This is a genomic window from Branchiibius hedensis, from assembly GCF_900108585.1.
GTDB lineage: Bacteria > Actinomycetota > Actinomycetes > Actinomycetales > Dermatophilaceae > Branchiibius > Branchiibius hedensis.
In genome coordinates this window covers 2807050-2921657 of the sequence record NZ_UESZ01000001.1, presented here as the reverse complement: position 1 = coordinate 2921657, position 114608 = coordinate 2807050, and the positions used below count along the sequence as shown (strand labels likewise).

The 114608-nt window shown below is 67.2% G+C and carries 107 protein-coding genes, 4 tRNA genes, 4 pseudogenes and 2 riboswitches (2 of these 117 only partly in view); of the genes and pseudogenes, 58 read left to right on the top strand and 57 right to left on the bottom strand.

What is annotated here, in order from left to right; genetic code table 11:
* The 5 genes from DR843_RS14125 to DR843_RS14105 all read left to right on the top strand — a co-directional run.
* On the top strand, positions 1-397 hold the 3' end of the coding sequence (locus DR843_RS14125) for a sigma-54-dependent transcriptional regulator family protein (RefSeq protein WP_211310251.1). 797 nt of this gene lie to the left of the window's left edge; 397 of the gene's 1194 nt are visible here — the last part of the coding sequence; its start codon lies beyond the left edge, outside the window; the stop codon is at positions 395-397.
* An 86-nt stretch (positions 398-483) separates the two neighbouring features.
* Positions 484-948 (top strand): (2Fe-2S)-binding protein, encoded by a 465-nt coding sequence (locus DR843_RS14120; RefSeq protein ID WP_109686802.1) that lies wholly within the window; start codon positions 484-486, stop codon positions 946-948.
* Positions 945-3440 carry a xanthine dehydrogenase family protein molybdopterin-binding subunit gene (locus DR843_RS14115; protein ID WP_109686800.1) on the top strand — a complete coding sequence of 832 codons (2496 nt, stop codon included), beginning with the start codon at positions 945-947 and terminating at the stop codon, positions 3438-3440. Before DR843_RS14120 ends, DR843_RS14115 begins: the two co-directional genes overlap by 4 nt.
* Complete coding sequence (locus tag DR843_RS14110) at positions 3437-4291, top strand: FAD binding domain-containing protein (RefSeq protein ID WP_109686798.1); 855 nt, start codon at positions 3437-3439, stop codon at positions 4289-4291. Before DR843_RS14115 ends, DR843_RS14110 begins: the two co-directional genes overlap by 4 nt.
* Positions 4291-5094: an SRPBCC family protein gene (locus DR843_RS14105; protein ID WP_109686796.1), complete on the top strand. Its 804-nt coding sequence runs from the start codon at positions 4291-4293 to the stop codon at positions 5092-5094. Before DR843_RS14110 ends, DR843_RS14105 begins: the two co-directional genes overlap by 1 nt.
* Positions 5095-5128: 34 nt before the next feature.
* Here the strand turns inward: DR843_RS14105 and DR843_RS14100 are convergent, their stop codons facing one another.
* Both DR843_RS14100 and DR843_RS14095 read right to left on the bottom strand, forming a co-directional pair.
* Complete coding sequence (locus DR843_RS14100) at positions 5129-6703, bottom strand: ABC transporter permease (protein WP_109686794.1); 1575 nt, start codon at positions 6701-6703, stop codon at positions 5129-5131.
* Entirely contained in the window at positions 6700-7602 is a 903-nt protein-coding gene (locus DR843_RS14095; protein WP_109686792.1) for an ABC transporter ATP-binding protein, read from the bottom strand. The genes DR843_RS14100 and DR843_RS14095 overlap by 4 nt, the downstream gene beginning before the upstream one ends.
* Before the next feature lie 155 nt (positions 7603-7757).
* On the opposite strand from DR843_RS14095, the gene DR843_RS14090 reads away from it, so the two are divergent.
* The 4 genes from DR843_RS14090 to DR843_RS14075 all read left to right on the top strand — a co-directional run bounded on the left by DR843_RS14090 (position 7758) and on the right by DR843_RS14075 (position 12266).
* Positions 7758-8150, top strand: coding sequence for a hypothetical protein (locus tag DR843_RS14090; protein ID WP_109686790.1), 393 nt, complete (start codon positions 7758-7760; stop codon positions 8148-8150).
* Between the two features lie 161 nt (positions 8151-8311).
* On the top strand, positions 8312-9619 hold the full coding sequence (locus DR843_RS14085; RefSeq protein ID WP_109686788.1) for an adenylosuccinate synthase: 1308 nt from the start codon (positions 8312-8314) through the stop codon (positions 9617-9619).
* On the top strand, positions 9619-11364 hold the full coding sequence (gene lysS / locus DR843_RS14080; protein WP_342767187.1) for a lysine--tRNA ligase: 1746 nt from the start codon (positions 9619-9621) through the stop codon (positions 11362-11364). Before DR843_RS14085 ends, lysS begins: the two co-directional genes overlap by 1 nt.
* A 185-nt stretch (positions 11365-11549) precedes the next feature.
* Positions 11550-12266, top strand: coding sequence for a hypothetical protein (locus DR843_RS14075; protein ID WP_146202588.1), 717 nt, complete (start codon positions 11550-11552; stop codon positions 12264-12266).
* 160 nt (positions 12267-12426) lie between these two features.
* On the opposite strand, the gene DR843_RS14070 is transcribed toward DR843_RS14075, so the two are convergent.
* Together DR843_RS14070 and DR843_RS14065 are read right to left on the bottom strand one after the other, a co-directional pair.
* Complete coding sequence (locus DR843_RS14070; protein ID WP_109686782.1) at positions 12427-12738, bottom strand: chorismate mutase; 312 nt, start codon at positions 12736-12738, stop codon at positions 12427-12429.
* Positions 12738-14987, bottom strand: a complete 2250-nt coding sequence (locus DR843_RS14065; protein ID WP_109686780.1) for a HelD family protein — start codon at positions 14985-14987, stop codon at positions 12738-12740. Before DR843_RS14065 ends, DR843_RS14070 begins: the two co-directional genes overlap by 1 nt.
* Before the next feature lie 337 nt (positions 14988-15324).
* Between DR843_RS14065 and purD the strand changes: the two genes are divergently transcribed.
* Positions 15325-16602: a phosphoribosylamine--glycine ligase gene (gene purD / locus DR843_RS14060; protein ID WP_109686778.1), complete on the top strand. Its 1278-nt coding sequence runs from the start codon at positions 15325-15327 to the stop codon at positions 16600-16602.
* On the opposite strand, the gene DR843_RS14055 is transcribed toward purD, so the two are convergent.
* The gene (locus DR843_RS14055; RefSeq protein WP_109686776.1) at positions 16595-16801 is read right to left on the bottom strand and encodes a CsbD family protein; all 207 of its coding nucleotides are present in this window, start codon (positions 16799-16801) and stop codon (positions 16595-16597) included. The genes purD and DR843_RS14055 overlap by 8 nt on opposite strands.
* Positions 16802-16908: 107 nt before the next feature.
* On the opposite strand from DR843_RS14055, the gene DR843_RS14050 reads away from it, so the two are divergent.
* Positions 16909-17805, top strand: a complete 897-nt coding sequence (locus DR843_RS14050; RefSeq protein WP_109686774.1) for a phosphoribosylaminoimidazolesuccinocarboxamide synthase — start codon at positions 16909-16911, stop codon at positions 17803-17805.
* A gap of 4 nt (positions 17806-17809) precedes the next feature.
* Here DR843_RS14050 and DR843_RS14045 read toward each other — a convergent pair whose 3' ends face one another.
* Genes DR843_RS14045 through DR843_RS14035 form a run of 3 tightly spaced genes read right to left on the bottom strand, consistent with a single transcriptional unit; the run spans position 17810 to position 19919 of the window.
* On the bottom strand, positions 17810-18235 hold the full coding sequence (locus DR843_RS14045) for a PPOX class F420-dependent oxidoreductase (RefSeq protein ID WP_109686772.1): 426 nt from the start codon (positions 18233-18235) through the stop codon (positions 17810-17812).
* An 11-nt stretch (positions 18236-18246) separates the two neighbouring features.
* Positions 18247-19119, bottom strand: coding sequence for an alpha/beta fold hydrolase (locus DR843_RS14040; protein ID WP_170119875.1), 873 nt, complete (start codon positions 19117-19119; stop codon positions 18247-18249).
* A 20-nt stretch (positions 19120-19139) separates the two neighbouring features.
* The gene (locus DR843_RS14035) at positions 19140-19919 is read right to left on the bottom strand and encodes a spermidine synthase (RefSeq protein ID WP_109686768.1); all 780 of its coding nucleotides are present in this window, start codon (positions 19917-19919) and stop codon (positions 19140-19142) included.
* 26 nt (positions 19920-19945) lie between these two features.
* On the opposite strand from DR843_RS14035, the gene DR843_RS14030 reads away from it, so the two are divergent.
* Together DR843_RS14030 and DR843_RS14025 are read left to right on the top strand one after the other, a co-directional pair.
* Entirely contained in the window at positions 19946-20320 is a 375-nt protein-coding gene (locus tag DR843_RS14030; protein ID WP_109686765.1) for a sterol carrier family protein, read from the top strand.
* Entirely contained in the window at positions 20317-21156 is an 840-nt protein-coding gene (locus tag DR843_RS14025) for an LLM class flavin-dependent oxidoreductase (protein ID WP_109686763.1), read from the top strand. The genes DR843_RS14030 and DR843_RS14025 overlap by 4 nt, the downstream gene beginning before the upstream one ends.
* A 9-nt stretch (positions 21157-21165) precedes the next feature.
* On the opposite strand, the gene ppc is transcribed toward DR843_RS14025, so the two are convergent.
* From ppc to DR843_RS14005, 4 genes are all read right to left on the bottom strand, one after another.
* Positions 21166-23985 carry a phosphoenolpyruvate carboxylase gene (gene ppc / locus DR843_RS14020; protein ID WP_109686761.1) on the bottom strand — a complete coding sequence of 940 codons (2820 nt, stop codon included), beginning with the start codon at positions 23983-23985 and terminating at the stop codon, positions 21166-21168.
* A 105-nt stretch (positions 23986-24090) separates the two neighbouring features.
* Complete coding sequence (locus DR843_RS14015) at positions 24091-25662, bottom strand: glycoside hydrolase family 10-like protein (RefSeq protein ID WP_109686759.1); 1572 nt, start codon at positions 25660-25662, stop codon at positions 24091-24093.
* Between the two features lie 116 nt (positions 25663-25778).
* Positions 25779-26990: a FeoB-associated Cys-rich membrane protein gene (locus DR843_RS14010; RefSeq protein ID WP_109686757.1), complete on the bottom strand. Its 1212-nt coding sequence runs from the start codon at positions 26988-26990 to the stop codon at positions 25779-25781.
* Between the two features lie 216 nt (positions 26991-27206).
* Complete coding sequence (locus DR843_RS14005; RefSeq protein ID WP_109686755.1) at positions 27207-27440, bottom strand: hypothetical protein; 234 nt, start codon at positions 27438-27440, stop codon at positions 27207-27209.
* 119 nt (positions 27441-27559) lie between these two features.
* Between DR843_RS14005 and purF the strand changes: the two genes are divergently transcribed.
* Both purF and purM read left to right on the top strand, forming a co-directional pair.
* Complete coding sequence (purF, locus tag DR843_RS14000) at positions 27560-29134, top strand: amidophosphoribosyltransferase (protein ID WP_109686753.1); 1575 nt, start codon at positions 27560-27562, stop codon at positions 29132-29134.
* A 10-nt stretch (positions 29135-29144) separates the two neighbouring features.
* Positions 29145-30254 carry a phosphoribosylformylglycinamidine cyclo-ligase gene (purM, locus tag DR843_RS13995; protein WP_109686751.1) on the top strand — a complete coding sequence of 370 codons (1110 nt, stop codon included), beginning with the start codon at positions 29145-29147 and terminating at the stop codon, positions 30252-30254.
* Positions 30255-30327: 73 nt separating this feature from the next.
* Here purM and DR843_RS13990 read toward each other — a convergent pair whose 3' ends face one another.
* From DR843_RS13990 to DR843_RS13970, 5 genes are all read right to left on the bottom strand, one after another.
* Positions 30328-30525, bottom strand: coding sequence for a DUF3073 domain-containing protein (locus tag DR843_RS13990; protein WP_109686750.1), 198 nt, complete (start codon positions 30523-30525; stop codon positions 30328-30330).
* Positions 30526-30705: 180 nt separating this feature from the next.
* Positions 30706-31305: a copper resistance CopC family protein gene (locus DR843_RS13985; RefSeq protein ID WP_109686748.1), complete on the bottom strand. Its 600-nt coding sequence runs from the start codon at positions 31303-31305 to the stop codon at positions 30706-30708.
* 43 nt (positions 31306-31348) lie between these two features.
* Entirely contained in the window at positions 31349-33064 is a 1716-nt protein-coding gene (locus tag DR843_RS13980; protein WP_109686746.1) for an ABC transporter ATP-binding protein, read from the bottom strand.
* Positions 33061-34743: an ABC transporter transmembrane domain-containing protein gene (locus DR843_RS13975; protein WP_109686744.1), complete on the bottom strand. Its 1683-nt coding sequence runs from the start codon at positions 34741-34743 to the stop codon at positions 33061-33063. The genes DR843_RS13980 and DR843_RS13975 overlap by 4 nt, the downstream gene beginning before the upstream one ends.
* A 32-nt stretch (positions 34744-34775) precedes the next feature.
* Positions 34776-35753, bottom strand: a complete 978-nt coding sequence (locus tag DR843_RS13970) for an SMP-30/gluconolactonase/LRE family protein (protein ID WP_109686742.1) — start codon at positions 35751-35753, stop codon at positions 34776-34778.
* 157 nt (positions 35754-35910) lie between these two features.
* Here DR843_RS13970 and DR843_RS13965 point away from each other — a divergent pair, with 157 nt between their 5' ends.
* Complete coding sequence (locus DR843_RS13965) at positions 35911-37779, top strand: subtype A tannase (protein ID WP_109686740.1); 1869 nt, start codon at positions 35911-35913, stop codon at positions 37777-37779.
* Between the two features lie 184 nt (positions 37780-37963).
* Positions 37964-39181 (top strand): sodium:proton exchanger, encoded by a 1218-nt coding sequence (locus tag DR843_RS13960; protein ID WP_109686738.1) that lies wholly within the window; start codon positions 37964-37966, stop codon positions 39179-39181.
* Here DR843_RS13960 and DR843_RS13955 read toward each other — a convergent pair.
* The 5 genes from DR843_RS13955 to DR843_RS13935 form a co-directional block, all read right to left on the bottom strand.
* On the bottom strand, positions 39149-39820 hold the full coding sequence (locus DR843_RS13955) for a phosphatase PAP2 family protein (RefSeq protein WP_109686736.1): 672 nt from the start codon (positions 39818-39820) through the stop codon (positions 39149-39151). The genes DR843_RS13960 and DR843_RS13955 overlap by 33 nt on opposite strands.
* Positions 39821-39823: 3 nt before the next feature.
* A tRNA-Phe gene (locus DR843_RS13950) sits at positions 39824-39896 on the bottom strand.
* A gap of 31 nt (positions 39897-39927) precedes the next feature.
* A tRNA-Asp gene (locus DR843_RS13945) sits at positions 39928-40001 on the bottom strand.
* A 30-nt stretch (positions 40002-40031) separates the two neighbouring features.
* Positions 40032-40104 (bottom strand) — tRNA-Glu (locus tag DR843_RS13940).
* An 80-nt stretch (positions 40105-40184) separates the two neighbouring features.
* Entirely contained in the window at positions 40185-41225 is a 1041-nt protein-coding gene (locus DR843_RS13935; RefSeq protein WP_281268856.1) for a PHP domain-containing protein, read from the bottom strand.
* A 48-nt stretch (positions 41226-41273) separates the two neighbouring features.
* Between DR843_RS13935 and DR843_RS13930 the strand changes: the two genes are divergently transcribed.
* On the top strand, positions 41274-41735 hold the full coding sequence (locus DR843_RS13930; RefSeq protein WP_109686734.1) for a hypothetical protein: 462 nt from the start codon (positions 41274-41276) through the stop codon (positions 41733-41735).
* Here DR843_RS13930 and DR843_RS13925 read toward each other — a convergent pair.
* The gene (locus DR843_RS13925) at positions 41710-42222 is read right to left on the bottom strand and encodes a hypothetical protein (RefSeq protein ID WP_109686732.1); all 513 of its coding nucleotides are present in this window, start codon (positions 42220-42222) and stop codon (positions 41710-41712) included. The two genes, DR843_RS13930 and DR843_RS13925, sit on opposite strands and share 26 nt — an antisense overlap.
* 159 nt (positions 42223-42381) lie before the next feature.
* On the opposite strand from DR843_RS13925, the gene DR843_RS13920 reads away from it, so the two are divergent.
* A complete protein-coding gene (locus DR843_RS13920; RefSeq protein ID WP_109686730.1) occupies positions 42382-43647 on the top strand; it encodes a polysaccharide deacetylase family protein in 1266 nt (421 codons plus the stop codon).
* Positions 43648-43653: 6 nt separating this feature from the next.
* On the opposite strand, the gene DR843_RS13915 is transcribed toward DR843_RS13920, so the two are convergent.
* Both DR843_RS13915 and DR843_RS20125 read right to left on the bottom strand, forming a co-directional pair.
* On the bottom strand, positions 43654-44259 hold the full coding sequence (locus DR843_RS13915; protein ID WP_109686728.1) for a hypothetical protein: 606 nt from the start codon (positions 44257-44259) through the stop codon (positions 43654-43656).
* 162 nt (positions 44260-44421) lie between these two features.
* Positions 44422-44979: a hypothetical protein gene (locus tag DR843_RS20125; RefSeq protein WP_170119874.1), complete on the bottom strand. Its 558-nt coding sequence runs from the start codon at positions 44977-44979 to the stop codon at positions 44422-44424.
* Between the two features lie 46 nt (positions 44980-45025).
* On the opposite strand from DR843_RS20125, the gene DR843_RS13910 reads away from it, so the two are divergent.
* The 3 genes from DR843_RS13910 to DR843_RS19840 all read left to right on the top strand — a co-directional run bounded on the left by DR843_RS13910 (position 45026) and on the right by DR843_RS19840 (position 48306).
* Positions 45026-45862: a hypothetical protein gene (locus DR843_RS13910; protein ID WP_170119873.1), complete on the top strand. Its 837-nt coding sequence runs from the start codon at positions 45026-45028 to the stop codon at positions 45860-45862.
* Between the two features lie 39 nt (positions 45863-45901).
* Positions 45902-47182 (top strand): IS256 family transposase, encoded by a 1281-nt coding sequence (locus tag DR843_RS13905; protein ID WP_172461486.1) that lies wholly within the window; start codon positions 45902-45904, stop codon positions 47180-47182.
* 551 nt (positions 47183-47733) lie between these two features.
* The gene (locus DR843_RS19840) at positions 47734-48306 is read left to right on the top strand and encodes a hypothetical protein (protein ID WP_146202587.1); all 573 of its coding nucleotides are present in this window, start codon (positions 47734-47736) and stop codon (positions 48304-48306) included.
* A 19-nt stretch (positions 48307-48325) separates the two neighbouring features.
* On the opposite strand, the pseudogene DR843_RS13895 reads toward DR843_RS19840, so the two are convergent.
* Both DR843_RS13895 and DR843_RS13890 read right to left on the bottom strand, forming a co-directional pair.
* A pseudogene (locus DR843_RS13895) lies at positions 48326-48781 on the bottom strand (ISL3 family transposase); the annotation flags it as partial.
* Between the two features lie 180 nt (positions 48782-48961).
* The gene (locus DR843_RS13890; RefSeq protein WP_174888836.1) at positions 48962-49222 is read right to left on the bottom strand and encodes a hypothetical protein; all 261 of its coding nucleotides are present in this window, start codon (positions 49220-49222) and stop codon (positions 48962-48964) included.
* A gap of 173 nt (positions 49223-49395) precedes the next feature.
* Here DR843_RS13890 and DR843_RS13885 point away from each other — a divergent pair, with 173 nt between their 5' ends.
* Complete coding sequence (locus tag DR843_RS13885) at positions 49396-50958, top strand: IS1634 family transposase (RefSeq protein WP_211310250.1); 1563 nt, start codon at positions 49396-49398, stop codon at positions 50956-50958.
* Between the two features lie 24 nt (positions 50959-50982).
* Here the strand turns inward: DR843_RS13885 and DR843_RS20590 are convergent.
* Together DR843_RS20590 and DR843_RS13875 are read right to left on the bottom strand one after the other, a co-directional pair.
* A pseudogene (locus DR843_RS20590) lies at positions 50983-51858 on the bottom strand (IS110 family RNA-guided transposase); the annotation flags it as partial.
* 1021 nt (positions 51859-52879) lie between these two features.
* The gene (locus DR843_RS13875) at positions 52880-53164 is read right to left on the bottom strand and encodes a DUF3459 domain-containing protein (RefSeq protein WP_170119872.1); all 285 of its coding nucleotides are present in this window, start codon (positions 53162-53164) and stop codon (positions 52880-52882) included.
* A gap of 132 nt (positions 53165-53296) precedes the next feature.
* On the opposite strand from DR843_RS13875, the pseudogene DR843_RS13870 reads away from it, so the two are divergent.
* A pseudogene (locus DR843_RS13870) lies at positions 53297-54858 on the top strand (IS1634 family transposase).
* On the opposite strand, the gene treZ reads toward DR843_RS13870, so the two are convergent.
* Complete coding sequence (gene treZ / locus DR843_RS13865) at positions 54855-56315, bottom strand: malto-oligosyltrehalose trehalohydrolase (RefSeq protein ID WP_109686721.1); 1461 nt, start codon at positions 56313-56315, stop codon at positions 54855-54857. The pseudogene DR843_RS13870 and the gene treZ sit on opposite strands and share 4 nt — an antisense overlap.
* Entirely contained in the window at positions 56312-58708 is a 2397-nt protein-coding gene (treY, locus tag DR843_RS13860; protein WP_109686719.1) for a malto-oligosyltrehalose synthase, read from the bottom strand. Before treY ends, treZ begins: the two co-directional genes overlap by 4 nt.
* 102 nt (positions 58709-58810) lie before the next feature.
* On the opposite strand from treY, the gene DR843_RS13855 reads away from it, so the two are divergent.
* Positions 58811-59557: a DUF4184 family protein gene (locus tag DR843_RS13855; RefSeq protein WP_109686717.1), complete on the top strand. Its 747-nt coding sequence runs from the start codon at positions 58811-58813 to the stop codon at positions 59555-59557.
* A gap of 75 nt (positions 59558-59632) precedes the next feature.
* Here DR843_RS13855 and DR843_RS13850 read toward each other — a convergent pair whose 3' ends face one another.
* The 3 genes from DR843_RS13850 to DR843_RS13840 form a co-directional block, all read right to left on the bottom strand.
* Positions 59633-60547, bottom strand: coding sequence for a transporter substrate-binding domain-containing protein (locus DR843_RS13850; RefSeq protein ID WP_109686715.1), 915 nt, complete (start codon positions 60545-60547; stop codon positions 59633-59635).
* Positions 60548-60703: 156 nt separating this feature from the next.
* Positions 60704-61504 (bottom strand): amino acid ABC transporter ATP-binding protein, encoded by an 801-nt coding sequence (locus DR843_RS13845; RefSeq protein WP_109686713.1) that lies wholly within the window; start codon positions 61502-61504, stop codon positions 60704-60706.
* Positions 61501-62490 carry an amino acid ABC transporter permease gene (locus tag DR843_RS13840; RefSeq protein ID WP_109686711.1) on the bottom strand — a complete coding sequence of 330 codons (990 nt, stop codon included), beginning with the start codon at positions 62488-62490 and terminating at the stop codon, positions 61501-61503. Before DR843_RS13840 ends, DR843_RS13845 begins: the two co-directional genes overlap by 4 nt.
* 50 nt (positions 62491-62540) lie before the next feature.
* Positions 62541-62650: riboswitch (SAM riboswitch) on the bottom strand.
* Positions 62651-62755: 105 nt separating this feature from the next.
* Between DR843_RS13840 and DR843_RS13835 the strand changes: the two genes are divergently transcribed.
* The 7 genes and pseudogenes from DR843_RS13835 (at position 62756) to DR843_RS13810 (ending at position 68208) form a co-directional block, all read left to right on the top strand.
* A complete protein-coding gene (locus DR843_RS13835; RefSeq protein WP_342767186.1) occupies positions 62756-63217 on the top strand; it encodes an RrF2 family transcriptional regulator in 462 nt (153 codons plus the stop codon).
* Positions 63218-63287: 70 nt separating this feature from the next.
* Positions 63288-63398, top strand: a riboswitch (SAM riboswitch).
* 45 nt (positions 63399-63443) lie between these two features.
* The gene (locus DR843_RS13830; protein WP_211310249.1) at positions 63444-64622 is read left to right on the top strand and encodes an LLM class flavin-dependent oxidoreductase; all 1179 of its coding nucleotides are present in this window, start codon (positions 63444-63446) and stop codon (positions 64620-64622) included.
* Positions 64623-64636: 14 nt separating this feature from the next.
* A pseudogene (locus DR843_RS13825) lies at positions 64637-65806 on the top strand (NtaA/DmoA family FMN-dependent monooxygenase); the annotation flags it as partial.
* Between the two features lie 65 nt (positions 65807-65871).
* Entirely contained in the window at positions 65872-66003 is a 132-nt protein-coding gene (locus DR843_RS20865; protein ID WP_342767185.1) for a hypothetical protein, read from the top strand.
* Positions 66000-67190 carry an LLM class flavin-dependent oxidoreductase gene (locus DR843_RS13820; RefSeq protein WP_245934135.1) on the top strand — a complete coding sequence of 397 codons (1191 nt, stop codon included), beginning with the start codon at positions 66000-66002 and terminating at the stop codon, positions 67188-67190. The genes DR843_RS20865 and DR843_RS13820 overlap by 4 nt, the downstream gene beginning before the upstream one ends.
* Positions 67187-67699 carry an NADPH-dependent FMN reductase gene (locus tag DR843_RS13815; protein WP_109686709.1) on the top strand — a complete coding sequence of 171 codons (513 nt, stop codon included), beginning with the start codon at positions 67187-67189 and terminating at the stop codon, positions 67697-67699. Before DR843_RS13820 ends, DR843_RS13815 begins: the two co-directional genes overlap by 4 nt.
* On the top strand, positions 67696-68208 hold the full coding sequence (locus tag DR843_RS13810; protein ID WP_109686707.1) for a flavin reductase family protein: 513 nt from the start codon (positions 67696-67698) through the stop codon (positions 68206-68208). Before DR843_RS13815 ends, DR843_RS13810 begins: the two co-directional genes overlap by 4 nt.
* A 5-nt stretch (positions 68209-68213) precedes the next feature.
* Here the strand turns inward: DR843_RS13810 and DR843_RS13805 are convergent.
* Positions 68214-68286, bottom strand: a tRNA-Lys gene (locus tag DR843_RS13805).
* Positions 68287-68472: 186 nt separating this feature from the next.
* Between DR843_RS13805 and DR843_RS13800 the strand changes: the two genes are divergently transcribed.
* On the top strand, positions 68473-69663 hold the full coding sequence (locus DR843_RS13800) for an alpha/beta hydrolase (RefSeq protein ID WP_109686705.1): 1191 nt from the start codon (positions 68473-68475) through the stop codon (positions 69661-69663).
* On the opposite strand, the gene DR843_RS13795 is transcribed toward DR843_RS13800, so the two are convergent.
* Entirely contained in the window at positions 69650-70888 is a 1239-nt protein-coding gene (locus DR843_RS13795) for an MFS transporter (RefSeq protein WP_109686704.1), read from the bottom strand. The two genes, DR843_RS13800 and DR843_RS13795, sit on opposite strands and share 14 nt — an antisense overlap.
* A 66-nt stretch (positions 70889-70954) precedes the next feature.
* On the opposite strand from DR843_RS13795, the gene DR843_RS13790 reads away from it, so the two are divergent.
* From DR843_RS13790 to DR843_RS13775, 4 genes are all read left to right on the top strand, one after another.
* Positions 70955-71866, top strand: coding sequence for a LysR family transcriptional regulator (locus tag DR843_RS13790; RefSeq protein WP_211310248.1), 912 nt, complete (start codon positions 70955-70957; stop codon positions 71864-71866).
* Positions 71867-71875: 9 nt separating this feature from the next.
* Positions 71876-74422 (top strand): DEAD/DEAH box helicase, encoded by a 2547-nt coding sequence (locus DR843_RS13785; RefSeq protein ID WP_109688984.1) that lies wholly within the window; start codon positions 71876-71878, stop codon positions 74420-74422.
* 4 nt (positions 74423-74426) lie between these two features.
* The gene (locus DR843_RS13780; RefSeq protein WP_245934134.1) at positions 74427-75062 is read left to right on the top strand and encodes a hypothetical protein; all 636 of its coding nucleotides are present in this window, start codon (positions 74427-74429) and stop codon (positions 75060-75062) included.
* 209 nt (positions 75063-75271) lie between these two features.
* Positions 75272-75553: a DUF6349 family protein gene (locus DR843_RS13775; protein ID WP_109686700.1), complete on the top strand. Its 282-nt coding sequence runs from the start codon at positions 75272-75274 to the stop codon at positions 75551-75553.
* 27 nt (positions 75554-75580) lie between these two features.
* Here the strand turns inward: DR843_RS13775 and pstB are convergent, their stop codons facing one another.
* The 7 genes from pstB to mshD all read right to left on the bottom strand — a co-directional run bounded on the left by pstB (position 75581) and on the right by mshD (position 83868).
* Entirely contained in the window at positions 75581-76357 is a 777-nt protein-coding gene (gene pstB, locus DR843_RS13770) for a phosphate ABC transporter ATP-binding protein PstB (RefSeq protein ID WP_109686698.1), read from the bottom strand.
* Between the two features lie 16 nt (positions 76358-76373).
* On the bottom strand, positions 76374-77294 hold the full coding sequence (pstA, locus tag DR843_RS13765; protein ID WP_109686696.1) for a phosphate ABC transporter permease PstA: 921 nt from the start codon (positions 77292-77294) through the stop codon (positions 76374-76376).
* Between the two features lie 54 nt (positions 77295-77348).
* Entirely contained in the window at positions 77349-78365 is a 1017-nt protein-coding gene (pstC, locus tag DR843_RS13760) for a phosphate ABC transporter permease subunit PstC (protein ID WP_109686694.1), read from the bottom strand.
* A 73-nt stretch (positions 78366-78438) separates the two neighbouring features.
* Positions 78439-79554 carry a phosphate ABC transporter substrate-binding protein PstS gene (gene pstS, locus DR843_RS13755; RefSeq protein WP_109686692.1) on the bottom strand — a complete coding sequence of 372 codons (1116 nt, stop codon included), beginning with the start codon at positions 79552-79554 and terminating at the stop codon, positions 78439-78441.
* A 204-nt stretch (positions 79555-79758) separates the two neighbouring features.
* A complete protein-coding gene (locus DR843_RS13750) occupies positions 79759-80733 on the bottom strand; it encodes an NUDIX hydrolase (protein WP_245934133.1) in 975 nt (324 codons plus the stop codon).
* Complete coding sequence (locus DR843_RS13745) at positions 80730-82961, bottom strand: RNA degradosome polyphosphate kinase (RefSeq protein ID WP_109686690.1); 2232 nt, start codon at positions 82959-82961, stop codon at positions 80730-80732. Before DR843_RS13745 ends, DR843_RS13750 begins: the two co-directional genes overlap by 4 nt.
* A 31-nt stretch (positions 82962-82992) precedes the next feature.
* Positions 82993-83868, bottom strand: coding sequence for a mycothiol synthase (gene mshD, locus DR843_RS13740; RefSeq protein WP_211310247.1), 876 nt, complete (start codon positions 83866-83868; stop codon positions 82993-82995).
* A 39-nt stretch (positions 83869-83907) separates the two neighbouring features.
* On the opposite strand from mshD, the gene DR843_RS13735 reads away from it, so the two are divergent.
* The gene (locus DR843_RS13735) at positions 83908-84276 is read left to right on the top strand and encodes a DUF805 domain-containing protein (RefSeq protein ID WP_109686687.1); all 369 of its coding nucleotides are present in this window, start codon (positions 83908-83910) and stop codon (positions 84274-84276) included.
* A gap of 15 nt (positions 84277-84291) precedes the next feature.
* Here DR843_RS13735 and DR843_RS13730 read toward each other — a convergent pair whose 3' ends face one another.
* Positions 84292-84996: a response regulator transcription factor gene (locus tag DR843_RS13730; protein ID WP_109686685.1), complete on the bottom strand. Its 705-nt coding sequence runs from the start codon at positions 84994-84996 to the stop codon at positions 84292-84294.
* A gap of 175 nt (positions 84997-85171) precedes the next feature.
* Here DR843_RS13730 and DR843_RS13725 point away from each other — a divergent pair, with 175 nt between their 5' ends.
* Together DR843_RS13725 and DR843_RS13720 are read left to right on the top strand one after the other, a co-directional pair.
* Complete coding sequence (locus tag DR843_RS13725) at positions 85172-85432, top strand: MoaD/ThiS family protein (protein WP_109686683.1); 261 nt, start codon at positions 85172-85174, stop codon at positions 85430-85432.
* Between the two features lie 149 nt (positions 85433-85581).
* Positions 85582-86346 (top strand): hypothetical protein, encoded by a 765-nt coding sequence (locus DR843_RS13720; RefSeq protein WP_109686681.1) that lies wholly within the window; start codon positions 85582-85584, stop codon positions 86344-86346.
* A gap of 3 nt (positions 86347-86349) precedes the next feature.
* Here DR843_RS13720 and DR843_RS13715 read toward each other — a convergent pair whose 3' ends face one another.
* Both DR843_RS13715 and DR843_RS13710 read right to left on the bottom strand, forming a co-directional pair.
* Positions 86350-86847 (bottom strand): heme-binding beta-barrel domain-containing protein, encoded by a 498-nt coding sequence (locus DR843_RS13715; protein WP_109686679.1) that lies wholly within the window; start codon positions 86845-86847, stop codon positions 86350-86352.
* On the bottom strand, positions 86847-87875 hold the full coding sequence (locus DR843_RS13710) for an LCP family protein (RefSeq protein ID WP_170119871.1): 1029 nt from the start codon (positions 87873-87875) through the stop codon (positions 86847-86849). The genes DR843_RS13715 and DR843_RS13710 overlap by 1 nt, the downstream gene beginning before the upstream one ends.
* A gap of 78 nt (positions 87876-87953) precedes the next feature.
* Between DR843_RS13710 and ygfZ the strand changes: the two genes are divergently transcribed.
* The 7 genes from ygfZ to DR843_RS13675 all read left to right on the top strand — a co-directional run bounded on the left by ygfZ (position 87954) and on the right by DR843_RS13675 (position 93363).
* Positions 87954-89003, top strand: coding sequence for a CAF17-like 4Fe-4S cluster assembly/insertion protein YgfZ (gene ygfZ, locus DR843_RS13705; RefSeq protein WP_109688980.1), 1050 nt, complete (start codon positions 87954-87956; stop codon positions 89001-89003).
* 1 nt (position 89004) lies between these two features.
* Positions 89005-89982: an asparaginase gene (locus tag DR843_RS13700; protein ID WP_109686675.1), complete on the top strand. Its 978-nt coding sequence runs from the start codon at positions 89005-89007 to the stop codon at positions 89980-89982.
* 21 nt (positions 89983-90003) lie between these two features.
* Positions 90004-90330: a DUF2516 family protein gene (locus DR843_RS13695; RefSeq protein ID WP_109686673.1), complete on the top strand. Its 327-nt coding sequence runs from the start codon at positions 90004-90006 to the stop codon at positions 90328-90330.
* Between the two features lie 160 nt (positions 90331-90490).
* On the top strand, positions 90491-91537 hold the full coding sequence (locus DR843_RS13690; protein ID WP_109686671.1) for a zinc-dependent alcohol dehydrogenase family protein: 1047 nt from the start codon (positions 90491-90493) through the stop codon (positions 91535-91537).
* Positions 91537-92655: a mannose-6-phosphate isomerase, class I gene (gene manA, locus DR843_RS13685; RefSeq protein WP_109686669.1), complete on the top strand. Its 1119-nt coding sequence runs from the start codon at positions 91537-91539 to the stop codon at positions 92653-92655. The genes DR843_RS13690 and manA overlap by 1 nt, the downstream gene beginning before the upstream one ends.
* 49 nt (positions 92656-92704) lie before the next feature.
* Positions 92705-92944: an AbrB/MazE/SpoVT family DNA-binding domain-containing protein gene (locus tag DR843_RS13680; RefSeq protein ID WP_109686667.1), complete on the top strand. Its 240-nt coding sequence runs from the start codon at positions 92705-92707 to the stop codon at positions 92942-92944.
* Positions 92941-93363 (top strand): PIN domain-containing protein, encoded by a 423-nt coding sequence (locus tag DR843_RS13675; protein ID WP_109686665.1) that lies wholly within the window; start codon positions 92941-92943, stop codon positions 93361-93363. Before DR843_RS13680 ends, DR843_RS13675 begins: the two co-directional genes overlap by 4 nt.
* A gap of 34 nt (positions 93364-93397) precedes the next feature.
* Here DR843_RS13675 and DR843_RS13670 read toward each other — a convergent pair whose 3' ends face one another.
* Entirely contained in the window at positions 93398-94180 is a 783-nt protein-coding gene (locus DR843_RS13670; protein WP_109686663.1) for a class I SAM-dependent methyltransferase, read from the bottom strand.
* Between the two features lie 44 nt (positions 94181-94224).
* Here DR843_RS13670 and mshA point away from each other — a divergent pair, with 44 nt between their 5' ends.
* The 3 genes from mshA to DR843_RS13655 are packed head-to-tail and all read left to right on the top strand — an operon-like array spanning position 94225 to position 96708.
* Entirely contained in the window at positions 94225-95451 is a 1227-nt protein-coding gene (gene mshA / locus DR843_RS13665; RefSeq protein ID WP_109688978.1) for a D-inositol-3-phosphate glycosyltransferase, read from the top strand.
* Positions 95448-95942: a type III secretion system chaperone family protein gene (locus DR843_RS13660; protein WP_109686661.1), complete on the top strand. Its 495-nt coding sequence runs from the start codon at positions 95448-95450 to the stop codon at positions 95940-95942. Before mshA ends, DR843_RS13660 begins: the two co-directional genes overlap by 4 nt.
* Before the next feature lie 22 nt (positions 95943-95964).
* Positions 95965-96708 carry a phosphoglyceromutase gene (locus DR843_RS13655; protein WP_109686659.1) on the top strand — a complete coding sequence of 248 codons (744 nt, stop codon included), beginning with the start codon at positions 95965-95967 and terminating at the stop codon, positions 96706-96708.
* Positions 96709-96762: 54 nt separating this feature from the next.
* Here DR843_RS13655 and phoU read toward each other — a convergent pair whose 3' ends face one another.
* Positions 96763-97422: a phosphate signaling complex protein PhoU gene (gene phoU / locus DR843_RS13650; RefSeq protein ID WP_109686657.1), complete on the bottom strand. Its 660-nt coding sequence runs from the start codon at positions 97420-97422 to the stop codon at positions 96763-96765.
* A gap of 204 nt (positions 97423-97626) precedes the next feature.
* Between phoU and DR843_RS13645 the strand changes: the two genes are divergently transcribed.
* On the top strand, positions 97627-98796 hold the full coding sequence (locus tag DR843_RS13645; protein WP_245934131.1) for a sensor histidine kinase: 1170 nt from the start codon (positions 97627-97629) through the stop codon (positions 98794-98796).
* A complete protein-coding gene (locus DR843_RS13640) occupies positions 98793-99476 on the top strand; it encodes a response regulator transcription factor (protein WP_109686653.1) in 684 nt (227 codons plus the stop codon). Before DR843_RS13645 ends, DR843_RS13640 begins: the two co-directional genes overlap by 4 nt.
* A 4-nt stretch (positions 99477-99480) precedes the next feature.
* On the opposite strand, the gene DR843_RS13635 is transcribed toward DR843_RS13640, so the two are convergent.
* On the bottom strand, positions 99481-100035 hold the full coding sequence (locus tag DR843_RS13635; RefSeq protein WP_109686651.1) for a hypothetical protein: 555 nt from the start codon (positions 100033-100035) through the stop codon (positions 99481-99483).
* A gap of 218 nt (positions 100036-100253) precedes the next feature.
* Here DR843_RS13635 and DR843_RS13630 point away from each other — a divergent pair, with 218 nt between their 5' ends.
* The 3 genes from DR843_RS13630 to ispF are packed head-to-tail and all read left to right on the top strand — an operon-like array spanning position 100254 to position 101931.
* Positions 100254-100736 (top strand): CarD family transcriptional regulator, encoded by a 483-nt coding sequence (locus DR843_RS13630; RefSeq protein WP_109686649.1) that lies wholly within the window; start codon positions 100254-100256, stop codon positions 100734-100736.
* 11 nt (positions 100737-100747) lie between these two features.
* A complete protein-coding gene (ispD, locus tag DR843_RS13625) occupies positions 100748-101452 on the top strand; it encodes a 2-C-methyl-D-erythritol 4-phosphate cytidylyltransferase (RefSeq protein WP_109686647.1) in 705 nt (234 codons plus the stop codon).
* Entirely contained in the window at positions 101449-101931 is a 483-nt protein-coding gene (gene ispF / locus DR843_RS13620) for a 2-C-methyl-D-erythritol 2,4-cyclodiphosphate synthase (protein ID WP_109686645.1), read from the top strand. Before ispD ends, ispF begins: the two co-directional genes overlap by 4 nt.
* A gap of 12 nt (positions 101932-101943) precedes the next feature.
* Here the strand turns inward: ispF and DR843_RS13615 are convergent, their stop codons facing one another.
* Genes DR843_RS13615 through DR843_RS13605 form a run of 3 tightly spaced genes read right to left on the bottom strand, consistent with a single transcriptional unit; the run spans position 101944 to position 106183 of the window.
* A complete protein-coding gene (locus DR843_RS13615) occupies positions 101944-104853 on the bottom strand; it encodes an FtsX-like permease family protein (RefSeq protein WP_109686642.1) in 2910 nt (969 codons plus the stop codon).
* Positions 104850-105581, bottom strand: a complete 732-nt coding sequence (locus DR843_RS13610; RefSeq protein WP_109686640.1) for an ABC transporter ATP-binding protein — start codon at positions 105579-105581, stop codon at positions 104850-104852. The genes DR843_RS13615 and DR843_RS13610 overlap by 4 nt, the downstream gene beginning before the upstream one ends.
* Complete coding sequence (locus DR843_RS13605) at positions 105578-106183, bottom strand: PadR family transcriptional regulator (protein WP_109686637.1); 606 nt, start codon at positions 106181-106183, stop codon at positions 105578-105580. Before DR843_RS13605 ends, DR843_RS13610 begins: the two co-directional genes overlap by 4 nt.
* A gap of 167 nt (positions 106184-106350) precedes the next feature.
* Here DR843_RS13605 and cysS point away from each other — a divergent pair, with 167 nt between their 5' ends.
* Both cysS and rlmB read left to right on the top strand, forming a co-directional pair.
* A complete protein-coding gene (gene cysS / locus DR843_RS13600) occupies positions 106351-107766 on the top strand; it encodes a cysteine--tRNA ligase (protein WP_109686635.1) in 1416 nt (471 codons plus the stop codon).
* 1 nt (position 107767) lies between these two features.
* A complete protein-coding gene (rlmB, locus tag DR843_RS13595) occupies positions 107768-108715 on the top strand; it encodes a 23S rRNA (guanosine(2251)-2'-O)-methyltransferase RlmB (RefSeq protein ID WP_109686633.1) in 948 nt (315 codons plus the stop codon).
* A gap of 87 nt (positions 108716-108802) precedes the next feature.
* Here rlmB and DR843_RS13590 read toward each other — a convergent pair whose 3' ends face one another.
* Positions 108803-109513 carry an RDD family protein gene (locus DR843_RS13590; protein WP_109686631.1) on the bottom strand — a complete coding sequence of 237 codons (711 nt, stop codon included), beginning with the start codon at positions 109511-109513 and terminating at the stop codon, positions 108803-108805.
* 166 nt (positions 109514-109679) lie between these two features.
* On the opposite strand from DR843_RS13590, the gene DR843_RS13585 reads away from it, so the two are divergent.
* A complete protein-coding gene (locus DR843_RS13585; protein ID WP_170119869.1) occupies positions 109680-110114 on the top strand; it encodes a DUF2752 domain-containing protein in 435 nt (144 codons plus the stop codon).
* Here the strand turns inward: DR843_RS13585 and DR843_RS13580 are convergent.
* The 4 genes from DR843_RS13580 to DR843_RS13565 form a co-directional block, all read right to left on the bottom strand.
* The gene (locus DR843_RS13580; protein ID WP_109686627.1) at positions 110103-111356 is read right to left on the bottom strand and encodes a DUF4032 domain-containing protein; all 1254 of its coding nucleotides are present in this window, start codon (positions 111354-111356) and stop codon (positions 110103-110105) included. The two genes, DR843_RS13585 and DR843_RS13580, sit on opposite strands and share 12 nt — an antisense overlap.
* Before the next feature lie 106 nt (positions 111357-111462).
* Positions 111463-112545: an ABC transporter ATP-binding protein gene (locus tag DR843_RS13575; protein ID WP_109686625.1), complete on the bottom strand. Its 1083-nt coding sequence runs from the start codon at positions 112543-112545 to the stop codon at positions 111463-111465.
* 109 nt (positions 112546-112654) lie between these two features.
* Entirely contained in the window at positions 112655-113422 is a 768-nt protein-coding gene (gene otsB / locus DR843_RS13570; RefSeq protein ID WP_109686623.1) for a trehalose-phosphatase, read from the bottom strand.
* A protein-coding gene (locus DR843_RS13565) for an alpha,alpha-trehalose-phosphate synthase (UDP-forming) (RefSeq protein WP_245934130.1) crosses the window boundary here: on the bottom strand, positions 113419-114608 show its 3' portion. Its footprint extends 232 nt past the window's final position; the window shows 1190 of its 1422 coding nt (coding positions 233-1422); its start codon lies off the right edge, out of view — the gene reads right to left on this strand; the stop codon is at positions 113419-113421. The genes otsB and DR843_RS13565 overlap by 4 nt, the downstream gene beginning before the upstream one ends.

Here is a 114608-nt window from a genome sequence, read left to right as displayed (position 1 = left end):
GACCACCTCGACCCTCAAGGCCGAGGTGTCTCACCTGAGAGCCTCGCTCGGTGGTCAATTGGCCTCTCGGCCGTATCGCTTGACGACCCCGGTGTCGACCGACGTGGAACTCGTGCTGGGTCTGGTGCGCCGTGGCCGGGTCGCCGCCGCAGTCGAGGCGTATGGCGGTGACCTGCTGCCGGGCACCAACTCCCCGGCCCTGACCGAACTGGCCGAGCAGTTGGCGGTGACCGTCCGCGAAGCGCTCCTGGCCGACCCCGATCCGGACGCGGTGCTGCGCTACGCCGAGCGATCGCCGTACGACACCCAGGTGTTCGAGGTGTGCCTGTCCCGGCTGTCTCCCACCCACCCGGCTGTGCCCCTGCTCAAGGGGCGGTTGGCCGCTGCGAGGCAGTGAGCGGACCAAGGTAACCCTCGCCAACCGGCTGCCAACCCGCCCGACCTAATGTGACGAGCACCACACTTGTGCGTCTGAGGAGAGCCATGACCCGGATCAGTCTGACCGTCGACGGGGCGAAGGTCTCCGACGACGTCGAACCCCGCACCCTGCTGGTGCACTACCTGCGCGAGAAGCTCGGCAAGACCGGCACGGTCATCGGGTGCGACACCAGCAACTGCGGCGCCTGCACCGTCCATCTGAACGGCACCAGCGTCAAGTCCTGCAACGTCCTGGCCGTGCAGGCCGACGGTGCTGAGGTCACGACCATCGAGGGCCTGGCGAAGGACGGCGAACTGCATCCGGTGCAGGCGGCGTTCCGCGAGTGCCACGGTCTGCAGTGCGGCTACTGCACGCCCGGCATGATCATGCAGAGTGTCGCTCTGCTGCAAGAGAATCCGGACCCCTCCGAGGAGGAAATCCGTCTCGGGCTGGAGGGCAACCTGTGCCGGTGCACGGGCTATCACAACATCGTGCGAGCAGTGAAGGAAGCAGCGGGGGCACAGTCATGACCGTCACGGATGAGCGACCCGCTGAGACCGTCGACCGCGAGATCGGCAAGGAGCGCCGCCGCAAGGAGGATCAGCGGCTGATCACCGGTCGCACCCGGTGGACCGACAACCTGGTGCTGCCCGGCATGTTGCACCTGGCCATGGTGCGCAGTCCGTACGCGCACGCCACGATCACCAGCGTCGACACCTCGGCCGCTGCTGAAGCACCCAACGTGGTCGCGGTGCTCAGCGGCAAGGACTTCGGCGAGGAACTCGGGGTCTGCATCAACGCCTGGCCGATCACCCCGGATCAGGTGACCCCGGTGCACTCTCCGATGCCGGCCGACAGGGTCGCCTTCGCCGGCGAGATCGTCGCCGTGGTCGTGGCGCGCAGTGCGGCCGAAGCCCGCGACGCCGCTGAGTTGGTCGACGTGGAATACGACGAGCTACCAGCCGCGCTCGACCTCAAGGAGGCTGCGGCCGACACGACACTTGCCCACCCGGACCTCGGCACCAACAAGTCGGCCCTGTGGGTCTTCGACTCTGCGGAAGCGGGGACCGGCAGCGACGTCGAGGAAGCCATTGCCGCGGCCCGCGCCGACGGCGTCGTCATCGAACGCGAGTTCCGCCAGCAGCGGTTGATCCCGGCCTTCATGGAGCCGCGGTCGGTGGTGGTGGACCCGACCGGGGAGCAGCTGACGATGTGGTCGGCAACCCAGATCCCGCACATCCTGCGGTTCGCGCTGGCGGCCACGACCGGCGTACCCGAATCCAAGATCCGGGTCATCGCCCCGGACGTCGGCGGCGGTTTCGGCGGCAAGTTGCAGGCCACTCCGGAGGAATGGATCACCTGGGCGGTCGCGCGGCGGCTCGGCAAGCCGATCAAGTACACCGAGACCCGGTCGGAGTCGCTGGTCAGCAGCCACCACGGGCGGGACCAGTGGCAGAAGCTGACCCTGTCGGCGACCAAAGACGGCACGGTCACCGGTCTGAAGGTCGAGTTGCTCGCCGACCTGGGGGCGTACGTCGCGCTGGTCGGGGGCGGCGTACCTGTTCTGGGTGCGTTCATGTTCAACGCGATCTACAAGTTCCCGGCGTACCACTTCGCCTGCCAGACCGTGCTGACCAACAAGACCTGGACCGACGCCTACCGCGGCGCCGGACGACCAGAAGCCACCTTCGGCATCGAACGGATGATGGACGAACTCGCCGCCGAGCTCGGGGTCGACCCGTTGGAGGTCCGGGAAAAGAACTGGATCAAGCACGAGGAGTTCCCGTTCACCACGGTGGCCGGGCTCGAATACGACTCGGGCAACTACGAAGCCGCCACCGCCAAGGCGACGCAGATGTTCGAGTACGACGCCCTGCGCGCCGAGCAGAAGGAACGTCGCGAGCGCGGCGACCGGGTGCAACTGGGCATCGGGGTCTCGACCTTCACGGAGATGTGCGGCCTGGCGCCGTCCCGGGTGCTCGGCAGCCTGGACTACGGCGCCGGCGGTTGGGAGTACGCCTCGGTGCGGATGCTGGCCACCGGCAAGGTCGAGGTCACCACGGGTGCATCGGCCCACGGGCAGGGTCACGAAACCGCGTTCAGCCAGATCGTCGCCGACCGGCTCGGCGTGGCGTTCGAGGACGTCGAGATCCTGCACGGGGACACCGCCGTCGCGCACAAAGGTCTGGACACCTACGGCTCCCGCTCGTTGGCGGTGGGCGGTGAGGCGTTGGTCCGTGCGGCCGACAAGGTCATCGAGAAGGCGAAACCCGTTGCGGCACATCTGTTGGAGGCCTCGGTCGACGACATCGAGTTCAACCAGGGCCGGTTCTCCGTGCGCGGCACCGACCAGGGTCTGGCGATCGGAGAGGTCGCCGGAGCGGTCTTCGCAGCGCACAATCTGCCCGACGGGATGGAGCCGAGTCTGGACTCCGACGCGACCTTCGACCCGACCAACTTCTCCTTCCCGCACGGCACGCATCTGTGCGCGATGGAGATCGACACCGAGACCGGTGCGCTGAAGATGCGCAAGTACGTCTGCGTCGACGACATCGGCAACATCATCAACCCGCTGATCGTGGCCGGTCAGATCCACGGGGGTCTGGTGCAGGGCATCGCCCAGGCGTTGTGGGAGGAGGCGGTCTACGACGATTCCGGCACGCTGGTGTCCGGTTCGTTCGTCGACTATCTGCTGCCGACCGCCGCCGACACGATCAGCTTCGACATCGACCACACGGTGTCGCCGGCGACGTCAGTCACGTTGGGCGTCAAGGGTGTTGGGGAGGCCGGCACGATCGCTTCGACGCCCGCCGTGGTGAATGCCGTGGTCGATGCCCTGCGCCCGTACGGTGTCTCGGACGTGCAGATGCCCTGCACCCCCGAGCGGGTCTGGAAGGCGATCCAGAACGGTGGCGGTGTTCATGCGACCCAGGGCGCGGCCATGCCGCACTTCGAGGGCGATGATGCGGCCGGTAATCAGGAAGTCCCCGGTCAGAGCAGCACCGAAGGAGCAGGCGCATGATCCCGGCACCGTTCGACTACGTGGCACCGACGTCCGTCGAGGACGCCCTCGCGGCACTGAGCGAGCACGGTGACGACGCCAAACTGATCGCGGGCGGGCAGAGCCTGCTGCCCGTGCTGCGGATGCGCCTGAACGCACCGGAGTGGATCATCGACCTGGGCCGGATCGAGTCGCTGCGCGGCATCCGAGAGGACGGTGACGCCATCGTGATCGGCGCGATGACCCCGCACTCGGTGGTCGGTAGCGATCCGTTGGTGGCGCAGCACGCGGCGCTGATCAGCAAAGCGGTCGAGCATCTGGCCGACGCCCAGGTCCGACACCGTGGCACCTTCGGTGGGGCGCTCGCGCACGCCGATCCGGCCGGCGACCTGGGAGCCCCGGTCACCGCGCTGGGTGGCCAGTTCGTCATCCAGGGGCCGGGCGGCAGCCGAACGGTCGAGGCCGACGACTTCTTCGTCGACCTCTTCGAGACCGCGATCGGTGAGGACGAGATCCTCACGGAGGTGCGGATACCCAAGCACACCGGTTGGGGCGCGCATTACGAGAAGTTCGTGCGCGTGGCCCACCAGTGGCCGATCGTCGCGGTGGCTGCTGCGGTGCGGGTCGACGGCGGCGCGATCGCCGAGGCGCGGGTCGGGTTGACCAACATGGGTTCCACCCCGATCCGGGCGCGTGGTGTCGAGGAGGCCCTGGTTGGAGTAGCGGCCACCGACGAGGGTGTGCAGGCGGCCGCGCAACGGGCTGTCGAGGGCACGAATCCGCCGAGTGATCTGAACGGCGATGCCGACTATCGGCGGCATTTGGCGACGGTCTTGACGCGACGGGCCGTCCTGGCCGCGGCGGGAGCCTGATGGACCTCACCCACCGGTTCACTGTCCCGACCGACATCGAGCAGACGTGGGCGCACTTCCAGGACATCGCCTCGGTTGCCGAGTGCTTCCCGGGCGCCACCGTGACCTCGGTGGACGGTGACTCGTTCGCCGGCTCGGTCAAGGTCAAACTCGGCCCGATCGCCTTGGTCTACAACGGATCCGGGACCTTTGTGGAGAAGGACGACGCCGCGCACCGGTTCGTCGTCGACGCAAAGGGCAAGGACAAGCGGGGCAACGGCACCGCCGGGGCGAAGGTCACGTTGACGATGGCCTCCGGTGACGGCGGCGCGACCGATGTAGAGGTGGTCACCGACCTGGCGATCACCGGCAAGCCGGCCCAGTTCGGCCGCGGGGTGATGCAGGACGTGTCGGACAAGCTGCTCGGGCAGTTCGTTGCCTGTCTGGAGCAGCGACTGTCCGCCGAGTCAGCGCCGGCGGAGGTCGTCGCCGAGCCAGCCGAGGTCGCAGCTGAGCCAGCCGAGTCCGCAGCGAGTGCGGCGGAATCATCTTCTGCTGCAGGTGAATCCGAGCTCACCTCTGCTGTGGCCGCCGAAACCCCAGCGCAGTCAGTTGCCTCGAGCAACGGTCGGGCCGGATTCCCAACGGGGTCTCCAGCCACGGCGCGTCCGGCTGCTCCTGTGCGGCCGGCGGTGGCCGAGTCCGATGACGCCATCGATGTGGGCACGGCGGTGCTTCCGGTGCTGCTGAAGACCTACGGGAAGCAGATCGCGGGCGTCGCTGTCGCGGTCGCGGCTGTCGTCTGGCTGATCAGACGCCGCTGACTCTGAGGACATTGCGCCGTGCTGAGGACGACGGCTACTGCGGGATGTCACGGCGGTCGAAGGCCACCACCGCAGCGGTAATCAGTGCTGCTGCGATAAGGGTCATCACGACCAAGGGCGTCCAGGTGATCGGCACCTGAGGGACCTTCGGGGTGTGGGTGAACGGGGACAGGTCCAACGCCCACCCCGGCAGACCGAACGCCACTCCGAGTTCGCCCACCAGGAAGGCCAGTGCGGCGACCACCCAACCGGCCGCCGTCCACGCGGGCCGAACTGCGAAGAGCAGCAAGGCAATCGAGAAGATCAGCCACGCTGCCGGTGCCTGTACCGCCATGGCGCGCAGGACGTCGGTGCCGGTCAAATGCGTCCGGCCCAGCCACGCCACCCCCACCGCCGCGACCAGCAGCAGCACGAGGGTCCCCAGCAGCCCCATGACCACCACCGTCAATAACCAGGTCCGGCGAGCCCGCCCGGTCGACAGGGCGAGCTCCAACTGACCGCGGGTCTCCCAACGCCGCAGGTCGGCGACCAGCGACACCAACCAGAAGGCGATCGCTGCGCTGAAGAACGCGGCCATCGCCGCGAGGAAAGCGCCGGTGAGCGCGCCGGCGCCGCCGAGTTTGCGCAGATACTCCTGGAACTGCGGCGGCATCCCGGAGGTGTCCGCGACCGACGACACCAGCGAGCCGACGATCAGCGCGAAGACCAGGATGCCGATCGACCAGCCGGTGAAGGTCCGCCACTGCGACTGCCACAGCACGGCTGGCACCGACCGCAGTCCGCGGGCGGACGCCGGGCCGGGTCGCGGTGCGATGACTCCGCTGCCGAGATCGCGACGCTCCCGCAGGACGACCGCCAGCCCCAACGACACCAACCCAGCCACGACGCACCAGAGCAGTCCCCACCAGGAGGGATCGCCGTACGGGTCGATGGTTTGCACCCAACCGATCGGGTTGGTCCAGCGCAACCAGGCGACCGAGTCGTTGGTGTCGGCGGCGCCGCGCAACAGGTAACCGCCCAGCACCAGCGTCGAGGTGATGGAGGACACCTGCCGCGCGGTCGTCGCCACTTGCGCCACGAGCAGGGTGACACCGGTGACGGCCACTCCGACACCGACGTACTGCGCCAGCTGCGCGAGCACCTGACGCCCGGTCGCGCCGTACCCCAAGAAGGGCACAGAGGTCACCACGGCGGTGAGGAGGGTCAACGCGGCGGCGACAGCAATCGCAGCCACCAACGGCGACAGTCGGCCGACCGCGGCCGACCCGGCCAGCTCCAACTGGCCCGACTCCTCCTCGCGGCGGGTGTGCCGGTTGACGGTGAAGGCGACCAGCACGCCGAACGCGGTGAGCATGAAGAGCCCGATCCGCCAGGACGTCGTACTGGCCACTGTCTCAATGTGATCCAACGGGCCGAGCATCAGTTTCAGCGCCGGATTGCCGGCCAGCGATTGCTGCATGTCCCGCCGGTCGGCCACGGTCCCGGCGAGATCGGACAGCTGCTTCAGCGTCGCCACGTAGGTCAGGGCGAAGACCACCACGGAGATCGGCAGCCAACGGATTTCCTGGTGGAAGGCGAGGCGGGTCAGCCGCCGGGAGTTCTCGATCACGACTCGTGCTGGTCGTATTGGCTGAGGAACAGTTGCTCCAACGTCGGGGGCTCGACGACCAGTTGCCGCGCGCCGTACTGCGCCAGCACGGCCACAGCGGCCGTCGCCGTCGCATCGTCGACCGTGAAGTGCACCTTGGTGTCATCGACGGTGACGTCCGACACCCCCTCGACTGCCGCCAACCCCTCCTGTACGCCGATCGCGTCCGCCACGAGCGCCGAGACCCCCGATCGGGTCACGTGCCGCAACTGTGACAGAGCACCGGTGAGCACCGTCTTGCCGCGTCGGATGATCGTGACGTCGTCGCACAGGTCCTGCACCTGGCCCAGGATGTGACTGGAGAGCAACACGGTCGTGCCCCGGTCGCGGGCCGCGCGGATCTGCTCCTGGAACCGCGCTTCCATCAACGGGTCGAGCCCGGAGGTGGGTTCGTCCAGGATCAGCAGTTCGACGTCCGCGGCCAATGCTGCGACCAGAGCTACTTTTTGCCGGTTGCCCTTGGAATAGGTGCCGGAGCGTTTGGTGGGATCGAGTTCGAAAACCTCCAGCAGTTCGTCGCGGCGAGTCGCGCCCTGCACGTCACGCAGGCCGAGCAGTAGGTCGATGCACTGACCGCCGGTCAGGTGGTTCCACAAGGTGACGTCTCCTGGCACGTAGGCCAGTCGCCGGTGCAACGACACTGCGTCGGTGTACGGGTCCGCGCCGAAGAGTCGCGCCGTGCCGCCGTCGCGGCGGTAGAGCCCGAGCAGCACGCGGATGGTCGTTGACTTGCCTGCACCGTTGGGGCCGAGGAAGCCCGCGATCGTGCCCGGTGGCACCTGCAGATCGAGCCCGTCGAGGGCGGCGAACGAGCCGAAGTGTTTGGTGAGTCCGGAGATCTCGATGACGGCGTCGGCCATGGCTCCATCCAACACCCCTGGCCCAGCAATGCACCGTCCCTGCGGTTGCTATCGAGTTGCTGTGCGACCTCGATTTGCGGTGGCGCCGCAGCTTCGCGAGTGGGTGGATGGAGGTAGGCGCCAGTTCGGCGCTGGTTCACACAGCGAGGTGTTTCATGACCGATCAATCGACGGGCGAAGAGCAGACCAACGAAGCGGCCGATCAGCCGCAGCGCCCCGAGGGCTTCCCTGGCGGCGAACGACCCGACGGTTTCCCGCCCGGACCCCCACCTGGTGGTTTCGGCGAGCACGGCCCGGGCCACGGACCAGGTCACGGCCACGGCGGACCGCCGCCCGGTTGGCATGACCAGCGGGGCGAAGGCGGGGGGCCGGGCGAGGAGCGAGGCGGCGAGCCGGGTCAGGCCGAGCGGCAGCGCTGGGGCGGCCCGCAGGAGGGCCGCCCGGGTGGTGGCGAGGATGCGGCGAGCCAGTCCGACGACGCCACCGCAGCTGCGGCAGCAGGCGTGGACGCGGTGACCGGCGCGCAGGATGAGGGCACGCTCACCTGAGCTGACCGCCCACCGCCGCGGGTTTGGTCATGGATGGTTGAGCGACCGCCGATTGACAATTCATGGCCAAACCCGGCGCCGGGCCCGCGATTCCGGGTCAGCCCGCCCCGACCGATAAACTCGCGGTTGGCCTGCTCTCTATCCGTACGTGAGGACTCACCATGCCTGCGATCGTTCTTGTCGGCGCCCAATGGGGGGATGAAGGCAAGGGCAAGGCGACCGACCTGCTCGGGGACCGCATCGACTACGTCGTGAAGTTCAACGGCGGCAACAACGCCGGTCACACGGTGGTCATCGAGCAGCCGGATGGCAGCCGCGAGAAGTACGCCCTCCACCTGCTGCCCAGCGGCATCCTGACCGAGGGCGTCGTCCCGGTCATCGCCAACGGCGTCGTCATCGACCTCGGCGTCCTTTTCGAAGAGATCGACGGCCTCGAAGCCCGCGGCATCGACACCAGCGCCCTGAAGGTCAGCGCCAACGCGCACATCATCGCCAGCTACAACAAGACCCTCGACAAGGTCACCGAGCGCTTCCTGGGTTCCCGCAAGATCGGCACGACTGGTCGCGGCATCGGGCCGACCTACGCCGACAAGATGAACCGGGTCGGCATCCGCGTGCAGGACCTCTTCGATGAGTCGATCCTGCGGCAGAAGGTCGAAGCCGCGCTCGACGTCAAGAACCACCTGCTGGTGAAGGTCTACAACCGTCGCGCCGTCGCGGTCGACGAGGTCGTCGAGGATCTTTTGCAGTACGTCGATCGGTTGCGTCCCATGGTGGTCGACACCTCCCTGCTGCTGGACACCGCGCTGTCCAACGGCGAGACCGTCCTATGCGAGGCCGGCCAAGCCACCCTGCTGGACGTCGACCACGGCACCTACCCGTTCGTCACGTCGTCCAACGCGATCAGCGCCGGCGCTTGTACCGGTGCCGGCATCCCACCGACCCGGGTGGACCGGGTCATCGCGATCTTCAAGGCGTACACAACCCGTGTCGGCGAGGGTCCGTTCCCGACGGAACTGCACGACGACAAGGGCGAGTTCCTGCGCAAACAGGGTGCTGAATTCGGCACCACCACCGGCCGCCCGCGGCGCTGCGGTTGGGTCGACACCGTGATCGGTCGGTACGCCACGCGCATCAACGGGGTCACCGACTTCGTCCTGACCAAACTGGACGTGCTCACCGGCCTGGAGACGGTGCCGGTCTGTGTTGCCTACCAGGTCGACGGCAAGCGCTTCGACGAGATCCCGGTCAGCCAGTCCGATTTCCACCACGCCACTCCGATCTACGAGGAGTTGCCGGGCTGGTTCGAGGACATCTCGACGTGCCGCACGTTCGAGGAGCTACCGGCGAATTGCCGCGCCTACGTGGAGTACGTCGAGGAGCGCATCGGCGCCCGCATCTCGGTCATCGGCGTCGGCCCGGGCCGAGAAGAGGTCATCGTGCGCCACGACCTGCTGGGTGGCGAATGATGCCGGCGCTCGACGACTGGGTCTCCCGCCTGGCCGACGAGGTCATCGCCGACGCGCAGCGCCGCGACGTCAAGATCGTCTGTGCCTCCGGCATCTCACCGTCCGGACCGATCCATCTGGGCAACCTGCGCGAGGTCATCACCCCGCACCTGGTTGCTGACGAGATCGCCCGTCGCGGCATCGAGGTCGAGCACATCATCAGCTGGGACGACTACGACCGGTTCCGCAAGGTGCCGAATTTCCCCGGCGTCGATCAGTCGTGGAGCAAGTACATCGGTCAGCCGCTGACCGCCGTACCCGCTCCGCCTGGCTCCCCGCACGAGTCCTGGGCCGCGCACTTCCGCACGCAGTGCGAGGAGGCGCTCGCGGCCATGGGTATTCGCTACCGCGGGATCAGCCAGACCCAGCAGTACACCGGTGGTGCCTACATCGACCAGGTGATCTTCGCCATGGGGCACCGCGACCAGATCGACAAGGTCCTGGACCAGTACCGCACCTTGCCCAAGGCCGACGGCCAGGATCACGACGAGGACGAGGACGCCGACGAGGCAGCCGCCCGCGAAGGCTCGGGAGCAGCGGCCGAGGACAGCGGTTACTACCCCTACAAGCCGTACTGCACGGTCTGCAACACCGACTTCACGACGGTCACCGCCTACGACGACGCCACGGCCGAGTTGAGTTACCACTGCGAGCACTGCGGGCACGACGAGACGGTCGACCTGCACACCTTCACGCACGGCAAGTTGGTGTGGAAGGTCGACTGGCCGATGCGCTGGGCTTACGAAGGGGTGGTCTTCGAGCCGTCCGGGGTTGACCACCAAAGCCCTGGATCGTCGTACGCCGTGGGGTTGGAGTTGGCGCCGATCTTCGGCTGGCAGCGCCCGATCGGCCCGATGTACGCGTTCGTGGGCATCAAGGGGATGGCCAAGATGTCGTCCTCGAAGGGCGGCGTGCCGACCCCGGCGGACGCCCTGGAGATCATGGAGCCGGCGGTTCTGCGCTGGCTGTACGCCCGTCGTAGGCCCAATCAGTCGTTCACCGTCTCGTTCGATGCGGACCTGCAGCGCACGTACGACGAGTGGGACGCCCTGGCGCGCAAGGTCCAGGCGGGCACGGGGCAGGCGGGCGACGTCGCGGCGTACACCCGGGCCAGTTCGACGGCGGCCGGGCCGCTGCCGATCACCGAGTGCCCCGTCGCGTATCGAACGCTTGCTTCGATCGTGGACATCACCACGGGGGACGAGCAGCAGGTGCTGCGGATCGTCGGGCAACTCGACCCGACGGCGCCGGTGCCGTCCGTGGCGGCGCTGCGACCGCGGCTGACCTGTGTGGAGCACTGGGTGGCCACCCAGATGTCAGAGCAGGACAAGACGGTGGTGCGCACGGCGCCCGCTGATCGCGTGTTGACCGATGACGAGCGGGCCGCCATCGAGCTGCTGCTGGACGGTGGCTCCGGGCTGGCGCCGATCGAAGCGGACTGGACGCTGGCCGGATTGACCCACCAGGTGTACGGCGTCCCGAAGGTCATGCGGGGGATAGACCCCGGTGCGATCGTCAAGGGGGACAAGGAGCTGGCGTCGGCGCAGCGCAACTTCTTCAAGCTGCTCTACGGCGTGCTGATCGACAAAGAGACCGGCCCGCGGTTGCCCACCCTGTTACTCGCGATCGGTCCGCAGCCGGTGCGTCGACTGCTGGAGGGCGCCGCTGGAGTACCCGCGAAACCGGGCAAGGATCCGGTCAGCTGAAACTCATGATGGGTAGCCGCTTGACGGATTACCGATCGGTAAGCCAAAGTGTGACTTGCGCGACACCTACGGCTCCGTAAGTTGAAGTAACTTTCTGCTTCGTAACCGTTGGATGCAGCCCCTAGGGCGGCTAAGGTGTGACGCAGTTCACATACCCGGAAGCTTGGATGGAGTACACCAACACCATGACCAACACGATTTCCCGCCGCACGCTGGCAAAGGGCGCCGCTTGGTCGGTGCCGGTTGTTGCCGTCGCTGCTGCCGCCCCCACCGCGTCCGCCAGCCCCGCCGACTGCATCACCTCCGGCACGCTGCAGAGCTCGGCGAGCGTGCCGCCGTCTACCTCTCCGAACTACACCTGTGTTCAGACCGACATTGATGGCAACCCGACCGGTACGCCGTTGGGTAACTGGCGGGTGCAGATCCTGGTTTCCACCTGCACCGCGGTGCACGCTGGTTCGACGCTGAAGCAGGCCCCGCAGATCACCGCGAACGTGATCACTGCGACCGCGGCGGCCAACGTGCTGCGCGGCTTCGGTGCGACGCAGGTCACCGGCGGTTCGTCGACGGCCAAGTACTCGGTCACTGGTCAGGTCGTCGGCTCCCCGGCCAGCCGCACCGGCAACCTGTCCATCGGTGCGTTCCCGGTGCCGGCCACCGGTGGCATCAGCACCACTGCCACTGGCTCCGGCGCGCTGGAAACCGCCACGACGGCAGGCTCGATCAACATCGCCGCGACGTCCTTCACCGTCGTCTTGAACTGGACCGGTGAAGACCCCGACACGGGCGACCCGAACAGCGGCACGAACTACGTCTCGTGCACGCCGGCTGTGTGCACGTCGGCTTCGGCCTGCACCCCGACGACCTCGGTCCCGCTGACCCCAGCGATCACCGTCCAGTGATCTGAGCACCTGAAAGAGCCCCGCCGGCGTACGCCGGCGGGGCTCTTTCATGCTTCCCCGACTTCTGAAGCGCTACTCACCTCGCATCGGCGACCGCGCGTGACTTGCGCTTCAAAAGTCCGGTCACCGGCTCCGCTGCGCTCCGCCGACAACTCCGTCCTCACGCTTCGTCGGACAGCACTCTGATCCGCTCGTGGTGGTGGATGACCTCATCGATCACGAAACGGAGGAACTTCTCGCTGAACTCCGGGTCGAGCCCCGCGTCCTGCGCCAACCCTCGCAACCGGGCGATCTGCCGCTCCTCCCGAGCGGGATCAGCCGGCGGCAACTTCTGCTCGGCCTTGTACGCGCCGACCGCCTGGGTGATCCGGAACCGCTCCGCCAGGATGTAAATCAGGGCCGCGTCGATGTTGTCGATCGACCGCCGGTAACCGGCCAATACCGCATCGGCCGCGGTGTCCTCCTGCGCCATCACCCAACCTCCAGAACGGTCATCCGATGCGCCGCCCGGGTGAGCGCGACGTAGGTGACCCTAGCGCCGCCGGCGGACTCCGCGGTGATCGCGTCCGGGTCGACGATGACCGTGGCGTCGTACTCCAGGCCCTTGGTCGACATCGGATCGATCAGCACCACCCGGTCGTCCAACCCGGCTACCCCGGCAAGTTCGGCACGGTGCGCGTCGGGCGCGATGACGGCGACCGAGCCGTCGACCTCGGCGAGCAGATCCCGGGTGGCGGTGTCCACGGCCGCTTTCAGCGCGTCGGAGGCGACTGTGCGCCGGACCGGGTAGACCCCCGTTTCCCGTACGGCGTTCGGGATGTCCGCGTCCGGCATCACCGTGCGGATCAACTCGGCTGCGGTGTCGAAGATCTCGCGGGCGTTGCGGTAGTTGGTGTCCATGTGGAACCGCTGGCGCGCCTTGGCGCCGAATGCTTCGTCGCGGGCCGCCGCGGCCTCCGCGGCGTCGTCCCAGGAGGCTTGCGCGGCATCCCCGACGACGGTCCAACTCGCGGTGCGCCCGCGTCGCCCGAGCATCCGCCACTGCATCGGCGACAGGTCCTGCGCTTCGTCCACCAGGACGTGGGCGTACTCGCCGCGCTCGCCGATCACGCCCTGCAGCAGCCGATCCCGCGCGTCCTGCGGCGTGACTTCGAAGGTGGGCGCGGTCTGCGCGGAGGTGCCACGCACCTCGACCTCGGACACGCCGTACTGCCCGACGTTGTCCAGTTCCTCGATCTCGTAGAAGCCGCGCTCCTCCTCCGGCTCCGGCGCCGCTATCCCCAGACGGGCAGACAGGTCGTCGATCAAGGCAACATCGGCGACCGACCAGGTCCCGGTGGTCAGGGCGGTCTGCAGGGACGCGCTCAGTACGGATTGCTGCTCCCCGTTGAGCACGCCGTGCGCGTAGGTAGCCAGCCGCGACTCGTCCGCGAGCCACAGCAGCACCTCCCGCGGGTCCAGCGACGGCCACCACGCCTTGACGAACGCCTCGATGTCCCGGTGCTCCCGGAACCGGTCCAGGAATTCGTCGCGCTCACCGTCATGCACCTGTCGCCAAGCCGCTTCGGCCAGCGCGGTCAGCGCCGCGTCCCTGCCCTGGTTGTGCTGGTGGTGGCGCAGGATCTCGGCTCGGATCCGCTGCAACTGCGGTGCGTCGATACGGATCGGGACGCCACCCACCATGGCCCGCAACGCCGGTGGTGCGGTCGGCGGCAGGTCCCGGGCAGCGCGCGAGAGCACCCGACGGATCCGCAGCGAACCTTTGATCGCCGCGGCGGCCACCGGGTCGAGACGGTTCGCGGTGATCCCGCCGACCACATCACCCAGCGACCGCAGGGTCACACTGTCCTCGCCGAGGGAGGGCAGCACCCGCTCGATGTAGGCGGTGTACGCCGCCGACGGTCCGACCACCAGGATGCCGCCGGCCTCGTAGCGCCGGCGGTCGGCGTACAAGAGATACGCCGCGCGGTGCAACGCAACGACGGTCTTGCCGGTGCCCGGACCTCCGGTGATCTCGGTGATGCCCCGGCTGGAGGCGCGGATCGCTTCGTCCTGGTGCCGTTGGATGGTGGCGACGATGTCGCGCATCTGGGCGCCGCGCGTCCGGGTGAGGGCGGCCATGAGGGCTCCGTCGCCCACGACGACCATGCCCTCGGGTGCCTCCGGCACCATCAGATCGTCCTCGATGCCCAGCACGGTGGCGTCCCGGCAGCGCAGCACCCGACGCCGTACGACACCTTCTGGTGACACCGGAGTGGCGCGGTAGAACGGTGCGGCGGCCGGTGCCCGCCAGTCGATGACGAGCGGTTCGTAGTCGTCGTCGCGGACCCCGAGACGACCGATGTAGCGCACGTCAGCGTCGGCCAGGTCCAGGCGCCCGAAGACCAGACCTTCGTATTGGTGCTCAAGGGACTGGCGGCGCCGACCGGCATTGAACACCAGCGCATCCCGTTCGAACAGGCCGGTGATCTCCTCCTCGCGGGCGACGCCGACGCGGTCGGTGCGACCGCGTGACATGCCCTCGACCTCGATCAGTGCCGCGCGTTCGCCGGCCTTGGTCAGTTCGGTGTAGACGCGGTCGACATGGGCCTGCTCGCGGGCCAACTCGGCGGTCAGCTCAGCCGCAGGGTCGGGTGCGGAGGCGGCAGACGCCGCGGGGGCCGCGGCGGGTCCGGTATGCGGCGCCGACGCGTTGGGTGCAGTCACGAAATGGTTCCCCATCAAGACACGAACGAGCGAACAGTCAAGTCTAGTCACCCCACGACGAGGGTCGTGCAGCCGTTCCTACTGGCAGACAAATCAAGAACCAACAATCGGTAATCAATCTCTCAATTAATTGGTCGTGGGGTGGCGCTCAGCGGCGGTTGTGCCATGATGTTTGCGGCGGACACGTCCGTTGCGAGCCCGGTCCGTGCGTCACCGCGACCCCCCTCCGGTTGATCCGCGGGCTCGCGGTGGGTTCCTCCTGGAGGACCTCCCCCCTGACTTCCGGGAGGAACCCACCACCCACATTCAGGTACGACGACCTGCCCGTGGCCGCCCACTACGCTTGCGCAGTGTGAAGGTTCTCGTCATCGGCAGCGGCGCGCGTGAGCACGCCATCGTGCACTCCCTGATCGGCGACCCCGGTGTGACCGCCGTGGTCTGCGCCCCCGGAAATCCGGGGATCGCCGCTGAGGCGCAGATCGCCGATCTGGACTCACTCACCGATCCGGCGGCGGTTGTCGCGGTGGCCCGAGAGGTCGGCCCCGACCTGGTGGTCGTCGGTCCCGAGGCCCCGCTGGTGGCGGGGGTCGCGGACGCCCTGCGCGCGGCAGGGTTCGTGGTGTTCGGGCCTTCGGCGCAGGCGGCCCAGTTGGAGGGGAGCAAGGCGTTCGCCAAGCAGATCATGGCCGCTGCGGACGTGCCCACCGCCCGGGCGTATGTCTGCACGACCGACGACCAACTGACCGAGGCGCTGGAAGCCACCGGCGCGCCGTACGTCGTGAAAGACGACGGACTCGCCGCGGGCAAGGGCGTGGTCGTCACCGACGATCTGACCGAGGCGGCCACGCACGGGCAGGCCTGCCTGGCTCAGGGCGGCACGGTTGTCGTCGAGGAGTACCTGGACGGCCCGGAGGTGTCGCTGTTCTGCATCAGTGACGGCACCGACGTGGTGCCGCTGGTTCCGGCGCAGGACTTCAAGCGGATCTTCGACGGCGACCAGGGGCCGAACACCGGTGGCATGGGGGCCTATTCGCCGCTCGACTGGGCGCCCGACGGCCTCGTCGATGACGTCATGGAGCGGGTCGCACGCCCCACCATCGCCGAGATGAACCGGCGCGGCACGCCGTTCGCGGGGGTGCTCTACATCGGCCTGGCCCTGACCTCGCGGGGACCGCGGGTGGTGGAGTTCAATGCCCGGTTCGGCGATCCGGAGACCCAGGTGGTCCTCGCCCGCCTGGTCACCCCTCTCTCGCAGGTGCTGCTGGCGTCAGCCACCGGCACGCTGGGCGAGCAACCGGAACTGGTCTGGAGCCAGGGCGCGGCGGTCACCGTGGTGGTCGCCGCAGCGAATTATCCGGCGACTCCGCGATCCGGTGACCCGCTGGCGGTGCCCGCGAGCACGGAGAACTCCTACGTTTTGCACGCTGGAACGAAAACGACCGCCGACGGACTGGTGTCCGCCGGCGGCCGGGTGCTTTCCGTGGTCGGGCTCGGCAGCGACCTGAACGAGGCTCGGAAAGCCGCTTACGCCCTCGTCGACCAGGTTGGCCTGCCCGGCTCCCAGCACCGCACCGACATCGCGTTACGGGCCGAGCAGGGGCAGGTCGCCGTACCCGATGTGATCAGCTGAGCGCGTCCTTGGCGTCCTGGGCAGCGCCCTTGAAGTCGCCGTCCTTGAGGTTCTCGCCAGCCTGCTTGGCGTTGGCCTCGGACTGGGTCGCCTGACCCTCGGCCTGCTGCTGCTCGTCGCCACGCGCCTTGCCGGTGGCCTCCTGGATCTTGCCCTTGGCCTCTTCGGCGAGGTTCTCCAGGTTGTCCTTAAGTCCCATGACTGTCTCCTTATGGTCGATGATCCGTACCCGTTCAACCTGCGTGATGTGAGGTCGCTGGGCTACACCCGAACGGGCGACCGTCGGTACCGGGCAGAATGAACCCCATGAGTTCAGCGCCCGAACTGCCCGGCTACCAGCACGTCTACTCCGGCAAGGTGCGTGATCTGTACGCACCGGTCGCCGACGACGGAACGCCGCGCGAGGACCAGGTGCTGTTGGTCGCCTCGGACCGGATCTCGGCGTACGACTTCGTCCTCGACACGCAGATCCCGGACAAGGGTGCCGTGCTGACCCAGCTGTCGCTGTGGTGGTTCGAGCAGCTGGCCGACCTGGTGCCCAACCACGTGATCTCCACCGACGTGCCGGCGCAGGTCGCTGGCCGCGCGGTGCTGGTGGAGCGGCTGGAAATGGTGCCGGTCGAATGTGTGGCGCGGGCCTACCTGACCGGTGGCGGCCTGTCGGAGTACCAGACGACCGGCGCCGTGTCCGGACTGCCGTTGCCGGCGGGTCTGGTGGACGCCTCACAACTACCGGAGCCGATCTTCACCGCCTCGACCAAGGCACCGTTGGGTGAGCACGACGAGCCGATCTCGTTCGAGGTCGTCGCGGACACGGTCGGGCTCAATCTCGCCGACCAGGTGCGTGACCTGACGGTGCGAATCCTGCAGCGCGGCAACGACATTGCCAAGGACCGCGGGATCATCATCGCCGACACCAAGGTGGAGTTCGGCCAGCGGGCCGACGGCACGTTGGTGCTCGCGGACGAGGTGCTGACCCCGGATTCTTCCCGCTTCTGGCCAGCGGACGCCTGGGCGCCGGGCCACCCGCAGGCGTCGTACGACAAGCAGTTCGTCCGCGACTGGTTGACCGGCCCGGACAGCGGATGGGAGCGCACGAGCGGGCACGAGCCGCCGGCGCTACCCGACGACGTGGTGGACAAGACCAGGGCCAAGTACGTCGAGGCGTACGAAACGCTGACCGGCAGGACTTTCTCGTCCTGACGGCTCAGCCGCGGGCGACACCGACCAACCGGCCGATCGGCAGGTGCAGCGGCACGCGGTGGTCTCGCACCATTGCCGAGCGGTAGTCGTCCCAGTCCTGGTGCTCACCGGCGATCGAGCGGTAGATGTCGACCAGTTCCTCGACGCTGGCGTCGTCGGGGGACTGCGCCACCGGCCACAGATCCGCGCGGGAATCGAAAGCGGCGTACGACCAGCCGTCGTTGCCGGTGACCAGGAAGTTGACGCGGGGATCGCGGGCGATGTTCTTGGCCTTGGCCCGGTCAGCGGTGATCGACACGCGCAGCAGGTCGCGGTCCCGGTCGTAGTGGTAGGACACGACGGATTGTTGCGGGCGGCCGTCCTTGCGGATCGTGGCCAGGATGCCGTTGCGGTGGTCCGCGATCAGGTCGCGCAGTGCGTCGTCGGTCATGGTGGTCTCCGCTACTTTCCTGAGAGGTCGAGTAGTTCGGCGAACATCGCCTCGGCTCGGCCGATCGCGACGGACAGGTGGCCCTCGCCAGGCAGCAGGTGGGCGACCACGCCGGGGACGTTGGCGGTCAACCACTCGCCGTGCGCGAAGGGCACCATCAGGTCGTCGGTGCCCTGCCAGAGGCTGACGGGGGTCTTGACGTCGGCGAGGTCGAAGCCCCAGGGGCGCACGAACGCGAGGTCGTCATCGATCCAGCCCTCGGCGCTGACGCGCAGGGCTTCGCGGAAGTTGGCGGCCATGTCCTGGCCGAACTCGTCGGTGAGGACCGCCAGATCGGTCGGCGGCAACAGACTGGCCAGACTCGACCCGATCGCTTCCGGGTCGGCGTCCTTGAGGTGGTCGCGCGCTGCGTCAAGGTAGGTCCGCAGGGGCCCCTCGCCGTCGATCGCGGCGCCGAACTCCTCGATGTTGTCCTCACCCATTCCGGCCAGGAAGTCCAGGTCCGGGGCGTCGTACGGCGCGACACCGGCGATCACCAACGCCGCCTTGGCGTGTGGCAGGTGGGCGGCGCACGCCAGGGCGTGCGGTCCGCCTCCGGACCAGCCAGCCACCACACAGTCCTGCACGCCGAGCTCATCCAGCACCGCTGCGGTGTCGGCGACCACGTCGCTCACCGAGCGGCCGGAGTGCCGATCCGAACCGCCGTAGCCGGCCCGGGACGTGGTGATCACGCGCAGACCGTTCTCGTGGGCGACGGACTCCAGAGCGCGGATCGCGGTGGCGGCACCGGGGGTGCCGTGGTGGAAGAAGAGCGGATAGCCGGTGTCAGGGCCGCTGGTGCGTACGTCGATCCGTCGGCCGTCGGGCAAGGAGATCTGATCCACGCTCGCATCTTTGCGCGACTTCAACGCACCCGCCACTGCCCCGGATCCGGTGGTTGCGGCGACCGCTGGACGTCGGTGTCCGTGAACGGGCGGGCGCTCGCGGCGAGTTTGGCGACCTGCGCCGGGCCCAAGACACCCGTGGGGACCGGTGCTGATGCCGAACGTCGTTGCAATTCATGGAGATTGGCGGCGCCGGCAATCAGTACTACGTTGCCGTAGCGCCGGCGCTTCAGCGTGTCCTTGGTGCTGAGGATCGACAGTTGCTCAAAGACGGTCGCCGCGCCGGCCAGGACCCGGCTGAGGTAGCGCCAGTCGGGTTCGTCCGCCAGGTTCATGGCCAGGATGGGCGCTTTGTCGGCTGCCGTGGCGAAGAAGGCAGTCGTGGTGAGACCGGCCGGCACCCGCCCGTCGGCGAAGGCGTCGACCACGATCAGATCCGCGCTGTCCGGCTTCAGGTCCGCTATCCCGGCCTCGCCGGATGTCGGGCGGACCCGGATCCGATGGCCCCGCGGCAGCGGGATGTGTGCCCGCACCTGCTCGGTGAGGGCGGCGTCGGGTTCCAGCACGATCTGCGGGGAGCCCGGCCGGGTGTGCTGCACGTAGCGCGGCAGGGTCAGCCCGGCCCCACCGACGTGCGTGACCCGCAGCGGGCCATCGGGCTGCGTGTCGACGACGATGCCCAACTGTTGCTGGTATTCGAAGGCGAGGAACCCCGGGTCGTCGGGGTCGACGTACGACTGGGGATGTCCGTCGAGCAGCACGGTCACCCCGCCCCGCTCATCAGTCACGAACTGCGCCACACAGGCCAGGTTAGGGGTCTGCGACCATGGGCCTTGTGAGCCGCCGCAAGATCGATCCGATGCAGGGGCGTACGGCGCTCGCCGCGTGGGTGGCCGGCGCGCGGGACCGCACCACGGTGGCCACGGCCGTGCGCTACTCCTTGGAGGAGTTGGGATTGGTCGCGCCGGGCCGCTCGGTCGAGGTCCGGGTGCCGCCGTACGGCGCGGTGCAGGTCATCGCCGGACAGGTGCACCGGCGCGGGACGCCGCCCAACGTCGTCGAGATGGCGGCCGATGTCTGGCTGGCCCTGGTCGTGGGTGACCTGGCTTGGGATGACGCGCTGTCGGACGGGTCGATCAGTGCGTCCGGTGGTCGCTCCGATCTGACCCCCTACCTACCGCTGATGAGGAGTTCCCGATGAGAGTCGGCATCACGATCCTGACCGACGAACCGTGGTCGGTGACCAGGTCGCGCTGGCAACGCGCCGAGGAGTTGGGGTTCGACCACGCGTGGACCTACGACCACCTGGTGTGGGAAGGGTTGCCCGAATCCGATTGGTACGGCGCGATGCCCGTGCTTTCCGCCGCAGCGGCGGTGACCTCGCGCATCGGCCTGGGGTTGCACGTCACCTCGCCGAACTTCCGGCATCCGGCTTCCTTCATCCGGGAGGTCCTGGCCGTTGACGACATCAGCGATGGTCGCTTTCTGATCGGTGCCGGTGTGGGAGGCAACCTGGACGCGCGCACCCTCGGTCTGGACCTGCCGCTGAAGGAACGCGTCGCCCGGTTCCAGGAGTTCTCCCGGCTGCTGCGCCGGGTGCTGGACGAGGATCACGTGTCGTTCGACGGGACGTACTTCACCGCGGTCGACGCACGCACCCGACCGGTGACCTCGCGAGTGCCGCTGCTGATCGCCGCCAATGCGCCACGAAACCTGCGGTTGGCCGCCGAGATCGGCGATGGCTGGGTGACCTACGGCAAGAAGTCCGAGCAGGACGAGGACTGGTGGCGCAGTGTCGCCGAATTGTCCTCGCAGCTGGACGATCTCGAGGTTGCGCCGGACTTCCAACGGCACCTGAGCGTCGACATCCAGCGGTACGCATTGGCCAGCGTCGACTTCTTCGAAGAGGTCGTCGGCCGCGCCACCGACCTCGGATTCACCGATGTCGTGACGCACTGGCCACGCCGCGAAGGCCCCTACGCCGGCTCCGAAGATGTCCTTGAAGCCGTTGCGGCGCAGGTGCTTTCGCGGCGCTGACGGTCGCTGTCAGCCGGTGTTGCGCAGCCCGGTCGCCACACCGTTGATCGACAACAGCAACGCCTGGGTCAGGTCCGGGGTCATCGAGTCCGGGTCCTTGCGAGCCCGGGCGAGCAGGTCGACCTGGGCGTAGGACAGCGGGTGCAGGTAGATGTCGCGGACCTCGAAGGTTCGTTTCAGACTCGGCTGCGCCTCCAGCAACTCCGACTCACCGGTGAGGTTGAGCACCTCGGCGACGGTCAGATCGAACTCGGTCTTCACCTTGTCGAAGACACCGCGAAGCTCCTCTGGCACAAGGGTTTCGACGTAGTGCGCGGCGATGCCCATGTCGGTCTTCGCCAGGGTCATCTCCACGTTGGAGATGAAGGTCTTGAAGAAGTGCCACTCCGCGAGCATGTCGCGCAGGACCTCCTCGTGCCCAGCGTCGCGCGCTGCCTTCAAACCCGACCCCACGCCGTACCAACCGGGCACGATCTGTCGTGACTGCGTCCAGCCGAACACCCACGGGATCGCCCGCAGCCCCGAGATGTCGCCACCGGAGTCGGGGCGCCGGGACGGCCGCGAACCGATGTTCAACTCACCGAGTTGCTCGACCGGAGTCGACGCCAGGAAGTAGGCGAACAGGTTCGGGTCCTCGACCAGGCCGCGGTAGGCGGCGTAGGCGGCGTCGCTGACCGACGTCATCAACTCGTCCCACTGGTCCAGTTGCCCTGGCTTGTGGCGGGATTCGAGGTGCAGGACCGACGCGGCCAACACCGCGGCGATGTCCAGCTCGAGATTCTCCAGGGCCAGGGTCGGCAGCGAGTACTTGTCGGAGATGACCTCACCCTGCTCGGTGAATTTGATGTCACCCTTCAAGGTGCCGTAGGGCTGGGCCAGGATCGCGTCGTACGTCGGACCACCGCCACGGCCGACCGTCCCACCACGGCCGTGGAAGAGGCGCAGCTTGACGCCGTGTTTTTCGGCCACGTCGCGCAACGCGCGCTGACCGCGGTGCAACTCCCACTGGGAGGTGGTGATGCCACCCTCCTTGTTGGAGTCGGAGTAGCCGAGCATGACTTCCTGCAGGTTGCCGCGCAGTTCGACCAGCTTGCGGTACGCCGGGTCGGACAGCAGCTTGTCCAGCACCGGTCCGGCCAGGCGGATCTCCTCGACCGTTTCCAGGAGTGGCGCAAAGTCCAGACGCGAGAAGGGCTCCCGGTCGGGGCCACCCACGAGGTCGACCAGGCCGGCCTGCCGTGCCAGCACGATCGGCGCCAGCAGGTCGTCAGCCTTCTGCGTCATCGACACGATGTAGGTCTCGATGACCTCCGGGCCGAAGGTGCCCTGCAGTTCCTTGATCGCTTCGAAGGTGCCGTAGGTCCGCGTCCCCCACTCATCCAGCGGTGGCGGGGTGGGGGCCAGCGGGCGGGCGGCCAGCAACTCATCCGCCAGCAGCCGGAACCGGCTCTCCCGGTCCAGGTCGGCGTAGGGCCGATCCTGTTCACCCAGTCGATCGACCAAGAGGCCGACGGCGTGGTGGTGGGCTTCGGCGTGCTCACGGACATCGAGCGATGCGAGGTGCAGGCCGACCTGGCTGATGGCCCGGATCGCGTCCGCCAGCAGCTGATCGGCGATCAAGCTGCCGCCGCCCGCACGGAGGGACTCGTCGATGACCTTGAGATCGGCAAGGATCTCGGACCGGTCTGCGTAGTCGTGGCCCGGCACGTGCGGGCTGCCGTCGGCGATCCGCTGCGCCGTGTGACGCACCTTCAACTGCATCGCCGTGACCTTGAGGCGATAAGGCTCATTGGCGTTGACCACGAGAACCCGCGGGTCGAGGTCGGGCAGGTTCGCCTTGTCCTCCTCGATGGAGTCCAGCAGCGCCTGACTCACCGCGGTGTGGTCGCTGGAGGAGGACAGCTCGCGCACCAGGATCCGCAGTTGGCGCTGGATGAGTTCGGTGGCCACGGTGTTGTGCAGTCGCAGCACGTTCAGGGTGACCGCCGGCGTCACGTTCGGGTTGCCGTCGCGGTCGCCGCCGATCCAGGAGCCGAAGCGCAGCGGCAGTTGCTCCGGTGGCAGCTTGACGTCATGCTCGGCCAACAGGTCTGACAGTCCGCGGCCGAGGGCGGGCAGCGCATCGGTGAGGATGCCCTGCAGGAAATAGATCATGTGGCGCGCTTCGTCGACCGGGGTCGGACGGTTGCGGCGCACGATGTCGGTCTGCCACAGCAGGTCGATCAGCTGGCCGAGCTCGCGGTCGTCACCGGCCAGGGCCCGGCTGCCTTCGGGCCGATCCCGGTGCAGTACGTCGGCGACCCGGCGCAGCTTGGTCAGCGTCGAGCGGCGGCTGGCCTCGGTCGGGTGGGCCGTGAAGACGCTGCGCACATCGAGACTGGACACGCCCTCCACGAGTTGGTCGACACCCTGCTCTTCGACGATCTCGGCGACCGTCCGCGCCAACCAGCCGTCCTCCGGCGGTCGGGACTCGATGTCCCGTTCGCGCGCGACCTGTTCGGCCATGTTGGCGAGGCTGAAGTAGACGGAGAACGCCCGCACCATCTTGTTGATGCTGGCGTCCGGCTGCTCGGCGAGGATTTCCTGCACCTTCGCCACGGCTTCGTGCCGGACCTCAGCGACACTGGACTCTCGCGCCCGCTTGGCCCATCGGCGTACCAACTCCACCAGGGCCAGGGCATCGTCGCCTTCCTGGCGGGCGATGCTCTCCCCGAGGAGGTCAGCCACGCGGCGTACGTCGCGACGCAACTTCTCGTCGATCACCTTGTCGTTCTCGAGATTGTCGACGTCGTCGTCGGGCACTTGGCTGAGGGCTGGGGCGTCGGTCATCGGACCTCCTGCTGGACGTGTGGATCGCAGGCTCCATTGCCTGCCGACACCCTACTTGGCTCGTCCGCATGGTGGCGGTCCTCGTCTCAGACGGTGGCCTTCCTCTCAGCTGGTCAGCGCAGCACTCTCGTTCGAGAGTCGGTCGAGCGCGCTGACGGCGTAGGACGCTCCGGCGACGGGCGCCGGGTCAGTCCACTGGGTGACCCAGCCGCTGGAGCGAACCGTGGCGACCAGGTTGCGGGCGTCGGCCAGGTCCGCGGAGGTGACGGGTCGGCCGACGACTCGATACACGGCGTACGTCGTGGTGTCGCCTGACCCGGCGAGCCACGTCAGGCGGCTGCCCTGGGTGCGCAGGTTGCGGATCGGTCGGGGCGCGCGACGGGTCAGCCACGGGGTGGCGGGGGTGAGCGCGGGACGCGAGTACCACTGCTGTTTGAGCAGGGTGGATGCCCCGAGAGCGTCAGCTCGCACGCTCTTGGCCGAGAAGTAGATGTTGCCCTCGACCTGCGGGTACTGGGTGTTGAACTGTAGGTGGGAACTCAGCTCGCCGGGGTCGTTCCAGTGCGGGTCGGCGTTCGCGGCGACCTTGTAGGTGGCCTGTCCGATGTAAAGGTGCGTGCGGCTGTGGCTGGTCAGCTCGGCCCACCAGTCGGTGACCTTGGCGTAGTCGGCGGCCGTGAAACCGATCGACCAATACACCTGCGGCACAATGTAATCCACGATCTCCCGCAGGACCCACATGCGGGTGTCGGCGTAGAGGTCGTCGTACGTCTGCGCTCCCGCGGTGGTGTCCGAACCCAGCGGGTCGGTGGCCTTGTTGCGCCAGATGGCGAACGGTGAGACACCGAACTGCACCCACGGTTTGGCTCGCTTGATCGCCTTGTTCAGGCCGATCACTAGGTCGTTGATGTTGGCGCGCCGCCAGTCAGCCAGGGACTTGCCGCCGCCGTACTGCGCGAACTGGGCCTCGTCGTGGAAGGTCTGGCCGGCGACCGGGTAGGGGTAGAAGTAGTCGTCGAAATGGACGCCATCGATGTCGTAGCGGCGGACGGCGTCCATGATCGCGTCGATGCAGAACTGGCGGACCTGCGGGATCCCCGGGTTGTAGTACAGCTTGCCGCCGTAGGGGATGGTCCATTCCGGATGCTGCCGGGCCGGGTGGCTCGGGATCAGGGTGCCAGGGTCCTCGGTCATGGCGATCCGGAACGGGTTGAACCAGGCGTGCAACTCCAGGTTGCGGGCGTGCGCCTCCTGGACGGCGAACTTCAGCGGGTCCCAACCCGGGTTCTGCCCCTGGGTGCCGGTCAGCCACGCCGACCACGGCTCGAACCGGGACGGCCAGAATGCATCTGCGGTCGGGCGGACCTGCAGGATCACCGCGTTGTGTCCCTGTTGCTCGGCCAGATCCAGCCAGTCCGTGAGCTCACGTTGCTGCTGCTCCTTGGTGAGCCCGGGCTTGGACGGCCAGTCGATGTTGGCGACGGTGGCGATCCAGTACGCCCGGAAGTCCCGCTTCGGGGTGTGCGGGTCAGTGGGGACGGTGCCAGGTTTTGGCTGCGGGAGCAGGCGCTGGCCGCGGGGTCGATGCGTAGCCTCGGCCGGGCTGATGCCGGTTGCCGCGGCGGTGGCTGCGGCGACGGCAGCGGTCGTGATGGCGGTGCGACGGGTTAGATCCATGACTTCCTCCGGTGTGAGTGGTCCCTCTCACACCGAAGCAAGTTTTGACGCCCCGATGGGACTACTGCGGCAACAATTTTCTTGAAGTGCCGATTCTCGGCAACTGTTTCCTCGGTTTAGTCAGCCCACGGTCGGAAGCCGGCAGCACCCGCTGACTGCTCGTCGGCGAAGTAGACCTCCGCTTCGGTGTCGGCGTACGCCGCGTTGTCGGGTCCGATGAAGCGCATCGTGTCGCCGTTGCCCTTGACCCAGCCGTCGGGGCCTGAGCCGTCGTCGGCGGGCATGACACTTGTCGCGCCGAACGGGCCGGGCTCGAAACCGTCGGGTGCTGCCGGTTCGGGTGTCGGCTCCGACTCGAGCTCAGGTGCCGGCGCGGATTCAGGCGCGGCCGGTGCGTCATCCAGAGGTAGTGGGGGCGTGGCCCAGTCATCGCCCGATGATGGTGCGGCGGGTGCTGGGGGTGCGGGCTCGGCTGCCAGCGCGGGTTCGGGTTCGGGTTCGGGTTCGGGTTCGGGTTCGGGTTCGGGTTCGGGTTCGACGGGCGTAGCTGTTTCGGTGGCTTCATGACTTGAAGTCATGGTGTCGTCGGTTGGCGGTGTGTCATCCAGGGGCGGGGGTGGGGTGCCCCAGTCGTCGCCGCCGCTTGTTGCGGCGGGAGCCTCGGGTACGGGTGCTGCTTCCGGCTCGGGCGGCGTTGCCGGGATGCTCTCGGCAGGCGCCGGCGTGTCGTCGAGGGCGGGCGGGGGTGCATCCCAGTCGTCGCCGGAGCTGGTGGTGGGTGCGGGCGTTGCGGGTTTGTCCTCAACGGGTGGCGGAGGTGCGTCCCAGTCGTCGCCACTCGAGGTTGCTACGGGTGCAGCAGGGGCGGGTTTGTCCTCAACGGGTGGCGGGGGTGCGTCCGAATCGTCCGCGGCGGGGGTTGCGGGAGTTGCGTCGACGGCGGGTGGTGGCGCGTCCCAGTCATCGGTGGCCGGCGGTGGCGCGTCCCAGTCATCGGCCGCGGGGGCCGGTGCCGGCGCAGCATCCCAGTCATCGGTAGCCGGCGCGGCAGGCTCGGTCTGGGCGACAGCAGCTGCAGCGGGCGCGGGCGTCTCAACCTCCGCCTTCGGCTCAGCTGCCTTCGCTTCCGGGGCAGGCGCGGCCGGCTCAACTTCGGCAGCAGCGACCTCCTCAACCGCGGCGGGCGCTTCCTCGACACCGATCTTGTTGTCGGAGTCGACCCCGTGGATGCCGACAGACCCGCCCTTGCCCTTCTTCGGATCCCGCATCAGGGCATAGAGCACGAGGGCGAGCACCACGATGATGAGCGCGAGGACGATCCACTTCACGAGAGTCACCTTCTACTGCGGCCAGATCTGCTCGTCACCCTAGTAGCAGACGATCGCGCCGTACTACGCAGTAGCCGCGGGCACGACTGGCACGCGATTGCGCCTGACGGCCACGATTGGCACGACACTGCTGGGATTTGCGCGGATCACAGCAATCCCGTACCAGTGGCGAGCGGCTGCAGCAATTCTGTGCCGGAAGTACGGAATAACCGCAGTTCAGCGATGCGCCCACCAGTCGGCGGCAACGGCCGCCAAGCCACCGAGCAACGCACCGATTGAACCGAAGACGACCGCGAGATACCCGATAGCCGACCAGTCCGTGTAATTGCCGCTGTCCCCCGAGGCGCCGATGATCGCGCCGAGGATGATCCCGACCACGGCCCCGGTCACCAGGAACGCGACGATGTTCGGGCTCCGGTAGACCTTGCGACGGTCGGGCTCGGTGTTCACGATCCCAACGCTAGGCGACCGCGCGGGAGGCGCCCAATCGGCGTACGTCGATCGGGCGCCTGATCGACCTCACACGGCAGACGGCGCGAACCACCTGCGAAACGTGAGAAAATAGGGCAGTGGCGCGTGGTGACGGCAAACTGACGCACGATCTGATCCCCGGTGAGAAGGGCCCGCAGGATGCCTGCGGGGTCTTCGGAGTCTGGGCACCTGGCGAGGACGTCGCCAAACTGACCTACTTCGGGCTGTATGCCCTGCAGCACCGCGGGCAGGAGTCGGCGGGCATCGCGACCAGCGACGGGCACAGCATCCTGGTCTACAAGGACATGGGTCTGGTCTCGCAGGTCTTCGACGAGTCGGCGCTGAGTTCGATGAAAGGCCACTTGGCCATCGGGCACACCCGCTACTCGACCACCGGCGGCAGCACCTGGGAGAACGCCCAGCCCACGCTCGGCGGCTCCGACCAGGGCACGGTAGCGCTGGCGCACAACGGCAACCTGATCAACACCGTCGAGTTGCGCGACATGGTCGATGAATCCCATGTCGGCCGGGAGATCCGCGGCGAACTGGCCCGGGGCAACACCTCCGACACCGCCCTGGTCACCACGCTGCTGGCCGCCGATCCCGATCGCAGCCTCGAGGACGCCGCGATGGAGCTGCTGCCGAAGTTGCGCGGCGCTTTCTGCTTCGTCTTCATGAACGAGCGCACCCTCTATGCCGCCCGTGACCCGTACGGCGTGCGCCCCCTTGCGCTGGGCCGCCTCGAGCGGGGCTGGGTGGTCGCCTCCGAGACCGCTGCGCTGCAGACCATCGGCGCCAGCGTCATCCGCGAGGTCGAGCCCGGTGAGTTGATCGCCATCGACGAGAACGGTCTGCGCAGTCACAAGTTCGCGGACCCGACGCCCAAGGGTTGTGTCTTCGAATACGTCTATCTGGCAAGGCCGGACGCCGTTATCCGTGGTCGAGTGGTGCACGAAGCGCGGGTCGAGATGGGCCGCGAACTCGCGCGGGAGCACCCGGTCGAGGCGGACCTGGTGATCGGCGTTCCGGAGTCCGGCGTCCCTGCCGCGACCGGCTACGCGCAGGAGTCCGGCATCCCGTTCGGCCAGGGCTTCGTCAAGAACGCCTACGTCGGACGCACCTTCATCCAGCCGTCGCAGACCCTGCGGCAACTGGGCATCCGGCTGAAGCTGAATCCGCTGGAGCACACAATCCGCGGTAAGCGCGTGGTCGTCATTGATGACTCCATCGTGCGCGGCAACACCCAGCGGGCCCAGGTGCGGATGTTGCGCGAGGCCGGTGCCCTGGAGGTGCACGTGCGTATCTCCAGCCCGCCGGTGCGCTGGCCGTGTTTCTACGGCATCGACTTCGCGACTCGCGCAGAGTTGATCGCGAACGGCCTTGGCGTGGAAGAGATCCGAGCTTCCATTGGTGCGGACTCGTTGGGTTACATCTCCGAAGAGGGGATGATCGCGGCCACCGATCAGCCGGCCAGCCAGTTGTGCTCGGCCTGTTTCACCGGCGAGTACCCGATCACGCTGCCCGAGGACGGTCTGATCGGCAAGCATGTCCTGGAGACGTTGCCGATCGAGGTCCGCACCGGTCACGACCAGTCGATCGACTACACCGTTGACGCCGACGGTGTGGGGCTGGGCGTTGCGACCGGCGGTGAGGGCGCCCTCCTGCGGCCCTAACCTAAGCGTCATGAGCGATACCCCGATCACGTACGCCGAGGCGGGCGTTGACGTCGAAGCCGGCGACAAGGCCGTCGAGTTGATGAAGGCGTCCATCCGCACCGCGCAGCGCCCTGAGGTGCTCGGCGGCCTGGGCGGCTTCGCCGGGCTCTTCGATGCTTCGGCGATCGCCCGGATGGCGCACCCGATCCTGGCCACCTCGACTGACGGTGTCGGCACGAAGGTCGCGATCGCCCAGGCCATCGACAAGCACGACACCATCGGGTTCGACCTGGTGGGCATGGTGGTCGATGACATCGTGGTGTGCGGCGCGGAACCGCTCTTCATGACCGACTACATCGCGACCGGCAAGGTCGTGCCGGAGCGAATCGCGGCGATCGTGTCCGGGATCGCGGCCGCCTGTGCGCAGGCGAACGTCGCCCTGATCGGCGGCGAGACGGCTGAGCATCCGGGCCTGCTGGAGCCGGATGAGTACGACGTGGCCGGTGCCGCGACCGGCGTCGTCGAGCGGGCCGACCTGCTGACCCCGGAGCGGGTCCAGGTGGGTGACGTGGTGCTCGGCCTGGCCTCGTCCGGTCTGCACTCCAACGGTTTCTCGCTGGTACGCCGAGTGGTCGCCTCCCAGGGCTGGGACTGGGAGACCGAGGTGGCGGAGCTCGGAACCTTGGGCCCGGCGCTGCTCACGCCCACGCGGGTCTACGCGGCGGATCTGCTGACGCTGATCCGCACCGACGGCATCGACATTCACGCGCTGTCGCACATCACTGGCGGTGGTCTGGCCGCCAACATCGCCCGGGTGCTGCCGCACGGGGTCACCGCGGTCGTCGACCGCAGCAGTTGGGCGCCCCCGGCGGTCTTCACCGTGATCGGTCAGGCTGGCCGGGTGCCGCAACTGGACCTCGAAGGCACGCTCAACATGGGCGTGGGTTTCACCGCGGTGTTGCCGCAGGCGCAGGCGCAGGCCGCGATCGACGTACTGCGATCACTGGACATCGACGCGTGGCCGATGGGCCGGATCGTCTCCGATGAGCAGGTCGACGAGCAGGCGGCACCGGTCGTGCGCGGCGCCAAGGGCGTCGACGCAGGTGGTGCCCAACTCGTGGGGACCTACCGAGCCTGAGCGCAGACCTTGATGACGTCGTAGCGGCGCAGGACCCGAAGATCCGCGTCGTTACGACGTCACAAAGGTGGAGTCAGTGTCGCGCTGCCCAGTCGGCGTAGTCGTCGTACTCATCACCGTCGTCCTGGTCACTCTCGGTGACGGACTCCGGCTCGTGCGGGTTCGCATGGCGAAGCTCCCGCTCGAGTGCGTTGAGGTCGGTGTCGGGGGAGAAGTACTTCAGCTCCCGTGCAACCTTGGTCTGCTTGGCTTTGGCCCGGCCGCGCCCCATGGCGAGACCCCCTCATGTCTTGTGTGCCGGGCTGCCGGTCGTCGCAATTGTTGAACTGGGCAGACCAGTCAGACACGTGCGATGTCCGGGGTCCCGGGATCCTGGGCATTTGTCGTGCTGCCAACGGTACCTCAGATGTCACAGGTTTCCCGAACCGGTCGGGCCAAAAGGCCGCGGGTGTCACGCAGCCGGTTCGTCGTCCTTGAGGCGTCGCTGCCCGATCGCCAGGAGTAGACCGATCACGATGAGGGCCGCCAGGGCGCCGATGGCGATGATCCAGGGCGCGTTGTTGGTGCTGTCCGTGGGCTTCTGCTGGGTCGGCAGGCCCGGAGAAGTCACCGCTCCGGGCAGGCCGGCGACGGTACCGCTGCTGGTCGTCGCAGAGGTCGAGGTGGAGGTGGTCGGGGTTGTCCCAGTGAACGAGAACTGGCCGCTGATCGGGTGCCCGTCGGCCGAGGTGACCCGCCACGCGACGGTGTAACTTCCCGCCGGACCGGTGCGCACCTGCTGGGTGACCGTGCGGCCATCGACCTTCGGTACCCCGTTCTGCCACTCCTGGTCGCCGCTCTTGACCACGATGACCGCCCCGACGGAGGCCACCGACTCGTTGAAGGTCAGCGTGATCTGCTTGGGGAAGGAGACCGTGCTGCCGTCGGCGGGGTTGCTCGACACGAGACGGTCGTGCGCGCTCGCGGTGGGCGCACCAGCCAGCAACGTGACCGGCAGCACCAACAGCGCGATCAAGGCGAGCAGGGACCGGGTCGCGGCAGTGCGAAGCATGGCCCAAGTATCCGTTGCGGGTGGGGTGGGCAGCCAATCGCCATCACGACGCGGACCACGCGTGCCAGAGGTCCGCGTACCGGCCGCCGCTTCCGACCAACTCGGCGTGCGTGCCTTCTTCGACGACCTGCCCGGCTTCCATCACCAGGATCCGGTCGGCATCCGCAGCCTGGTTGAGGCGGTGCGCGACGACCACCGCGGCACGATCGCGGACGACCGCCTCGAACGCGCGATCCAGTTGCCGACTGGTGTCACTGCCGGCCTCGGCATTCGCTTCGTCCAACACCACCAGGGTGGGATCCATCAGGTGCACCCGGGCGAGCGCGAGGTGTTGGGCCTGTACGGCGGTCAGCGGCCGACCGCCGCCACCCACCGTGGTCTGTAGGCCGTCGGGCAGGGTGCGGACCCAACCATCGGCACCGACTTCGGTCATCGCCTGCGCGATCTGCTCGTCTGTGGCATCCGGCCGACCCAGTCGCAGGTTGTCGGTGATCGTGCCCGCGAAGACATGGGTCTCCTGGGCGACGAGGGCCACCGGCCGTTGCTCAATCGACGTACCCCAACGAATGGATCCGCTTCGGGCAGTGCGTAATCCGGCGACAAGCGTGGCCAGTGACGACTTACCCGAGCCAGTGGTTCCGACGATGGCGACCTTCTCACCCGGTCCGACGCGAAGGGTGACGTCGCGCAGGACAGCCGGCCCATCGGCGTACCCGAAGGTCACGTCGGTGGCCTCCACGACCTGGTCGGTGCCGGTCGCGAACGTCGGCTCGTGGCGGGGCACGGTCGTGACGCCGACCAGACGCCCGACGCCGGCCGCTGCCTGTTGGAGGGTGTCGAAGGTGGCCAGCACCCCGTTGATCGGTCCGAACAGGCCGGCGAAGAACAGCGCGGCGGCAGTGGCGGCACCGATCGAGGTGCTTCCGCTGCGGACAAGCAGGAAGCCGGTCAGCAGAATCGCTGCGAGACCGACGAATTCAGCGAGGTTGAGTCGGCCCCAGAACCGTGTCATGGTCCGCATCGCCGCCAGTTCGTAACTCATCGACTCTCGCGAAGCGGTCTCGATCCGGTCGCGCTGCTGCCCGGTCAGGCCCAGCGCTCGCAACGTGGGTAGCGCCGTGAACCCGGTGAGTAGCGCGGCGGCGCGTCGACCGTCGGCGGCCCGGCCACCGGCGTAGATCGGCCGGGACCGGCGTAGATACCAGCGCAACGTGTGCGCCTGGATGGGTACGGCGAGCAGGCCTGCCAGCGCGAAGCGCCAGTCGATCGCGGCGAGGCCGATCAACGCCGCGACGATCGCCAGGGCCGAGGTGACGAAGTAGCCCAGCACCTCCGAGGCGGCGTCGGTCACGCGCTCGGCGTCGCCGGAGACCCGGGAGATCAGGTCTCCGGAGCCGCCGGCCTCGACGACGTCGATGGGCAGGTCCACGGCATGGCTGAGCGCATCCTCGCGAAGAGCGCCGACCGCGGGAAAAACCAGGCGGGACAGCAGGAATCGCGCGAAGTAGGTGCAGATGGCTCCGGCGATCACCGCGACGGTCAGCAGCGCAATGGGGATCGTCAACGCGCTCGCCGGGCGACGGTCCACGACCGCCTGGGTGATCCAGCCGATCGCGACGGGAATCGCCAGGTTGAGCAGGCTGACGCCGAGCATCACCAGGATCGTGCCCATGAGCAGCAGTCGTCGCCCGGGCAGCAGCGTGCGCAGATAGCGGCGGATCTGCCGCCCGTCGGCGACGGGGAGGACGGCGGTGGTCATCGCATCACCGCCAGCGCGTAGTCCTGGGTCTGCAACAGCGACTCGTGGCGGTCGATGCGACAGTCATGTGCGCCCAGGTGCACGACCCGGTCGCAGCGAGCCAACCAGGCCGGGCTGGTGGTGATGACCACGGTGAGCTGGTGCTGCCGAAGCCGAGTGACGCCGTCAGCGATATGGTCCTCCGTCGCGGAATCGACTGCGGTCGTAGGGTCGTGGAGCACCAACACCGGTCGGTCGGCCGCCAGGGCCCGAGCCAGAGAGACGCGTTGCCGCTGGCCGCCGGAGAGGCGCTCGCCCTGCTCACCCACGTAGGTTGCGGCACCGTCGGGTGTGCTGGCGACGACCTCATCGACGTACGCCGCTCGTGCCGCACGATCGATGATCGCTGGGTCCGCGGCGACGGCTTCGAGATTCTCCTGGATGGTGCCAGGTAGCAGCGTGGCATCGTGGAAGTTCACCAACGGCCGACCGTCGAGGCGTCCGCCCGAGGGGAGTTCGTCGCCAGCGAGGATGCGCATCAATCGTGCGCAGACTGCAGGATCGTCGCACACGATGCCCGTGCAACCGCGTTCGAAGCTGGCGGTCAGGAGATAGGTCGCGTTGTCACCGAGCGGCAGGTTCTCGACGGTCAGGTGAGGTGGGGCGGTGAGGCAGCGATCGGCGTACGTCCCGCGGCTTTGGACGCGAGGTGCTGGTTCTGCGCGGCTGAACCCGCCGTCGGTATCCAAAGCCGCGACGCGTTCGGCGGAGGCGACCGCGCGGCCGTACACCGATGCCGCTTCGGACACGGTCTGCATCGGGTCGACGAGGAAACGCGCCAGGCCCAGAGCGGCGATCAGGGCTCCGACGGACAGGTGCCCGGTCAGCGCCAACCAACCGCCGATCGCGGCGATGACCACCAGGTAGAGGCCGGACAGCAGGGCGCCCGCCGCCGCCAGGGTGGCTTCGGCGGACATGGCGTGGATCGAGGCTTGCACCGCCTGGTTGCTCACGCGGCGGTAGTCGGCGGCGGCGGGGGCCGTCGCATTGATGCCTTTGAGCACCCGAAGCCCCTTGAGCAGATCCTGCGCGAGGGTGGCGGCGCGAGCCTGCTGCTCCTGCTCGGCGGCGCTGCGCCGGGTGACTCGGCGGGCGATGACTCGCTCGGCGAGAAGCAGGATGACGGTGCCGATCACGACGACAGCGGCCAGCAACACCGAACTGCGCAACAGCAACACGGTCGCGAAGACGATCACGGCGCCGGCCGCGAGACTGCGGGCGAAATCCCGGGCGAAGACCCCGATCCGCATGGCGTCGCTGGAGGCCCGGGTCAGCAGGTCGCCGGGCAGGTGCTCGGTCGTCGCGCCCGAGGCGACCAGACGGTCGGTCAGCCACATTCGGATGCGGTGCTCGATCACTTGCTGGGTGCGTTTGTTGGTGCGCGCGGCGAGGCGGAACGACACCGACAGGAAGAGGAAGTCCGCGCCGAGAACGCCCAACCAGAAGATGATGTCGCGGACGGTCCCGCCGTCGATCGCCTGGCTGATCGTGGCGCCGACGATCACCGGCACCAGCGCTTCACCGAACTGGTGCAGGCTGAAAAGCACCGCAGAGCCGAACAATGGTCGACGTTCGGCGCGAAGGGCCGCTTTGAGGAAGTCCCTGCCCGTCACGGGCGGGGCGGATGAGGTGACGCTCACCCCGGCATCATGTCACCTCAAGTGAGGTAACCCTAAGTCAGCGGGATCGACTCGATCAGACCGGCCTTTGCTGCCAGCGCCTTGTCCGGGTCGTAGTCCGGGGTGGTGCCGATGAACAAGATGTCGTGATCGGGCCCACCCACCACACAGGTCAGCGCCGGCTGGCGGGTCCGGACCCGTTGCAGGATATTGCCGCCCTCGGCGACCCGGGCGCACTCGTTACGCAGTGGATTGGCCACCCAGATCGTCTGCCCGTCGGAGTGCAGCCCGATCCCGTCCGGCGCGATCTGGGTGTTGGAGTACTTCGCCAGTGCCGGTACGTCGACCGCGGCCGAGACGCGTCGGGTCACCCGGCCGAGGGGTCCGGGGTGGTTCAGGGCCGACCACAGCGGCGCCGGGATGAGGCTGGCCCACACTCGCCGGTCGGTGAGCGTGCCGTCGTCGGCGATGGTGAACGCGGTCAGGCGCATGCCCAGGGTTTCGGCGACGACCAGGGTGCGGCCGTCGCCGAGGACGACCATGCCGTTGGGGAACAGCAGTGGGTCGGTCTTACCCAGCAGCTGGCCGTCGGCATCGAAGATCGCCAGCGGCGTGCTCGGCGGGCCGGGCGGGGCGTAGAGCATCGAGTTGGACTGCACTTTGCGCGAGGCGTGCAGGTCGAACCCGAAGTTGCCGACGTAAGCGCGGCCTTCCGGGTCGACGTAGAGGTCGTTACCGTCGCCGCTGGCGATGTCGCTGAAGTCGGCGTGCTGGGCGAGCGAACCGTCGTGCTCAAGGCGGTAGATGATCCGTTCGTCCATGGAGACCGCCAGCAGGCGGCCGTCCGGGAGCCAGCCGATCCCGCTGACCCGGCCGGGCACGCTGGTGACGAATTCCGGGTCACCGTCGAGCGGCTTTCGCCACACGCCGCCGTCGCTGACCATGTCCACGAACCAGAGCGCGTCGTCGTGCCAGCGCAGCGACTCCGGAGCGCCGAGTCCGGACTTCACGATCTGTGTCGTTACTGCCATGGGTTGAGCTTAGGGCTGGGCCGACAGGCCAGGTCGGCAGCGACCCGGCCGTCACAGGGAACCAACAGGATCGCCATGGAGTGCGCTGCTTCTGGATCCCTAATCTCACTGTTCAGCAACGGGATTCGACCCGTCGCGGGAGCCAAGGAGAGTTGTGATGCGCATTAGTCGACGAGCTGCGGTGCAAGGGGTAGTGGCGTCGGCCGCGGCCGGAGTGGCGCTCGCCGCGTGTTCGGATGAGACCGGTACGGCAGCGGCAACGTCGACTGCCACCACGGCGACCGCGGTAGCCGCTGGATCGTTGGCGTTCAACAGCAAAGGCTGGAGTTACGACTCGACCAACGACGTCTACTACCAACTGGGTATCAGTTATGCGGCGAAACCGGCCGCCAAGGACTACGAGACGCTCGGTGTCTACGTGCCGGGCAAGTACCTCACCGCCACCAAGAACAGTGATGGCAGCTACACGGCAACGGTGAACGAGTCCGGGTCGGTCTCCGGTTTCACCGCGAGGACGGCACCGATCGTGCTACCCGTGAACACACCGGGCTACGCCGCCCAGAAACCGCCGACCAAATACAGCTACAACGACGTGTCGAGCTACCTCAAGGCCGGATTCGTTTATGTCGCACCGGGATTGCGTGGCCGCGACTCGCAGAGCAACAGTTACCACGGCAATGCACCGTGGGGCGTGACGGACCTCAAGGCCACGATCCGGTACGTGCGACTCAATCTGGCCGACCTGCCCGGGCGCAAGGACGCGGTCTACGTCTTCGGGATGAGTGGTGGCGGGGCGGAGAGCGTCATTGCCGGTGCCGCCGGCGATTCCGACCTCTACACAGCCCACCTGAATTCGATCGGGGCGGCGATGGCCGACAGCTCCGGCGCAGCGATCAGTGATGCGGTGAACGGTGTGATGGCGTGGTGTCCGATCACCAACCTCGACTACGGCAACGCGGCCTACGAATGGAACATGGGCCAGTTCGCGACAACCGGGACCAGAGCGAGCGGAACCTGGACCGCGGCCTACTCGGGCGACCTCGCGGACTCGTTCGCGGCGTACGTGAACAAGCTTGCCCTGAAAGACAGTTCGGGTACGAACCTCTCGCTCGCCACGTCCTCCAGCGGGCACTACCTGTCGGGCAGCTACTACGACCATCTGATCGAGGTGCTCACGCAGTCACTGAACAACTTCCTGTCGGACACGACCTTCCCCTACACGCCCAACAACCAGACCATGGCCGGTATGGGCGGGGCAGGAGCCCCCGGCGGGTCGGGCGGCCCGCCGTCGGGCGGTGCCCCCAGCGGTGCGCCAACCGGGTCAGCGCCTTCGGGTGGGACAGCGCCCTCCGGTGGCTCCGCGGCGTCCGGCGGGACGAGCGGGAGTTCGTCCACGACGTACAAGACGGTCGCGGACTACATCGACTACCTCAACAGCGACTCGACCTGGGTGAAGTACGACACGACCACCAAGAAGGCGACGGTGCTGAACCTCAGCGGCTTCGTCACGAGTCAGAAGACGCCGAGTAAGGAGGTCGGCGCCTTCGACGGTCCCGACCGATCACGGACTGAGAATGTCGTCCTCGGTTCTGGCACAACGGGATTGCACTTCGCCCAGAACAGCAAGGACGTCATCGCCGCCCACCAGAGCAGCTACGCGAAGCTGACCAACTGGAAGTCGGCGTACGCCGCGTCCGAGTACGCGACCGACTTCGCCAAGACCGACAGTGTGGGCACCACGACACTGGTCCGGCAGGACATGTACAACCCGATGTACTACCTGTCGGACTTCTACAAGGGCTACAAGACCTCGACGGTCGCCCCGCACTGGCGGATCCGCACCGGAGTGATGCAGGGTGATACCGCCAACACCACCGAGATCAATCTCGCCCTGGCGCTGGCCGACCTCGGCATCGATTCGCTCGACTTCGCAACGGTCTGGGGGTTGGGTCACACGATGGCCGAACGTACCGGCGATGCGACGACCAACTTCATCGCCTGGGTGAAGAAGACCGCGGCGGCCTGATCGGGTGCTAGCCTTTGCCACTGCGAAGGGGAGTAGCCCGGTCACCTCCTGGTGACAGAGCTGGTCGACATACTGGCGCCATGCGCCCGGCCAGTTCGCCGTATCTGCGGTGGGCGAGACCTTCGGCCAGAACCAGCTGGCCGAGGTCTGTCCCGTGGCCCTCGGCCCTGACCGAGGAAGCCCCATGACAGCTACGTCACCTCCCGGACCACGTGTCCTGATTCGCTCCCTGCTGATCGCCGGCGTCATCGCCATTCCCGCGATCGTGCTGCGGCTGAGCTCCGCGCACCCGTTGCCGCTGATCCAGTTGCTCGTCTTCGGTGCCGCGGTCGTGGCGGCATCCTTCGTGTTGGCCTGGGCCGCCGAGGCGGCCCAGGTGGACGTGTCCGGTGGCCTGGCGATCGCCGTACTCGCCCTGATCGCCGTGCTGCCCGAGTACGCCGTTGACCTCTACTACGCCTACACGGCCGGCTCGAACCCCGACTATGTGCAGTACGCCGCGGCGAACATGACCGGGTCCAACCGCCTCCTGCTCGGGTTGGGTTGGCCGCTGGTGGTCCTGGTCTCGCTCTACGTGGCCAATCGGGTGTCCGACCGCCCGGTGACCGCGTTGGCGTTGGAGGCCGGGAACCGGATGGAGCTGGGCTTTCTGCTCATCGCCGGCATCGTGGCCTTCATCATCCCGATCACCGGACAGATCCACCTCGTGCTCGGTGTCGCGCTGATCGCCTGGTTCGGCTTCTACATGTTCAAGCTGACCCGCGGCGAGGCCGAGGAGCCGGACCTGATCGGCACCGCCGCCGCGATCGGTGGTCTGGCGCAGCGGCCGCGACGCATCACCGTCGTCGCACTGTTCGTGTTCGCCGCCGTCGTGATCCTGGCCAGCGCCGAACCGTTCGCCGAATCTCTTGTCGCCTCCGGCAAGGAGTTCGGCATCGACGAATTCCTCTTGGTGCAGTGGCTGGCCCCGCTGGCCTCCGAGGCGCCGGAGTTCATCATCGCGGTGCTGTTCGCGTGGCGGGGCAAGGGCACGGCGGCCATCGCCACCCTGGTCTCCTCCAAGATCAACCAGTGGACCTTGCTGATCGGGTCGCTGCCCATCGCCTATATGGCGGGCGGCGGTCAGGCCGCATTGGTGCTGGACGACCGGCAGGTCGAGGAGGTCTTCCTCACGGCCGCGCAAACCTTGATGGGCATCTCGATCTTGCTGGGGCTGCGGTTCCACCGTTGGGCGGCGTGGACGTTGCTGGGGCTCTTCGTGGTGCAGTTCGCGGTGACCGGCACCCAGGGCCGGCTGATCCTGTCGGTGATCTATCTGGTGATTGCGGTCGGGGTGGCCGTCGTGCAGCGCAAGCATCTGCTGCCGACGCTACTGGCGCCGTTCCGTAAAACGCCCGCCTGATGCCGTGATGGCGACCGCCGTCAGGGTCAGCACGGCGGTTGCCACCAACCAGCCGCCGATGACGTCGCTGGTCCAGTGGAAACCCAAGTAGACCCGGGACCAGCCGACGCCGAGCGCCAGCACGACAGCGCCGGCCACGATCGCCGCCCGGGCCAGCCGATGGCGGATCGTGCGCAGGAGCAGCAGTGTCAGCACACCGAGGAAGACCGCTGACCCGGCGGAGTGTCCGGAGGGGAAGGAGAACGAGTTCGGCGGCGCACCCAGCATCTCGGCCACGGGCGGCCGCGATCGGCGTACCAGATGCTTCACCACCGTCACGGTCAGGCCGGTGACCCCAAGACTCAGCCCCAGCGCGAGTGGCCCGAGGTAGTCGCGACGGATCGCCATCAGCAGCGCGGCGGCGGCGGCGGCGAGTACGGCGACGACGCTCACCCGGCCGAGGTTGGTCACGGCGTGCGCGATGGTGGTGAGGCTCGGCGTACGGGCGGCATCGACGGCGTCCTCGATGCGTCGGTCCAGGTGCACCAGGCCGGTGTTGGTCCGCACCTGGATCGCCAGGAGGACGAAAAGAACGACCGCCCCGATGATGATCCCGAGGGCGGTGGTGTGGTGCCGCACATCGCGGCGACGTGAAGGCATCTGTGGCCAGAGACGGGGTCGAACCGCCGACCTAGCGATTTTCAGTCGCTCGCTCTACCAACTGAGCTATCTGGCCGAACTTCACACCCACGAGTGGGTATGAAAAGCGACCCCGACGGGACTCGAACCCGCGACCTCCGCCGTGACAGGGCGGCGCGCTAACCAACTGCGCTACGGGGCCTTGGTGACAAGACCTGCATGTTGCCATGCGTATCCCCAACGGGATTCGAACCCGTGCTGCCGCCGTGAAAGGGCGGTGTCCTAGGCCTCTAGACGATGGGGACCTACTCGAGGTCCCGCACCGTGTCTTTAGCCAGGCAGCCCGGTTCCGTCGAGGACTCCGCAACTATAGGCGAGGCGCGCCCTAACCACCAAAACGGTTAGCCCAGGCCAGTAACTCTTCGACCGGCCAGGTGTCGATGATCCGCTCCGCCGGCACCCCGAGGGCCTCCGCGCGAGCGCACCCGTACTGCTGGAAGTCCAGTTGTCCCGGGGCGTGCGCGTCGCTGTCGATGGAGAACAAGCAGCCCATCTCCAGCGCCATCGTCAGGAGCTCATCGGGGGGATCCTGGCGCTCGGGGCGGGAGTTGATCTCGACTGCGGTGTCGTGCTCGAGACACGCCTGGAACACGGCCTGAGCATCGAACGTCGACTGTTTACGTTTGCCCCGGTCGCCTTCGACGAGGCGGCCGGTGCAATGCCCCAGGATGTTCACCCGCGGGTTGCTGACGGCGGCCACCATGCGTCGGGTCATCGGGGCCCTGTCCATCGCCAGCTTCGAATGCACTGAGGCGACTCGGACAGCCAGCCGGTCCAGCATCGCGTCGGTCTGGTCGAGCGAACCGTCGTCGAGGATGTCGACCTCGATCCCGGGCAGCAACCGGAAGTCGGAGACGTGCGCGTTGATGGTCTCGATGACGCCGAGTTGCTGGGTCAGCCGCTCCACCGACAACCCGTTGGCCACCCGCAGCCGCGGCGAGTGATCGGTCAGCACCAGGTACTCGTGCCCCAGTTCGATGGCCGTGGCGACCATCTCCTGGATCGGGGACCCGCCGTCGCTCCAGTCCGAGTGGCAGTGGCAGTCCCCGCGCAGGGCCCCGCGCAATTCCTCGCCGCCGTCGACGAGGTGTTCAGGCGACTCCTGCTCCAGCTTGGCCAGATAGTCCGGCGTCTGCCCGTCCAGCGTCTGCTGGATCACCAGTGCCGTCGCCGACCCGATGCCGGGTAGGTCCTCCAACCGCCCCTGTTCGTACGCCGCGGCGAGCTCCTGCGGCGACAGCCCGGCAACCGTGTCGGCAGCGTTGCGGAACGCCTTGATCCGGTAGGTCCCTTTGCGGCCGCGCTCCATCAGGAAGGCAATGCGGCGCAGCGCGTCAAGAGGTTCAAGGCCGTCGGGCGTGGTCACCCCTCAACCCTGCCACCGCGGCGTACGCCGATGGGTAGGGTGCACGCGATGAGGTTCTGGTTGGTGCCCCTTGCGTTGGCGCTGGGTGCTGCCGTGGTCTGGTGGGTCCGGCGCCGGATCGCCGCAACGTACGTCGAGTGGCTGCTCCGGCGCGCGAACGGTGACCCCCAGCGGGCCCGGCGAGCCGTCGTTGTCAGCCAGGTTGCCGCACTGGTGGCAGCGCTCGTCGTACTCGCACTCGCGGTTTATGCCGAGCAGTGGAATCGCTGGTTCTGGCTGCGAATCCCGTTGTGTGCGTTGGTGATTGCAACCTATGTGCCGCTAGCTGTATCGCTCGCTCCGGCGAGGTTTCGCTGGCAGCGGTCAGCGGCGATGAAAGTCCTCGAACGCGGCGCAAGCGTGCCCGTTGCGGATGCGGTCGCCCGAGCCGGACGGGCCTTCGCGCCGATCGGTTCGGTGGTCTTCTTGGTCTCGGCGCTATTGCTCAGCTGGCACCATCTGCAGTCGTAGCGGCCACGTTCGTGCCGGCGGGCGGGTTCGGCCGGGGCACGACGCCACGGGCCCGCTCGGCAATGGCGGCCTGGATCTTGGGCCGTAGCGTGTTGACGGCAAAGACCACCGCGACCACTCCGAGCGACATGACCAGGCGCGGCTGACGGACGCCTCGCTTGGTCAGCAGGGCCTCGACCTTCTGGTCGGCCTTGAGGGCCAATCCCGAGGTGACCAGGGCGAACCCAGCAGCGGTCGCTCCTGCGAACGGTGCTGCGGTCTGGGCCTGGCCAACGACCGCGGAGGCGCGGGCCGGCAGTTTGTTGTCGACGACGCCGGGCATCCGATCGCCGACCAGCGCGGCCAGCGAGGTCGCGGTCCGGGCAAGTGAAACCCCGCGGCGCGCTGAACGGGGGATACGGGCCGGAGACACCAGGGTGATCGCGCCGGCGGTCAGGGCGCTGATCGCGTTGCGGACCAGCGGGCTGGAAGCGCTCAAATCTGCCATGACGCCCACTCTAGGCGGGCCCCGGACGGGCCCGCCCAACCCGGCAACACGCAAGGCAGCTTGCAGAGGGCTTTCAGCACGCCGACCTACCGTTGCTGTGCAGCAGTTGTGAAAGGCGGGCCTCGGGGGCCAGTCGACGAAGCACGACGGGAAGACGGCATGGCCGACATCGGACGACGCGCAGTACTTGGTGGCGGGTTGGCAGCAGGAGCGGCGTCAGCCCTTGCTGCCTGTAGCAACCCCGACGGCGCACCGCCCGCGGCGGCTCGTCGAACCCGTCCCCCGGGACCGGGTCCGTCCACCGTCACCCCGAGCGGCATCCGACTGATCGGGGACGGATCCACCTCGGACACCGGGCCACAACCGCACCAGCCGACCTGGCAGAAACTCGGGCCCGGGGACACGCCACCACAACTGGTCGTCATCTCCTGGGATGGCGCCGGCAACCTCAAGGGCAAGATGCTGCTCGACCGGTTCCGCGGGATCGCCAAGGAGACCGGTGCGTCCATGACGCTCTTCCTGTCCGGGCTGTGGTTCCTGCCGTCGGCCAAGAAGTCGCTCTATCACCCGCCGAACAAGCCCGTCGGAGCCTCCGCGATCGGCTACTTCGACGATCACTCGGTCCACGAGACGATCCGCGGGATCGGTGAGGCCTGGCACGAGGGACATGAGGTGGGCACGCATTTCAACGGTCACTTTTGCGACCCCAAAGGGGTCGGGTCCTGGACGCCAGAGCAATGGAAGGACGAGATCGCGCAGGCGAAGTCGTTCGTGCAGAACTGGAAAACCAACACCGGCTTCACCGATCTGCCTGCGCTGCCGTTCGATTACGAGAGAGAACTGATCGGTAGCCGGGCTCCGTGTCTGCAAGGCAGTGAGAACCTACGCATTGCGGCGTCCCAGTTGGGCTGGCGCTACGACTCCAGTGCCAACGGCATTCAGATGTGGCCGAAGAAGGTTCGTAACCTGTGGGCCGTTGATCTGCAGTCGATTCCGTTCGCTGGCCACCCGAATCGACAGGTGTTGTCGATGGACTACAACATGATGTTCAACCAGTCCAAGGTGACGCAGGGTCCGGTAAGCATGCACGCCACCTGGAAGCAGCAGACCATCGACTCCTACATGGCCGGCTTCAACCGCGTCTACAACTCCAACCGGGCACCGCTGATCATCGGCAACCACTTCGAGACTTGGAACGCTGGCATCTATATGGATGCGGTCGAAGAGGTCATGCACGAGGTGTCGAAGAAGCCCAACACGCACATCGTGTCGTTCCGCCAGTTGGCCGACTATCTCGATCTGCAGGATCCGGCGATCCTGGCGCGGCTACGGACGCTGCCTTTCGGAACCAAGCCACCGGGTGGGTGGGCAGAGTTCCTGCAACCGCTGAGAGGTGCTGAGCCAGCTAGTAGTTGGATGAGTTGACCTCGGTCAGTCACACTGGTCGATCGTAGTGGTGACGTCCGTAACCGACGGGCGGCGCGGCGTACTGGAGAAGCCGAAGTCGGGCGTGGGGTCGACCGGCGCGAGGGCGCCCAAGTCCTGGCCCTGCCAGGTCCCCGACAGGCTCTCGATCGCCCGTACGTCGTGTGCCCCGTAATACTCGCGACGTCCGCCCCCAGCCGTTCCCCGGGTCCGTACGCCGCGCAACAGGATTCGCGCGATCGGATCGGTGACGGCGGTGAGTGCCGGGGCGGCGGAGACGCTGCGCGGAATCGGCCGCAGCAGGGCGCCCAACACGGTCCGTCGGCCGATGCCCAGGCGGACCGATAAGCCGCCACCGTCGAAGTCCCACTGTTTGTCGCGGGGCGTGAAGCGGATGTCGGCGACCGTCACCGAGTCGAATTGGTAAGTCTGCGAGACGTACTCAGCGATCTCGTGGGTGGGCGCAATCAGGACCCGGTGGCCGGCGGCGTTCGCGACCATCGCATCGGTGAAGCTACCGAAAGGTGACTGCGGCCAGTGCCCGATGACGACCCGCACGCCGCTGGTGCTTCCTACCCCGGCGATCTGGCCGCGGAAGCGGTCCAGGGTCACGCGGGCTGCCTCATGGTTCTAACGTAACCGTGTGCCGGCGGGGGCTCTTCGGCACACACACCCGAAGCGGCGGGGTTGTCCTTCCTTGGTCGCCCGCCAATACTTGGGGAATCCTGAAAACAAGCCACCAATGTTCTGGGAAGAGTATCGCAACGGTCGTGGTTACGCCTTGTGCTCGTTGAGCCCAGCGGTGATCACATGTCCTCGAAAGTCATTGAGCAGCATACTCTTTCGCGCGTTGGCGCAATTCTCACTCTTGAGGTTGCGTGATGGGTTCCCTGCTTGGCGGACAGCAACGCGCCGAGGCGAGAAATTGCGGCGTATCGACAGGTTGCGCTCAATTGTCTGCCAGGTTGTGTGCTGCCTGAGTTGCTGCCGTGTGGTGGCCGGGTGTGGCTGAAGGGTCGTTCGGGGCATGCGCGTGTGGTTGGGGTCGTTGCGGTGGTTGTCGTTCGCGGTGCTCGCGGTTCTGGTGGGGTTTGTCGGGCTGGATTGTGTTGCGCCGCCGCGCGCGGATGCTGACACGCCGGTCGCGGCGGGTGAGTACGTGCCGGTGGCCTCGACTCGGTTGATGGATACCCGGTCTTCGGGTGGCGCGTTGGTGGCGGGTGAGACGCGGAATGTGACGGTGACCGGGGTTGCTGGGGTTCCTGCGTCGGGGGTGTCGGCGGTGTCGGTGACGATCGCGGGGTCGGGTGCTACGGCGGATACGTGGTTCACGGCGTTCGCTGCTGGCGCGACGAGGCCGGGGATCTCGCAGCTGACCGTGCCGCAGGGTACCTATAGCGTCGCGAACACGGCGATTGTGCCGGTGGGTGCGAACGGGCAGATTTCGATTTATAACTACGCCGGGTCGGCGAATTTGATTGTTGATATCGGCGGCTATTACGACAACAACCAGGCCACGAGTGCCGGTGGGACGTTTGTTCCGTTGAACCCGGCACGGATCGTGGATTCGCGATCTGGGCTGGGCACGACGAAGGCGAAGTGGGGTGCTGGGGAGACCCGTGCGGTGCAGGTCACGGGGCAGGGTGGCGTGCCCTCTTCGGGGGTGTCGGCGGTCGTGGTGAATGTCACTGGTTCGGGGCCGTCGGCGAATTCGTGGATGCGGGCGTGGGGTGCTGGGTCCGCGCCGTCGACGTCGATGCTGAATTTGACCGCGGGGCAGGATGCCGGGGCGATGGTGCAGTCTGGCCTGACTTCGGATGGGAAGTTGAACCTGTATTTGTCGGCGGGGTCGGTTGATGTGCTGGTCGATGTGGAGGGGTACTACCTGACGCCGGATCACGACGCGCAGAACTATTTTGTCCCGATTGCCCCGACTCGGATCTTGGCGACCAGCAGTGGTCTGAATGTGAAGGCGGGCAAGGTGACGCCGGGGTCGAGTGTCACGGTCCCGGTGCGTGGTGTGGCGGTGAACTCCTCGACGGTGGTGCCGAACAGTAAGAGCGTTTCAGCGGTCGTCGTGTCCCTGACGGAGGCGCATAACAACGCGGGTGGGTTCCTGACCGCCTACCCGACGGATCAGGCGCGCCCGAACGCGTCGGTGATGAACTACCAGTCTGGGGTCTGTCCGAAACTTTGTGTAAGTGGCTTGGCGTGACGTCCCTGGCTTTGGCTGGGGCGGAAGGAAGATCGCGTCATGTCTGATGAGCAAGCGCATGGTGAGTTGGTGGCGAGGTCGTCGGCCGAGTCGGTTGACGTTGATGATCTGGCGCAGCAGCTGGTCGCTTCGGCGGTCGAGCGGCAGGTCGCTTTGACCGGTGAGGGTGGGTTGTTGACGACGCTGACGCGGCGGGTCCTGCAGGCAGCCCTGGAGGCCGAGATGAGCGCCCACCTGGGGTATGACAAGCACGCGGTCAACGGCCGCGATGGCGGCAACTCCCGCAATGGCTCCAGCCCCAAGACGGTGCGCACCGAGATCGGGGACGTGCAGATCCAGGTTCCGCGGGATCGGGCCGGCACGTTCGAACCGCAGATCGTGCCCAAGCACCAGCGCCGCCTGGCCGGGTTCGATGAGGCCGTGATTTCGCTGTACGCGAAGGGCATGACCACCGGGGACATCGCCGCTCACCTGTCCCAGGTGTACGACACCGATGTTTCCCGGGACCTGGTCTCGCGGGTCACCGACCAGGTCCTGGGTGACATGAAGGCGTGGTCGGCGCGTCCGTTGGACGCGATCTACCCGGTGATCCTGATCGACGCGATCGTGCTGAAGGTCCGCGAAGGGACGGTCGCGAACCGTCCGGTGTATGTGGCAATCGGTATAGACCTCAACGGTTTCCGCGATGTCCTGGGGTTGTGGGTCGGCCCATCGGGTGGGGAAGGAGCCAAGCAGTGGATGAACATGCTGTCGGACTTGAAGAATCGTGGCATCCTCGATGCGTGCATCGTGTGCTGCGACGGCCTCAAAGGCTTGCCCGAGGCGATCACGGCGACCTGGCCGGCCGCCACGGTGCAAACGTGTGTGGTGCATTTGGTCCGCAACAGTCTGCGGTACGCCTCCAAGAAGTACTGGCAGGCCATCACCCGCGACCTCAAGCGGATCTACACCGCCCCGTCGCTGGCGGCGGCCGAAACCGAGTTCGAGACCTTCGCGCAGCAGTGGGAACCGCTGTATCCGGCGATGGTGCGGATGTGGCGCAACTCCTGGACCGAGTTCATCCCGTTCCTGGACTTCCCTGTCGAGGTCCGCAAACTGATCTATACGACCAACGGGATCGAGTCGTTGAACGCCCGGTTCCGGGCAGCGACACGTCGACGGGGCCATTTCCCGGACGAGCAATCCGCGTTGAAGGTGCTCTACCTCGCGGTGTTGGAGCGGCAGAAGAACCGACCCAACCCCACCGGGCAGATCGCCGGCTGGAAGAACATCCTGAACGTACTATCCATGACCTACGGCGACCGCCTAGGTCTGAACTAGCCGATGCCACTTACACAAAGAATCAGACGGACCCCGTAGATCCAATCGACAATTTCGATCTCACTGGAAAATTTGGCTTTGGATGGTTGAAGTCAATTGTACATGCCGTAAAGAAGCACTGGCGAGGAATTGCCGAGGGTGCAGCTTTCGGCACCTGTGTATTTTTTAGCGCCGGAGCGTGTCTTGCCGCTGGAGCCCTAGTCACTGGGGCGGAGTACTGGTCTGATGCACGGCGATATGGCTGGAGGGACCACCGCGCCGTTGTGCCAGCCCTTTTGAACGGGGGATTTGCTGTACTAGGTGGCGCGGCGGGCCGACTGCTAGATCGCGGATTTGGTTCGGCAGAACGAAACGGCCTCGGTGAGTGGAGTCGGCCGGGTCGTACTATTTTCCGGAGGCGGCCAACGGTTCGGCCTAATTTCTACAGAACGAAATTCAACGCCGGGGTAGGGGTGTCACAGCTAGGATTTCAATCCTATTTTAACCATCGCTGGGACTACACGTGAACGGCACGAGTAGAGGAAGATAATTTTGGGCGGGAATTATCGACGATGAGTAAAAGTGTGAAGAGATACAGAAACATCAGCAATGCGGTGGCCGGAAACATCGCTCCAGTTGGGTTGTTTCTACTGGTCATTTCTAATGACCCTATGGCACTCTTTCATCCACCGGAAAAATACTTCTATGCAGGTCTTGCTTCCTTGGTGGCGGTCTTTACCTCAGCATTGATGGGGGTTCTCATTTATGTCTGGTTCGGCAGGCCATACATAGATCTATTGGCTACAAGTGTGGTGGTTCGAAATCCGATCAGGGTCTGGTGCATCGATCGGCGAGACATTGAAGAGGTTGTTCGTGGATTCCGCTGCTGGAAGCTCCGTCTAAGGAGCGGAGGGCTCGTGACCGTCGCCGGCTGGGAGCAGAGTGTGGCGATGTCGATGCGGGGTGCGGTACCTCCCGGCCTCCAGGCCATAATTGTTGACCAATGGCAAGAGGACGAGGGATGCACACCCATAATCGAAAAAGTGGTGATGCAATGGAAGTTTATCGACTGTCGATCGATTATCTATTTGCTGCCGACCGTGGTCTATGCGGGTTTCGCACTGTATCACGCTAAAGTTTTGTAGGTGGTGGGGTGTGAAGAGCCATCAAGACCCGCCTGCCTTCGGCCAGGACAGCGTCGTTAGCGGTGTTCCACGCGACCCCGAGACCTTCGGCGACCCGGGCCACGGTCAGGTGCGCCACCACGATCCCTTCCAACGCCCACCGCAGCCCACCGCGGGACAGCTTCGCCTTGGGATCTGCCGCCGCGGTGGTGTCTTGGCGCCACACGTGCCCGCACCCGGTGCACCGGTACCGGCGCACCGTGACCAGCAACGTGGTGGGTCGCCAGCCCAGCGGTTCGTGGGCCAGGCGCCGGGTCACCGTGTCCCGGGGTGTCCCTTCGCAGCCACAGCGGCGGCACCACTGATCCGGTTCCACGACCCGGCACGCCAACACCGCACGATCCGGCTCCAGCCGTTGGCCGGTCACCACCAAGCCGAGCCCCTCGAATCGGGCGAACGTAGTCAGATCAGGGCAAGCGAAGGTAGTTTCAGGCACGTCGAGGTCTTCCAGATGGTCAGTGTGAGAACTTCCATCTTCGGGGGACCTCGACGTCTACCCCGCGCCGGCCCTGGTTACACCGTCAACTGTGAAGAGCCGGTTAAGCGGCCGAGCGCATCCCGTTCCTGGACTTCCCTGTCGAGGCCCGCAAGCTGATCTATACGACGGATGAAATCGTCAAGGGTTCGGCGAAGGTCGATGTGGTTGCCATGCCGCGACACTCACTGCATAGGCGCGCTCGGCTTGCTCGACGATCGCCCGTTCGGCATGACGGCGCGTCTTGTCGTTGTAGGCCGCTGCGGGGGTGCGATCGTTGCCGCGCTTGGACCGCGCGCCGGCGGCGAGTTCGAGTTTGCGGTGCTTATGGGCGGTGAGGCTGGGCCGGGCGAACGCGTAGTCCTCACCTTTAGTCACCAGGTGCCATGCGAGCACGGTCATCTTCCGGGCGGTCGCGACTACCGCGATTTGGAACCCTCGCTTTTCGCGGATCCGTTGATAGAACCCGACTCGTGCCACCTGAGCGGGATTTCGCGGTCGGCGAGTCATCGGTGCTGGTCAGGGCGTTGCGGTTCCCGCTTTTGACACACTAATCGGGCCGATAATCTGGGGTCGTGGTGTTCGTGCGGAAGGTCAAGACCGCCTCGGGCGCGACCGCCGTGCAGATCGCGCAGCGCGTCGATGGACGCGACAAGGTGCTGGAACACCTCGGCTCTGCGCACACCGCCCAAGAGCTAGCGGTGCTGGTGCAGGTTGCTCGGCAGCGTCTTCACCCCGGGCAGGGCGAACTGGACCTGAGCGCTGGAGCTGTCCCGGCTGGTCAGGGCGTGATTACCGGCAAGACCAGCGCCGTCCTGTGGGAGGTCCTGTCGCAGGCCTACACCGCCCTGGGGTTCGACGCGCTCGGCGACCCGGCGTTCCGGGAGTTGGTGCTAGCCCGGATCATCGAGCCGACCTCCAAGGCGGACACGGTGCGTGTCCTGGACGAGATCGGCGTCGAACACGCGGCGTTACGCACGATGTTCCGCTCCCTGAAACGCTGCGCCAGCGCCGAGTATCGGGACGTGTTGGCGGCGGCGTGTTTCGAACACGCCGCTGCTGCAGGGGATCTCAGCTTGTGCCTGTACGACGTGACCACGTTGTATTTCGAAGCGGAGAAGGAAGACGACCTGCGCAAGGTCGGCTACTCCAAAGAGCGCCGGGTCGATCCACAAATCGTGGTCGGGCTGCTGGTGGACCGGCAAGGGTTCCCGTTGGAGATCGGCTGCTATGAGGGCAACCAGGCCGAGACCGCCACCATCGTGCCGATCGTGACCCAGTTCCAAGAGCGGCACGGCCTGGCCGATATGGTGGTGGTCGCCGACGCCGGCATGTTATCGGCGGACAACCTCACCGCGCTGGATGAGGCGAACCTGCGGTTCATCGTCGGCTCCCGGGTCGTCAAAGCCCCCGGTGACCTGGCCAACCACTTCCACTGGCGCGGGGATGCGTTCACCGATGGGCAGGTCATCGACACCATCACCCCCAAGAGAACCTCCGTCGCGGCGAAAGCCGAGAACGACCCCAACAAAGCCGCCGAACCGGTGTGGGACCGGCAGGACAATCCGTTGTCGTGGCGGGCGGTGTGGGCGTACTCCCGGAAACGCGCCGTCCGGGACGCCAAGACGTTGACGATCCAGCAGCAACGCGCGCAGGCCGTGGTCGATGGGGAACGGGCACCCAAAAAGCCCCGGTTCGTCAAAACCGTTGACGGCACAACGGAATTGGACCAGTCATCGTTGGACCGTGCGCAGCGGCTGGTCGGGTTGAAAGGCTATGTCACCAACATCCCCAAGGCCACGATGCCCGCGGCCGAGGTCATCTCGAAATACCACGACCTGTGGCAGGTCGAAGCCTCATTCCGGATGTCCAAAACCGACCTGCGAGCCCGGCCGATCTTCCACCACGACCGCGACGCGATCGAAGCCCACCTGTCCATCGTGTTCGCGGCCCTGGCGATCAGCCGGCACTTACAAAACGCCACCGGCCTCAGCATCCGCAAGATCGTGCGAACCCTACGCCCGCTGCAGCAGATCACCGTGCAGATCGCCGGTCACCAGCACGTCGCCGCCGACCCACTCAACCCACTCGCGGCCGAGATAATCGCCGCGACCGGCACAACTTGGCCGACACACTAAATTGGCACGAGTCGGGCGGATCCGTTGATAGAAGGCCCGCAAGGGCCCTGGTGCCCTCGAGGCCGACCATGCTGCTTCGACCATCGCACCGCGCACCTGGGCGCGGCCAGCCTTACTGATGCGCCCGTGGACCGGGGCCGAGTTACCCGACTGGCGCACCTTGGGGTTGAGCCCGAGGTAGGAGACCAGCTTGTCCGGCGAGGCGAACCTCGTGAAGTCACCGACCGCGGCGATGATCGCGATCGCCGTGATCGCGTCGACGCCAGGGATGGTCATCAGGCGCAACGCTGTGGGGTCAGCCAACGCCGCCGTGGCCAGGTCCTTATCGACTGCGGCGAGTTCGCTGGCATGGAAGTCGATCTGTCGCAGCAACGCTTGCACACTGTCCCGTTCGTCGATCGGGAGTTGCTGCGCAGCAAGCCAATGCCGCCCGGATTTGCCGAACAAGTCGCTGACCGGGGGTGTTGGAACCAGATTGCGGTTCAAGATCGCATGGATCTGGTTCTTGCATCGGGTGCGTTGCCGCACCAGATGGGTCCGCCGCGAAACCTGCCGGCGCAGCGACCGTGTTCGCTCATCGGGAAGCCACACTGGCGGCAGGAAGTCCGCGGCGAGCAGTTGCGCGAGGATACGCGCGTCGACTTTGTCGGTCTTGACCTTTGCCTCGGCGATCGCGCGCACCTTGGTGGGGTTAGCCACTACGACTCGAGTCACCAGTGGCGTCAACAACGTGGCGATAGCGTCGCTGTTACCGGTGGCCTCGAGCACCACTTCGTCGTCCGTGCGCAGTCCTGCAGCCCATTCCCGCAACGCCTCAGGAGTCACGCCGATGCGACCGTCGTCGCGGGTGAGACCGCCTTCGACAACCGCGAGCTGAGCGAATTCACGGTGTACGTCCATGCCGATGTATCTGACCATCACCTATCCCTTTCGTCAGTAGTGATCGGGGAACCGGTGGGCGGAACGACACCTACGGATACGCGCTCTCAGCGCAGCCGGACCAGTCGCAGGGGCGGCCAACTACTAACGCGAGTTCACAACTCATTGTGTAAGAACGGCCTGCCCGTGCTGGTTCCCCAGACGCCCCTGTCCCGGACGGTCGCACCGTACGCCCAACCAGTACGGTCGGGCCAGCAGAACAACACGCGGACGCCTGAGGTCTTTCATACCCGGTACCAACGGGATCGAGTCGTTAAACGCCGGTTCCGGGCCGCGACCAGTCGACGGGGCCATTTCCCCGACGAGCAGCGGTCGTGCAAATGAATCAGGCTCACGGGGATTATCAACCCGCCAAGGGAGATTTGAGACGCTCCGATCCGGGGTTGGTCTTCGCCCTTCCTGTCGGAGGTCGGTTCGTTGTGGGTGTGGTGACTCACACTATCCTGCCGCTTGGTGAACTCTGCTGGATATCAATCGTTTCATATCCGGAGGCTCCAGGTTTGTCTGATGCAATGGACGTAAGTGAGTGGGGAGGACCGATATTCATCGTTTCAGTAAATTCAGATGCTCGCAAGAAGGACCTTATCAAAATTGGGTATATGGAGATTCCACTGGCCTTACAGAAGATCCCACTTTCCGGCTAGTTGGATCGCCGGACGGCGACAAATAGTACCCCTTGTTCCCGCTAGGCAAGTGGGTGGAAAAGTCGCTGCCGATTCCAACTTTCGTAGGGGCCCGTGGATTGAGTGAGGCGTTGAAGAGAGGGCGTCCGCCGTGGGATTGGGAACGCCAGTGATGGCGATGAGGCCAGTTGCGGTCCCTTTGAGTTCGTGCACGGAAGGGTGCAGGTAAGTGGCTCTGCACGAGCTTCTACACCGTGGATTGTGTAGACCCTCTTTCGCCCCGCCTCGGTGTGAGGCGTCGCCTTGCTTATCAGTGTCAACTTTGACCTGTCCAGCGTGGCGTCTGCAGGGTGGGGAGGCTAGCCGATCAGCACAGTCCCGTCCGGTTCGATGTTGACCACCGGCTTGTCGGATCCGGCTGTGCTCTGGTCGAGTTCGGCGTCGAATGCGGCCACGACGACCTCGTCGGGACTGAGGCCGATCGGGACGCTCTCGTTGCGCAGGTTGATCACCAACCGGTAGGCCCCACGCTGGATCCGGATGAGGTCGTCGTCGATGGTCGTGGCGATGGTGCCGAGAGCGGGATCGCTCAGGTCCGCGACCTGATGCCGCAACGCGATCAAGGTTCGGTACCACTGCAGCACCCGTGCGTGATCGCCTGTCTGCCCCGACTCGTGCCACTTGAGCGGGATTTCGCGGTCGGCGAGTCATCGGTGCTGGTCAGGGCGTTGCGGTTGCAGGTTTTGACACACTAATCGGGCCGATATTCTGGGGTCGTGGTGTTCGTGCGGAAGGTCAAGACCGCCTCGGGCGCGACCGCCGTGCAGATCGCGCAGCGCGTCGATGGACGCGACAAGGTGCTGGAACACCTCGGCTCTGCGCACACCGCCCAAGAGCTAGCGGTGCTGGTGCAGGTTGCTCGGCAGCGTCTTCACCCCGGGCAGGGCGAACTGGACCTGAGCGCTGGAGCTGTCCCGGCTGGTCAGGGCGTGATTACCGGCAAGACCAGCGCCGTCCTGTGGGAGGTCCTGTCGCAGGCCTACACCGCCTTGGGGTTCGACGCGCTCGGCGATGCCGCGTTTCGGGAGTTCGTGTTGGCCCGGATCATCGAACGACCTCCAAAGCGGACACGGTGCGTGTCCTGGACGAGATCGGCGTCGAACACGCGTCGCTGCGCACGATGTTCCGCTCCCTGAAACGCTGCGCCAGCGCCGAGTACCGCGACACCCTGGCGACTGCGTGCTTCGAACACGCCACTACCGCAGGAGATCTCAGCTTGTGCCTGTACGACGTGACCACGTTGTATTTCGAAGCTGAGCAGGAAGACGACCTACGCAAGGTCGGATACTCAAAAGAACGCCGGGTCGATCCACAAATCGTGGTCGGGTTGCTGGTGGACCGCCAAGGGTTCCCGTTGGAGATCGGCTGCTATGAGGGCAACCAGGCCGAGACCGCCACGATCGTGCCGATCGTGACCCAGTTCCAAGAGCGGCACGGCCTGGCCGACATGGTGGTGGTCGCCGACGCCGGCATGTTATCGGCGGAGAACCTGGGCAAGCTCGATGAGGCGAACCTGCGGTTCATCGTCGGCTCCCGGGTCGTCAAAGCCCCCGGTGACCTGGCTAAGCACTTCCACTGGCGCGGGGATGCGTTCGCTGATGGGCAGGTCATCGACACCATCACCCCACGGCGGGTCAGCGCCGCAGCGAAGGCGGAGAACGACCCCAACAAAGCCGCCGAACCGGTGTGGGACCGGCAGGACAATCCGTTGTCGTGGCGGGCGGCGTGGGCGTACTCCCGTAAACGCGCTGTCCGGGACGCCAAGACGTTGACGATCCAGCAGCAACGCGCGCAGGCCGTGGTCGATGGGGAACGGGCACCCAAAAAGCCCCGGTTCGTCAAAACCATCGACGGCGCAACCGAATTGGATCAATCAGGTTTGGATCGGGCTCGGCGCTTGGTCGGGTTGAAGGGCTACGTCACCAACATCCCCAACGCCACGATGCCCGCAGCCGAGGTGATCGCGAAGTACCACGACCTGTGGCAGGTAGAAGCCTCGTTCCGGATGTCCAAAACCGACCTGAGAGCCCGGCCGATCTTCCATGACGACCGCGACGCCATCGAAGCCCACCTGACCATCGTGTTCGCCGCCCTCGCGATCAGCCGACACCTCCAGCAGCAGACCGGGATCAGCATCAAAAGTATCGTGCGAACCCTGCGCCCGTTGCAGCAGATCACCGTGCGAATCGCCGGTCACCAGCACGTCGCCGCCGATCCGCTCAACCCACTCGCGGCCGAGATTCTCGCTGCGACTGGCACAACCTGGCCGACACACTAAATTGGCACGAGTCGGGTCTGCGGTTGCGACCAGTCAAGTTTGGACCGCGTGAACGTCTCCTGATCCTGCGGGTCCGGAACCTCCGAACCCCAGCCATGAGAAGCGAATTCGGCCTTCCGACCCTTCGATACCGCCTTCGCCAGCTCGGGATCCTGGTGGTCGGTGAAGTACTGCCAGGGCGTCGTGGCACCCCACTCTTCTCCCATGAAGAGCATCGGGGTGTAGGGACTGGTCAGCAGCATCGCGGCCCCGGCGGCGACCCGACCTACCGACACCAGTTCCGCCAGTCGGTCGCCGGTGGCACGGTTGCCGACCTGGTCGTGCGTCTGCAGCGACGCCACAAACCGCCAACCGGGAGACGTCGCGGGGTCGACCGGTCTGCCGTGGTGACGATTGCGGAACGTCGAGTAGGTGCCGTCATGGAAGAACGGGGTCCGCAGCACCTTGGACAATGCCTCCGGATCGGCGAAATCGCCGTAGTAGCCGCCGGTTTCGCCGGTCAGTCGCACGTGCAGCGCGTGGTGGACGTCATCAGCCCACTGGGCGTCCATGCCGAGTCCGCCGACGTTGCGTGCCGAGACGGTGCCGGGGTCGTTGCGGTCGGACTCGGCGATCAGGGTGAGTTCCCGCCCGGTCGCGGTGGCCAGCATGACCACCTCGGCGGCGAGTTGTTCCAGGAACGGCAACGCGCGACCGTCCATCAACGCGTGTACAGCATCCAGGCGCAGGGCGTCGATGTGGAAGTCGCGCAACCACATCATGGCGTTGTCCAAGAAGTACCGCCGCACATGATCACTGCCCGCGCCGTCGAGGTTTACCGCTGAACCCCACGGCGTCTTGTAGGCATCGGTGAAGTACGGACCGTAGCTGGGCAGGTAGTTCCCGCTCGGTCCGAGGTGGTTGTAGACGACGTCCAAGCACACCGCGAGACCGCGCTGATGGCATGCGTCGACGAACCGCTGCAGACCGGCGGCTCCTCCGTAGGGTTCGAACACGGCGTACGGGCAGACTCCGTCGTAGCCCCAGCCCCGGCTGCCCGGGAAGGCGGCCACGGGCATGACCTCCACGACGGTCACCCCCAGATCGGCCAGGTAGTCCAACTGGTCGATCGCCGTCGCGAACGTGCCGCCCGGGGTGAAGGTGCCGATGTGCAACTCGTAGACCACGCCACCCCTCAGTGGTGGCGCAGTGAATCCTTCGTCCTGCCAGTCGTATTCGCCCAGGTCGAGCACGGCCGACCGCTCGTCCGGCCCGTCCGGTTGGGACAGCGACCGGGGGTCGGGCAAGACCTTCGACTCTCCCTCATCGGTGTGCAGCACGTAGCCGTAACGATCACCTGCAACCGCCTCCGCCTCACCGCCGAACCAGCCCTGCGCGCCCGCGGTCAGGCGGATCCGTTGCTCGCCCAGGGCGAGATCGACTGCGGAGGCATTGGGGGCCCAGACCTCGAACTTCACGACACCTTCTCCAGTACGGCGACCGGCAGCTTCTCGAGCACCTCACCGACCGCCGTGGTCCCGCCCGCGGTCTCGGCGCCGGTCAACACATCGCGCCACGGTCCGTCAGGCAACGTGACCTCGGTGTCCGCCCACCCACCAGACCGGGCGAGGCGGGCCGGCGCCCGCGTCACCAGCACGAGGACTGCATCACGAGATCCGCTGCCGGGCAGGCGAAGTCGCGATGCATTGCCACGGGTGAACGCAATCAGGTGGTCGTTTCCGGTCTTGATCGGCTGGTAGCCACCGTTGAAGACGCCAGGGAGGCGACGCCGCAGCTCGAGGACCCGGCCCACCAGGTGGGTCTTGTCCGCGCTGAGGTCGGCGCCCCACGTGGTGTCGCTGATCAGGGCGCGGGCGTTGGCGCCGTAGTCGACCGGTCGGCGGTTGTCGGGATCGACCAGGCTGAGATCGAGTGCCTCGCAGCCCTGGTAGGTGTCCGGGATACCGGGGATGGTGAGTTCGAGGGTCCGCGCGCCCAGGACACAGGCGCGGATGGCGTCGGCGTTCTCGGTGATGGCGTTCTCGATCGCGTCGTGCGTGGAGCCGGAATCACGGAATTTCTGCGCCAGCGCAATGACTTTCGTCTCATAGTCTTCATCCGGATGTGTCCACGTCGAGTGCAACTTTGCCTCACGTAAGGCCTTGGTGAGGTAACCGGTGAGGCGGTCGTCGTCGATCGGCCCGACGCCGAGGATGGTCTGCCACACGAAGTGGCCGACGTCGGGATCGACGCCAGCCTTCTGCGACTCCTTGCGGGCAGCCGCACTGATCCGGGACCACGCGTCGGGGTCACCGCCGACTGCGACTAGTCGTGCCCGCACATCTTCGGAACGCTTGGTGTCATGGGTCGACAGCGTGGTCATCGTGCGCGGCCAGGTGTCGGGACGGGTGACCGACCAAGCCGTCAAACGCTCCGGACCGGCAGTCGCAAAGCGAGTGGGATCGCCGCCGACCTCGTTCAGTGCGACGAACGGGTTCCAGCGGTAGAACGTCGTGTCCTCGATGCCCTTGGCCATCACCGGACCCCACGTCTGCTGCAACCGGATGCCGAAATCCGTTGCGGCTTGGTCGTCGTCAGCAAAGACCGTCAGCGGGACCAACGCGGTCAACTCCGCGCCGAGGTCGGGACGCGTCTCGGCCGCGGTGACGAACGCCTTGCTGAGTCGCGCGCGAGCCTGCTCACTCAACCGGGTCTCCGGCTTGGCGTACGCGCGGTACACCTCACCGGCCACGACGAGTTCGGTGATCGCCTCGCGAAGCCGGTCCGGGTCGTGATCGGGCAGTGCTTGCGCGGCGCGGCGGGTCAGGCGCTCGATCTCCGGGCCGAAGGACTGCGTGACCACCTGACGCTTGGCGGCGGCAACCGCGGTGTCGTAGTCCGGCTCACCACCGGAGGCGACCCACTCGTTCTCGATGACGTCGGCGCTGGCCTCGTCGATCAGTGCGGTATCGATCAGGCCCAGTGCGTCGTACCCGGTGGTGCCCGCGCACGGCCAGTTGGTGGGCAGTTGTTCACTGCCCTCGAGGATCTTCTCGACCCAGATCGGCGTTCCTTTGTCGGTGCCGTCGCTGAGGCGCTCCAGGTAACCCACGGGATCGGCCAGGCCGTCGGGGTGGTCGATCCGGAAGCCATCGATCAGGCCCGCTTTGTGCAACTCCAGGAGCAGCGCGTGGGTCGCGTCGAAGACCTCAGGGATCTCGACGCGGACGGCGATCAGCTCATCGACCTCGAAGAAGCGGCGGTAGTTGAGCACCTGGTCTTTCTCGTGCCAACTGGCCAACCGGTAGTGCTGCTGCGCAACGGTCGCGGCGACGTCGTCACTGGCTGTGCCTGCTGCGAGCGGCCACACGTGGTCGTAGTACCGCAGCACCGGCTCGTCACCGCTGGTGTCGATGCTGAGTTCGCCTGCAGCCAGGACGTTTCCGAGGGTGTCCCCCAGGACGGGGATCCCGAGCTTGCCGTCGCCGGCCGCCCAGTCGATGTCGAACCACTCAGCTGTCGCCGCATCCTGACCATCCCGGAGCACTTGCCACAGTTGATGATTCAGGTTCTCCGGTGCCGCGAAGGCCATGTGGTTGGGCACCACGTCGACGATGATCCCGAGCTCGTATTCGTGCGCGGCCTGCACCAGGGTCTCGAAACCCGCGCGACCGCCCAACTCCGGATTGATCGCGGAGTGGTCCACCACGTCGTACCCGTGCATGGAGCCCGGCATCGCGGTCAGGATCGGGGACAGGTACAGGTGGGAGACGCCCAACTCCCGCAGATAGGGCACCTGCTCGGCGGCGTCCGCGAAGGTGAAGTGTTCGTTGAGTTGTAGCCGGTACGTCGCTGTCGGCGTGTCGCGCATGGGTCCCATCCTGCCGTGGCCGCCCGGGTGTCACTTCCCTAAGGGTCATGTGTCCTGACGTGATCTGCCAGACGTACGGCGCCCCGCGTCCTACGCTGAGCCGTGCCGTTCACGCCCGCCCACATCGCCGCCGTCCTACCGGCGACCGCCAAACCGCGGCGTTGGGTGGTGCCTGCCGCTTGGGTCGTCGGATCGGTGGTGCCGGATCTGGTGTGGTTCCTGTTCAGCACGGACGCCTACAACGCGGCGCATTCGTTGCGGGGTGTGGTCACGCTGGATCTGGCGGTTGGCGTGGTCATCGTCGTCGCTTGGCGACTGATCGTGCTCACGCCCACACGCGACGCCCTGCCTGCGGCTCTCGGTGAGCAGGTGCCGGATCGCGGGACGGTGCGTCCGTGGGAGTGGCCGGCGGCCGCCCTGGGAGTGGTCGCCGGCGCGCTGACCCATGTGGTGTGGGATTCCTTCACCCACCCCGGGCGCTGGGGCAGTTCGCGTATCCCGCTGCTGCGCGACGACATCGGCCCGATGCCCGCCAGCCGCTGGGCCCAGTACGCCAGCGGTGTGATCGGCGTACTCATCGTGGTGGTCTATCTGGTGCGGCGCTACCACCGCCACACGGGGCGGCCGGTGGTGGACCGCCGGCTCACCCCGGCATTGCGATGGGTGTTCCTCGTCGCGGTGCTCGGCGTTCCGGTGCTGCTGGCCGCGATCACGGGTGTGCACGCGATGCCCGAGGGAATCCGTATCGCGGGGGTTGCTGCGGTGCGCCGGTTCAGTGTGACGTTGCTGGCGATGGTGGTGCTGGCCAGTTGTCTCTGGTGGTTGCTGCCGCGCCGGACCGGTCCCTGACGCCCCCGACTTTCGCTGCGCAACTCACGTGGCGCGGAGGTCGCCAGGTGAGTTGCGCTGCAGAAGTTCCGTCGGTCAGAAGGGGGCCGGCGGGTTCAGCTGCGAGGTGGTGATCGCGTTGTCCGGGACCTTCCACTTGGCCAGGATCTTGCCGTAGGTGCCGTCCTTGATCAGCGAGTTGACCGCGCTGACCAGGGCCGGAGCGATCGGTGAGCCCTTGGCGGTGGCGAAACCGACCGGGGTGGTCGAGAACGTCCCGAGGTACTTGGTGTTCGGGATCTTGGTCGCCTGGTATTTCAACGTGACCGCCGGGCCGAAGAACACGTCGACCTTGCCGTTCTGCAGCCCTAGGTAGATCGGGGCCGTGTCGGCGAAGTACTGCACGGTCCAGTTCGGCTTACCCGCCTTGGCGCAATCACCGGCGTGGCTCTCCAACTGTTTCTGGAAGGTCGTGCCCGGCGAGGTCGCGAGCTTCAGACCGCACAGATCCGTGATCTGCGAGACCTTGTCGATCTTCAGGTCCTTGCGGCCCAGGAAGGCCTGGCCGTCATTGAGGTACGTCGCGAAGTCGACAACCTGGCTGCGCGCCTTGGTGACCCCGAAGTTCGCCTGCCCCGCCTGATATTTGCCGTTCTGCACGCCGGGGATGATCGAGGCGAACGTGCCGAACTCCTCTTTGAAGGTGATGCCGAGTTTCTTGGCGACTGCGTTGCGCAGATCGATCGACAGCCCGATCTCCTGACCGCTGCTGTCGACCCCCGCGTGCGGCAGTCCGGCGGTACCGACTGCCTGGGTGGTGCCGAGCGTGATGACGTCGGACTTCTGGACCGTCTGCGGCAACAACGTGCGAGCAGCGTTGTCGACCTTGACCGCGCTGACCAGGTCAGCGGTGGGTTGGTCGGAGGAGGTGGCAGCCTGGCCGGAGGAGGAGCAACCGGCGAGAGCGATTCCCAGGACGGCGAGGGCCGGGACGAGTGGGCGCGTGGACATGGTGGTTCCTTTCGAGGGTTTTTGCTGAATCACAGTGGGGTTGGAGCGGGTCGCCTCCTGAGGTTTGGAGCGCGTTGCACCACACATCGCGAGAGCGTGGGTCAACGACTTCCAAACCCCGGGGGAGGGAAGGCGAAGGAAGGAAAGGTGGGCCGGTTAGAGGACTGCGGACAGGAATGCCCGGGTGCGCGGGTCTTGTGGATCGTCGAGAATCTCTGCCGGAGAGCCCTTTTCGACGATGTGACCGCCGTCGAGGAAGACCACGGTGTCGGCAACCTCGCGAGCAAAGGCGATCTCGTGGGTCACGATGATCATCGTCATCCCGTCTGCTGCGAGATCGCGGATCACCGCGAGCACCTCCCCGACCAGTTCCGGGTCGAGTGCGCTGGTGGGTTCGTCGAAGAGCAGCAGCCGCGGGCGCATCGCGAGCGCGCGAGCGATGGCGACTCGCTGCTGCTGGCCGCCGGACAACTGGGCCGGGAAGGAATCCTCACGGCCAGCGAGGCCTACCCGCGCGAGCAGCTCGGACGCCGTACGGGAAGCATCGGACCGGGACGCGCCACGCACGGACACGGGCGCCTCGATCAGATTCTCCAAGACGGTCAGGTGCCCGAAGAGGTTGAACTGCTGGAAGACCATGCCGAGATCCGCGCGCTGGCGGGTGATTTCGCGCTGGTGACGCTCGACCAGCCGGCCGCGGTGCTCGCGGTAGCCGATGATCTGCCCGTCGATCTCGACGTAGCCACCGTCCGGCTTCTCCAAGTGGTTGACGCAGCGCAGCAGGGTCGACTTGCCCGAACCGGAGCGGCCGATCAGCACGGTGACGTCGCCGGTGTGCACGTCCAGGTCGATGTCTTCCAGGACAGTCTGCAGGCCGAACGACTTGTGCAGCCCGCGAATCCTCAGCAGCGGATCGCCGACCTCGCGGATCGTGTCGGTCGTTGCGATGGCAGTCATGCGCCCACCCCCGCATCGATACGGGCATTCTTGCTGCGATACGGCAGCAACGGCAGGCCGGAGCGGAATACCTCACGCAGAGAACGCACGTCGCGGCGATGGCTGCGGTTGTAGTGCCGCTCGATGAAGTACTGCAGCACCGACAAGGCGGTCGTGATGATGATGTACCAGAGCGTCGCCACGATCAGCAGCGGCACGACCTGGAAGTTGTCGTTGTAGATCAACTGCGCGGAGTAGAGCAGGTCCTGCACCGCGATCACGCTGACGATGGCGGTGGCCTTGACCATTCCGTTGGCGAGGTTGCCGCTGGCCGGGATGATCGCCGGCATCGCCTGGGGGAGCACGATCCGTCGGAAGATCCGGCGGCGCGACAGGCCCAGCGCCTCGGCCGCCTCGGTCTGTCCGCGGTCCACCGACAGCAATCCGCCGCGCACGACCTCGGCGGAGAAGGCCGCAACGTCGAGAGTCAGGGCAATGAACGCGGCGATGATCCCGGAGAAGAGGTTGGCGGTCTGAACCGACGCGAACTCCGGACCGAACGGGATCCCGATCGACAGCCGCGGATAGAGCGAGGCGAGCTGGAACCAGAACAGCACCTGCACGATCGCCGGCACCGAGCGAACGATCCACACGAAGGTGAAGCTGACGCTGCGCAGGATCGGGTTGCTGGACAGACGCATCGCGGCCAACCCGATCCCGAAGAGGTACCCGACGACGAACACCGACGCGGACAGGGCCAGCGTCAGACCGAGACCCCGCAGGATCGAAGGTGCCGTGAAGTACTGGGCGACGATGCCCCATTGGAAGCGTTGATTGGTGATCAGCGTGTTGACGAACATCGCGACGAGGACGACGACGGCTGCGGCCGCCAGCCACCGGCCGGGGCGGGGCGCCGAGACGAGACGCGCGGTGCGTAACGGATCGTCGGTCGCCGCAGATCTCGCCTGCGAGGTCGCCGTCGACGCGTCGGCATCGAGCAGGGTCATGGTCGAATCACCTTCCAGATCAATCGCATTCGGAACTCTGCCGATGCAATGGCATGCGCTTGTGGGCCGGGCCGGCTCACCGGGTCGTCACCTGGGGCACCCCACCGCTGCGGAGGGTTGCCGGTCAGCAAGCCAGGGCTTGACGCTGACGCTCATAACCAAACGTGAGGCTAGGCCAAACACCGCGGCATGGCAAATGCCTACTGAACCGATGGGTGTTAGGAGAGCCGGTTAGGCTGACTCCAGAACCCTGCGTCGACGGAGGATGGCCGTGCAGATTTCGGCGAAAAGCGACTACGCCGTGCGTGCTGCCCTGGAGATGGCCGCCCGTGCCCCCGACCTGCTGACGATCGACGCGATCGTGCAGGACCAGGGCATGCCGCGTAAGTTCGTCGAGGCCATTCTCGGCGACCTGCGCCGGGCCGGAATTGTCCGCACCCAGCGTGGTTGCGCGGGTGGCTACACCCTGGCCAAGCCGGCATCGGAGATTGCCATCGGCGACATTCTGCGCGCCGTGGACGGGCCCCTCGCGGAGGTGCGGGGCCTGCGGCCGCATGAGACGACGTACGGCGGGGTGGCCTCCCATCTGCCCGATCTGTGGGTGGCCGTGCGGTCCAGTCTGCGGCAGGTGCTGGATGAGGTGACGGTGCAGCAGCTGCTCACCGGTGCGCTGCCGGCCAAGGTGCGTCGGCTCAACGACGTCGAGGACGCCTGGCTCCCTCGCTGACATGGCCCTCAAATCCCACTCTGAGAGTAGGGATTAGACATCACGGCTGGTTTGTTCTAGCCTCACAAATGGTTATGAGTGTCAGCGACAAGCCCTGGCTTGCTGACCGGCAACCCTCCTGCGCGGTGGGGTGCTCCAGGTGATGACCCGGCACTTCCGACCGGAGGTGCAAGCGCGAATGTGCATGGCGGCGCCGACCGCGATGCCCGGAAGAGATGGGATAACCATGTCTGACCTTCATCTGGCCGTAGCCCTCGATGGTGCCGGTTGGCACCCGGCCGCCTGGCGCGAGCCGGACGCCCGTCCGGGGGAACTGTTCACCGCCCGCTACTGGACCGACCTGGTGCAGCAGGCCGAGCGCGGGTTGCTCGACCTCGTCACCATCGAGGACGGCTTCAGCCAACAGGCCGACCACCACGAGGCCGCCAGCGAGCGGACCGACCGGGTGCGTGGCCGGTTGGACGCCAACCTCGTGGCCGCCCGTGTGGCACCGACCACCTCGCACATCGGCTTGCTGCCGACAGTGGTTGCTCCGCACACCGAGCCGTTCCACGTCTCGAAGGCCATTGCGACGCTGGATTACGTCAGCACCGGTCGGGCCGGTGTCCGGGTGCGCTCGAGCGTCAGCCCGCAGGAGTACGGCAACGTCGGGCGGCGGCCGGTGCCCGAGCTGCCCGGCGACGGGGTGCCAGCGGCACTGACCCGCATCCTGTTCGGCGAGGTCGAGGACTACATCGAAGTGCTGCGCCGGCTCTGGGACAGCTGGGAGGACGACGCGGAGATCCGCGATGTGGCAACCGGTCGCTTCGTCGACCGCGAGAAGCTGCACTACATCGACTTCGAGGGCTCCGAGTTCAGCGTCCGCGGCCCCTCGATCACGCCGCGGCCACCGCAGGGGCAGCCACTGGTCTCGCTGCTGGTGCATCAGCAGGCTGGTTACGAATTGCTCGCGCGCAGTGCGGATCTGGGGTTCGTGACCCCGGCCGACGCCGCGGACGCCCACAACATCTCCACCGCGGTCCGCGCCGCCACGGCACAGGCCGGCCGGACCGCGGGGGAGGTCAACCTCCTCGGCGACGTCGTCGTCTTCCTGGACGACACGTACGCCGCCGCTGCCGCGCGCAAGGAGCGGCTCGACGTACGTGATGGGGCTGAACTGCACAGCGACGCAACGATCTTCGTCGGCACTCCCGGCGAACTTGCCGACCTGATCCTGGACTGGCAGTCCGCGGGCCTGGACGGGGTGCGCCTGCGCCCGGGTGCCCTGCCGCACGACCTGAGCCAGATCACCGACGCCCTGGTGCCCGAGTTGCAGCGGCGCGGAGCGTTCCGGACGGCGTACGACGCCACCACCTTGCGGGGGCACTTCGGCCTTGTCCGGCCCGCCAACCGCTACGCCGCCTGAGAGGAAACACGGACATGACCAAGCAGATCCACCTGGCCGCCCACTTCCCGGGCGTCAACAACACGACGGTGTGGAGCGACCCGCAGGCGGGTAGCCACATCGAGTTCGACTCCTTCAAGCGGTTCGCGCAGATCGCCGAGCGCGGCAAGTTCGACTTCCTGTTCCTCGCTGAGGGGCTGCGCTTGCGGGAGCAGAACGGCAAGATCTACGACCTGGATGTCGTGGGCCGCCCGGACACGTTCACGATCCTGGCGGCGCTGGCCGCGGTGACCGAGCACCTTGGGTTGACCGGCACGATCAACTCCACCTTCAACGAGCCCTACGACGTGGCAAGGCAATTCGCGTCGCTGGATCACCTGTCCGGTGGGCGTGCGGCGTGGAACGTCGTGACGTCCTGGGATGCGTTCACCGGTGAGAACTTCCGCCGCGGCGGCTTCCTCCCGCAGGATCAGCGCTACGAGCGGGCCCGGACCTTCCTGCAGACGGCTGCGGAGTTGTGGGACTCGTGGGGTCCGTCGGATCTGCTCGCGGACGTCGACTCGGGGCAATTCGTCTCGCGGGTCGACGCTGGTGCTTACGGCCACCATGACGACCACTTCGACATCAGTGGCCGCTTCAACGTGCCGTCCCCGCCGCAGGGTCGCCCGGTGATCTTCCAAGCCGGCGACTCCCACGATGGTCGGGAGTTCGCGGCCTCCTCGGCGGATGCGATCTTCAGCCGGCACGGGACGCTGGAGGACGGCAAGGCGTTCTACGAGGACGTCAAGGGCCGCCTGGCCAAGTACGGTCGCCGGCGCGACGACCTGCTGATCCTGCCCGCAGCGACCTTCGTGCTTGGCGACACGGATGCCGATGCGCAGGAAAAGGCAACCGAGGTGCGCCGGCAGCAGGTCAGCGGGCAGACCGCTCTGCGGTTCCTGGAGCAGTTGTGGAACCGCGACCTGTCGCACTACGACCCGGATGGTCCACTGCCGCAGGAGGATCCGGACCTGGGCGAGCACACGATCGCGCGCGGTCGGGCCAGTGTGCGTCGGCACGACGACATCCTCGAGACGGCACGCTCCTGGCGGGCCAAGGCCGAGGCGGAGAAGCTGTCGATCCGCGAACTGATCATCGAGGTCACCGCGCGGCAGAACTTCGTCGGCTCGCCGGAGACCATCGCGACGACCATCAACGACTACGTGCAACAGGACGCCAGCGATGGCTTCATCCTGGTGCCGCACATCACCCCGACGGTCTTGCACCGTTCGTGGACCAGGTGGTGCCGTTGTTGCAGGAGCGGGGCGTGTTCCGCACTGACTACGAGGGCGCGACGTTGCGGGAGAACCTGGGTCTGCGGCCGCAGACCGAGCAGGGAATCGTGGAAGGCGTTGCGTCGTGAGCGCCGACCGAGGCGAGGAAACGAGCGCAGCGAGGCCCGGAGCCGAGGCCAGAGGCGCGACCAACAACACCGTGACGACTCCGTTGTCCGTGCTGGATCTGGTGCCGATCTCGACCGGTTCAAATGCGCCGGAGGCATTGCGCAACAGCATCGACCTCGCCCAGCGTGCGGAGTCCCTCGGCTACGCCCGGTACTGGTTCGCCGAGCATCACCTCAATCCAGGTGTTGCAGGGACGTCGCCGGCCGTCGTCCTCGCGTTGGTTGCCGGTGCCACCGAGAGCATCCGGTTGGGCTCTGCTGCAGTGCAATTGGGTCATCGCACGGCGCTGTCCACGGTCGAGGAGTTCGGCCTGCTGGACACGTTGCACCCCGGTCGTTTCGACCTCGGCCTCGGACGCTCCGGTGGCAAGCCGCCGGGCTCGGAGACGCGCACACCGCAGGCGCCAGAAGGTCGTGTCCTGGACAACGGCTTGGTCATCCCGCCGGCCTTCGACTACTCGCAGTTGCTCGGCTCGCCACGGATCGCCTTGTCACAGGCGCTGTTGAAGCAGCCCGGAGCGACGTCGCAGCCCTACACCGAGCAGGTCGCGGACATCCTGGCGTTGATCGCCGGCACCTACCGCGCGGAGAACGGCGAAGAGGCGCACGTGGTCCCTGGCGAGGGCGCCGACCTGCAGATCTGGATCCACGGCAGCAGTGCCGGGGAAAGTGCGCAGGTCGCCGGAGCCAACGGACTGCGATTCGGCACGAACTACCACGTGGCACCGTCCGGAGTGCTGGAGGCGGTCGCCGCCTACCGCGAGGCGTTCGTTCCGAGCGCAACGCTTGGGTCGCCGTACGTCATCGTGTCGGCGGATGTCGTTGTCGCCGAAGACGACCAGACAGCAAGGGATTTGGCTGCCGGCTATGGCCCATGGGTGCGGTCGATCCGGACCGCCCAGGGCGCGATCCAGTACCCGACCGCCGAGGAGGCGCGCGCGCTGCCGTGGAGCCCGCAGGATGCCGCGCTGGTTGCCGACCGGGTGGACACGCAGTTCGTCGGGACGCCGGAGAAGGTGGCCGATCAGTTGGCCGCACTGCGCGACGCAACGCAGGCGGACGAACTGCTGATCACCACCATCACGCACGACCATGCGGACCGGGTGCGGTCCTTTGAACTACTGGCGAAGGAGTGGCAGCAACGATGAGTGTTGTTGTGGTGGTGGGCAACCCGAAGCCCAAGTCCCGGACGTTGTCGGCGGCGTCGCTGGTCGCCGAGCAGATTGCGGGCCGGCCGGCGGACACGGTGATCGACCTGGTCGACTTCGGCGCAGAGTTGTTGGACTGGTCCTCGACCGCCGTGGCTGAGGCCGTCGACCAGGTGCAGCAGGCCTCGGTCGTGGTCTTCGCCAGCCCGACCTACAAGGGCAGTTACACCGGTCTGCTGAAGCTCTTCCTCGACCGGATCGGCGGCGGCGCACTGCGCGAGGTCACCGCGATCCCGGTGCTGCTGGGCGGCGATCTGCGGCACTCGCTGGCGCCGGAGGCGTTCCTCAAACCGGTGCTCGCCGAGTTGGGTGCGTCCAGTCCGACACGCGGACTGTTCATCGTCGACAAGACCTGGGAGGACTCCCCGGAGCTCGCGGCGTGGCTGCAATACGAAGAACCGGTGCTGGAGCGCATCCGGGCCCGTCTCGAGACGAAGGCAGCGGCATGACCGTGTACGACATCACCAGTGGCCGGCCGCGACCGGCCTTCGACACCGCACGCCTGCGGCAGGTCTTCGGTGCGTTCCCCAGTGGGGTGACCGCCGTGGCTGCGATCGTCGATGACGTGCCGCACGGCCTGGCGGCGAGTTCCTTCACCTCGGTGTCGCTCGATCCCGCTCTGGTCTCGGTGTGCGTGGCGCAGACGTCAACCACCTGGCCAGTGCTGGAACGGGCCACCAAGCTGGGTGTCAGCGTGCTGTCGGCGGACCAGGAGCACGAGACAACCGTGCTATCCACCAAGGGAATTGACCGGTTCGCCCAGCTGGACTGGCAGCAGACCCCCGAGGGTGGCGTGCTGATCGAGCGGGCTTCGGCGTGGTTCGAGACCTCGGTGCACCAGGTCGTGCCGGCCGGCGATCACTTCATCGTGCTGTTGAAGGTGCACGACCTCGACATCGACGAAGCAGCCCACCCGCTGATCTTCCACGGCAGCACGTTCCGTCGCCTGGCGGTCTGACAGGGTGGGCCCCCCGGGGCTCGAACCCGGAACCAATGGATTAAAAGTCCACTGCTCTACCAATTGAGCTAAGGGCCCGTGCGCCGTTCGCGGGCTTTGGAACTGCGCAACGGTGCCGGGCCAGCGTAGTCGCAGCACGTCGTACGGGCACAATCGGGGCCGTCGCACCGAGCCGCCACGGAGGCTGGCAACGCGTACAGCAGACGTCCAGAAAACGTCCAGATCCACGAGGCACGCTGTCCGTGACGCGGAAGGGCGGTCAACGTGGAACCGGATAGTGGCGCACTGGTTGCGCTGTGTTGGATCGTGGCCGTTCTGGCCATCATCGGATCTGTGGTGTTGGGTGTGCAGCTCACCAAGCGCACTCCCGTGACCTTCCTCGTGCGGTTGATCACGCAGATCGTGACCTGCGCCCTCGCCGTGCTCGCGGTCGGCGCAACCCTGAACGCGCAGAACGACTGGTACGCCGACTGGGCTGACCTCGGCAACGATCTCGTTGGCGGCGGTCTACCGGCGGGGACCGTGCAGCAGGCCGGAATGGCCGTGCGGACCTTCAACACCGCGCAGGAGACAGCCACCAACCGCGCCGCTCAGGAGCGTTTCGGCGCCGAGCGCCGGGGCGAGCAGGTCTCACTGCACTTGCAGCAGAACCCTGGGCAGGGCGGCCAGGAGGTGACCGTCCACATCCCGGGCCGCGGTGCCGGCGCCGTCGGTGAAGTGAAGGTCTGGTTACCGCAGGCCTACACCGACCCGAACCAGCAGGACCGCACGTTCCCGGTGATCGAGGCGTTCCAGGGCGTGCCCTCCAGCGACCAGGCCTGGTTCAAGATCGCTCACCTCGGCACGACGGTCGGACAGTTGGCCGCCGAGCACGAGTTGAGCCAGGCGATCATCGTGTCCCCGTCGACAACGCCCGACGGCATCGACACCGAGTGCGTCAACGGCGGTGGCCGCTTTGAGATGGAGACCTGGCTGGCCAAGGAGATCCCGCACTGGATCGTCGAGCACTTCCGCGCGTCCGCGGACCGCAACGGCTGGGCCACGATCGGCTTCAGTGCCGGTGCGTGGTGCGCGATCATGACGGCGACCCTGCACCCCCAGACGTACGGCGCGGCGATCGTCCTCGGCGGATACTTCCAACCCATCTTCGGCAGTTGGCGGCCGTTCAAGAAGACACCCGAGAAGTACGACGTCCTGGCCACGGCCGAGCACCACCCGCCGGCCATCTCGGTCTGGTTGGAGATCTCCGGCAAGGACACGCTCTCGGGCCCGCCGAGCCGGCAGTTCGTGAAGGATGCCAAACCACCGATGGCGGTGACCTCGGTGACCTACCCCGACGCAGGACACCGCTTCTCGGTCTGGCTGGCTGCCTACCCGCACGCGTTGCTCTGGTTGAGCCATGCGCTGCCCCAGTTCGCGCCGAACAGGGTGGACGCGGTCGTCAGCTCACCGTGACGTGCCGCCGAGCGGGGGCCGGGACCGCTGCGCGCAGCGCGTGCAGGTGCAGCCCGGCGGCGATCGCCAACGCGACGATGGCGCCGATGACCACGGCAAGCCATCCGGCGTGCACGAAAAGCGTTGTGGAGCCTGTCGATCCGATGCTGCTGCCGACGTAGTACGCCGTCAGGTAGAGCGCCGACGCGGTTGACCGGGCGTGCGGCGGCGCGAGCAACGACACGCTGCTCGAGGCGGTCGTGTGCCCGACGAAGAACGCACCGGTGATGATCGCGACCCCGACCAGGATCACCAACAATGACCCGGACAGCGTCAACGCGAACCCGACTACGAGCAGAGCGATGGCGCCCAGCACAGTCCGGCGAGCGCCGTACCTGCTGACCACCACGCGGGTCCGGGCGGTGGCGATCGTGCCGATCACGTAGAGCAGGAAGATCGCGCCCGCCTGACCGGCGGACAGGTTGAACGGAGCCTGCTGCACGCGCACCCCGAGAGCGGTGTACGCCGCGGCGAAGCAGCACATCAGCAGCGCGCCGGTGGCGCACCAGACCCATACGCCGGGGGTGCGCAGCGAGTCCGCGGCCGCCTGCCGCATCCGGGTGTCGGCTCCCGGTACGACGATCGGCCCGCCTGTGCCCGGCTGCGGCCTGGGTCGCAGGAAGAGTAGGAGAACCCCGCAGACCAGGCAGATGACGCTCATGACGAACAGGCCGACCTGCCAGTCCGCGACGTCGGTCAACAGTCCGGTTAGGACGCGAGACAGCAACCCGCCAATTGTGTTGCCGGCCAGGTAGATTCCGGTGGCGTCAACGACAGCGATGGGGTCGACGCGGTGCGCGATGAGGGCCAGCGCGGCCGCGGGGACGGCGGAGATCAGGAAGCCCTGGGTGAAGCGGCCGGCGATCAACCAGCCCAGCGTCGGTGCGAACGGCACGAGCAGACCGACGGTGGTGGCAGCCAGCAGGAAGGCAGTCATCTTCACGAAATAGCCGCGCCGAAGGGCGATGGTGCTCAGCGGAATGAAACCGATGGCCATGCCCAGGGTCGTCGCCGACACGGTCCAACTGGCGTCGGTCTCCGAGCTGCCGTAGGTCGCAGCGATCTGCGGCAGCAGCCCCTGGGTGTTGTACATCATCAGGAAGATCGCGATCCCGACCAGGAAGACGGCGATCATCAGCCGCCGGTAGGCCGCCGATCCGCGGGTGAAGAGGTCCGATGTGCTCACCCTTCTGGTGTATCTCGTCGACCGCCGTTCCGTCCAATGATGAAATAGCGCAGATATGATCAGGATGTGGATGAATTGACGACGCTGGCCCCGGAACTCATCGCGTTTCGTGCGGCGGCGGAGCAGGGTCACATCACCCGGGCCGCAGCGGAACTGGGCATCCCTCAGTCGACCATGAGCCGCCGGATCAAAACTCTCGAACGGGCTCTTGGCCAGCCGTTGGTGCAGCCGCACGGCCGCGGGATCGCCCTGACCCCGGCCGGTCGCAGTCTGCTGCCCGGTCTGCGCCGCGCCCTGGATGATCTGGACAGCGAGTTCGGCCGGTTGCGCGGGGAGGCCGACCCGCAGGCCGGTCTGGTCCGCTTCGGCTTCCCGTTGACGGTTGGTCCCCGCAGTACACCCGCCCTGCTGGCCGGCTTCTACGAGCAGGCGCCGCGGGTGCGGCTGATCCTGCACCAGGGCCACGGCGGCGCGATGCTGGACGAGGTACGCGACGGGCGCCTCGATCTGGCGATCGTCACGCCGCCACCGGACGATCTGGACGTCGTACCCCTCGGCTATCAGCACTTGCAACTCAACGTGGGCGCCCGTCACCGGTTGGCGAAACGTCGCAGCGTGCGGATCGCCGAACTCGCCGATGAGGCGTTCATCGCCGGCCCCACGACGTACTCCGTGCGTCGGCTGGCCGACCAGTGGTGTCTGGCGGCAGGCTTCCGGCCACGAATCATCTTCGAGGGCAGCGAGATCGAGACGTTGCGCGCCTTGGTCGCCCAAGGTCTGGGCGTGGCGCTGCTGCCGCCCGCCGAACTGACGCACGAAGGTCTGGTCGAGATCCCGCTCGCCGGCGGCGACTACCGCCGGGAGATCGCGTTGGTGTGTGCGGACCCCGCCACGCTCTCCCCGGCGGCGCTGCGGCTGCGGGCCTACCTCGCCGAGCGCCGTGACCAGATCGGCGTCGCCCCGCGCGGGAAGGGATGATGGGTGGCGATGACCCTCACCGACGCGATCCCGTCACCTGCCGATCCCGATGCGCTGTACGCCGTGTTCACGGCCTGGGTGCGCGAGCGCGGCCTCACGCCGTACCCGCACCAGGACGACGCGGTCCTGGAGTTGCTGAGCGGCGCGAACGTGATCCTGGCGACGCCGACCGGCTCCGGTAAATCCCTGGTGGCCCAAGCCGCCTGCTTCATCGCTCTGGCCACCGACCGCGTCGCCTTCTACACCGCTCCGATCAAGGCACTGGTCTCGGAGAAGTTCTTCGACCTGGTCGCCATCTTCGGCGCCGACAACGTCGGCATGATCACCGGTGACGCATCGGTCAACGCCGATGCGCCGATCATCTGTTGCACCGCAGAGATCCTGGCGAACATCGCGCTGCGTGAGGGGCGTACGGCGGACGTCGGTCTGGTTGTCATGGACGAGTTCCACTTCTACTCCGAACCGGACCGCGGCTGGGCCTGGCAGGTGCCGCTGCTGGAGTTGCCCCAAGCGCAGTTCCTGCTGATGTCCGCGACCCTGGGCGACGTCACCCGTTTCGAAGAGGACCTCACCGCCCGCACCGGTCGTCCGACCGCCACCATCACTGGCGTCGACCGCCCGGTGCCGTTGTCCTACGCGTGGTCCGTGGAGCCGTTGCCGGACCTGCTGGCGGAGTTGATCAAGACCGACCAGGCACCGGCGTACGTCGTGCACTTCACCCAGGCTGCTGCGTTGGAGCAAGCCCGGTCGCTGCTGACGACACCGGTCGCGACGAAGGAACAACGCGCTGCGATCGCGGCCCGGATCGTCGACTTCCGCTTCAACGCCGGCTTCGGCAAGACGTTGAATCAGTTGGTGCGTCACGGGATTGGCGTGCACCACGCAGGAATGCTGCCCAAATATCGCCGGTTGGTCGAGCAACTGGCGCAAGAAGGGTTGCTGCCGGTGATCTGTGGCACCGACACCCTCGGGGTGGGCATCAACGTGCCGATCCGGACGGTGGTATTCACCGGTCTGGCCAAGTTCGACGGGTCGCGGCAACGCATCCTCAAGGCGAGAGAATTCCACCAGATCGCCGGTCGTGCGGGACGGGCCGGCTTCGACACGTCCGGGACGGTGATCGTGCAGGCACCCGAGCACGTCATCGAGTTCGCGCGAGCCGTGGCCCGGGCCGGCAACGACGCCAAGAAGTTGCGCAAGGTCCAGCGCAGCAAACCCGCTGAGGGAGAGGTGATCTGGTCGGAGGACACCTTCAACAAGCTGGTTGCTGCTGAGCCCGAACCGTTGCAGTCCCGGATGCGGATCAATCACTCGATGATGCTGAATCTGATTGCCCGGGAGGGTGATCCGTTCGCGTCGACCCGAAAGCTGTTGCGCGACAATCATGAAGACACCCGGCGTCAGATCCGGCTCACCCGCCAGGCGATCGCGCTCTATCGCGAACTGCTGGCCAGCGGTGTCGTCCGCCGACTCGACCAACCCTTGGCCGACGGGCGGCAGGTCGAATTGGTCACCGCGCTGCAAGACAGTTTCGCCCTGAACCAGCCGCTGGCCCCGTTCGCGCTCGCGGCACTGGATCTGTTGGACGAGACGGCGCCGGACTACGCCCTCGATGTGGTCTCGGTGATCGAGGCCATCCTGGAGGACCCGCGGCCGATCCTGTTGGCGCAGCGGCACAAGGCCCGCGGCATCGCCATCGGTCAGATGAAGGCCGACGGCATCGAGTACGACGAGCGGATGGAGTTGCTGGAGGAGATCAGCTGGCCGCAGCCGCTGGCCGAACTCCTCGAAGCGGCGTTCGAGACCTACCGGTCAGCCCAACCGTGGGTGCCCTTGGAGGCCTTGTCGCCCAAGTCCGTGGTGCGCGAGATGTACGAAAACGCTTGGAGCTTCGGCGATCTCGTGGCGCAGTACCAGATCGGCCGCTCCGAGGGCGTGGTGCTGCGGTATCTGTCCGACGCCTACCGGACATTGCGGGACACGGTGCCGGATGGCCGCAAGACCCCGGAGCTGGCCGACCTCATCGAGTGGCTGGGGGAGACCGTCCGGCAGACCGACTCCAGCCTGCTCGATGAGTGGGAGGCGTTGTTGCATCCCGCGTCTGCAGAGGGTGCGGCGGTCGGCGGACCCCCGCCACCCCCGCGACGGTTCACCGCGACGAAAGCCTTCGAGATCGGCGTACGCAACGCGATGTGGCGTCGACTGGAGTTGGCTGCGCGCCGGGACGTCGAGGGCTTGCTCGCCCTGGAGGCCAACCTGGCCGCCCTGACTGATCCACCGGTCGAGCCGGTCATGGACGCCGAGGCGTGGCGCTCCGACCTGGGCGCCTACTACGCCGAGCACGACGAGATGGTGACCGACGCGGACGCCCGCAACTCGTCGTACCTGCAGGTGGAGCGCCAGTCCGAGGCGTGGTTGGTGCGCCAGGTGATCGCGGATCCGCAAGGCGATCGGGACTGGGGCATCGACGGGTACGTCGATTTGCTGGCCTCGGACCACGCTGGGCAAACGATCATCCTGGTCCAAGGTCTCAACAGATTCGATCACTTACCCTGAGGTGGTGTGTGAGGATGAGCGCCGACCGCGCCGGCCGACCCCGATGGGTCCCGGCACATTCGATGCCTTCGTCGGCAACGTCGACCCAGCGGACGTCAGTGAGGTCGCGCACGAGACCGCGGCAGTGCTGGTCGGGACCGGGCGGGCCGAGCACGATCCGGAGCTGACCGCGCGGCTGGTGCATCTGGTCGACGAACTGGGGTTGTCGACGGTCGCGGCGTTGTGGTCCGCCCAGCCCGCGGTGAGCCTGCCGGGGTGTCTGTGGCGGATGTACGTGCTGCGTGAGTGGGTGCAGCGCAACCCGGTGGAGTTGTCGGCGGACTACCGCACCGGTCTGGCCCATGCGTCCGTATCCCACGCTGTCGCAGGCGCTTCCGAACCACCGGACCCGGCGTCGATGGTCTCGTTGAGCGACTCGATCCTGACCGGAGTCTTCGACGGCGACCTGGCGGTCGCGTTGGAGCGGGCCGCGGCGTTCTGTCGGGTCATCTCGATCGGACGAGCACACCGCGCCGACGACCACGACGGGGTTGACGACACGCTCGCCACGGCGCAGACCCGCAGCGCGGCAGCGTTGTTGTCGACAGCACAGGATCTGACGCGGTGCGCGGCGGCCTGGCGGGACGGGCGCCTGCACTAGAAGTTAGCTGCGTCGGGCCGGGAGCGCCTCACGGCGCGAGGCCGCTCGTAGCGGCTTATGTTGGGACCCGGGGCTGCCGCGGCCCGACGCACACTCACCCTAACTGCTGGCGCGGATCAGATGTTCCCAACGGGCGAGTCCGGGTCAGCGTGCTCTGGGTCATATGACCCACCTAGTGGCAGCCCGGTCGGCGCAGGCATGATGCTGGTGTGGCCAAGGGGAGTACGCACAAGGGGAAGAAACGCGGCAGCGACCACGAAGTCGTCGAACTGCCGCTGAAGGGCAAAGCCAAGGATGACCCGCCGACCGAGGACGTCGGCAGTTTCACCTTCGGCTACTGCACCAGTTGCGATTGGCGCGGCCGAGCCCGCCGGTCCCGCGACAAGGCACGTGAGGACGCGCGCGATCACCGTGTGGAGTGCGACGGCAAGGGCAAAGTCCACGTCGGCGCGACCGACACCAAGAAGGTCGACGGACTGCCGCTGCCCTGATCCTGCTTCTTAACCGAAGCCTGCTTCTTAACCGAACCTGCCGGAGATGTAGTCCTCCGTCGCCTTCTCGGTCGGGTTGTTGAAGATCGTCTGGGTGTCGTCCATCTCGATCAGCTTGCCCGGCTTGCCGGTGGCCGCGAGGTTGAAGAACGCCGTCTTGTCCGAGACCCGCGATGCCTGCTGCATGTTGTGCGTGACGATGACGATCGTGTAGTCGTCCTTGAGCTTGGTGACCAGGTCCTCGATGGTCAGCGTCGAGATCGGGTCCAGCGCCGAACACGGCTCGTCCATCAGCAGCACCTGCGGGTTGACCGCGATCGCCCGGGCGATGCACAGCCGCTGCTGCTGCCCACCGGACAACCCGGCACCCGGCTTCTTCAACCGGTCTTTGACCTCATCCCACAAGCCGGCGCCGCGCAGCGACTCCTCGGTGGCCTCGGCCAACTTCTTCTTGTCCTTCACCCCGTTGAGGCGCAGGCCCGCGGTGACGTTGTCGCCGATGGACATGGTGGGGAAGGGGTTGGGGCGCTGGAAGACCATGCCGACCGTGCGCCGTACGCCGACGGGGTCGACACCGGATGCGTACAGGTCCTGGTCGTCGAGCATGACCGACCCCTCCACGTGGGCGCCGGGGATCACTTCGTGCATCCGGTTCAGGGTGCGCAGGAACGTCGACTTGCCGCAGCCGGACGGTCCGATGAAGGCCGTGACCGAGCGGGGCTCGATAGTCATCGTGACACCCTCGACGGCTTTGAAGTCGCCGTAGTAGACGTTGAGGTCCTTGACGTCGATGCGTTTTGCCATGAGTGCTTCCTAGGGCTTAGTTCTTGACTTTGGCGAACCGGCCGATGAAGCGGCCGAGGAGGTTGATGGCCAGCACCAGCACGATCAGGGTGCACGCGGCACCCCACACACGGTCGGCGGCGATGGGCACGTTGATGTTGGACAGCTGGGAGTTGATCATCGTCGGCAGCGCAGCCATCGATCCGCTGAACGGGTTCTGGTTCAGATACTGCGTGTACGCCGCGAGGAGCAGCAAGGGGGCGGTCTCACCCATGACGCGGGCCAGGCCGAGCAGTGCGCCGGTGATAATGCCGGACAGCGAGGTGGGCAGCACGATCCGGGAGATCGTCTTCCACTTGGGTACGCCGAGCGCGTAGGACGCTTCGCGCAACTCGTTGGGCACCAGCTTGAGCATCTCCTCCGTGGAGCGGGTGACGACCGGGATCATCAACAGCACCAGGGCCAGCGAGGCCACGATGGGCAGCAACGACAGACCGAACGTCGTCACCCACACCGCGTAGAGGAACAGGGCGGCCACGATGGAGGGCACACCGGAGAGGATGTCGACCATGAAGCTGACGACGCGGGCCAACTTGCCGCGGCCGTACTCGACCAGGTAGATCGCGGTCATCACCGCGATCGGGATGGCGATCACCGCAGTCACACCCGACATGATCAGGGTGCCGGCGATCGCGTGGCGGGCGCCACGGACGTTGGTGTCGAAGGCGGGTGCGCCGGCGCCGGACTGGTCCTTGATCCACCAGGTCGGGCTGAGGATCACGTGCAGACCGCGGGACAACACGACCCACAGGATCCAGACCAGCGGCACCAGCGCGAGCAGGAAAGCGCCCCACATCAGGCTGGTGGCGATGACGTTCTTGACCGCACGACTACCGGACTTCGGGCTGAGATCGATTGCGGGCTTCGGTCGGACTGCGTCCGAGGAAATGGCAGCCATGGCGTCGTCCTTACTCATCGGCTGTCGAGGATCGGAGGAATTGGCGGTGCGCGATCATTCGCTGAAGGCCTTCCGGCGCTCGATGATGATCCGGGCAATCGCGTTGACCAGGAAGGTCAGGATGAACAGCACCAGACCAGCGGCGATATAGGCGCCAGTCTGCAGCGGCGTACCGAACTCGGAGACGTCGTTGGCGATCTTGGAGGCGAAGGTCTCACCGCCGTTGAACAGCGACGCAGTCCACTTCGCGCCGACCGGCAGCGAGGAGACGATGTAGAGCACGGCGATCGTCTCACCGAGGGCGCGACCCAGGCCGAGCATCGAAGCGCTGATCACACCGGGCTTACCGAACGGCAGGACCGCGGTGCGGATCATCTCCCATTTGGTGGCGCCGAGCGCGAGCGCGCCTTCGATGTGGGTGGTCGGCGTCTGCGCGAAGACCTCACGCGAGACGGCCGTGATGATCGGCAGGATCATGATGGCCAGCACGATGCCGACCAGGAAGATCGTGGTGCCGCCCGAGACACCCGTGACGGGCGCGAAGATGGGGATCCAGCCGAGCTTGTCGGCCAGGAAGTTCTGGAACGGCTCGGACCAGGGCGCGACGATCAGCAAGCCCCACAAGCCGTAGACGATTGAGGGTACGGCGGCCAGCAGGTCGATCAGCGCCGCACCGGGGCGGGAGAGCCACTTGGGTGCGTAGTGGGTCAGGAAGAGCGCGACCGCGATCGAGAACGGTACGGCGATGACCAGAGCCACGACCGACGTCGCCACCGTGGTCCACAGCAGCGAGGCAATACCGAAGCTCATGCTGCCGGGCGGCGAGGTCACCCAGTCGCTGGACGTCAGGAAGTTGGCGTTGTTCTTCAGCAGCGCCGGGATCGCCTGCCATAGCAGGAAGAGTCCGATCGCCAGGACCAGCGCAATGACGACGACGCCAGCGCCGGTGGACAAGAAGGCGAAAACCTTGTCGCCGACCCGCCCGGTCGAGGCGTTGTCGCCCTCAAGCGGCCCGCGACCTCCGGGCTCGGGGGCTTCGTCGATGATCGAATGACCAGTGATCGAACTCATGGGAAAAGAACTCTCCTAGGGAACAGGCCCGCGGGGTGCCATTTTTGCACTCCGCGGGCCTGTTTCAGGTGGATCAGGAGATCGCGGCGACCGCGGTCTGGACCTTGCTCTGGATGTCGGTCGGCAACGGCGCCGAGCCAACCTTGGTCAGCGTGCTCTGGAAGTCGTTGCTGGCCATGTAGGTCAGGAAGGACTTGACCGCCTTGCCGGTGTCGGCGTTGGGGTACTTGGAGCAGACGATCTCGTAGGTCACCAGGATGATCGGGTAGGCCCCGGCTTCCTTGGTGGCGTAGTCCAGCTTCAGCTTCAGGTCGTTGCCGGTGCCCGCGACGGTGGCGGCCGCGACGGCCTTGCCCGCGGAGTCAGCGGTCAGCTCGACCGGGCCGGCGCCGTTGTCGACAGCAGCCATCTTCAGGTTGTTGGTGACCGCGTAGGACCACTCGATGTAGCCGATGCCACCGTCGGTGGACGCAACGGCCTGACCGACACCGGCGCTCCTGGCCTTACCCTGACCGACCTTGCCGGTCCAGGACTTGGCGTGCTCGGCCGGCCAGTCGGCCTTGGCCGCGGTGTTGAGGTACTTGGTGAAGTTGTCCGTGGTGCCGGAGGAGTCCGAGCGGAAGAACACGCTGATCGCGGTGTCGGGCAGGCTCACGCCGGAGTTCTCCTTGGCGATCTCCGGGTCGTTCCACTTGGTGATCGCACCGCTGAAGATCTTGGCGATCGTGCTGGCGGTCAGGTTCAGCTTGTCGATGCCCTTGACGTTGAAGGCGACGGCGATCGGGCCCGTGACCATCGGCAGGTTCCAGGCCTCGGAGCCGCAGGCGGCCTTGGCCTTGTCCGGCTCACCCTTGTCAGAGTTCAGCGCGGAGTCGGAGCCGGCGAAGTCGGCGTTCTTGGCGATGAAGGCGGTCACGCCAGCACCGGAGCCGGTGCCGTTGTAGGAGACCTTGGCGCCGGAGCACTTCTGGCCAAAGTCGGCGATCGCCTGGTCGATGGCGTTGCCCTGAGCGGTCGAACCTTCGCCCTTCAGGTTGCCGGTGAAGCAGTCACTGGCACCACCGGTGGTGCTGCTGCCGCCAGGGGCTGCGCTGGTGTTGTTGTCGTTGCTCGCGCTGCCACAGGCGGCCAGGGCCAGGGCGGCGACGACGGCGGCGCTCCCGGCGCGACCGATGCGGGTGATGTTCAAGTCAATTACCTCTCAAGGGAACCAAGTCAGTCGGTGCTGCCTGCGTCGGGCGCAGAGGAGCCCGGCGTCGTGTCCTGACGGTAGGGATGGTGGGTGACCAGATCTGGTGCGAAAGGTGAACGCAGTATGAACGACTCGCGGCGTGTCGATGTCAGCTAGGCGGCTTGTGAGTGAGGTCTCGTTGAACGAATCGTCAAGGAACCGTCAAGTGCTGCGGACCGGGCGGTTCCGCTCGACCGACACGACCACGGCCGCCGCACCGGCTCCGGCGACCTGGCAGATGAGCGCCTCACCCTTGTCCATGGCGTCGGCGGCGACATCAGTGGCCAACTCACGCAGTGTGCGCTGGGCCGTCGAGTCGGGCCGCGCACGGTCGGCCAGCACCTCCAGGATCGTGGGCAGAACCGGGCGGTGGGTGCACACGGCGACGGTGGTCCCACGATCGAGCAGATGTGTTGTCGTAGCGGCCGCGCGGTCTGGATGGTCCTCGAAACCTTCTTCGGACAAGCGCTTTCGCCGTTCGATCACGAGGTGCTCGTGGCCGGCGTACGGGCGGATCGTGCTCATGCAGCGTTTGGCGGGCGAACTGATCACCCGGGGCACGGCGTACGCCGATAAGACCCCGACCAACCGTTTGGCCTGGTCGCGCCCCTCACTGTCCAGGGGGCGATCGAGGTCGCGCCCGTCCCAGTGTTTGCGGCCCACCGACTCCCCATGACGTACGACGACAAAGGGCCAGGTCTCCAACTCACCTCGGCCGTCGGCTTCCAACAGCGCCTGCAACTGCCGGGCATCGCGTTCGTAGGACAGACGCTCGCGGGCGGCGCGCGGGGACAGCCAGGCGACCTCGTCGACTTCGTGGGTCAGTCGGCCCTTGCCGGCTACGGACTGGGCGGCCCAGTAGCGGACCTCTTTGACCCCGCCGCGAGGCATCGAGTAGACCGATTTCGGTAGAGGTACGCCCAGACGCGGTCGCAGCCCGGTCTCCTCGAAGGTCTCCCGGGCGGCCGCCTCGACCCAGCCCTCGCCAGGGTCGAGTTTGCCCTTGGGCCAGGACCAGTCGTCGTACCGCTCCCGGTGGACCAGGGCGACCTCGATGCCGGCGGCATGGTCGGACCGGCGCCACAGCAGAGTGCCGGCAGCGGCGACGATGCGCGGGCGGTCGGTCAGAGCGGTCACCGGCGGCGGGCCCGGCGGCGGCGTTTGCTGTACTCCTCGATCAGCCCGGCCTGCAGGTCGGCGAGGGGATGTCCGTCGGGGGCGAGGTTGTGGCGCTCCCACAGACCGTCGCCGCCCAGGTGCCAGGAGGAGGTGGCATCGGACATGCCGGTGTTGATCAGCCCGGCCAACTCGCTCAGGTGCCGGGGGGAGCTGATCCGCACCAGCGCCTCGACGCGGCGGTCCAGGTTGCGGTGCATCATGTCCGCGCTGCCGATGAAGGTGACGTCCTGCTCGCCTTCGACGGCGAACCGGAAGATCCGGGAGTGCTCGAGGAACCGGCCGAGGACCGAGCGGACCCGGATCGTGTCGGACAGCCCGGGGACGCCGGGGCGGATCGCGCAAATGCCGCGGACGAAGATGTCGACCGGAACTCCGGCCTGCGAAGCGCGGTAGAGGCCGTCGATGATCTGCTCGTCGACCAGTGAGTTGATCTTGAACTGGATCCGCACCTGCTTGCCGTCGCGTTTGGCCGCGATGACCCGCTCGATCTGCTCGACCAGCCCGGTGCGCATCGACCGGGGCGCGACCAGCAACCGTTTGAACTTGCTGCGCGGAGCCATCCCGGACAACTGGTTGAAGAGCCGCGACAGATCCTCGCCGACCTCGGGATCGCAGGTCAGGAGGCCCAGATCCTCATACAGGCGAGCGGTTTTCGGGTTGTAGTTGCCGGTGCCGACGTGGCAGTAGCGGCGCAGCGTGTCGCCTTCCTGGCGCACCACCATCGACAGTTTCGCGTGCGTCTTCAGACCGACGATCCCGTAGACGACGTGGACGCCGGCCCGTTCCAGTTTGCGGGCCCAGGAGATGTTGTTCTCCTCATCGAAGCGGGCCTTGATCTCGACGACGGCCAGGACCTGCTTGCCGGCGTCGGCGGCGTCGATGAGGGCGTCGATGATCGGGGAGTCGCCGCTGGTGCGGTAGAGCGTCTGCTTGATCGCCAGCACCTGCGGGTCCGCGGCAGCTTGCTCCAGGAACGCCTGGACCGAGGTGGAGAACGAGTCGTAGGGGTGGTGCAACAGCACGTCGCCCCGGCGGATCGCGGCCAGGACGTCGGGCTGGCTGGACCGCTCCACCGGCGCGAGGTCCGGATGCGTCATCGCCACGAACGGCGGCCAGCGCAATTCGCTGCGGTTCAGATCGGCGACGACGTTGAGGCCGGTCAAGTCCAGTGGCTCGGGCAGTCGGTAGACCTCGCCCTCGTGCACTGCCAGTTCGCGCACCAGCAGGTCCAGGACGTGGTCGTCGATGTCGTCGGCGACCTCGAGCCGGACCGGCGGCCCGAAGCGGCGGCGGGTGAGTTCCTTCTCCAGTGCGGTCAGGAGGTTCTCGGCGTCGTCCTCCTCGACCTCGAGGTCCTCGTTGCGGGTCACCCGGAAGGTGAAATGCTCGCGCACCTCCATCCCGGGGAAGAGGAACTGCAGGTGCTCGGCGATGACGTCCTCGAGGGTGACGAAGCGGGCGTCGTACAGGTCATCGTCGCCGTCGGCGGTCGGCAGACGGAGCAACCGCGGCAACAGCGGCGGCACCTTGACCCGGGCGAAGTGCTCCCGCTCGGTCTTGGGGTTGATCAGGATGACCGCGAGATTCAGCGACAAGCCCGAGATGTAGGGGAAGGGGTGCGCCGGGTCCACCGCCAGCGGGGTCAGCACCGGATAGATCTGCTGGCGGAACAACGTGGCCAGGTGCTGGCGGTCGGTCTCGGTCAACTCGTCCGGCCGCAGGATCCGCACACCCTCGTCGGCCAGGGCCGGACGGATGTGCACCTGGAAGACGGCGGCGTGGGCGTCCATCAACTGGTGGGCGGCCCGGGAGATCTCATCGAGGACCTCGCGGGGTTCGAGACCCGAGGCGGAGCGCACGGCCAGCCCAGTGGCGATCCGGCGTTTCAGGCCCGCGACGCGCACCATGAAGAACTCATCGAGGTTGCTGGCGAAGATCGCCAGGAACCGGGCGCGCTCAAGCAGCGGAACGCCCGGGTCCTGGGCCAGTTGCAGGACGCGCTCGTTGAACTGCAGCCAGGAGATCTCCCGGTCCAGGAACCGGTCATCCGGTAAGTCGTTGTCGCCGGGGTGGACCACGGGTGCTGCCACCCGGATGAACCGGCCGTTGGCCCCGCGCGCACGATGCTGCACCCGCTGCGAGAGCCGGGTCAGGGACGCTTCGCTGGCAGACGGTTCGCTCGACATGGCCCTATCGTGTCAGGCCCATCTGGCGATGTCAGCGGGCGTATTGCCCATCGACCGCTGCGGGGGCGAAGCCGAGCCCGCGATAGGTCGCCAGCGCCGGTTCGTTGTCGCCCTCGACGTAGAGCGTGATGCGATGAACGCCCTTGCTGCGCAAGTGGGCCAGCCCCGCGGCGGTGATGAACCGGCCAAGACCATGACCCTGGTACGCCGGGTCGACGGCCACCACGTAGACCTCACCTTCACCCAGGTCGGCAGGTTCGATCTTCGTCCAGTGGGATGCGGCCAGGCGACCCTCGTCGTCGCGCAACAGCAGCAGGCCGGCCGGGTCGAACCACGGCTCGGCGATGCGCTGCTGCAGATCGGCCATCGTCATCCGGCCTTGCTCCGGGTGGTTGACGAAGGCCGTCGCGTTCAACGCCAGCCAATCCTCGGCGTCGCGGCCCTGATCGAAGGTTGTCAACGTAAAGCCCTGCGGCACAGCTGGATCCACGAGTCTTGGTTCAGCATCGACCGGCCGCGCCAACTCCAACAGGGTGCGGACCCGGCGCAGCCCGGCGCCGCTGGCCAGTTGCTCGGATCCCGGCAGATCGCCGTGCGCCCAGACGTGTGCGTCGGGACGCTGGTCGAGGATGCGCGTCAGCAACTCCGCGCCGAGGCCGTTGCGGCGGTGCTGCGGGTCCACGACCAGTTCGGTGCTGCCGTCCGGGAGCACGATCCCAGCGGCGAGCAGATGCTCGGTGGGGTCGAAGGTCAGGTGCGCGATCGGCGTACCGTCGGGAGCTTGGTCGGGCTCTGCCTGGGGCAACGCCAGTCGGGTCGCCTCCGAGAACGGGGCTACGCCGTCGGCACGGTCCGCGCGATCGGCCAGGGCGCGGATGGCGGACACGGTGTCGGTGTTGATCGGCATCTCCCGATTCCACCACGCGATGCCCGCCATACTGCGGTCATGTCATTCTCGCAAGCGATTCGTACCGTCTTCAGCAAGTACTTCACGTTGTCCGGGCGCGCCGGCAAGGCCGAGTTCTGGTGGTTCGTCCTGCTGTGGTTCGTGGTGGACGCAGTCCTGAGCTTCCTGCGGAGCAGGGATGACGGGGCGCTGCTGACCACGATCTTGGGGTTGGTCGCCATCTTCCTGATCATCCCGTTCATCACCGTCACCGTGCGCCGTCTGCACGACACGGGCCGCAGCGGCTGGTGGTGGTGGCTGCACTTCATCCCGTTGATCGGCACGATCGTGCTGGTCATCTTCTGTGTCGGCGAGAGCCAGGGGCCCAACAAGTACGGCCCGGGGCCTGAGCCGGCGATCGCTGCCTGATCGCCGGGTTATCGCTCAGGCGGTCGTGGACTCCGCTGCCGCGCGCAACTCCTGCACGCCCACAAAGCGGTAGCCCACGTTGCGCACGGTACCGATCAGCGACTCGTGCTCCACGCCGAGTTTGGCGCGCAACCGGCGGATGTGGACATCGACCGTGCGGGTACCGCCGAAGTAGTCATAGCCCCAGACCTCCTGCAGCAACTGGGCGCGGGTGAAGACCCGCCCCGGGTGCTGTGCGAGGTGCTTGATGAGCTCGAACTCCTTGTAGGTCAGATCCAGCGAGCGGCCCCGGATGCGAGCTGAGTAGGCGTCCTCGTCGATGATCAGGTCGCCGGCGGTGATCGGACCGCCCTGCTCCTGCTCCTCGGGCGCCGAGCGGGTCAGGGCCAACCGGATGCGGGCCTCGACCTCGGCGGGGCCGGCGGAATCCAGCAGCACGTCGTCGATCTGCCACTCGTGGGTCAGCGCCGCCAGACCACCCTCGGTGAAGACGGCCAGCAGCGGAGCGGACGTGCCCGTGCTGCGCAGCAGCCGGCACAGTCCACGAGCGCCGGCGAGGTCGCGTCGGGCGTCCAGCAGGACGATGTCGCACTCCGGCGGGTCGATGAGGGCCTGCGGCTCAGGAGGCAGGATTCGGACCCGGTGACCGAGCAGTCCGAGGGCAGGCAGCACTTCGACGCTAGAGCCTCGCGCCTCGGTGAGCATCAACAGCCGTGCCATGGCCTGAAACAATACGGCGTGACGGCAGGGTAGGAGGGGACTTCCGGTGCAGCCGTGATTTCTGCCACATCACGATCAGGGTGATGCTGGACGAGCCTCGGAACCACCGGGACGGCCTCTCACCTGCGTAAATACGAGGCAGCAAGTAGATGAATGGTGAACGAAGGGTGACCGGATGTCGGACACGACCCCCACGGGACAGCTGACGGTGCGGTTCTGGGCAGCCGCCCAGGAGGCCGCCGGGACACACACCGAAACGTACGCCGCGGCGAGCGTCCGCGACATCGTCACCGACGCATCGGGGCGGCATCCGGCGTTAATTGCGGTCTTGCCGCGCTGCAGCCTGCTGCTGGACGGGGTCCGGGTCGGCGACCTGGACACGCAGGTGCTTGGTGGGCAGGTGCTCGAGGTGCTCCCGCCATTTGCCGGCGGGTGACGCACGGACGACGGAGTTGTCGGCGGAGCGCAGCGGAGTCGGCGGCGTAGGAGGAGGGGTGGCGTCCGCCGGCCAGAAGGTATTGCCGGCGGGTGACGCACGGACGACGGAGCCTGATGCAGGACCGCGGTGTTTGCAAGGATGGGCCCGTGAGCACCGAACCAGCCGTCGCCGAGACGCCGCTGTCCCTGCTGTCGGCGACCGCCGCGACCGGGGTCGCTGTGCTGCTGGCGCTCCTCACGCCGGCCGGTCCGGTGTGGGTCGGGATCGGCGTACTCCTGGTGGGTCTGGTGTTGGCGTCGGGCTGGCCGGCGCTCAGCCCCAGTCAGTGGGGGATCCGCGAGGTCGTCGCCATCGGGGCGGTACTCATCGCGGCGTGCGGTATCCGCTCGGACGCCGGCGGCCACCCGCACTGGCTGGCGCTGGCGCTCGCCGGCAGCCTGGTGCTCGCGTTCCTGGTGCAACTTCTGCGCCCGGACGGCCGCTCCGACGTCGTCGGATCCCTGGGTAGCTGCGCGCTGGCGTTCGCGGTCCTGGCGTGCGGCGGTTTGGCGCCGTTCGCGGCGGCCCGACCACACGCCGTACCGGTGGCCTGGACGGTCGCGATCGGTGTGGTCGCCAGCGTCCTGACCCGGTCGGCGGTCCAGCGCACGTCGCTGGATCTGGAGTGGGCGGTCCCCGTCGCGATGGTGGTCGGCGGAATCGGCGGCGTCGTGATCGCCGGAGCCACCGGACTGGCCTGGAACCGCCTGTTGCTGATCGGGATGCTGGCCGCCGCCCTTGCCCACGCCGTCCGTCGAGTGCTGCTGACCGCCGCCGTCCGTGACCGGTTGGCCCAGATCGCCGTGGGGGTCGCGATCGCCCTCAGCGGCGGAATGATCGCCTACGCGGCTACCTGGTGGTTGAACCGCTGAGGTTCAGCCGACCCGCTTCAACTCCGCGGACACGTGGCTTTGCATCGACTGACCGACGGCCGCCATTTCCATCACCCACAGCAGGTTGGAGTTGACGTAGCCGTACATCCGGGTCGCCGCTGAGTACTCCTTGGCGTGCGGGCTGCGCAGAACGCCGTCGGTCTGCAACTGCACCTTCGCGGTCTCGGTCTTGCCGTAGTACATCTCGACGATGCCCATCGGGTGCGCGAGGAGGAACTCGACCTCACCGTCCGGCAGCGGGCGCCAGAAGCCGAGCTCCGTAGCCAGCGGCTTCACTTTCTCGCCGGACTCATCCAGCAGCCAGGTGTGCGAGTGCCACTCCAGGAACGGTCGACCGTCGTGGAAGCACTCGATCTCCTGGCCGAAGTTGGCCGATTCGATCGTGGGGTAGCCCAGGACGCCGGCGCCCTCCCATCGGCCGATCAACCACGCCAGGGGCGCGAGTTCGCGGGGCAGGTCCAGGTCGAGTTCAAAAGGCATCAGGCACCAGGGTTCGGCACATTCGTGCCCTCGGTATAGGTGGACATCTGATCGGTGACCAGCGCTTTGCCCAGTTGGGAAAGCAGGGTGCTGTCGACGATGTCGACGTCCTGGCCATCGATGGTCTGGAAACCGCTGATCGGAGCGGTCTTGAAGTGCAGATCGTCGCCGCGGATGTCCCGCAGGCTGAGCGCCAGCGAGCGGATCGTGGCGGAATCGAAGGATTCGTCGACCGTCGTGTACTTGGTGACGTCGTTGATGGCGTCGGTCAACTTGATCGGGTTCAACAAGGTTCCGGCGCTCAGGGTTTTGGTCAGGACCGCCTTGATCCACGCCTGCTGGTTACGACCGCGATCCAGGTCACCCTGGGTCAGTTGGTGGCGCTCCCGTACGAATCCCAGCGCCTGCTCGCCGTTCATGTCGTGCCAGCCTTTGGTCCAGCTACCGAACCCGGCCTCGTCGAACCCTTGCGGGACGTAGAGACGGACCCCGCCGAGGGTGTCGGTCAAGTCCGCGAAGCCCTGGAAGTCGATCTGTGCGACATGGTCGATCCGCAGGTTCAGCATGTTCTCCATGGTTTGCACCAGCAACGGTGCACCGCCGTAGGAGTAGGCCGCGTTGATCTTGTTCTTGCCGTGCCCGGGAATCTCGACGTACATGTCCCGCGGGAAATGGATGATGTCGATCCGGGAACGATCGTTGTTGACGTGCAGCAGTTGGATGACGTCGGAGCGGGAGCCGGCGCCGATCTCCCGATCGCGGGAGTCCGAACCCAGCAGCAGGATGTTCTGCGCGTCTCCGGCGCCGGGGTCCTTGGTCGGCTGCTCACCGACGGGCAACATCGCGCTGTGCTTGATGTTGCTGTCGAGCAGATGGTTCAGGTAGAGCGCGAAACCGCCCGCGGCGAGGACCAGAACCGCCAGCATCGAGGCCAGTGTCAGCAGCGCAACCTTCAGCTTGCCGGCCGGTTTGCGACGCCTCGCGGGAGACGGCGCCTCCGAGGCGTCGACATCCGTCCCGAGCGTCATGGGGTCATTGTAGGTGTCGAACACAGCAGAGCCCGGATGCCGCTGGAATGCCCGCCCTCGGTGCGGGGTTGCCTGGATATGACTGTTCCGTCGCACGTGCGCTCGATCCTTCTCGACACCCCCGGCGCCGTTGAAGGCACCGGCGTCGATGAGGGCGTTGCGGCGCATTACGGCGATCCGATGCGGGAGCAGCGGCTGCTCGAGGACGGCCTGGCCGTGGTCGACCTGTCACATCGTGGCGTCGTGCAGATCACCGGACCGGACCGGCTGAAGTGGCTGGATTCGATGACCACCCAGCAGATCAAGGATCTGCCGCCGTACACCTCGGTCCAGGACCTGGTGCTGAGCCCCAAGGGGCACGTCGAGCACGATCTGCACCTGGTCGACGACGGTTCGACGCTGTGGATCACCGTGGAGCCCGGGACCGCGCCGGCGCTGGTGGCGTGGTTGGACTCGATGCGCTTCATGCTGCGCGTGGAAGTCACCGACGTCAGCAGCGAGTACGCCGTGCTGGGCGAGCCGATCAGCGCTGAGTCCCTGCCCGCCGAGTTGAGTGATCTCGGCGTGATCGCGTGGCGCGATCCGTGGCCCGCGCTGGGACCGGACACCGCGTCGTACTCCGAGGTCACGGAGCATCCCGGCACCGGCTGGGCGTGGCGGGAACTGATTGTGCCGCGGGACGCCGTACGTGCCGAGGTCGGTGACCGGCCGCTGGCCGGGTTGTGGGCGCACGAGGCGATGCGGGTGGCGGCCTGGCAGCCCCGGCTCGGGTTCGAGACCGACCACCGCACCATCCCGCACGAGTTGGACTGGCTGCGCACCGCGGTGCACCTGCACAAGGGCTGCTACCGGGGGCAGGAGACGATCGCGCGGGTGCACAACCTGGGGCGGCCGCCACGGCGGTTGGTCTTCCTGCACCTGGACGGCTCGGGGCACGTGCTGCCCGAGCCGGGCACCCCGCTGGTGCTGGAGGAGGGCGGCCGGCCGGTCGGAGAACTGACCTCGGTGGCACGGCACGCCGTCGACGGACCGATTGCGCTCGCGGTCGTGAAGCGCTCGACACCGACCGTTGTGACGCTCTTCGCGGGGCCGACCAGCGCCGCGCAGACCGTGATCGTCGCGCCGTAACCTGCTGGCTGTGACCTCACTCTCTCAATCCGCGCTCGCCGCGGCACCCGTCCTCGCTGTCGTCGAACGCAGCGGATTCGTCGAGTCGGTCCACCACGGGATTGCCGTGGTCACCAATCCGGACGGTTCGGTGGAGCGGGCGATCGGTGATGCTGGCGCGCCGTGTTTTCCGCGTTCGTCGAACAAGCCGATGCAGGCGATCGCGATGCTGGAAGCCGGGCTGCAGGCATCCGGCGCGCACCTGGCGCTCGCGGCCGCCAGTCACTCGGGCGAGGACTTCCACCTCGAGGGCGTGCGCGCAATCCTGGCCGCCGCCGGGCTGACCGAGGACGACCTGCAGAACACCCCCGATTACCCGTACGACGACCTGGCCCGTCGTGCGTGGATCGAGACTGGCCGTGGGCCGACGTCGCTCGCGCAGAACTGCTCGGGCAAACACGCCTCAATGCTGGCCGCGTGCGTGGCGGCGGGCTGGGATCCCTCGACCTACCGTTCGCCGGATCATCCGTTGCAGGTGCTGACGGCCTCGTCGCTGGCGTCGTTGGCGGGCGAGCCGGTGGCGGCGACCGGGATCGACGGCTGTGGTGCGCCGGTCATGGCGATTTCGTTGGCGGGGTTGGCGCGGGCCTTCGGGTCGATCGCGGCCGCCACGTCTGGGCCGGCTGCCGCGGTGCGTGACGCCATCCGCGGCTACCCGGAGTACCTGGGTGGGACCCGCCGGGATGTGACCGCGTTGATCCGCGGCGTCGACGGCCTGATCGCCAAGGACGGGGCCGAAGCGGTGTACGCCGTGGGGCTGGCCGACGGGCGCGGACTGGCCCTGAAGATCGCGGACGGTGGGCAGCGTGCACGTCCGGCGATCATGGCCTCGTTGCTCTCCTCGGTGGGAATTCGGGCCGAGGTGCTGGAGACGTTGTCCGAGGTCCCGGTGCCCGGACACGGTCAGCCCGTGGGCGCCGTACGGGTCGTCGGGATCTGACCGGCGCCTTACGCTGGTGCCGTGAGCCTCGACATCGTGCAGGGATACGTCGCCCTCATCCTCGGCGTGGCGCTGCTGGCGCTGCAGGTCTTCGCGTTCGTTGAAGCGCTGCGGTACCGCACGGATGCTTACCCGGCCGCTGGCAAGTTGACGAAGATCGCGTGGTCGGCGATTACCGGTGTGGCGGTGCTGATCGGGTTGTTGTCGTTGAATTCGCCGTTGAACATCTTCGAGTTGCTGGCCACTGCCGCAGCGATCGTCTTCCTGGTCGACGTGCGTCCCGCGCTGCGGCAGGTGTTGGGGAAGGACAACGCGAAGGGTGGCCGCGGTCCTTATGGCGGTTGGTGATCCGAGCGAGGCCGGAGTTGTCGGCGAGCGTAGCGAGTCGGCGGCGGAGGTTGAGTGAGGTTCACCGGCCGCAGAGGGTATGGCGGCTGGTGATGTGGAGCGGCGACGCGGGGTGTAGCGGAGGTCGAGTGGGGTTGACCGGCAACTAGAGTCGTCGCTTGTGAAAGCGACTGTGTTGCATGCCCCGGGCGACGTCCGCCTTGAAGAGGTTCCCGATCCGCAACTAGCGACTGCGCAAGATGCGATTGTCCGGGTCACCAAGGCCTGCGTATGTGGGTCCGACCTGTGGTACTACCGCGGCGACAGCCCGATCAAGAAGCCGATGCCGTTCGGGCATGAGTTCATCGGGGTGGTCGAAGAGGTCGGCGACGAGGTCCGCACGGTACGACCCGGCGATTTCGTGATCGCGCCGTTCACCTTCTCCGACAACACCTGTCCGGCGTGCCGCTCCGGCTTCCAGTCGGTGTGCGATCACGGCGGTGTGTGGGGTCGCAAGGACGCCGACGGTCGCGCGGTCGATGGCGGTCAGGGCGAGTACGTCCGCGTGCCGTTGGCCGACGGAACTCTGGTTGTCGCCGGTGAGCACGACGCCGCCCTCGAGCCGTCCCTGCTCACCCTGTCCGATGTGATGGGCACGGGGTGGCACGCTGCGACTTCCGCCAAGGTCAGCGAGGGTGACACCGTGGCGGTCGTCGGCGACGGTGCGGTCGGCCTGTGCGGCGTCATCTCGGCGGCAGCCAAGGGGGCCGGTCGGATCATTGTGATGTCCCGCAACGCCGAACGCACGAAGCTGGCCAAGGAGTTCGGAGCCACGGACATCGTGGCTGCCCGCGGCGAGGAGGGCGAGTCAGCGGTCCGGGAGCTCACCGACGGGGTGGGTGTCGACGCGGTGCTGGAGTGCGTGGGTACCGGTCAGTCGATGAACACCGCCTTCGCGATCGCCCGTCCGGGTGCGACCGTCGGCTATGTCGGCGTCCCGCACGGCGTCGAACTGCCGATCGGCCAGATGTTCAGCACGAACGTCGGGATCGCCGGTGGCGTGGCGCCGGTGCGCCGTTACCTGCCGGACTTGATCGCGTTGGTGACGTCCGGGCAGATCAACCCGGGCAAGGTCTTCGACCTCACCCTGCCGTTGACGCAGGTCGCCGAGGCGTACGCCGCCATGGACGAGCGCCGGGCCATCAAGTCGCTGCTCGAGGTGGGCTGATGTTCCGGTTGATCCCCCGGGTCCAGCATTACGACTGGGGCTCGTACGACGCGCTGCCGCGGTTGACCGGCCGCGCGCCGGGGGATCGACCTGAGGCCGAGCTCTGGTTCGGTGCCCACGAGTCCGCACCGAGCGGCGTACCGGCAGCAGGGGGTCACACCGATCTGGCTGTGCTCTACCAAGCCAACCCCAAGGCGTTGGTGGGTGCAGACGCGGTGCGCGTCTTCGACGGGCGGTTCCCGTTCATGTTGAAGGTGCTGGCGCCGACGAAATCCCTTTCGATCCAATGCCATCCAAGTCGCGAGCAGGCGCAGGATGCCACGGACGGGACGTACGTCGACACCTGGCCGAAACCCGAGGGCCTGGTGGCGATCACCCCGTTCGAGACGTTCGTCGGCATGCGGGACTACGCGGACATCGTGTCGCTGGTGGCTGGTCTCGAAGTACCTGAACTGAGCGCCATCGTGGAGTGGGCCAGCGGGCAGGACGAACCGTCCGTGGCGTTGCTGGAAGCTCTGTTGACGTTGGATCTGCCGGTCCGAAATGCACTGGTGCGCAGTGTGATCGGCGCGATAGCGGACCGCGAAGACGACCCGGCTTTTCCTGCTATCCGCCGTGTCGCCGAGGATTTCCCCGGTGACATCGGCCTGGTGGTGCTGCTGACCATGAACCATCTGACGGCGATGCCCGGCGATTACGTCTTTGTGCCCGCCGGTTGCTTGCACGCCTACCAACACGGCGTGGCGGTCGAGATCATGGCCAACTCCGACAATGTGATCCGGGCGGGTCTGACGCCCAAGGCGATCAACATCCCCGAGCTGTTGCGAATCGTGCGTCCTGATTCGGCGCCGATCCGGCGCAGTGAGCCACCGGGCCGGGTGCGCGACTACGGCGTGGACACCGACTATTTCCACCTGTACGCCGTGGGGCCGGGTCCCGAGGCGACCCTCATCCCCGGTGCGGGGCCGCGCATCGTCCTGTCGCTGCAGGATTCCACGACGGTGACCTCAGGGCCCACCAGCCTCGAACTGAGCAGTGGTGACGCCGCGTTCCTGGCTCCTGGCGAAGACGTGACCGTGGCGGGGTCCGGAACGCTGTTCGTGGCGACCGCCGGTTGACGGCGACGGTGCACCCGACCAAATGGGAGTCAATTGGTAGCCTGTTCCCATGGAGGTCACCATCGACGCCGCGGGTCGGCTGCTCCTGCCCAAAGCGGTGCGAGACGCGCTCGGTCTGACGCCCGGCACAACCGTCGACGTTTCCGTCTACGGCGCCGGGGCCCAGATCACGCCGGGCGGTCGGACGGCGAGACTCCAACAAGACGAGGACGGGCGTTTGGTCGCGGTGAGTGCAACGCCGGTCACTGATGGCGACATGTTTGCGCTGATCGACGCCGGTCGCCGGTGAGTCAACCGACTGCGGTCGGGATCGACACCAGTGTTGCGGTCCCGTTGCTCATCTCGTCGCACACAGCTCACCGGGCTGTGGCGGGCTGGGCCGTTGGTAAGACGCTCGTCCTGAGCGGGCACGCCCTGCCCGAGACGTACGCAGTCATCACCCGGCTTCCGGCCGATGCCAGGGTTTCCGCAGATGATGCGGCGACCCTGATCGATCACAACTTTCCGCGGCGAGTCGCGCTCCCGCACAGCGTTGCTGCGCAGTTGCACCGCACCCTGTCCGCCGCCGGGGTCAGCGGCGGATCGACGTACGACGGCATGGTTGCGCTTGCGGCACGTGAGCACGGGCTGGCGCTGGCGACACGTGACGCTCGCGCACGGACGACCTACGACGCACTCGGGGTCCACACCATCCTTCTGCCCGGATGACTGGCGCTGGTTCTGATCCTCGGAATCGTCGAGGCTACGGCGCCACCGCAGACCAAGCAACCGTGAGTTCGCCCAGCCGCCAACGCGATTCGTCGTCCAACAACGGCCACCCCGCCTCCCGCAGCGCGAGCGCGGTCTGGCGGAAACGCTGCCGGGCGCCGTACGCCGAGTAGCTGGCTGACCGAGCCCACGCACCGGACAGATCACTGACGAAGGCATGCACTCGTGAGCCCGCAACGTTGTGGTGGATCAGTGCTTTGGGCAGTCGCTCGGCCACGATCGCCGGGTCCTGCAGACCACGCAACCGCAGCGACACGGTCAGCGAGACCGGCCCGGATCGCTCCAGCGCCACCCACGAGGCGATCCGGCCGAGTTCGTCGCAGGTGCCGTCCACGATCAGGCCATCCGGATCGAGTCGCGACTGCATCAGCGACCACGCGTCCGCGACCGACGATTCGTCGTACTGGCGCAGCACGTTGAATGCCCGGATCACGCGCACCGTCCCAGGCACCGGGATCTCGAATCCGCCGACGGCGAAGGACAGTCCGGGCCGGGTCAGCGGCAGGGCGGCTTCGACCCGCGCAGCGGAGATCTCCAAACCCACCACGGTCACCGACGAGCGCACGGCCAGCAACCGATCAGACAGTTCGCGCGCGGTCACCCCGGACGCGCCGTACCCGAGGTCCACCACCGTCGGTGCCGGGCTGGAGCGCAGTCGCCACGCCTGGGGGCCGGCCAGCCACCGGTCGCACCGGCGCAACCGGTTGGGGTTGGTCGTGCCCCGGGTGACGGCACCCACGGGACGCTTGGCTGGCACCGCTCAAGCGTAGGGTTTGTCGGGTGGACATCCGACGGGTAGCGATGCTGTCGGTGCACACCTCCCCGCTGGAACAGCCCGGCACGGGGGACGCCGGCGGCCTGAACGTCTACGTCGTCGAGACCGCCCGACGGCTCGCGCAACGCGGTGTCGAGGTGGAGATCTTCACTCGCCGCACCTGTGCCAGCCTGGCCGACGAGGTGGTCCTCGCGCCCGGGGTGCTGGTGCGTCACGTGGACGCCGGCCCGTACGAAGGCCTGCGCAAAGAAGATCTGCCCGCGCAGCTGTGCGCCTTCGCCGCGGAAGTGATGGCCCAGGTCGCTCGCCAACCGCACGGCCACTACGACCTGGTGCACTCCCACTACTGGCTCTCTGGTCAGGTCGGCTGGTTGGTCGCCGAGCGCTGGGGGGTCCCGCTTGCGCACACCATGCACACGATGGCCAAGGTCAAGAATGCTGCGCTGGCCGAAGGGGATACGCCCGAGCCGCTCACTCGCATCGTCGGTGAGGAGCAGGTGGTGAAGGTTGCCGATGTGCTGGTGGCCAACACCGAGACCGAGGCAACTGAACTGATCGACCTGTACGCCGCGGATCCGGTCAAGGTGCGCGTCATCGAACCGGGTGTGGACCTCACGACCTTCACCTCCGGAGCCGCGAGCACCGCGCGCAGTCGCCTCGACCTGCCGGTTGATGCCGACCTTGTGCTGTTTGTCGGGCGCATCCAGCCGCTGAAAGCACCGGACGTTCTACTGCGAGCGGTCGCGAATCTGCTTGCCCGAGAACCGCATCGGCGGTCGAACCTGATCGTCGGTGTCCTCGGTGGCCCGAGTGGAAGTGGCTTGGAGCGCCCGCGTGCCCTGCAGCAACTGGCCCGCGATCTCGGCATTGCCGACGTCGTGCAGTTCGTGCCGCCCGTGTCGCGGGCGGGCTTGGCCGATTGGTTCCGCGCGGCCGATCTGGTTGCCGTCCCCTCCCGATCGGAGTCCTTCGGCTTGGTCGCGCTGGAGGCGTTGGCCAGTGGGGCACCGGTCCTGGCCACCGATGTCGGGGGACTGCCGGGCGCCGTGGGCCCCGGCGGCCGGTTGGTGCGCGGGCATGACCCGGCGGACTGGGCGAGCGCGATCGCCGGTCTTCTGGATGATCCCGATCTGCGCAAGCAGTTGAGCGAGGCGGGAATAGCGCACGCCGCCGCCCACGGCTGGGAACGTACGACGGACGATCTGTTCTCGGCGTACGTCGAGGCTGTGCAGCACAAGAGGAGGGTTCTGTGAGCACTCAACAAGCCACCTACGACACCGTCGCTGCCTTCTTGAGCGGCAACGACGTCGACTGGGAGCCCGGCGCGCGCGACTTCGAACTGGTCGCCAACCTGCCGGGCGAGCGCAAACTGAAGACCGGCTGCTCCCTGTTGGTCGGCGAAACCGACCTGACCACAACGGCATTCGTCATCCGCAACGCGGATGAGAACCATGCCGAGTTCTACCGGTTCCTGCTGCGCAAGAATCTCAAGCTGCCCGGACTGGCCTACGGGATCGACGGTGACGGCGATGTCTACGTCACCAGTCGCGTGCCGATCGGCGGGGTGGACGAGGAGTATCTGGACCGGCTCCTGGGCGCGGTGCTGGCGGCCGCCGACGAGGTCTTCAACGAGTTGCTCGTCCTCGGCTTCTTCAGCTCCATGAAGAAAGAATGGGACTGGCGCATCTCCCGAGGAGAGTCCACCCGCAACCTGGAGGCATTCCGCCACCTGTTGGAGGGATAGCGCCGCTCCCTACACTGGCCGCATGACCTACACGTTGGTGCTCCTGCGGCACGGTGAGTCCGAATGGAACGCGCTGAATCTGTTCACCGGGTGGGTGGATGTCAGCCTCAGTGAGAAGGGCCGCGCCGAGGCGGCACACGGTGGTGAGTTGTTGACCTCCTCCGGTGTGCTGCCGGACGTCGTGCACACCTCGTTGTTGCGCCGCGCGATCAACACCGCGAACATCGCGCTCGACGTGGCTGACCGGCACTGGATCCCGGTGAAGCGCAGTTGGCGGCTGAACGAACGGCACTACGGCGCACTGCAGGGCAAGGACAAGAAGGCCACCCTGGAGGAGTTCGGCGAGGAGCAGTTCATGACCTGGCGCCGGTCCTTCGACGTCCCGCCGCCGCCGATCGAATTCGGCTCGCAGTACAGCCAGGACGGCGACCCGCGGTACGCCGACCTCGGTGACGACATGCCCCGCACCGAGTGCCTCAAGGACGTCATCGCCCGCTTCCTGCCCTACTGGAACGAGGCGATCGTGCCCGATCTGAAGGCGGGCAAAACGGTGCTGGTCGCCGCCCACGGCAACAGCTTGCGCGCGATCGTGAAGCACCTGGACGGTATCTCCGATGACGACATCGTGGGTCTGAACATCCCCACCGGCATGCCGTTGGTCTACGAGTTGGACGACGACCTCAAGCCCGTCACCCCGGGCGGGGAGTACCTCGACCCGGAGGCCGCGAAGGCCGCCGCGGAAGCCGTCGCGAACCAGGGACGGTAACGCCGAACGCGAAGGGGCCCAGCCGCACGGCTGGGCCCCTTCCCGTTGTCGATCTCAGTCGTCGACCTCGGCGTTGGGCCGACGCCCGGTGACCAGGTAGACGATGCGGTACGCCACCGAGGTGGCGTGGTCGCCGAACCGCTCGAAGTACCGGCTGAGCAGTGTGGCGTCGATCGCGGCCTCGACCCCGCTGGAGTAGGACGGGTCAACCAGGATCCCAAAGATCTGCCGGTGCAACTCGTCGAGTTCCTGATCCCGCTTCTCGATCTCCTCCGCCGCGGACACGTCCTTGTCCGCGATCGCGGCGGCGACCCGCTCGGCCAGTTCCTGGGTGATCTTGGACATCTGCACGAAGATCTCGCGCAGCTCCGGCGGAACGGCGTGGTCGGGGTAGCGCAGGCGGGCCACCTTGGCCAGGTGCTCGGCGAGGTCGCCCATCCGCTCGATGCTGCTGGACATCTGCATCGCGGTGACCACCATGCGCAGGTCGGTGGCGACCGGCTGCTGACGGGCCAGCAGGTCCACCGCGAGTTCGTCGACCTGGTCGCGGATGGTGTCGATGTCGGTATCCGAGGCAATGACACTCTCGGCCAACTGCAGATCGGCGTCCAGCAGGGCGATCGTGGCGCGGCTCATTGCGGTGCCGACCAGGGTCGCCATCTGGACCAGGTCGTCGGAAATCCGGTCGAGATCTTCGTGGAATCCGGTGCGCATGGGGTGTGTCCTCTGGTGTCGTGGCCCGTACTGATGGTGGCACGTCGGTAACGGGTGATGGGCCTGCCTCACCCGTGTGCCGATGTGACAGTCGCAGTATCGCGTGAACGTAATCGGGCGAGAAGGTGAACATCAGGCACCTGGGCCCGCCCTGGTCGCTTCCGAGTTGGCACGCCCTCGTACGGCGTGCGTACATTGAGCGACGTGGAGCTCGTGCTGGTCGCGATCGGCTTTCTAGCCGTCGGCGGGGTGCTCGGCGCTCTGCTTTTCCGGCCGCGCCAGCCCCAGGCTGTCCCCGAACGCGCGGGGGAGGACGTCGATGAGGTGCTGCCGTCGGCATCTGAGGATGTCTTGGCGGTGCTCCCGGGCGTCTACGTGATCGTGGACTCTTCGGACGCCGTACGTCGATCATCGGCCAACGCCAGCGCCCTGGGTCTGATCCGGTCCGGTGAACTGACCCACCCCGCGCTGCGCGAACTCGTGCGCACGGTCCGGCGGGAGCAGGGCATTCGGGACCTGGACCTGGACGTGCCCCGTGGCCCGTTCGGCAACGAGCGGCTCTCCATCGGGGTGCGGGCCGGCGCGCTGGACCGGGGATTCGTCCTCCTGCTCATCGAGGACCGCACCCAGTCCCGGCGCGTCGAGGAGACCCGACGCGACTTCCTGGTCAACGTCAGCCACGAGTTGAAGACGCCGGTGGCCGGGATGACCCTGCTGTCCGAAGCGATCGACGAAGCCCGCGACGACCCGGAGGCCGTGCACCGGTTCTCTGAGCGGATGCGCTCGGAGAGCGTGCGGTTGTCCAGGTTGGTGCAGGAGATCATCGAACTGTCCCGGTTGCAGGTCAGCGAGAACCTCGAGCAGCCCGTGCTCGTGGACGTCGAGAGCTGTGTCCGCGACGCCCTTGACCATCTGCGGATGGTCGCCCAGGACCGGGAGATCACCGTGGCGTTCACCTCATCGGGGGAGCGCCCGACGGTGTACGGCGATCAGCACCTGCTCACCACCGCCGTCCGTAACCTGGTCGAGAACGCCATCAACTACTCCGACCCGGGTACCCGCGTCACCGTGACCCTGCAGGCCGACGCCGACCTGGTCAGCATCCTGGTCAAGGATCAGGGGTCGGGTATCCCCGCCGTCGAGCTGGACCGGATCTTCGAACGGTTCTATCGGGTCGACGCCGCCCGATCCCGCCGCACCGGAGGTACCGGGCTCGGCCTGGCTATCGTCAAACACATCTGCGCCAACCACGGCGGGGAAGTGAGCGTCTGGTCCGAGGAGGGCCAGGGTTCCACCTTCACCATCCGCTTACCCGCCGCGCACGCGCCCGAAGAGGCGCAACCTCATCAGAACCCTCAGGAGGCCACCGCATGACCACTCGGATCCTGCTCGTCGAGGACGAGGAGTCGCTGTCCGACCCGTTGTCCTACCTGTTGGGCAAGGAGGGGTACGACGTCGTGGTCGCCGACGACGGCCAGCGCGCGCTGGATCTGTTCGAATCCGATGGCGCCGACCTGGTGCTGCTGGATCTGATGTTGCCGGGTGTTTCCGGTATCGAGGTGTGCCGCACGATCCGGGCCCGCTCCGGCGTACCGCTGATCATGCTGACCGCCAAGGATTCCGAGGTCGACAAGGTGGTCGGTCTGGAACTGGGCGCCGATGACTACGTGACCAAGCCGTACTCGAGTCGGGAGTTGCTCGCCCGGATCAAGGCGGTGCTGCGGCGGGGCACCGAACCCGAGGAGTTGGTGCCCGCGACGCTGAGCGCCGGCCCGGTGCGGATGGACGTCGAGCGGCACACCGTGGCCGTCGGTGGGCAGCCGGTCTCGTTGCCGCTGAAGGAATTCGAACTGCTGGAGTTGCTGCTGCGCAACACCGGACGGGTACTCACCCGGGGTCAGTTGATCGATCGGGTGTGGGGCAGCGATTACGTCGGTGACACCAAGACCCTGGACGTGCACATCAAACGATTGCGGGCCAAGGTCGAGCCCGATCCCTCCAACCCGCAGCACATCCTGACCGTGCGGGGTCTGGGTTACAAGTTCGAGAACTGACCGGCTATTCGCCGGCGGAGGAGGTCGGGGCCTCGTACGTCGCGTGGCTGACCGACGCCGAACCGTAGGGTGCGCTGTCCAGGACGACCGGAACGCTGACCGGAACACTGCCGGCGGAGTCGGTCGCGAAGGTGACCTGGGTGCTGGCACCCGGCTCGGCGCCGACGGCGGCGATCTTGACCGGGCCGGCGGTGGCCGTCGAGTTGCCGGACGCCTGACCGTCCAGGCGCACCGCGGTGGCGGCGGGCACCGTCACGGTGGTGGCGCTGCCACCGGTCGGGGTCACGGTCAACTGCACCGGCTCCTGGGTGGGGTTGGTCGCGGTGCCGTAGAGGCTGCCCTCGGCGCCCTTGGCCGACGTGACGATCAGGATGTTGGACAACTGCACCTTGCCCACGTTCGCCGCGATGCCGTCGGAGGCGTTGTAGCTGGTGACCTCATCGGGGGAGAGGTAGAAGCAGCCGCTGAGGGTGAGCGCGGCGCCGGTCATGACGACGCCGGCAAGCAGCGGACGGGCCAGGCGGGCCTTGGTGGTGGGTCGGGCGGTTCGTCGCGTCACGCCGCTCAGGATAGCGGGTCACCACCGCCTGCCGTGCGGGCCTCCCACTGACAAGTCACGCGCCCGCGAAACAGACAAAGTAACGTTTGTCAAGGGTTTGGCAGTGGATGTGGATTTGCCATTTCGAGCCCGTCTATGCCCCTTGACCAGCACAAACAGCCATGAGACCGATCACACTGCCGTGTTATCCTGGGAGTCGCGAAAGGGGCTAAATCCATATGGTTTTCAAGGTCGGCGAGACCGTCGTGTATCCGCATCACGGCGCAGCACTCATCGAAGAGATCAATGTCCGCAAGATCAAGGGTGAGGACAAGCAGTACCTCAAACTCAAGGTTGCCCAAGGTGATCTGACCATCGAGGTGCCCGCCGAGAACTGCGACCTCGTGGGCGTCCGTGACGTCGTCGGCAAGGAAGGCCTCGACCGCGTGTTTGCGGTGCTGCGCGCCGACCACACCGAGGAGCCGACCAACTGGTCCCGTCGCTACAAAGCCAACGTCGAGAAGCTCGCCTCCGGTGATGTGATCAAGGTGGCCGAGGTCGTCCGCGACCTGTGGCGCCGCGACCAGGTCCGTGGCCTGTCCGCCGGCGAGAAGCGGATGCTGGCCAAGGCGCGCCAGATCCTCGTCTCCGAGTTGGCCCTGGCCGAGCACACCAACGAGGACAAGGCCGAAGCCACCCTCGATGAGGTCCTCGCATCCTGAACCATCCCCCGATGTCACCCAACGCCCGCAGCGACTCCGCTGCGGGCGTTGCGTCGTCGGTGGCGGCGATCGTCGTCGCCGCCGGGCGGGGCACCCGGCTGGACGCCGGGATACCCAAGGCCCTGGTGCCGCTTGCGGGCGAACCGTTGGTCGTGCACGCAGTACGCCGGGTGCGGGCGTGCGAGCAGATCGGGCCGATCGTCGTGGTTGCGCCAGGTGACGTCCTGGCGGACTTCGTGTCCCTCCTGGATTCCTACGAGGTGACGGTGGTGGCCGGTGGCGCCGAGCGCACCGATTCCGTCGGCGCCGGACTGGCGGTGCTGCCCTCGTCGGCGCAGCTGGTGCTGGTGCATGACGCGGCGCGCGCGCTGACCCCGCCCGCCTTGTTCGATGCGGTGATCGCAGCCGTGCGCGACGGCGCCGATGCCGTGGTACCCGGGGTCGCAGTCTCCGACACGATCAAGCAGGTCGACGACACCGGACAGGTCCTCGCCACCCTGGACCGGTCGGCGTTGCGAGCCATCCAGACTCCGCAGGGTTTCACCCGGGCGGCGTTGGTTGCGGCGCATGCGTCCGGCGACCTGGCCACCGACGATGCGGCGCTGGTCGAGAAGGCGGGTGGCGTCGTACGCGTCATCGAGGGCTCGGCGCTGGCGGCGAAGGTGACCACGCAGGTGGACCTGCGGTTGCTGACCGAGTTGGCGGCCCAGTCATGACCCTTCTGCCGCGCACCGGCATTGGTGTCGACGTGCACCGGTGGGCGACCGACGACAGGCCGCTGTGGCTCGCCGGGGTGCACTGGCCGGACCAGGGCGGTTTGGACGGGCACTCCGACGGCGATGTCGTCTCTCACGCGATCTGTGACGCATTGTTCTCGGCGGCCGGGATCGGTGATCTCGGCCAGCATTTCGGCGTCGACCGGCCGGAGTTCGCCGGCGCTCACGGGGTCGAGTTCCTCACCGAAGCGGCCCGGTTGGTGCGCGCGGCCGGTTTCGAGATCGGCAACGTCGCGGTGCAACTGATCGCGAACCGGCCGAAACTCGGCCCCCGGCGCGATGAGGTGCAACGGGTCCTCGGTGACGCGTTGGGTGCGCCGGTGTCCGTCGCCGCGACGACTACCGACGGTGTCGGCATCACCGGACGGGGTGAGGCGGCCGCTGCGATCGCAACAGCACTCGTCTGGTCGATGACCTGAGTCGTGTCGGCGTCAGGTCATCCGGCGGGTGACCTGGGGTGCTCTGCGGATAGCCACCGCCGAGATGGCTGCGGCGAGGAGGGGCACCCCGATCGTCAGTGCTGCCAGCCACGGCCAGGGAATCGCGACGATGGGTCCGGGAATGTGATTGCCGTCCATGGTGTCGTAGCCGTCCTGGGTCAGGCTGTGCGCCAGCGCGATGCCCGGCACGAAGCCGACCGCCAGTCCCAACACGGTGCCGACCAATCCGGTCACGAACGCTTGGCTGCCGGAGAGTGCCCGCCGGGTGCGCCGGGTGCCACCCACCGCGGCCAGGGTGGCGTCGTCGGCGCGGCGTTCGGTCATGGTCAGCGCCGTGGAGGTCAGCGTGATGATCAGCACGAGCAGACTGAACGAGCCCACGATGACCGCGAGCATCAGCCCGGACGGGTCCTGGTAGCCACGCTCGACGTAGACCGTTGCGTCGTCGCTGAAGGCGTCTTCCAGTCGTTGCTGGGTCTTTTCGCTGATGTCGCCGCGTGGGTCCCGGATGAGCAGATCGGAGCTGGCACCGGTCATCGGCAGCTTGACGGTCCGAACCGCCTCTGCGGCGATCAGAGCCCCGTTTCCTTGACCGAAGGTGGCCTCGTTGCCCATCGTGAGGGCGACGGAGATGACCGGCACGGTGACGATGCTCGTCGTCTTGATGTCGCTGGCTGACCCGTCGGTGTCGCTGAGGAGGTAGGTCCCGACGGAGAGGTTCAACTGCTTCGGCACGGGCGGCGGCGAGACGCGTTGGCCGTTCTCGTCGTAGGTGGCGAAGCTGCTGCCGTAGGTGCGTGCGACGACCGCGCCGGAGCGCAACAGCGCCGCATCGCCCGCCGGAAGGTGAAGCCGGCGCATGATCTCCGCCGCCGGCAACACGGCGATCTGACCGTTCGTGCTCATCCCGCCCAGGCCGATGGTGACGTTGCAACGACCGTTGGGGGTGTCAGTGGGCGCCATACCCATCTGCGGTGGGCAGTCGGGCGGGGACAAGAGCACAAAATCGGTCCGTCCCCCCGGGTTGATGGCCCCGGCAGGTATCTGGCGCCGCACGATTTCCAGGTGCGGATCAACTCGGCGGATCGTTCGTTCGGCCGCCTCGGTGGTGGGGCCGCCCGGCATATCGAAGTCGGACGACACGATCCCTTCGCCCGCGATGGTCATCGGGGTGTATTGCCCGCGACGTTGCGCGGTGTCGCTGAGGGCCGGGATCACGATCATCGTGAAGGCGGCGACCGCGGCCAGGATCGCGGCCACCGCACCGGTGGCGCGCTGCCGCTGCCGGGCGTTGTCCCGGGCCGCCAGGCGCAGGGCGACCGGCAACGGAGCCGACAACCGGCCCACCGCTACCAGGACGGCCGGCACCAGCATGAGGGCGCCGCTGATCATGGCGACGGCAGCCAACGCGACCCCATTGGTCCCCGCACCGCTCAGGTTGCTGGCGGTGAGCCCCTTGAAGATGATCGCGCCGCCGATGACAGCCAGCAAGATGCCGACGATCGGTAACACCCGGTTGAGGCGGGGCGAGGTGTTCTGCCCTTTCATGACGCCGACGATGTCGAGTCGGCCGAGCCGCAGCGCCGGGATCATCGCCGCGATGAGCGAGGCGACCACGGCCACCGCGACCACCGGAAGCAGTTCCAGCCAGGGGATCGCGACGGTGGGCATGAACGTGTTCGGCGCGAATCGGGGCATGATCCACAACCGCGCGGCGTACGTCGCCAGGATGCCGACCACGGCGCCGACCACGGCGCCGACCACACCGGCGAGCGCACCCAGCACGACGGCTTGAGCCAGCACGGTCCGGCGCAGTTGCGGCGTCGTGGTGCCGGCGGCGGCAACGAGGGCCAGCGTGCGTCGCTGCCGGGACGCCGAGACAGCGAAGGCGGGCGCGACCAGTAGCGCGATCAACATCAACAGGATGATCCCGCCGGCGGTGATGGACGCCGCCGCGTTGGCGACGTTGGTGTTGTCGAAGGAATTGTCGTGGGTCGGCAGCAGCGCGGCTTCTTCGGCCCGCGTCGGCGGATGGCGGACGACATCGGCCGACAGGACGGTGAAGCCGTACCGGTTCAGACTGACCTGTTCCGCAAAACTCACCGGACGGTCGCGCAGCAGGTACCAGGTTGGGATCGAGAGAGCCGGCGTCCCAAAGCTGCTGTCGGCAACGAATTCACCGGTGGGTCCGGTGCCCTCGTAATAGGTTGCGCGGCCGACAACCGTGACCGTGCGGGGCGACCCGTCGATGGTGAGCGTTACGGATCCGGTGGTGGGCATGCCGCGCTCGACCCCCATCGCAGTGACCGCGATCTCATCGCCGCGGCGGGGCCAGCGGCCACTGTCAAGGGTGAGTTTGGGGCCGAGGCTATTACTCAGGTCGGTCACCACCACGGAGACCGATCGCGACACCGTAGGACTGATCGCCGCTCGGCCGCCGACAATAGTGACGGGCACGACCGTGGAGTGGGTCAGTTTGCCGATGGCCGCCGATTGGGCGTCCTGGTTGGATGCGCTCCAGCCGGGCACCGGGAGCGCGGGGGTGTCGGTGGTGCCGTTGTTGGTCGCGTACACCCCGTCCGAGTCGGCGTACTGGAGGGTCTGGTGTGGATCCGGACCGGTCAGGCTGGCTTGGGCATTGCCGAGGGAGTAGGGCAGGGCGGCCGCGCCGTGGACGGTGGTGCTGTCGTACATCGTCAACACGAAGGACAGGATGGCGATGGGCAGCCCGACCATGATCAGGACGACGATGCTGCGACCTTTGTGTCGACGTACGTCGCGGCGGGCCATCCGCAGCGATACCCGCCAGCTACCGAGCCAACCGGCCACCCGGCCGGCCCCGGTGGGTCGCGCCGGAGGCTGTACCCCCGTGCCAGCCTCCGGCGCAGTCAGGACGCTCACGCGGACGCCTCCGTGGTGAGCAGGTCGGTCGGGTCGTTGGCGCCGGTGTCGTCGACGACGACGCCATCGCGCAGGAACACGGTGCGGTCGGCCCAGGCGGCGTGCCGGGACTCGTGGGTCACCAACAACCCGGCGGCTCCTTCGTCGCAGCGCTGTCGCAGCACGCGCAGGACCCGCTCGCCGGTGGTGGTGTCCAGGGCGCCGGTGGGTTCGTCGGCCATGACCAGTGAGCGGGTGCCGACCAGGGCGCGGGCGATCGCCAGTCGCTGCTGTTGCCCACCGGACAGGGCATCGGGGAATCGATCGGCGACCCCCGCCAGGCCCATCTGTTCCAGGGTCGCGATGGCCGCCCGACGTGCCTTGCCCGGTGAGGCGCCGTCGAGTTCCATCGGCAGGCCGACGTTCTCGGCCGCCGTCAATGCCGGGATGAGGTTGTAGTCCTGGAAGACGAAACCGACCTGGCGGCGGCGCACCATCGCCAGTTGTTTGGAGCTGAGCGAGCTCAGGTCCACGTCGTGCATGATGACGCGACCGCTGGTGGGCCGGTCGAGGCCGCCGGCGATGTTCAGCAAGGTCGACTTGCCCGAGCCGCTGGGGCCCATCACGGCGACGAGTTCACCCGGCGCCACGGTGAGACTGACCCCGCGCAGGGCGTGGACGACGTTGTCGCCGGTGCCGTGGGTGCGTTCGATGTCCTCGAGGATCAGGGCTGGTGAGGTGGTGTTCATCGGATCTCCCCCGAGATGGCTGCGATGTCGGATGGGTGGGTTGGGGCGGGTGCAAGAGGGCCGATCTGCGCCAAGCGGGACTCGATGTGATCCAGCCAGCGGGCTTCGGCTTCGGTGGTGAAGATGTGGCTCTCCAGGACGAGGAGCCATGCGGCGTCGGTGGACTGGGGTGGGTCGGCTTCCTCGACCGCCGCGAGTGCTTGACCCTTGAGCCGGGTCAGATCGCGCAGGTGCCGCATGGTCGAGGTGCGTTGGACGTGCACGATGGCGGGTACGTCCACCCCCGGCACGGTGACCGCGAGGGCCAGTTTGATGACCAACTCATCGCGCGGGGTGGTCTCCCGGTCGACGGGCGATCGCCACCACTGGGCGACCTCGGCGCGGCCGGTGTCGGTCAACCGGTAACTGATCCGACCCTCGTCGTCCGCCGGGCCGGTCTGCTCGACCAGGCCGTCGCGTTCCAGCCGGCCGAGAGTGGTGTAGACCTGCCCGACGTTGAGTGGCCAGGTACCGCCGGTGCGTTCCTCGAAGGCCGAACGCAGGGCCGCGCCGTACATCGGGCCGTCACTGAGCAGGGCCATCAGGCCCAACTTCACGGACATCTGCCCTCCCCGTAATACTCGGTATTGCTGCTGGTGAGCGAATGTATACCGAGTATTACGCCGCGGGCAACGAGGAGCGGCGGACGGCGTGTCGGGGTTCGGGCGGCTGCGCGGCTGCGCGGCTGCAGGATTCTGCTGTTGGCCCGCGCCATCGGTAAACTCCACAGGTGGCCATGCAGATCTACGACTCCCTGACCCAGGAGTTGCGCGACTTCGTCCCGCTCCACGAGGGCAAGGCGAGCATCTACATCTGCGGACTGACCACCCAGGGCGAACCGCACATCGGGCACATCCGCTTCACCGTCGCCTTCGACATCCTGCGCCGGTGGTTGACCATCGGCCACGGCCTCGAGGTCACCCTGGTCCGCAACGTCACCGATATCGACGACAAGATCCTGAACAAGTCGGCCGAGGCCGGGGTGGCGTGGAACGAGTGGTCCTACCGCTTCGAGCGAGCGACCAGCGACGCGTTGGACATCCTCGGCGTGCAGCGACCCTCCTACGAGCCGCGGGCCACCGGGCACGTCACCGACATGGTCGATCTGATGCAGATCCTGATCGAGAAGGGCCACGCGTACGTCGCGCCGGACGGCAGCGGGGACGTCTACTTCGACGTTCGGTCCTGGCCCGCGTACGGCGAACTGACCCACCAGCGCATCGACGACATGGAGTCGGCGACCGACGCCGACCCGCGCGGAAAGCGTGACCCGCGCGATTTCGCGCTCTGGAAGGGTCGTAAGGCCGGCGAGCCCGCGACGGCCAGTTGGCCCACGCCGTACGGCGATGGTCGACCGGGCTGGCACCTGGAGTGCTCGGCGATGGCCCGCCGCTGGCTGGGCGACGAGTTCGACATCCACGGTGGCGGGATCGACCTGCGCTTCCCGCACCACGAGAACGAACTGGCCCAGTCCCGCGCCGCCGGGTTCGGGTTCGCGCGGTACTGGATGCACAACGCCTTCCTCACGCTCGCGGGGGAAAAGATGAGCAAATCGCTGGGCAATGGGCTCAGCGTGCCGGAGCTGACCCGCACGATCCGGCCGATCGTGCTGCGCTTCTACCTCGGGTCGGTGCACTACCGCTCGACGCTGGAGTACGCGCCCGGTTCACTGGCCGAGGCGGAGGCCGCGTTCAGCCGGATCGAAACCTTCCTGCTGCGAGCGCTTCCCGATGGCCCGGTCGAATCCGGCGCGGTCCCAGCCGGTTTCGCAGCCGCCATGAACGAAGACCTGAACATCTCCGAGGCGCTCGCGGTGATCTACACCGCCGTGCGTGATGGCAACAGCCTGTTGGCCGCGGGTGATGCCGGCGGGGCGGCCGCAGTGGCCACCGACGTCGTCGCGATGCTCGACGTGCTCGGGGTCAACCCGTTCGACCCGCACTGGTCGGCAGACGCGTCGGATGCGTCCTCCGACGCCCTGGCCGTGCTGGTGGAGAGCCTGCTCACCCAGCGGTCCGCAGCGCGCGCCGAGAAGGACTTCGCGACATCCGACCGGATCCGTGACCAACTGTCGGCTGCCGGAGTGGCCGTCGCCGACAACCCGGACGGGGCCACCTGGTCGCTGTCCACCGACGGAAAGCACTGATATGCCTGGCAATTCGCAACGACGAGGCTCGATCCGCAAGGGCACCTCGAAGAAGGGCGCCGTCGTCGGTAGCGGTGGTCAACGTCGCCGCGGTCTGGAGGGCAAGGGCCCGACCCCGAAGGCGTCCGAACGGCCGAACCACAAGGCCTACAAATCCACTCAACGCTCGGGCGGCACCAGCCGACCGGCTGCCAAGCGCAGCAACAAGCCGAGCAGCGAGATGGTGGCGGGCCGCAACTCCGTGCTGGAGGCGCTGCGCACCGGGATGCCGGCGACCACGCTCTACCTCGCCGGTCGCATCGACTCCGACGACCGGGTCCGGGAGATCCTGAAGATTGCTGCAGCGGAGGCGATTCCGATCCTGGAGACCACCCGCCAGGAGTTGGACCGGTTGACCGACGGTGCGGTGCATCAGGGTGCAGCGTTGCAGATCCCGCCCTACGAGTACGCCCACCCCGCTGATCTGATCGACCCGCAGGCACCGGGCATCCCGCTGGTGGTTGCTCTCGACGGCATCACCGACCCGCGCAACCTCGGTGCGATCATCCGATCGGTGGCGGCCTTCGGCGGCCACGGCGTGATCGTGCCCGAACGCCGGTCGGCGGGCATGACCGCGGCCGCGTGGAAGACCTCGGCCGGTGCGGCCGCCCGGGTGCCGGTGGCGTTGGCGGGCAACCTGACCCGGACGCTGGAAGAGTTCCGCAAGGCCGGCTTCTTCGTGCTCGGTCTGGACATGGACGGCGACGTCGAGTTGCCCGCGATCACCCTGGCCACCGAACCGCTGGTCATCGTGGTCGGCTCCGAGGGCAAAGGGTTGTCCCGGTTGGTCGGCGAGACCTGCGACCAGATCGTGTCGGTGCCGATGTCGTCGGCCGTCGAATCGCTCAACGCCGGAATCGCCGCGTCAGTGACGCTCTACGAGATCTTCAAGCAGCGCCGAGCGGGCTGAGGTCCGGGCGAGAACGCAGTTCGGGAGGGGATCTACGGGCCAGGATTCCGTCCGACCCGTAGATCCCCTCCCGAGGGGACCGCGTTTCTACTTGTCCCAGTTCTTGATGGTCTCCTGGGCGCTGACCTTCTGCGCGGGGATGGCCACGGTCGTCATGATCTTGTCGGCGATCGTCTGGCGCTTGGCGTCCCACAGCGGGAACAACCATCCGATGTAGCAGATCAACGAGTCGACCAGGTGCGCAAGGTCGCGCACGAACGCCATCAGCGGCCCGATCGGCTGACCGGTCTGCTCGCCGATGACCTTGACACCTACGACGCCGCGACCGACGCTCTGGCCGGTCTTGCCGCCCTTGTACCACCGGTTCCACGCGACGATGACCAGCCCGAGCATCCAGCCGATGAAGATGACGAAACTGCCGAAGCCACCACCGATCGAGGCACCGATCAACTCGATGATCCAGGCGGGCACACCCCCGATCAGCAGGTCGATGATGAAGCCTCCGGCGCGAGTCGGCCACGGCGAGTAGGCGTCTGGGCCGGGGCCGACGTACCCCGGCGCCGGGTAGCCGGGCTGTTGACCGCCGTACCCCGGCGCGGGTGGGTAGGCCTGGCCGGGCTGCTGGTAGGCCGGCGGTTGCTGGTAGGCCGGTGGCTGTTGCGGGGTGGAGTAGGACGGCGGACCCTGGGGTGCGGCCGGCGGCGGGGAGTACTGGGGCGGTTGCTGACCGTCACCGGGCTGGCCGGGTTGCTCCGGCTGCCCGTAGGGGTCAGCGGGACCGCTGGAATCGTTGGACATGAGGTTCCTCCTTGGACGGATCTGCAGCGCTGCTGTCGTGCTGAGCCTAGTGGGCTGGGTGAAGGCCCAAGCGTTAATCAACGTGGCGCGCACGTGCCTCAAGAGCCGCTGCGCGGCGGGAAGATACCTCCTGAGCAGTAGGGCGTCGGCGCAGTACCGTTGGCGGGTGGACGGTACGGTGCGGCAAGCCCCGACCCGACCCCGCGACGTACGTCGATGGGCGGCTCCCGCGCTGACCGCGACGCTCGGGCTGGGCGGGCTGGCGCTGCTGCACCTGCGGACGCCTGGCGCGCACAGCTTCTACCCACCCTGCCCGCTGCTGAGGCTGACGGGTTTGTACTGCCCGTTCTGCGGCGGCTTGCGGGCTACGGCGGATCTGACGCACGGTGATGTGGCCGGGGCGTTCGCGCGCAATCCGATCGTCCCGCCACTGCTGCTGGTGGCTGTTGTCGCATGGGGGCGATGGGCCTGGTCCCGGGTCACCGGTCGGCACTGGCGTCCCGCCCTCGGCGCCCGAACGACCTACTGGGTGTTGGGTTTTCTGGTGGTATTCATGATCGCGCGCAACGTGCCGGGGTGGACGTGGCTGTCACCCGCCTAGCTGCTCGTGGGCGCGCACCGGGATCGACATGGTGTCGACCCCCACGACCGCTGCCTCGTCCGGCTTCTCGGGCAGGATGCGGTGCACGTAGTCCTGGGTCGCCTCCGCGAGACTGACGTCCTGGTCGGCGGCCTCCGAGAGATACCAACGGTTTTCGAGGACTTCGTGGAAGATCTCGGCCGGCTCCAACTTGCCCCGCAACTGCGGCGGCACCGCTCGCACGACCGGCTCGTAACACGCCGTCAACCAGTCGTGGGCGACCTGTTCCTCGTCGTCGTTCTGCCGATCGGTCGCGGCCTGGTAGGAGTCCAGGTCGTTCAGCAGCCGCCGCGCCTGGTTGTCTTCGACGTCCAGGCCGGTCAACCGCAACAGCCGCCGCGAATGATGACCGGCATCAACGACTTTGGGCTGGATCTGCACGGTCGTGCCGTCGATGTCGGTGGTCATGGACAGCTCATCGACGTCGAATCCGAGGTCGTTCAACCGCCGGATCCGATCGTCGACCTTGAACAACTTGCTTGCATCGAAGCGTTCGACAGCGGTGACTTCCCGCCACAGCAGGTCGTAGCGCTCCAGGATCCGGGCAGAGACGTCCACCGGGTCCACGCGCTCGTCGACGAAGCCGCCGGCCTGCAGATCCATCAACTCACCGGCAATGTTGACCCGCGCGATGTCCAGGTCGTGTGCGCGCTGCCCATCGGACAGCGACTCGTGCAACTCACCGGTCTCCGCGTCGACCAGGTACGCGGCGAAGGCACCGGCGTTGCGTTTGAAGAGGGTGTTGGACAACGACACGTCGCCCCACCAGAAACCGACCAGGTGCAGGCGCACCAGCAGCGCGGCGAGCGCATCGAGCAACCGGGCGGCGGTGTCTTCGCGCAGGGTCTGGCTCATCATCGCGCGGTAGGGCAGGGAGAACTGCAGATGCCGGGTCAGCAGACAGGCGTCCAGCGGCTCGCCCGCCAGGTCCACCCGCCCATCCACGACGCCGATGGGTTCGACCACCGGTTGGTCGAGGCGGCGCAGCATCCGCAGCATCTCGTACTCCCGGCGCGCGATGTCCGCCTTGATCTCCTTGATCGCCACCACGCGACCCTCGACGCGGGTGAAGCGCACGATGTGCCGGGAAATGCCCCGGGGCAGCGCAGCCAGGATCTCCTCGGGCCATTCCTCCAGGGGCAGCCGCCACGGCAGACCGAGCAGGGCCGGCCAGGGCCGGGCGGTGAGGATGTCGAGCGCCACGCCCCTCATCGTGGCACGCGGGCACCGGGGTGGGCACGCGCCGTACGGGCGGGGGATGCGAAAGCGGCCCGCCCCAGAAGGGGACGGGCCGCTGACGTCAACCGGTTCAGTCGTTCTCGATGCGCTCACCGTCATCGGAGCGGAACAGGTGCACGTGGTCGGGGTTGGGCACGAAGTTGACCACCGCACCCTTCTCGGGCACGTCGCGCCCGTCGACCCGGGCCACCACCGGCAGCTTCTCGCCGCCGACCTCGGTGCGCCCGTAGACGTAGGCGTCCGCGCCGAGCTCCTCGACAACGTCGACCTCGACCGGGATGCCCTCGTGACCCTCGGCCAGCTTCAGGTCCTCCGGACGTACGCCGAGTGTCACCTTGGTGCCGGCCTGCTGCTTGGCGCTGGGGGTCAGCGGGACCTTCACACCGCCGATGTGCAGACCTTCCTCGGTGACGGGGACGTCGACCAGGTTCATCGACGGGGAGCCGATGAAGCCGGCCACGAACGCGTTGTTCGGGTGGTTGTACATCTGCCGCGGGGTGTCGCACTGCTGCAGGATGCCGTCCTTGAGGACCGCGACCCGGTCGCCCATCGTCATGGCCTCGACCTGGTCGTGGGTGACGTAGACGGTGGTGACGCCCAGGCGGCGCTGCAGCGAGGCGATCTGGGTGCGGGTCTGCACACGCAGCTTCGCGTCCAGGTTCGACAACGGCTCGTCCATCAAGAAGACCTGCGGCTGACGCACGATCGCCCGACCCATCGCGACACGCTGGCGCTGACCACCGGAGAGCGCCTTCGGCTTGCGGTCGAGGTAGTCGGTGAGGTCCAGGATCTTGGCGGCTTCCTCGACCCGGCTGCGGATCTCGGTCTTGTTGGTGCCGGCGATCTTCAGGGCGAAGCCCATGTTGTCGGCGACCGTCATGTGCGGGTAGAGCGCGTAGTTCTGGAAGACCATCGCAACGTCGCGGTCCTTGGGGGACAGGTTGGTCACGTCGCGGTCGCCGATCAGGACCCGTCCGCTGTTGATCTCCTCCAGGCCCGCGAGCATCCGCAGGGAGGTGGACTTACCACAACCGGAGGGCCCGACCAGGACGAGGAACTCGCCGTCCTGGATGTCGATGTTCAACTTGTCGACGCTGGGCTTGTCGGCGCCCGGGTAGATCCGGGTTGCCTCGTCATAGGTGACAGTGGCCATGCTGAATCAAACTCCTTCACCGGCAGGTACGTGCCGGACGATCCGTAGTGAAGAAAATCTCCGCGCCGAGTGTGACGTGGAGCATGTAAACGGTACCGCATCGCCTCCGTCAGTGGGTCAGCGCCGCCGCCAACGCGGTCAACGCCTCGGTAACGGCGGGCGGATCGGCCACCCGGAACCCGGCCGCGGTGTCACCCTCGCCGACCTTCACCGTGACGTTCGCGGGGTCGGGTGCCAGGGCCTCGAACGCCGTCTCGTCGGTGAGGTCATCGCCGAAGTAGATCGTCGCCGCCGCGCCCCGGGAGTGTGAAAGGGCCTGCAGGGCAGCGCCTTTGGACACATCGACGACCTGTATCTCCAGGATGCTCTTGCCCGGGATGACGATGACGTCGTCCAGGGTCGCGCCCTGCTCCTGCGCATCGCGCAACGCGGCGTCCTCCTGCTCGAGCGGCATCCCGCGGGTGTGCAGCACGACCCCGGTCGGTTTGCCCTCGATCCGGGTACCGGGGTGGCGGGCGGCAACGGCCGCGATCAGAGCCTCCGCTGCATCCAGACGCTGCTGCGCCGCAGCGTCGAACTCCGCAGCGATCAACTGCGCGTCACTCGCCTGCGCTCCGTGCGAGCCGATCAGCACGATCGGCTCGTCCTCGGTGATGCCCGTGAGATGGCGCAGGGTGGACAGATCGCGTCCGGACGCCAGCGCAACGGTCACGTCGGCACGACCCGCGAGCGCGCGCAATGCGCTCATGGAGTCGGCCAGCGGTCGGGCGGCCATCGGGTCAGCGACGATCGGGGCCAGCACGCCGTCGAAGTCGCTGGCCACCACCAGAGGTGAGCGGGCGGCGTACGCCTGGAGGGCATCGGTCAGGTCGCTCATCGGGCACTCTCCTCGGCGGGTAGTTCCGGTGCGGCCTGCAGACTGGCCAGGAACGCCTCGGCCCAGTGGTGCACGTCGTTGGCCAGTACGGCGCGCCGCATCGACCGCATCCGCTTGCGACGCTCGTCGGCGGGGGCGTCGATCGCGGCCGTAATGGTCTGTTTCAACCGGTCAACGTCGTGCGGGTTGCACAGGTAGGCGCGCTTCAATTCGCCTGCGGCGCCGGCGAACTCGCTCAGCACCAGCGCCGCGTCGTCACGGGCGCAGGTCACGAACTCCTTGGCGACCAGGTTCATGCCATCGCGCAACGGCGTGACGAGGGCAACGTCGGCGGCGGCGTAGATCGCGGCCATCTCCTCCTTGGGGAAGGACCGCCGCATGTAGACGACCGGAGTGTCACCGAAGTCGGCGTGATCACCGTTGATGCGGCCCACCGCCTGCTCGATCTGCCCGCGCAGCACCCGGTAGGCCTGCAGGCGCTCGCGGCTCGGGGTGGCGATCTGCACCAGCCGGGTCTTGCGGGGGTCCAGGCGTCCGTCGGCCAACAACTCGCCGTACGCCTTGAGCCGGTGCCGGATGCCTTTGGTGTAGTCCAGCCGGTCCACGCCGAGCAGGAGGACCTCCGGGTCGCCCATCTCCGCGCGGATCTCCTTGGCCCGTTGCAGCGTCTCGGGCGACGTGGCCAGTTCGCGCAACTCCTCGACGTCGATCGAGATGGGCACCGCCGCGGCGCGCACCCGGCGACCGTCGGGAGCGGTGACCACGTCGCCCTTGACCGGTGCGCGCAGCAGCCGGCGGCACGCTTCGCGGAAGTTGGCGGCATCGGCGCGGACCTGGAAGCCCAGGAAGTCGGCGCCGAGCAGACCTTCCAGCAGGGTCTCCCGGCCGGGCAGTTGCATGAAGATCTCGACCGGTGGGAAGGGGATGTGGTTGAACCAGCCGATCCGCAGGTCCGGCCGGATCGCGCGCAGTAGGGAGGGAACGCGCTGCAGTTGGTAGTCGTGCAGCCAGACGGTGGCCCCCGGGGCGGCGACTTCGCTGACCGCGTCGGCGAAGCGCTGGTTCAGGCGTTCGTACGACGACCGCCACCGCCGCCGGAACGTCGCCGGCACGATGACGTCGTGATACAGCGGCCACAGCGTGTCGTTGCTGTACCCCTCGTAGTAGTTGGTGACTTCGTCCTCGC

Coding starts and splice junctions, on each gene's coding strand:
- DR843_RS14120 (WP_109686802.1), top strand. CDS start 484: ATGACCCGGATCAGTCTGACCGTCGACGGGGCGAAGGTCTCCGACGAC.
- DR843_RS14115 (WP_109686800.1), top strand. CDS start 945: ATGACCGTCACGGATGAGCGACCCGCTGAGACCGTCGACCGCGAGATC.
- DR843_RS14110 (WP_109686798.1), top strand. CDS start 3,437: ATGATCCCGGCACCGTTCGACTACGTGGCACCGACGTCCGTCGAGGAC.
- DR843_RS14105 (WP_109686796.1), top strand. CDS start 4,291: ATGGACCTCACCCACCGGTTCACTGTCCCGACCGACATCGAGCAGACG.
- DR843_RS14095 (WP_109686792.1), bottom strand. CDS start 7,602: ATGGCCGACGCCGTCATCGAGATCTCCGGACTCACCAAACACTTCGGC.
- DR843_RS14090 (WP_109686790.1), top strand. CDS start 7,758: ATGACCGATCAATCGACGGGCGAAGAGCAGACCAACGAAGCGGCCGAT.
- DR843_RS14085 (WP_109686788.1), top strand. CDS start 8,312: ATGCCTGCGATCGTTCTTGTCGGCGCCCAATGGGGGGATGAAGGCAAG.
- lysS (WP_342767187.1), top strand. CDS start 9,619: ATGCCGGCGCTCGACGACTGGGTCTCCCGCCTGGCCGACGAGGTCATC.
- DR843_RS14075 (WP_146202588.1), top strand. CDS start 11,550: ATGACCAACACGATTTCCCGCCGCACGCTGGCAAAGGGCGCCGCTTGG.
- DR843_RS14070 (WP_109686782.1), bottom strand. CDS start 12,738: ATGGCGCAGGAGGACACCGCGGCCGATGCGGTATTGGCCGGTTACCGG.
- DR843_RS14065 (WP_109686780.1), bottom strand. CDS start 14,987: ATGGGGAACCATTTCGTGACTGCACCCAACGCGTCGGCGCCGCATACC.
- DR843_RS14055 (WP_109686776.1), bottom strand. CDS start 16,801: ATGGGACTTAAGGACAACCTGGAGAACCTCGCCGAAGAGGCCAAGGGC.
- DR843_RS14050 (WP_109686774.1), top strand. CDS start 16,909: ATGAGTTCAGCGCCCGAACTGCCCGGCTACCAGCACGTCTACTCCGGC.
- DR843_RS14045 (WP_109686772.1), bottom strand. CDS start 18,235: ATGACCGACGACGCACTGCGCGACCTGATCGCGGACCACCGCAACGGC.
- DR843_RS14030 (WP_109686765.1), top strand. CDS start 19,946: ATGGGCCTTGTGAGCCGCCGCAAGATCGATCCGATGCAGGGGCGTACG.
- DR843_RS14025 (WP_109686763.1), top strand. CDS start 20,317: ATGAGAGTCGGCATCACGATCCTGACCGACGAACCGTGGTCGGTGACC.
- ppc (WP_109686761.1), bottom strand. CDS start 23,985: ATGACCGACGCCCCAGCCCTCAGCCAAGTGCCCGACGACGACGTCGAC.
- DR843_RS14015 (WP_109686759.1), bottom strand. CDS start 25,662: ATGGATCTAACCCGTCGCACCGCCATCACGACCGCTGCCGTCGCCGCA.
- purM (WP_109686751.1), top strand. CDS start 29,145: ATGAGCGATACCCCGATCACGTACGCCGAGGCGGGCGTTGACGTCGAA.
- DR843_RS13990 (WP_109686750.1), bottom strand. CDS start 30,525: ATGGGGCGCGGCCGGGCCAAAGCCAAGCAGACCAAGGTTGCACGGGAG.
- DR843_RS13985 (WP_109686748.1), bottom strand. CDS start 31,305: ATGCTTCGCACTGCCGCGACCCGGTCCCTGCTCGCCTTGATCGCGCTG.
- DR843_RS13980 (WP_109686746.1), bottom strand. CDS start 33,064: ATGACCACCGCCGTCCTCCCCGTCGCCGACGGGCGGCAGATCCGCCGC.
- DR843_RS13970 (WP_109686742.1), bottom strand. CDS start 35,753: ATGGCAGTAACGACACAGATCGTGAAGTCCGGACTCGGCGCTCCGGAG.
- DR843_RS13965 (WP_109686740.1), top strand. CDS start 35,911: ATGCGCATTAGTCGACGAGCTGCGGTGCAAGGGGTAGTGGCGTCGGCC.
- DR843_RS13960 (WP_109686738.1), top strand. CDS start 37,964: ATGACAGCTACGTCACCTCCCGGACCACGTGTCCTGATTCGCTCCCTG.
- DR843_RS13955 (WP_109686736.1), bottom strand. CDS start 39,820: ATGCCTTCACGTCGCCGCGATGTGCGGCACCACACCACCGCCCTCGGG.
- DR843_RS13930 (WP_109686734.1), top strand. CDS start 41,274: ATGAGGTTCTGGTTGGTGCCCCTTGCGTTGGCGCTGGGTGCTGCCGTG.
- DR843_RS13925 (WP_109686732.1), bottom strand. CDS start 42,222: ATGGCAGATTTGAGCGCTTCCAGCCCGCTGGTCCGCAACGCGATCAGC.
- DR843_RS13920 (WP_109686730.1), top strand. CDS start 42,382: ATGGCCGACATCGGACGACGCGCAGTACTTGGTGGCGGGTTGGCAGCA.
- DR843_RS13905 (WP_172461486.1), top strand. CDS start 45,902: ATGTCTGATGAGCAAGCGCATGGTGAGTTGGTGGCGAGGTCGTCGGCC.
- DR843_RS19840 (WP_146202587.1), top strand. CDS start 47,734: ATGAGTAAAAGTGTGAAGAGATACAGAAACATCAGCAATGCGGTGGCC.
- DR843_RS13890 (WP_174888836.1), bottom strand. CDS start 49,222: ATGACCGTGCTCGCATGGCACCTGGTGACTAAAGGTGAGGACTACGCG.
- treY (WP_109686719.1), bottom strand. CDS start 58,708: ATGCGCGACACGCCGACAGCGACGTACCGGCTACAACTCAACGAACAC.
- DR843_RS13850 (WP_109686715.1), bottom strand. CDS start 60,547: ATGTCCACGCGCCCACTCGTCCCGGCCCTCGCCGTCCTGGGAATCGCT.
- DR843_RS13845 (WP_109686713.1), bottom strand. CDS start 61,504: ATGACTGCCATCGCAACGACCGACACGATCCGCGAGGTCGGCGATCCG.
- DR843_RS13840 (WP_109686711.1), bottom strand. CDS start 62,490: ATGACCCTGCTCGATGCCGACGCGTCGACGGCGACCTCGCAGGCGAGA.
- DR843_RS13835 (WP_342767186.1), top strand. CDS start 62,756: ATGGCCGTGCAGATTTCGGCGAAAAGCGACTACGCCGTGCGTGCTGCC.
- DR843_RS13830 (WP_211310249.1), top strand. CDS start 63,444: ATGTCTGACCTTCATCTGGCCGTAGCCCTCGATGGTGCCGGTTGGCAC.
- DR843_RS13815 (WP_109686709.1), top strand. CDS start 67,187: ATGAGTGTTGTTGTGGTGGTGGGCAACCCGAAGCCCAAGTCCCGGACG.
- DR843_RS13810 (WP_109686707.1), top strand. CDS start 67,696: ATGACCGTGTACGACATCACCAGTGGCCGGCCGCGACCGGCCTTCGAC.
- DR843_RS13785 (WP_109688984.1), top strand. CDS start 71,876: ATGACCCTCACCGACGCGATCCCGTCACCTGCCGATCCCGATGCGCTG.
- pstB (WP_109686698.1), bottom strand. CDS start 76,357: ATGGCAAAACGCATCGACGTCAAGGACCTCAACGTCTACTACGGCGAC.
- pstA (WP_109686696.1), bottom strand. CDS start 77,294: ATGGCTGCCATTTCCTCGGACGCAGTCCGACCGAAGCCCGCAATCGAT.
- pstC (WP_109686694.1), bottom strand. CDS start 78,365: ATGAGTTCGATCACTGGTCATTCGATCATCGACGAAGCCCCCGAGCCC.
- DR843_RS13745 (WP_109686690.1), bottom strand. CDS start 82,961: ATGTCGAGCGAACCGTCTGCCAGCGAAGCGTCCCTGACCCGGCTCTCG.
- mshD (WP_211310247.1), bottom strand. CDS start 83,868: ATGCCGATCAACACCGACACCGTGTCCGCCATCCGCGCCCTGGCCGAT.
- DR843_RS13735 (WP_109686687.1), top strand. CDS start 83,908: ATGTCATTCTCGCAAGCGATTCGTACCGTCTTCAGCAAGTACTTCACG.
- DR843_RS13730 (WP_109686685.1), bottom strand. CDS start 84,996: ATGGCACGGCTGTTGATGCTCACCGAGGCGCGAGGCTCTAGCGTCGAA.
- DR843_RS13725 (WP_109686683.1), top strand. CDS start 85,172: ATGTCGGACACGACCCCCACGGGACAGCTGACGGTGCGGTTCTGGGCA.
- DR843_RS13715 (WP_109686679.1), bottom strand. CDS start 86,847: ATGCCTTTTGAACTCGACCTGGACCTGCCCCGCGAACTCGCGCCCCTG.
- DR843_RS13710 (WP_170119871.1), bottom strand. CDS start 87,875: ATGACGCTCGGGACGGATGTCGACGCCTCGGAGGCGCCGTCTCCCGCG.
- ygfZ (WP_109688980.1), top strand. CDS start 87,954: ATGACTGTTCCGTCGCACGTGCGCTCGATCCTTCTCGACACCCCCGGC.
- manA (WP_109686669.1), top strand. CDS start 91,537: ATGTTCCGGTTGATCCCCCGGGTCCAGCATTACGACTGGGGCTCGTAC.
- DR843_RS13680 (WP_109686667.1), top strand. CDS start 92,705: ATGGAGGTCACCATCGACGCCGCGGGTCGGCTGCTCCTGCCCAAAGCG.
- mshA (WP_109688978.1), top strand. CDS start 94,225: ATGCTGTCGGTGCACACCTCCCCGCTGGAACAGCCCGGCACGGGGGAC.
- DR843_RS13655 (WP_109686659.1), top strand. CDS start 95,965: ATGACCTACACGTTGGTGCTCCTGCGGCACGGTGAGTCCGAATGGAAC.
- phoU (WP_109686657.1), bottom strand. CDS start 97,422: ATGCGCACCGGATTCCACGAAGATCTCGACCGGATTTCCGACGACCTG.
- DR843_RS13640 (WP_109686653.1), top strand. CDS start 98,793: ATGACCACTCGGATCCTGCTCGTCGAGGACGAGGAGTCGCTGTCCGAC.
- DR843_RS13630 (WP_109686649.1), top strand. CDS start 100,254: ATGGTTTTCAAGGTCGGCGAGACCGTCGTGTATCCGCATCACGGCGCA.
- ispD (WP_109686647.1), top strand. CDS start 100,748: ATGTCACCCAACGCCCGCAGCGACTCCGCTGCGGGCGTTGCGTCGTCG.
- ispF (WP_109686645.1), top strand. CDS start 101,449: ATGACCCTTCTGCCGCGCACCGGCATTGGTGTCGACGTGCACCGGTGG.
- DR843_RS13610 (WP_109686640.1), bottom strand. CDS start 105,581: ATGAACACCACCTCACCAGCCCTGATCCTCGAGGACATCGAACGCACC.
- DR843_RS13605 (WP_109686637.1), bottom strand. CDS start 106,183: ATGTCCGTGAAGTTGGGCCTGATGGCCCTGCTCAGTGACGGCCCGATG.
- rlmB (WP_109686633.1), top strand. CDS start 107,768: ATGCCTGGCAATTCGCAACGACGAGGCTCGATCCGCAAGGGCACCTCG.
- DR843_RS13590 (WP_109686631.1), bottom strand. CDS start 109,513: ATGTCCAACGATTCCAGCGGTCCCGCTGACCCCTACGGGCAGCCGGAG.
- DR843_RS13575 (WP_109686625.1), bottom strand. CDS start 112,545: ATGGCCACTGTCACCTATGACGAGGCAACCCGGATCTACCCGGGCGCC.
- otsB (WP_109686623.1), bottom strand. CDS start 113,422: ATGAGCGACCTGACCGATGCCCTCCAGGCGTACGCCGCCCGCTCACCT.